103 protein-coding genes and 2 pseudogenes (1 of these 105 cut by a window edge) are annotated in these 113,863 nt (G+C 65.6%); 52 read left to right on the top strand and 53 right to left on the bottom strand.

Going from position 1 to position 113,863, the window contains the following annotated elements; all coding sequences use genetic code 11:
* A protein-coding gene (locus tag HL671_RS18100; RefSeq protein ID WP_172237224.1) for an outer membrane beta-barrel protein crosses the window boundary here: on the top strand, positions 1–1,104 show its 3' portion. The gene continues 603 nt to the left of window position 1, outside the view; only the last 1,104 of its 1,707 coding nucleotides appear in the window; its start codon lies beyond the left edge, outside the window; the stop codon is at positions 1,102–1,104.
* A gap of 141 nt (positions 1,105–1,245) precedes the next feature.
* Here HL671_RS18100 and HL671_RS18095 read toward each other — a convergent pair whose 3' ends face one another.
* The 3 genes from HL671_RS18095 to hemH all read right to left on the bottom strand — a co-directional run bounded on the left by HL671_RS18095 (position 1,246) and on the right by hemH (position 3,957).
* Positions 1,246–1,692: an NfeD family protein gene (locus HL671_RS18095; protein ID WP_012041636.1), complete on the bottom strand. Its 447-nt coding sequence runs from the start codon at positions 1,690–1,692 to the stop codon at positions 1,246–1,248.
* Positions 1,693–1,706: 14 nt separating this feature from the next.
* Entirely contained in the window at positions 1,707–2,711 is a 1,005-nt protein-coding gene (locus HL671_RS18090; protein ID WP_012041635.1) for an SPFH domain-containing protein, read from the bottom strand.
* Positions 2,712–2,901: 190 nt separating this feature from the next.
* Entirely contained in the window at positions 2,902–3,957 is a 1,056-nt protein-coding gene (gene hemH / locus HL671_RS18085) for a ferrochelatase (protein WP_172237222.1), read from the bottom strand.
* A 95-nt stretch (positions 3,958–4,052) separates the two neighbouring features.
* On the opposite strand from hemH, the gene HL671_RS18080 reads away from it, so the two are divergent.
* From HL671_RS18080 to HL671_RS18070, 3 genes are all read left to right on the top strand, one after another.
* Positions 4,053–4,460, top strand: coding sequence for an MAPEG family protein (locus HL671_RS18080; RefSeq protein WP_012041633.1), 408 nt, complete (start codon positions 4,053–4,055; stop codon positions 4,458–4,460).
* Positions 4,461–4,672: 212 nt separating this feature from the next.
* Positions 4,673–6,727, top strand: a complete 2,055-nt coding sequence (gene shc, locus HL671_RS18075) for a squalene--hopene cyclase (RefSeq protein WP_172237220.1) — start codon at positions 4,673–4,675, stop codon at positions 6,725–6,727.
* Positions 6,728–7,012: 285 nt separating this feature from the next.
* Positions 7,013–7,894, top strand: coding sequence for an AraC family transcriptional regulator (locus HL671_RS18070; protein ID WP_012041631.1), 882 nt, complete (start codon positions 7,013–7,015; stop codon positions 7,892–7,894).
* 423 nt (positions 7,895–8,317) lie between these two features.
* On the opposite strand, the gene HL671_RS18065 is transcribed toward HL671_RS18070, so the two are convergent.
* The 3 genes from HL671_RS18065 to HL671_RS18055 are packed head-to-tail and all read right to left on the bottom strand — an operon-like array spanning position 8,318 to position 12,255.
* Complete coding sequence (locus tag HL671_RS18065; protein ID WP_172237218.1) at positions 8,318–9,523, bottom strand: nickel/cobalt transporter; 1,206 nt, start codon at positions 9,521–9,523, stop codon at positions 8,318–8,320.
* Positions 9,520–10,155 carry a DUF1007 family protein gene (locus HL671_RS18060; RefSeq protein WP_012041629.1) on the bottom strand — a complete coding sequence of 212 codons (636 nt, stop codon included), beginning with the start codon at positions 10,153–10,155 and terminating at the stop codon, positions 9,520–9,522. Before HL671_RS18060 ends, HL671_RS18065 begins: the two co-directional genes overlap by 4 nt.
* 18 nt (positions 10,156–10,173) lie before the next feature.
* Entirely contained in the window at positions 10,174–12,255 is a 2,082-nt protein-coding gene (locus HL671_RS18055) for a M3 family metallopeptidase (protein WP_172237216.1), read from the bottom strand.
* 131 nt (positions 12,256–12,386) lie between these two features.
* On the opposite strand from HL671_RS18055, the gene HL671_RS18050 reads away from it, so the two are divergent.
* From HL671_RS18050 to HL671_RS18025, 6 genes are all read left to right on the top strand, one after another.
* A complete protein-coding gene (locus HL671_RS18050; RefSeq protein ID WP_172237214.1) occupies positions 12,387–12,647 on the top strand; it encodes a hypothetical protein in 261 nt (86 codons plus the stop codon).
* Positions 12,648–13,323: 676 nt separating this feature from the next.
* Positions 13,324–14,466 (top strand): type III PLP-dependent enzyme, encoded by a 1,143-nt coding sequence (locus HL671_RS18045; protein ID WP_012041626.1) that lies wholly within the window; start codon positions 13,324–13,326, stop codon positions 14,464–14,466.
* 193 nt (positions 14,467–14,659) lie between these two features.
* The gene (locus HL671_RS18040; RefSeq protein ID WP_172237212.1) at positions 14,660–15,253 is read left to right on the top strand and encodes a GNAT family N-acetyltransferase; all 594 of its coding nucleotides are present in this window, start codon (positions 14,660–14,662) and stop codon (positions 15,251–15,253) included.
* Positions 15,241–15,402 carry a hypothetical protein gene (locus tag HL671_RS18035; RefSeq protein ID WP_168167873.1) on the top strand — a complete coding sequence of 54 codons (162 nt, stop codon included), beginning with the start codon at positions 15,241–15,243 and terminating at the stop codon, positions 15,400–15,402. The genes HL671_RS18040 and HL671_RS18035 overlap by 13 nt, the downstream gene beginning before the upstream one ends.
* A 96-nt stretch (positions 15,403–15,498) precedes the next feature.
* Positions 15,499–15,888, top strand: coding sequence for a RidA family protein (locus tag HL671_RS18030; protein ID WP_012041624.1), 390 nt, complete (start codon positions 15,499–15,501; stop codon positions 15,886–15,888).
* Positions 15,889–15,945: 57 nt separating this feature from the next.
* On the top strand, positions 15,946–17,370 hold the full coding sequence (locus tag HL671_RS18025; RefSeq protein ID WP_012041623.1) for a homospermidine synthase: 1,425 nt from the start codon (positions 15,946–15,948) through the stop codon (positions 17,368–17,370).
* Positions 17,371–17,526: 156 nt separating this feature from the next.
* On the opposite strand, the gene HL671_RS18020 is transcribed toward HL671_RS18025, so the two are convergent.
* The 9 genes from HL671_RS18020 to HL671_RS17980 all read right to left on the bottom strand — a co-directional run bounded on the left by HL671_RS18020 (position 17,527) and on the right by HL671_RS17980 (position 24,060).
* Entirely contained in the window at positions 17,527–17,835 is a 309-nt protein-coding gene (locus HL671_RS18020) for a hypothetical protein (protein ID WP_172237210.1), read from the bottom strand.
* A gap of 84 nt (positions 17,836–17,919) precedes the next feature.
* On the bottom strand, positions 17,920–18,939 hold the full coding sequence (locus HL671_RS18015) for a WD40 repeat domain-containing protein (protein WP_172237208.1): 1,020 nt from the start codon (positions 18,937–18,939) through the stop codon (positions 17,920–17,922).
* A complete protein-coding gene (locus HL671_RS18010; RefSeq protein WP_012041620.1) occupies positions 18,939–19,976 on the bottom strand; it encodes a CobW family GTP-binding protein in 1,038 nt (345 codons plus the stop codon). The genes HL671_RS18015 and HL671_RS18010 overlap by 1 nt, the downstream gene beginning before the upstream one ends.
* 85 nt (positions 19,977–20,061) lie before the next feature.
* Positions 20,062–20,937 carry a metal ABC transporter substrate-binding protein gene (locus HL671_RS18005; protein WP_172237206.1) on the bottom strand — a complete coding sequence of 292 codons (876 nt, stop codon included), beginning with the start codon at positions 20,935–20,937 and terminating at the stop codon, positions 20,062–20,064.
* An 11-nt stretch (positions 20,938–20,948) separates the two neighbouring features.
* On the bottom strand, positions 20,949–21,818 hold the full coding sequence (locus tag HL671_RS18000; RefSeq protein ID WP_041750386.1) for a metal ABC transporter permease: 870 nt from the start codon (positions 21,816–21,818) through the stop codon (positions 20,949–20,951).
* The gene (locus HL671_RS17995) at positions 21,818–22,570 is read right to left on the bottom strand and encodes a metal ABC transporter ATP-binding protein (protein ID WP_012041617.1); all 753 of its coding nucleotides are present in this window, start codon (positions 22,568–22,570) and stop codon (positions 21,818–21,820) included. The genes HL671_RS18000 and HL671_RS17995 overlap by 1 nt, the downstream gene beginning before the upstream one ends.
* A 2-nt stretch (positions 22,571–22,572) precedes the next feature.
* Positions 22,573–22,812 (bottom strand): hypothetical protein, encoded by a 240-nt coding sequence (locus tag HL671_RS17990; protein ID WP_012041616.1) that lies wholly within the window; start codon positions 22,810–22,812, stop codon positions 22,573–22,575.
* A 66-nt stretch (positions 22,813–22,878) separates the two neighbouring features.
* Entirely contained in the window at positions 22,879–23,265 is a 387-nt protein-coding gene (gene crcB / locus HL671_RS17985; RefSeq protein ID WP_172237205.1) for a fluoride efflux transporter CrcB, read from the bottom strand.
* Between the two features lie 195 nt (positions 23,266–23,460).
* Entirely contained in the window at positions 23,461–24,060 is a 600-nt protein-coding gene (locus HL671_RS17980) for a superoxide dismutase (protein WP_012041614.1), read from the bottom strand.
* Between the two features lie 105 nt (positions 24,061–24,165).
* Between HL671_RS17980 and HL671_RS17975 the strand changes: the two genes are divergently transcribed.
* Both HL671_RS17975 and HL671_RS17970 read left to right on the top strand, forming a co-directional pair.
* Complete coding sequence (locus HL671_RS17975; RefSeq protein ID WP_172237203.1) at positions 24,166–24,699, top strand: GNAT family N-acetyltransferase; 534 nt, start codon at positions 24,166–24,168, stop codon at positions 24,697–24,699.
* A gap of 157 nt (positions 24,700–24,856) precedes the next feature.
* Positions 24,857–25,291 (top strand): DUF2147 domain-containing protein, encoded by a 435-nt coding sequence (locus HL671_RS17970; RefSeq protein ID WP_041750385.1) that lies wholly within the window; start codon positions 24,857–24,859, stop codon positions 25,289–25,291.
* A 106-nt stretch (positions 25,292–25,397) separates the two neighbouring features.
* On the opposite strand, the gene HL671_RS17965 is transcribed toward HL671_RS17970, so the two are convergent.
* Entirely contained in the window at positions 25,398–26,549 is a 1,152-nt protein-coding gene (locus tag HL671_RS17965; RefSeq protein ID WP_172237201.1) for a DUF3095 domain-containing protein, read from the bottom strand.
* A 148-nt stretch (positions 26,550–26,697) separates the two neighbouring features.
* Here HL671_RS17965 and HL671_RS17960 point away from each other — a divergent pair, with 148 nt between their 5' ends.
* Positions 26,698–27,501, top strand: a complete 804-nt coding sequence (locus HL671_RS17960) for an RMD1 family protein (RefSeq protein ID WP_012041610.1) — start codon at positions 26,698–26,700, stop codon at positions 27,499–27,501.
* Positions 27,502–27,677: 176 nt separating this feature from the next.
* Here the strand turns inward: HL671_RS17960 and HL671_RS17955 are convergent, their stop codons facing one another.
* On the bottom strand, positions 27,678–28,394 hold the full coding sequence (locus HL671_RS17955; protein WP_172237199.1) for an MgtC/SapB family protein: 717 nt from the start codon (positions 28,392–28,394) through the stop codon (positions 27,678–27,680).
* 149 nt (positions 28,395–28,543) lie between these two features.
* On the opposite strand from HL671_RS17955, the gene HL671_RS17950 reads away from it, so the two are divergent.
* Positions 28,544–28,933 (top strand): hypothetical protein, encoded by a 390-nt coding sequence (locus HL671_RS17950; RefSeq protein WP_172237197.1) that lies wholly within the window; start codon positions 28,544–28,546, stop codon positions 28,931–28,933.
* Between the two features lies 1 nt (position 28,934).
* Here HL671_RS17950 and HL671_RS17945 read toward each other — a convergent pair whose 3' ends face one another.
* Positions 28,935–31,229, bottom strand: coding sequence for a heavy metal translocating P-type ATPase (locus HL671_RS17945; protein WP_012041607.1), 2,295 nt, complete (start codon positions 31,227–31,229; stop codon positions 28,935–28,937).
* A gap of 235 nt (positions 31,230–31,464) precedes the next feature.
* Here HL671_RS17945 and HL671_RS17940 point away from each other — a divergent pair, with 235 nt between their 5' ends.
* Positions 31,465–32,451 carry a Bug family tripartite tricarboxylate transporter substrate binding protein gene (locus HL671_RS17940; RefSeq protein ID WP_012041606.1) on the top strand — a complete coding sequence of 329 codons (987 nt, stop codon included), beginning with the start codon at positions 31,465–31,467 and terminating at the stop codon, positions 32,449–32,451.
* Between the two features lie 29 nt (positions 32,452–32,480).
* Here the strand turns inward: HL671_RS17940 and htpG are convergent, their stop codons facing one another.
* Both htpG and HL671_RS17930 read right to left on the bottom strand, forming a co-directional pair.
* The gene (gene htpG / locus HL671_RS17935; RefSeq protein WP_012041605.1) at positions 32,481–34,355 is read right to left on the bottom strand and encodes a molecular chaperone HtpG; all 1,875 of its coding nucleotides are present in this window, start codon (positions 34,353–34,355) and stop codon (positions 32,481–32,483) included.
* A gap of 68 nt (positions 34,356–34,423) precedes the next feature.
* Positions 34,424–34,930, bottom strand: a complete 507-nt coding sequence (locus tag HL671_RS17930) for a MarR family winged helix-turn-helix transcriptional regulator (protein WP_012041604.1) — start codon at positions 34,928–34,930, stop codon at positions 34,424–34,426.
* 131 nt (positions 34,931–35,061) lie between these two features.
* Between HL671_RS17930 and HL671_RS17925 the strand changes: the two genes are divergently transcribed.
* The 5 genes from HL671_RS17925 to HL671_RS17905 all read left to right on the top strand — a co-directional run bounded on the left by HL671_RS17925 (position 35,062) and on the right by HL671_RS17905 (position 38,946).
* Entirely contained in the window at positions 35,062–35,604 is a 543-nt protein-coding gene (locus HL671_RS17925) for a VOC family protein (RefSeq protein ID WP_012041603.1), read from the top strand.
* A gap of 51 nt (positions 35,605–35,655) precedes the next feature.
* Positions 35,656–37,293, top strand: a complete 1,638-nt coding sequence (locus HL671_RS17920; RefSeq protein WP_172237195.1) for an FAD-dependent oxidoreductase — start codon at positions 35,656–35,658, stop codon at positions 37,291–37,293.
* A complete protein-coding gene (locus HL671_RS17915) occupies positions 37,290–37,484 on the top strand; it encodes a DUF2783 domain-containing protein (RefSeq protein ID WP_172237193.1) in 195 nt (64 codons plus the stop codon). The genes HL671_RS17920 and HL671_RS17915 overlap by 4 nt, the downstream gene beginning before the upstream one ends.
* Positions 37,485–37,755: 271 nt before the next feature.
* Positions 37,756–38,412 (top strand): Mpo1-like protein, encoded by a 657-nt coding sequence (locus HL671_RS17910; protein WP_012041600.1) that lies wholly within the window; start codon positions 37,756–37,758, stop codon positions 38,410–38,412.
* Between the two features lie 123 nt (positions 38,413–38,535).
* A complete protein-coding gene (locus HL671_RS17905) occupies positions 38,536–38,946 on the top strand; it encodes a hypothetical protein (RefSeq protein ID WP_012041599.1) in 411 nt (136 codons plus the stop codon).
* Positions 38,947–39,105: 159 nt separating this feature from the next.
* Here HL671_RS17905 and HL671_RS17900 read toward each other — a convergent pair whose 3' ends face one another.
* From HL671_RS17900 to HL671_RS17885, 4 genes are all read right to left on the bottom strand, one after another.
* Complete coding sequence (locus tag HL671_RS17900; protein ID WP_012041598.1) at positions 39,106–39,588, bottom strand: hypothetical protein; 483 nt, start codon at positions 39,586–39,588, stop codon at positions 39,106–39,108.
* Positions 39,589–39,724: 136 nt separating this feature from the next.
* Positions 39,725–40,213, bottom strand: coding sequence for a DUF427 domain-containing protein (locus tag HL671_RS17895; RefSeq protein WP_012041597.1), 489 nt, complete (start codon positions 40,211–40,213; stop codon positions 39,725–39,727).
* Positions 40,214–40,335: 122 nt separating this feature from the next.
* A complete protein-coding gene (locus tag HL671_RS17890; RefSeq protein ID WP_246579720.1) occupies positions 40,336–42,045 on the bottom strand; it encodes a hypothetical protein in 1,710 nt (569 codons plus the stop codon).
* 138 nt (positions 42,046–42,183) lie between these two features.
* Positions 42,184–42,987 (bottom strand): MBL fold metallo-hydrolase, encoded by an 804-nt coding sequence (locus HL671_RS17885; RefSeq protein WP_172237189.1) that lies wholly within the window; start codon positions 42,985–42,987, stop codon positions 42,184–42,186.
* A 120-nt stretch (positions 42,988–43,107) separates the two neighbouring features.
* Here HL671_RS17885 and atzD point away from each other — a divergent pair, with 120 nt between their 5' ends.
* The 3 genes from atzD (at position 43,108) to HL671_RS17870 (ending at position 47,941) form a co-directional block, all read left to right on the top strand.
* Positions 43,108–44,226, top strand: a complete 1,119-nt coding sequence (gene atzD / locus HL671_RS17880) for a cyanuric acid amidohydrolase (protein ID WP_012041594.1) — start codon at positions 43,108–43,110, stop codon at positions 44,224–44,226.
* Between the two features lie 452 nt (positions 44,227–44,678).
* Positions 44,679–47,210 (top strand): TonB-dependent receptor, encoded by a 2,532-nt coding sequence (locus HL671_RS17875; protein WP_012041593.1) that lies wholly within the window; start codon positions 44,679–44,681, stop codon positions 47,208–47,210.
* A gap of 41 nt (positions 47,211–47,251) precedes the next feature.
* Positions 47,252–47,941, top strand: a complete 690-nt coding sequence (locus tag HL671_RS17870) for a Fe2+-dependent dioxygenase (protein ID WP_041750382.1) — start codon at positions 47,252–47,254, stop codon at positions 47,939–47,941.
* A 667-nt stretch (positions 47,942–48,608) separates the two neighbouring features.
* Here HL671_RS17870 and HL671_RS38950 read toward each other — a convergent pair.
* Complete coding sequence (locus tag HL671_RS38950; RefSeq protein WP_172237187.1) at positions 48,609–48,971, bottom strand: hypothetical protein; 363 nt, start codon at positions 48,969–48,971, stop codon at positions 48,609–48,611.
* A gap of 130 nt (positions 48,972–49,101) precedes the next feature.
* Here HL671_RS38950 and exbB point away from each other — a divergent pair, with 130 nt between their 5' ends.
* Genes exbB through HL671_RS17850 form a run of 3 tightly spaced genes read left to right on the top strand, consistent with a single transcriptional unit; the run spans position 49,102 to position 51,203 of the window.
* Positions 49,102–49,926, top strand: coding sequence for a tonB-system energizer ExbB (exbB, locus tag HL671_RS38010; protein WP_172237185.1), 825 nt, complete (start codon positions 49,102–49,104; stop codon positions 49,924–49,926).
* A 3-nt stretch (positions 49,927–49,929) separates the two neighbouring features.
* The gene (exbD, locus tag HL671_RS17855) at positions 49,930–50,385 is read left to right on the top strand and encodes a TonB system transport protein ExbD (RefSeq protein ID WP_012041589.1); all 456 of its coding nucleotides are present in this window, start codon (positions 49,930–49,932) and stop codon (positions 50,383–50,385) included.
* 26 nt (positions 50,386–50,411) lie between these two features.
* Positions 50,412–51,203: a TonB family protein gene (locus tag HL671_RS17850; RefSeq protein ID WP_012041588.1), complete on the top strand. Its 792-nt coding sequence runs from the start codon at positions 50,412–50,414 to the stop codon at positions 51,201–51,203.
* 462 nt (positions 51,204–51,665) lie between these two features.
* Here the strand turns inward: HL671_RS17850 and HL671_RS17845 are convergent, their stop codons facing one another.
* The 7 genes from HL671_RS17845 to HL671_RS17815 form a co-directional block, all read right to left on the bottom strand.
* Positions 51,666–53,519, bottom strand: coding sequence for an outer membrane beta-barrel protein (locus tag HL671_RS17845; protein WP_012041587.1), 1,854 nt, complete (start codon positions 53,517–53,519; stop codon positions 51,666–51,668).
* Between the two features lie 216 nt (positions 53,520–53,735).
* Positions 53,736–54,077 (bottom strand): cupredoxin domain-containing protein, encoded by a 342-nt coding sequence (locus HL671_RS17840; RefSeq protein ID WP_012041586.1) that lies wholly within the window; start codon positions 54,075–54,077, stop codon positions 53,736–53,738.
* 540 nt (positions 54,078–54,617) lie between these two features.
* Positions 54,618–55,385, bottom strand: a complete 768-nt coding sequence (locus HL671_RS17835) for a cytochrome b/b6 domain-containing protein (RefSeq protein WP_172237183.1) — start codon at positions 55,383–55,385, stop codon at positions 54,618–54,620.
* 10 nt (positions 55,386–55,395) lie between these two features.
* Positions 55,396–55,674 (bottom strand): PepSY domain-containing protein, encoded by a 279-nt coding sequence (locus HL671_RS17830; RefSeq protein ID WP_012041584.1) that lies wholly within the window; start codon positions 55,672–55,674, stop codon positions 55,396–55,398.
* A gap of 855 nt (positions 55,675–56,529) precedes the next feature.
* Positions 56,530–57,138: a DUF4399 domain-containing protein gene (locus tag HL671_RS17825; protein ID WP_012041583.1), complete on the bottom strand. Its 609-nt coding sequence runs from the start codon at positions 57,136–57,138 to the stop codon at positions 56,530–56,532.
* A 9-nt stretch (positions 57,139–57,147) separates the two neighbouring features.
* Positions 57,148–58,638, bottom strand: coding sequence for a formylglycine-generating enzyme family protein (locus HL671_RS17820; RefSeq protein WP_172237180.1), 1,491 nt, complete (start codon positions 58,636–58,638; stop codon positions 57,148–57,150).
* A gap of 27 nt (positions 58,639–58,665) precedes the next feature.
* The gene (locus tag HL671_RS17815) at positions 58,666–63,957 is read right to left on the bottom strand and encodes a DEAD/DEAH box helicase family protein (protein ID WP_172237171.1); all 5,292 of its coding nucleotides are present in this window, start codon (positions 63,955–63,957) and stop codon (positions 58,666–58,668) included.
* An 836-nt stretch (positions 63,958–64,793) separates the two neighbouring features.
* On the opposite strand from HL671_RS17815, the gene HL671_RS17810 reads away from it, so the two are divergent.
* From HL671_RS17810 to HL671_RS17800, 3 genes are all read left to right on the top strand, one after another.
* Positions 64,794–65,738, top strand: a complete 945-nt coding sequence (locus HL671_RS17810; RefSeq protein WP_012041580.1) for an efflux RND transporter periplasmic adaptor subunit — start codon at positions 64,794–64,796, stop codon at positions 65,736–65,738.
* The gene (locus HL671_RS17805; RefSeq protein ID WP_012041579.1) at positions 65,731–68,889 is read left to right on the top strand and encodes an efflux RND transporter permease subunit; all 3,159 of its coding nucleotides are present in this window, start codon (positions 65,731–65,733) and stop codon (positions 68,887–68,889) included. Before HL671_RS17810 ends, HL671_RS17805 begins: the two co-directional genes overlap by 8 nt.
* A gap of 267 nt (positions 68,890–69,156) precedes the next feature.
* Positions 69,157–71,667, top strand: coding sequence for a spermine/spermidine synthase domain-containing protein (locus tag HL671_RS17800; RefSeq protein WP_246579723.1), 2,511 nt, complete (start codon positions 69,157–69,159; stop codon positions 71,665–71,667).
* A 58-nt stretch (positions 71,668–71,725) separates the two neighbouring features.
* Here HL671_RS17800 and HL671_RS17795 read toward each other — a convergent pair whose 3' ends face one another.
* The 3 genes from HL671_RS17795 to HL671_RS17785 form a co-directional block, all read right to left on the bottom strand.
* Positions 71,726–72,349, bottom strand: coding sequence for a 2OG-Fe(II) oxygenase family protein (locus tag HL671_RS17795; RefSeq protein ID WP_172237167.1), 624 nt, complete (start codon positions 72,347–72,349; stop codon positions 71,726–71,728).
* An 89-nt stretch (positions 72,350–72,438) separates the two neighbouring features.
* Positions 72,439–72,765, bottom strand: coding sequence for a hypothetical protein (locus tag HL671_RS17790; protein ID WP_012041576.1), 327 nt, complete (start codon positions 72,763–72,765; stop codon positions 72,439–72,441).
* Between the two features lie 116 nt (positions 72,766–72,881).
* Positions 72,882–74,933 carry a hypothetical protein gene (locus HL671_RS17785; RefSeq protein ID WP_012041575.1) on the bottom strand — a complete coding sequence of 684 codons (2,052 nt, stop codon included), beginning with the start codon at positions 74,931–74,933 and terminating at the stop codon, positions 72,882–72,884.
* A gap of 268 nt (positions 74,934–75,201) precedes the next feature.
* Between HL671_RS17785 and HL671_RS17780 the strand changes: the two genes are divergently transcribed.
* From HL671_RS17780 to HL671_RS17760, 5 genes are read left to right on the top strand one after another with little or no spacing between them, the layout of a single operon-like run.
* Complete coding sequence (locus HL671_RS17780; RefSeq protein WP_246579719.1) at positions 75,202–76,104, top strand: peptidyl-prolyl cis-trans isomerase; 903 nt, start codon at positions 75,202–75,204, stop codon at positions 76,102–76,104.
* Positions 76,101–77,081 carry a HupE/UreJ family protein gene (locus tag HL671_RS17775; RefSeq protein WP_172237165.1) on the top strand — a complete coding sequence of 327 codons (981 nt, stop codon included), beginning with the start codon at positions 76,101–76,103 and terminating at the stop codon, positions 77,079–77,081. Before HL671_RS17780 ends, HL671_RS17775 begins: the two co-directional genes overlap by 4 nt.
* Before the next feature lie 16 nt (positions 77,082–77,097).
* Entirely contained in the window at positions 77,098–77,709 is a 612-nt protein-coding gene (locus tag HL671_RS17770; protein WP_172237163.1) for a HupE/UreJ family protein, read from the top strand.
* Positions 77,706–78,326 carry a HupE/UreJ family protein gene (locus HL671_RS17765; protein WP_172237161.1) on the top strand — a complete coding sequence of 207 codons (621 nt, stop codon included), beginning with the start codon at positions 77,706–77,708 and terminating at the stop codon, positions 78,324–78,326. Before HL671_RS17770 ends, HL671_RS17765 begins: the two co-directional genes overlap by 4 nt.
* Positions 78,327–78,374: 48 nt before the next feature.
* Positions 78,375–78,866 (top strand): prepilin peptidase, encoded by a 492-nt coding sequence (locus HL671_RS17760; protein ID WP_012041570.1) that lies wholly within the window; start codon positions 78,375–78,377, stop codon positions 78,864–78,866.
* Between the two features lie 14 nt (positions 78,867–78,880).
* On the opposite strand, the gene HL671_RS17755 is transcribed toward HL671_RS17760, so the two are convergent.
* The 10 genes from HL671_RS17755 to HL671_RS17710 are packed head-to-tail and all read right to left on the bottom strand — an operon-like array spanning position 78,881 to position 87,035.
* Positions 78,881–79,519: a general secretion pathway protein GspN gene (locus HL671_RS17755; RefSeq protein ID WP_246579718.1), complete on the bottom strand. Its 639-nt coding sequence runs from the start codon at positions 79,517–79,519 to the stop codon at positions 78,881–78,883.
* The gene (gspM, locus tag HL671_RS17750) at positions 79,519–80,082 is read right to left on the bottom strand and encodes a type II secretion system protein GspM (protein ID WP_172237159.1); all 564 of its coding nucleotides are present in this window, start codon (positions 80,080–80,082) and stop codon (positions 79,519–79,521) included. Before gspM ends, HL671_RS17755 begins: the two co-directional genes overlap by 1 nt.
* Positions 80,079–81,152 (bottom strand): PilN domain-containing protein, encoded by a 1,074-nt coding sequence (locus tag HL671_RS17745; protein ID WP_172237157.1) that lies wholly within the window; start codon positions 81,150–81,152, stop codon positions 80,079–80,081. Before HL671_RS17745 ends, gspM begins: the two co-directional genes overlap by 4 nt.
* Complete coding sequence (locus tag HL671_RS17740) at positions 81,149–82,093, bottom strand: type II secretion system minor pseudopilin (protein ID WP_172237155.1); 945 nt, start codon at positions 82,091–82,093, stop codon at positions 81,149–81,151. The genes HL671_RS17745 and HL671_RS17740 overlap by 4 nt, the downstream gene beginning before the upstream one ends.
* Complete coding sequence (locus HL671_RS17735) at positions 82,093–82,830, bottom strand: PulJ/GspJ family protein (RefSeq protein ID WP_172237153.1); 738 nt, start codon at positions 82,828–82,830, stop codon at positions 82,093–82,095. Before HL671_RS17735 ends, HL671_RS17740 begins: the two co-directional genes overlap by 1 nt.
* Positions 82,830–83,219: a prepilin-type N-terminal cleavage/methylation domain-containing protein gene (locus HL671_RS17730; protein ID WP_172237152.1), complete on the bottom strand. Its 390-nt coding sequence runs from the start codon at positions 83,217–83,219 to the stop codon at positions 82,830–82,832. The genes HL671_RS17735 and HL671_RS17730 overlap by 1 nt, the downstream gene beginning before the upstream one ends.
* Complete coding sequence (locus tag HL671_RS17725) at positions 83,212–83,676, bottom strand: prepilin-type N-terminal cleavage/methylation domain-containing protein (protein ID WP_172237151.1); 465 nt, start codon at positions 83,674–83,676, stop codon at positions 83,212–83,214. The genes HL671_RS17730 and HL671_RS17725 overlap by 8 nt, the downstream gene beginning before the upstream one ends.
* Entirely contained in the window at positions 83,669–84,145 is a 477-nt protein-coding gene (gene gspG / locus HL671_RS17720; protein ID WP_012041562.1) for a type II secretion system major pseudopilin GspG, read from the bottom strand. Before gspG ends, HL671_RS17725 begins: the two co-directional genes overlap by 8 nt.
* Positions 84,146–84,165: 20 nt before the next feature.
* Complete coding sequence (locus HL671_RS17715) at positions 84,166–85,377, bottom strand: type II secretion system F family protein (protein ID WP_172237150.1); 1,212 nt, start codon at positions 85,375–85,377, stop codon at positions 84,166–84,168.
* 8 nt (positions 85,378–85,385) lie between these two features.
* Positions 85,386–87,035, bottom strand: a complete 1,650-nt coding sequence (locus tag HL671_RS17710; protein ID WP_172237149.1) for a GspE/PulE family protein — start codon at positions 87,033–87,035, stop codon at positions 85,386–85,388.
* Positions 87,036–87,288: 253 nt separating this feature from the next.
* Between HL671_RS17710 and gspD the strand changes: the two genes are divergently transcribed.
* From gspD to HL671_RS17685, 5 genes are all read left to right on the top strand, one after another.
* The gene (gene gspD / locus HL671_RS17705) at positions 87,289–89,595 is read left to right on the top strand and encodes a type II secretion system secretin GspD (RefSeq protein WP_041750375.1); all 2,307 of its coding nucleotides are present in this window, start codon (positions 87,289–87,291) and stop codon (positions 89,593–89,595) included.
* Positions 89,567–90,118 (top strand): tetratricopeptide repeat protein, encoded by a 552-nt coding sequence (locus HL671_RS17700; protein WP_012041558.1) that lies wholly within the window; start codon positions 89,567–89,569, stop codon positions 90,116–90,118. Before gspD ends, HL671_RS17700 begins: the two co-directional genes overlap by 29 nt.
* A 251-nt stretch (positions 90,119–90,369) precedes the next feature.
* The gene (locus HL671_RS17695) at positions 90,370–92,250 is read left to right on the top strand and encodes an alkaline phosphatase family protein (RefSeq protein WP_012041557.1); all 1,881 of its coding nucleotides are present in this window, start codon (positions 90,370–90,372) and stop codon (positions 92,248–92,250) included.
* Between the two features lie 243 nt (positions 92,251–92,493).
* On the top strand, positions 92,494–93,606 hold the full coding sequence (locus HL671_RS17690; RefSeq protein ID WP_172237148.1) for a hypothetical protein: 1,113 nt from the start codon (positions 92,494–92,496) through the stop codon (positions 93,604–93,606).
* A 202-nt stretch (positions 93,607–93,808) separates the two neighbouring features.
* Positions 93,809–94,426 carry a cell envelope biogenesis protein TolA gene (locus HL671_RS17685; protein ID WP_172237147.1) on the top strand — a complete coding sequence of 206 codons (618 nt, stop codon included), beginning with the start codon at positions 93,809–93,811 and terminating at the stop codon, positions 94,424–94,426.
* Positions 94,427–94,463: 37 nt separating this feature from the next.
* Here HL671_RS17685 and HL671_RS17680 read toward each other — a convergent pair whose 3' ends face one another.
* Positions 94,464–95,366: a LysR family transcriptional regulator gene (locus tag HL671_RS17680; RefSeq protein WP_172237146.1), complete on the bottom strand. Its 903-nt coding sequence runs from the start codon at positions 95,364–95,366 to the stop codon at positions 94,464–94,466.
* A gap of 155 nt (positions 95,367–95,521) precedes the next feature.
* Between HL671_RS17680 and HL671_RS17675 the strand changes: the two genes are divergently transcribed.
* Genes HL671_RS17675 through HL671_RS17655 form a run of 5 tightly spaced genes read left to right on the top strand, consistent with a single transcriptional unit; the run spans position 95,522 to position 99,540 of the window.
* Entirely contained in the window at positions 95,522–96,334 is an 813-nt protein-coding gene (locus tag HL671_RS17675) for a creatininase family protein (RefSeq protein ID WP_012041553.1), read from the top strand.
* Positions 96,335–96,353: 19 nt separating this feature from the next.
* The gene (locus tag HL671_RS17670) at positions 96,354–96,776 is read left to right on the top strand and encodes a cupin domain-containing protein (protein ID WP_012041552.1); all 423 of its coding nucleotides are present in this window, start codon (positions 96,354–96,356) and stop codon (positions 96,774–96,776) included.
* The gene (locus tag HL671_RS17665) at positions 96,776–97,600 is read left to right on the top strand and encodes a cysteine hydrolase family protein (protein WP_012041551.1); all 825 of its coding nucleotides are present in this window, start codon (positions 96,776–96,778) and stop codon (positions 97,598–97,600) included. Before HL671_RS17670 ends, HL671_RS17665 begins: the two co-directional genes overlap by 1 nt.
* A gap of 5 nt (positions 97,601–97,605) precedes the next feature.
* Complete coding sequence (locus HL671_RS17660) at positions 97,606–98,952, top strand: FAD-binding oxidoreductase (protein WP_012041550.1); 1,347 nt, start codon at positions 97,606–97,608, stop codon at positions 98,950–98,952.
* Positions 98,953–98,955: 3 nt separating this feature from the next.
* Positions 98,956–99,540 carry an NAD(P)H-dependent oxidoreductase gene (locus tag HL671_RS17655; protein WP_172237145.1) on the top strand — a complete coding sequence of 195 codons (585 nt, stop codon included), beginning with the start codon at positions 98,956–98,958 and terminating at the stop codon, positions 99,538–99,540.
* Positions 99,541–99,542: 2 nt separating this feature from the next.
* On the opposite strand, the gene HL671_RS17650 is transcribed toward HL671_RS17655, so the two are convergent.
* Positions 99,543–99,968 carry a RidA family protein gene (locus tag HL671_RS17650; RefSeq protein ID WP_244424366.1) on the bottom strand — a complete coding sequence of 142 codons (426 nt, stop codon included), beginning with the start codon at positions 99,966–99,968 and terminating at the stop codon, positions 99,543–99,545.
* A gap of 227 nt (positions 99,969–100,195) precedes the next feature.
* Here HL671_RS17650 and HL671_RS17645 point away from each other — a divergent pair, with 227 nt between their 5' ends.
* The 5 genes from HL671_RS17645 to HL671_RS17625 are packed head-to-tail and all read left to right on the top strand — an operon-like array spanning position 100,196 to position 105,257.
* A complete protein-coding gene (locus tag HL671_RS17645; RefSeq protein ID WP_063719752.1) occupies positions 100,196–101,200 on the top strand; it encodes an ABC transporter substrate-binding protein in 1,005 nt (334 codons plus the stop codon).
* Positions 101,201–101,209: 9 nt separating this feature from the next.
* A complete protein-coding gene (locus HL671_RS17640) occupies positions 101,210–102,064 on the top strand; it encodes an ABC transporter ATP-binding protein (protein WP_172237144.1) in 855 nt (284 codons plus the stop codon).
* A complete protein-coding gene (locus tag HL671_RS17635) occupies positions 102,061–102,861 on the top strand; it encodes an ABC transporter permease (RefSeq protein WP_041750372.1) in 801 nt (266 codons plus the stop codon). Before HL671_RS17640 ends, HL671_RS17635 begins: the two co-directional genes overlap by 4 nt.
* On the top strand, positions 102,858–104,219 hold the full coding sequence (locus HL671_RS17630; RefSeq protein ID WP_012041544.1) for an amidohydrolase family protein: 1,362 nt from the start codon (positions 102,858–102,860) through the stop codon (positions 104,217–104,219). Before HL671_RS17635 ends, HL671_RS17630 begins: the two co-directional genes overlap by 4 nt.
* Before the next feature lie 15 nt (positions 104,220–104,234).
* Positions 104,235–105,257, top strand: coding sequence for an aromatic ring-hydroxylating dioxygenase subunit alpha (locus HL671_RS17625; protein WP_012041543.1), 1,023 nt, complete (start codon positions 104,235–104,237; stop codon positions 105,255–105,257).
* A 200-nt stretch (positions 105,258–105,457) separates the two neighbouring features.
* Here the strand turns inward: HL671_RS17625 and HL671_RS17620 are convergent, their stop codons facing one another.
* The 4 genes from HL671_RS17620 to HL671_RS17605 all read right to left on the bottom strand — a co-directional run bounded on the left by HL671_RS17620 (position 105,458) and on the right by HL671_RS17605 (position 109,556).
* Positions 105,458–106,216, bottom strand: a complete 759-nt coding sequence (locus HL671_RS17620; RefSeq protein WP_172237143.1) for an amino acid ABC transporter ATP-binding protein — start codon at positions 106,214–106,216, stop codon at positions 105,458–105,460.
* A 336-nt stretch (positions 106,217–106,552) separates the two neighbouring features.
* The gene (locus HL671_RS17615; protein WP_172237142.1) at positions 106,553–108,280 is read right to left on the bottom strand and encodes a recombinase family protein; all 1,728 of its coding nucleotides are present in this window, start codon (positions 108,278–108,280) and stop codon (positions 106,553–106,555) included.
* A gap of 17 nt (positions 108,281–108,297) precedes the next feature.
* The gene (locus HL671_RS17610) at positions 108,298–108,540 is read right to left on the bottom strand and encodes a hypothetical protein (RefSeq protein WP_172237141.1); all 243 of its coding nucleotides are present in this window, start codon (positions 108,538–108,540) and stop codon (positions 108,298–108,300) included.
* A gap of 470 nt (positions 108,541–109,010) precedes the next feature.
* Positions 109,011–109,556, bottom strand: a complete 546-nt coding sequence (locus tag HL671_RS17605) for a hypothetical protein (RefSeq protein WP_246579717.1) — start codon at positions 109,554–109,556, stop codon at positions 109,011–109,013.
* A 542-nt stretch (positions 109,557–110,098) separates the two neighbouring features.
* On the opposite strand from HL671_RS17605, the gene HL671_RS39135 reads away from it, so the two are divergent.
* From HL671_RS39135 to HL671_RS17585, 3 genes are all read left to right on the top strand, one after another.
* Positions 110,099–110,839 carry a YunG family protein gene (locus HL671_RS39135; RefSeq protein ID WP_374050112.1) on the top strand — a complete coding sequence of 247 codons (741 nt, stop codon included), beginning with the start codon at positions 110,099–110,101 and terminating at the stop codon, positions 110,837–110,839.
* 262 nt (positions 110,840–111,101) lie between these two features.
* Complete coding sequence (locus tag HL671_RS17590; protein ID WP_172237138.1) at positions 111,102–112,079, top strand: COG3904 family protein; 978 nt, start codon at positions 111,102–111,104, stop codon at positions 112,077–112,079.
* A 71-nt stretch (positions 112,080–112,150) separates the two neighbouring features.
* The gene (locus HL671_RS17585; RefSeq protein WP_172237137.1) at positions 112,151–112,531 is read left to right on the top strand and encodes a hypothetical protein; all 381 of its coding nucleotides are present in this window, start codon (positions 112,151–112,153) and stop codon (positions 112,529–112,531) included.
* A gap of 268 nt (positions 112,532–112,799) precedes the next feature.
* Here HL671_RS17585 and HL671_RS17580 read toward each other — a convergent pair.
* A pseudogene (locus HL671_RS17580) lies at positions 112,800–112,988 on the bottom strand (helix-turn-helix transcriptional regulator); the annotation flags it as partial.
* Positions 112,989–113,106: 118 nt separating this feature from the next.
* Positions 113,107–113,863 (bottom strand): annotated as a pseudogene (locus tag HL671_RS17575) (Ti-type conjugative transfer relaxase TraA); the annotation flags it as partial.

Raw genomic sequence — 113,863 nt, 5'->3', positions numbered from 1 at the left:
GGCTATGACAGCAATCCCGCTCGGCTCGGCAATCCGCGCGGCATGCCGGCCTGGATGATCGCGCCGGAATTCCTGGCGGTGTCCAACTGGGAGCGCCACGCCCTGGTCGCCGACCTGCGCGGCTCCTTCACCGGCTATGGCAGCACGCTGCCGGCGCGGCTCGATGGCGGCGTCAATCCGGCGCCGACCACGCTCGACCGCCCCGATTTCACCGGCCATCTCGATGGCCGCCTCGACGTCAGCCGCGATACCTCGGTCGGCGCCCAGTTGCGGCTGCGCGCGGCCACCGACAATCCCGGCAGCCCCAACGTGCAGGCGGGGCTGGCGCGCTATCCGGTCGCCACCACGCTGGGCACCACGATCGGCATCGACCAGCGCTTCAACCGCCTCCAGATCTCCGCCGGCGCAACCGCCGATCGCACCAGCTATCAGCAGAGCAAGCTGACCGACGGCTCGGCCACGTCGAACGACGACCGCAACTTCAACCAGTATGGCGGCATCGGCCGGGTATCCTACGAGGTAATGCCCGGCCTGAAGCCGTTCGCCGAGATCCAGGGCGACAGCCGCGTGCATGACCAGCGATTCGATCGCGCCGGGTATCAGCGCGATTCTGCGGGCGGCACCGCCAAGGCCGGCAGCTCGTTCGAATTCACGCGGTTGCTCACCGGCGAACTCTCGATCGGCTATGCGACGCGCAGCTATGTCGACCCGCGGCTCAACCGGCTGCAGGGTTTTCTGACGTCGGCCTCCTTGGTGTGGTCGGCGACGCCGCTGACCACGGCGCGCTTCCTCTCGGACACGCAGCTCGCCGAGACCACCGTGGCCGGCGCCTCCGGCGTGCTGGTGCGCACCTACACCGTGCAAGTCGACCACGACTTCCGGCGCTGGCTGACCGGCATCGGCAAATTCAGCTTCGGCACGCTCGATTATCAAGGCTATGGCCGCAGCGACCGCACCTATTCGGCCGAAGGCAACCTCGTCTACAAGATGACGCGCAGCCTCTGGGTCAAGGGCTCGCTGCGCTATGACAAGCTCGACTCCAACATCACAGGTGCCGGCTCATCGGGCACCGTGGTGATGCTGGGCGTCAGGCTGCAGAACTAACCCCCCTGCTCTCCCCCCGTCATTGCGAGAAGCGAAGCGACGAAGCCATCCAGGGCTGCGCGTGCGCCTCTGGATTGCGTCGCTGCGCTCGCAATGACGCGGTGAGACTGCGGGCTTAAACATCCGTCGTCGCCCGCAGCACTACGCCGCCGTCACCGTCAGATGCGCGCCGTCGGCCTGCACGATGCGGACGCGGCTGCCAGCCGGCGCGTCGGGGCCGGCGACGCGCCACACCGTGTCGTCGATGCGGACGGTGCCGTTGCCGTCGATGATCGGCTTCTCCAAGGTGAACTCGCGCCCGACCAGCGCAGCGGAGCGGCGGTTCAGATAGGGATTGTCGCTGGCCGCCGCGGCACCGGTTCGCGCCAGCCGCCGCCATAGCGGCACGGCGGCGATGGCGAACAGCGCGAACATCAGGATCTGCAGCTGCCATCCCGGCGCAAAGGCGAACGACAGCAGGCCGACCAGGAGCGCGGCGAGCCCGAGCCAGAACAGGAAGACGCCCGGCGCCAGCAGCTCCAGCGCCATCAGGATGATGCCGAAGATCAGCCAGTTCCAGGTGCCGAGCGTGACGAACATGTCGCTCATGGTGACCTCCTGCGTCAGGCCTGCGGCGGGACCGGCGGCTTCGGCGGCGTGCCGGCCGACGGCACCGAGCCGCCGCTGCGGCGCGCGGCCACGGCCGAGGCCGCACTCTCGCCGAACGTCGCCTTGGCGATCTCGCCGATGCCGGCGAGCGAGGCCAGCATGCCCGTCGCCTCGAGCGGCAGCATGATCACCTTCTGGTTCGGCGAGTCGGCGAGCTGGCCGAACGCCTTGATGTATTTGTCGGCGATGAAGTAGTTCAGCGCGGCGACGTCGCCTTTCGAGATCGCTTCCGACACCATCTGCGTCGCCTTGGCCTCGGCCTGTGCCGCGCGCTCGCGCGCCTCGGCGTCGAGGAACGCCGACTGGCGGCGGCCTTCCGCCTGCAGGATCTGGCTCTGCTTGGCACCTTCCGCGCGCAGGATCTCGGACTGACGCTGGCCCTCGGCCTGCAGGATGTCGGCGCGCTTGACGCGCTCGGCCTTCATCTGCCGGCCCATCGCCTCGACGAGATCGGCCGGCGGCACGATGTCCTTGATCTCGATGCGGTTGACCTTGAGCCCCCACGGCGACACCGCGGCGTCGACGACGCGCAGCAGCCGCTCATTGATCTCGTCGCGATGCGACAGCACCTGGTCGAGATCCATCGAGCCCATCACCGAGCGGATGTTGGTCATGGTCAGCGTGATGATGGCCTGGTTGAGGTTGGCGACCTCGTAGCTCGCTTTCGCCGCGTCGAACACCTGGTAGAAGGCGACGCCGTCGACCGTCACCGTGGCATTGTCCTTGGTGATGACCTCCTGCTCCGGGATGTCGATCACCTGCTCCATCATGTTGATCTTGCGCCCGATGCGATCAAAATAGGGCACGATGATGTTGAGGCCCGGCGACAGGGTGCGGGTGTATTTGCCGAACCGCTCGACGGTCCAGTCGAACCCCTGCGGCACGGTCTTCACGCCGGAATAGAGAGTGAAGATGGCCAGCAGCACCAGCGCTATGGCGAAAATGTCGAAACCGCTCATGGATCCTCCAAGGAAGGAGACGGTCGTCTCCTCACCAGCCTCTGCAGCAATCACAATCTGGGGATTGCTACACGATTTTGTCGGGGGTCCGATGGGCGCGGTTCAGGAACTTATTTTCGTGGCGGCGGCGCGCATTCATCTTGCGCCGACCTGCAAGCTGACCTAGCAGGCCAACAAGACCATGGCTGGCTCAGAGCCAGCCCTGCAACTCGCGCAGGACGAGCTGCCGCAGCACCTCCATGCCGGGGGCGCTGTCGTTCAGGCAGGGCACGGCGGAGAATTCCTCGCCGCCATTATGCTTAAAGATCTCACAATTCTCGCCGGAGATTTCCTCCAGGGTTTCGAGACAATCGGCGGCGAAGCCCGGCATCACCACTGCGATGCGCTTGACGCCGTCCTTGGCGAACTTCTCGATGGTCTTGTCGGTGTAGGGCTGCAGCCACTCCGAGAAGCCGAAGCGCGACTGGAAGGTCAGGAGCAGCTTGGTGTCGTCCATGCCGAGCCGCTTGCGCAGCAGCTCGGTGGTGGCGACGCACTGCTCGCGATAGGGATCGCCCTTGTCGACATATTCCTTGGGCATGCCGTGGAACGAGGCCACGATCAGCTCGGGCTTGTAGGACAGGGTCTTGAGATGCTCCTCGATCGAGACGGCGAGCGCCTCGATGTAGAAATCGTCGTTGTAATAAGGCGGCGTCACCCGCAGCGTCGGCTGGGCGCGCAGCTCGGTCAGCACGCGGAACGCCTCGTCGCACACGGTCGCGGAGGTCGCAGCCGAATATTGCGGATACAGCGGCACCACCAGGATGCGGTCGCAGCCCTTGGCCATCAGACCATCGACGCCGGCCTTGATCGAGGGATTGCCGTAGCGCATCGCCCAGTCGACGATCACATGGCTGCGATCAGCGAGCGCGGCGGACAGCTTCTCGCTCTGTGCGCGGGTGATGGTCTTCAGCGGCGATTCGTTCTTCTCGGTGTTCCAGATCGACTGGTAGTCCTTGGCCTTCTTGCGCGGCCGGACGTTGAGGATGATGCCGTTGAGGATGATCTTCCACAGCAGGCCCTGGTCCTCGATCACGCGCCGATCGGACAGGAATTCCTTGAGATAGACGCGGACGCCGGCGGCATCGGCCGTGTCGGGCGTCCCGAGATTGACCAGCAGCACGCCGACGCGCGCGGTGCTCGCTGCCGGCAACGGCAGGGCATTGTCAGGAGACCTGGCATTGTCGAAGGAAATGGCGGCGGTCATGATGCCCGTGACTGGTGAAGGGCGTGGCTTGGCGGCTTGTTTCGACATTGTCAAGATCAGGGCCATTTCACCGATGTCATCGGGCTGGAGGAGCCATGACGATTGCAGAATTGTGCATTTTCGCCAGCGTAATGCTGTACCTGTTAACGATCGCGCCAGTGAAGTGGATCAGCGTCGACGGCGCCGGGCGCTACGATAATGCGCGCCCCCGTGATCCCGCGTTTTATGCCGGCGGCATCCGCGAGCGGGCGCTGGGCGCCCATCAGAACGGCATCGAGGCGTTCCCGTTCTTTGCCGCCGCCGTGCTGCTGGCCGAGTTCCGCGGCGCGCCGCAGAACCTCATCAACGAGCTCTCGGTGCTGTTCCTGATCGTGCGGACCGCCTATGTGCTCACCTATGTCGGCAACCGTCCCTCGCTGCGCTCGATCCTGTGGGCGATCGGCTTTTTGATCACGGTCGCGATCTTCTTCCTGCCCCTGCTCCGCCATGTCCTGCCGCTTTGAGCGAAGCTGCCGCCGGGCGTGCGACGCGTCACATCCGCGTGCCCGGCCGGATGCTAACCACGACCGCCAAAGACCTCTGTCTGTACGCCGTCTGTTTCCTTTTTGATCCGGCCCGCTACGGCCAGTTGATTGGATTTGGCGGCGAAATTCCCTATAGGGCGGGGTGAATTCGACGGCTGTCGCGGCGCTATGAGGCCGCCAGAGGGATTGTGATGACTGTGACCAACTCGGCCTCCGCGCGTGCGACGCGCGACCCGGGAAATTATCAGACTGCCCTGCAATCGACGGTGCGGGCGGCGGCGGATTGGCTGATCGCCAACCAGAAGCCGGACGGCCATTGGGTCGGCCGCGCCGAGTCCAATGCCTGCATGGAGGCGCAATGGTGCCTCGCGCTGTGGTTCATGGGGCTCGAGGACCATCCGCTGCGCAAGCGCCTGGGCCAGTCGCTGCTCGACAGCCAGCGCCCGGACGGCGCCTGGCAGGTCTATTTCGGCGCCCCCAATGGCGACATCAACGCGACTGTCGAGGCCTATGCCGCGCTCCGCTCGCTGGGCTTCCGCGATGACGAGCCGGCGGTGCGCCGGGCGCGGGAATGGATCGAGGCCAAGGGCGGCCTGCGCAACATCCGCGTCTTCACCCGCTACTGGCTGGCACTGATCGGCGAATGGCCGTGGGAGAAGACGCCGAACATCCCGCCGGAGGTGATCTGGTTTCCGCTCTGGTTTCCGTTCTCGATCTACAATTTCGCGCAATGGGCCCGCGCCACCTTGATGCCGATCGCCGTACTGTCGGCGCGGCGGCCGAGCCGGCCGCTGCCGCCGGAGAACCGCCTCGATGCGCTGTTTCCGCATGGACGGAAGGCGTTCGACTACGAACTGCCGGTCAAGGCCGGCGCCGGCGGCTGGGACAGGTTCTTCCGCGGCGCCGACAAGGTTCTGCACAAGCTGCAGAACCTCGGCAACCGTCTCAATCTCGGCCTGTTCCGCCCGGCGGCCACCAGCCGCGTGCTGGAATGGATGATCCGCCATCAGGATTTCGACGGCGCCTGGGGCGGCATCCAGCCGCCCTGGATCTACGGGCTGATGGCGCTCTATGCCGAAGGCTATCCGCTCAATCATCCCGTGCTCGCAAAGGGCCTCGACGCGCTGAACGATCCCGGCTGGCGCGTCGATGTCGGTGACGCCACCTACATCCAGGCCACCAACAGCCCGGTCTGGGACACGATCCTGACCTTGCTCGCCTTCGACGATGCCGGCGTGCTCGGCGACTATCCCGAGGCCGTCGACAAGGCGGTCGACTGGGTGCTGCAGCGGCAGGTGCGCGTGCCCGGCGACTGGTCGATGAAGCTGCCGCATGTCAAGCCCGGCGGCTGGGCGTTCGAATACGCCAACAACTACTATCCCGACACGGACGACACCGCGGTCGCGCTGATCGCGCTGGCGCCACTGCGCCACGATCCGAAATGGAAGGCCAAAGGGATCGACGAGGCTATCCAGCTCGGTGTCGACTGGCTGATCGGCATGCAGAGCCAGGGCGGCGGCTGGGGCGCGTTCGACAAGGACAACAACCAGAAGATCCTGACCAAGATCCCGTTCTGCGATTATGGCGAGGCGCTCGATCCGCCCTCGGTCGACGTCACCGCCCACATCATCGAGGCGTTCGGCAAGCTCGGCATCTCGCGCAACCATCCGTCGATGGTGCAGGCGCTGGACTATATTCGCCGTGAGCAGGAGCCGAGCGGTCCGTGGTTCGGCCGCTGGGGCGTCAATTACGTCTACGGCACCGGCGCGGTGCTGCCGGCGCTGGCCGCGATCGGCGAGGACATGACCCAGCCCTATATCGGCCGCGCCTGCGACTGGCTGGTTGCCCATCAGCAGGCCGATGGCGGCTGGGGCGAGAGCTGCGCCTCCTACATGGATGTCAGCGCGGTCGGCCGCGGCACCACAACGGCCTCGCAGACCGCCTGGGCGCTGATGGCGCTGCTCGCCGCCAATCGCCCCCAGGACAAGGACGCGATCGAGCGTGGCTGCATGTGGCTGGTCGAGCGCCAGTCGGCCGGCACCTGGGACGAGCCGGAATTCACCGGCACCGGTTTCCCGGGCTACGGCGTCGGCCAGACCATCAAGCTGAACGATCCCGCGCTGTCGCAGCGGCTGATGCAGGGCCCGGAATTGTCCCGCGCCTTCATGCTCCGCTACGGCATGTACCGCCACTACTTCCCGCTGATGGCGCTCGGCCGCGCCCTACGCCCGCAGAGTCATAGCTAGGCGGCGATACTCGCGATCCACCGCCACCGTCATTGCGAGCCATCCCGTCGCGCGCAGCGCGACGGGATGAGCGCAGCAATCCAGAGCCCAAGTGCGCGACTCTGGATTGCTTCGCTTCGCCCACAAAGACGATGGTGGATGCTGCTTGGCCTGTCATTGTCCTGAGCTTCGGATGCACGATCGACAAGCACCACGGTCGTCCCGCCCCCTGGGCAAGATCGCAAGATCGGTCGAGACACGCCCCGCCTGCCTGCGCTTGGGTGCTGTCGCCACGGAGACCAGACGATGACGACGGCGCTTCAGTCCTACCATGCCCGGATGCTGCGGGTGCTGGATCACATCGACCGGCATCTCGACGACGATCTGGACCTGGAGAGGCTGAGCAGCATCGCCGCCTATTCGAAATATCATTTCCACCGGCAGTTCACGGCGACGTTCGGGCTCTCGGTGCATCGCTATGTCCAGCTCGCCCGCATGAAGCGTGCGTCTTACCGGCTCGCCTATGGCGATGACCAGAGCGTCACCGACATCGCGATGGACGCCGGCTACGATGCCCCGGATGCCTTCGCCCGCGCCTTTCGGCAACGGTTCGGGCAGTCGCCGTCTTCGTTCCGGAGAGCACCCGACTGGGAGCCGTGGCTTGCGGCCTTCGGGCCTCTCGACGATGCGAGGAGCAAGCTCATGCAGAAGACCTTCACTTCCGACGACGTGACGATCCGCGAGGTGCCGACCACGCCGGTGGCGATCATGGAGCATCGCGGCGACCCGGCGACGCTCGGCGCCACGATCCAGCGCTTCATCGCCTGGCGGAAAGCCGCCGGCCTGCATCCAAAGACCAACCCGACCTTCAACGTCTGGCGATCCGAGCGGCGCCCCGCCTCACCCGCCGACTACAGCGTGGACCTTTGCGTCGGGACCGACCAGCCGATCGCGGCGGACGGCGAGCCGATCAGGTCCGGCGAGATTCCCGGCGGACGCTGCGCCGTGCTGCGCGTCGTCGGCCACACCGACAATCTCGAGCCCGCCGCGCTCTATCTGTATCGCGACTGGCTTCCGGCCAGCGGCGAGGAAGCCCGTGACTTCCCGATCTATTGCCAGCGACTGAGCTTCTTCCCCGAGGTGCCGGAGCACGAGACGGTGGCGGAGCTGTTCCTGCCGCTGAAGTAGCGCGCGCTGGCCGCAGACGCGGTGCCGTGCGCAAAGCATTCGAGAGCAACACTCTCGACCGTGGATTGCTTCGCTCGCAAATGACGATGTGGCGATGTTTCGTGTGCTGACGCTGCCAAATGTTGTGGATCGACAGCTGCCTCGCCATCCCCCGCTGTCGTCCCAGCCTTGAGCCGGGACCCATAACCACAGAAGCGGCTTGAGGCAGGCGGGCAACGACCAGTTCGCGCATCACGCCCGCCGCAGCGTATGGGTCCCGGGTCGGCGCCACGACCGCGCCAGCGCGCGCTCGTGGCTTGCCCGGGACGACACCATTGGTTTAGCGCGAACTGGACCGCCTCCACCGCTGTCATCACGTGCGCAGGCGGGGCATCCCGTACGCCGAGGCGATTGTGTGGACCAAGGCTGTGAAGCCCGCGCCGCTCAGAAGCAGGTGGCGCGTTCCGCGGCCATGTAACCCAGCAACAAGCCTGCGCCGAACAGCAGGACGAGGCCGGCGGCCCCGAATTCGAGGCCGCGCATGATCAGGGCGCCGCCGCCCTCGCGGCCGGCGCTGAGACGGCGGGCGACGTCCTTGGCGGCGACGGCGATCACGGCGATGGTCGCGACCGTCACCGCCGTGCCCATGCCCATCAGGATCGTGGCGGCGACGCCGGCCCAGAACATGCCCTGCGCCAGCGCGAACACCAGCACCAGGATCGCGCCCGAGCAGGGACGGATGCCGGCGGCGAAGATCGCCTGGAAGCCGCGCTGCCAGCCGCCAGGGCCGGCGAGCTCGCTCGGCGCGGGCCCGTGGGAATGACCGCAGCCGCAATCGTCGCCATGGACGTGATCGTGATGGACGTGATGGTGGTGGACATGAGCCTGCGCCACCGTCTGCGCATGATCGTGATGATGATGCCCGTGGTGATCGTGGCCATGATGATCATGACCATGATGATCATGCCCGTGACGATCATGAAGATGCGCGCGATGCTGGTGATCATGCGCGTGGCCATGGTCATGGGCATGCGCCACGGCAGCAGCGGGTGCGCCGGCCAGCGCGAGCGCGGGGGCCGGCGGCTGCCAGGTGCGCAGGAACGCGGCGCCCTTGACCCAGACCAGACGGGCGCCGAGCAGCGCGATCAGGCCGTAGCTGGCGATCTCCACCACCTTCTCGGCGCTGCACATGGTGGCCGCGGTGGCGTTGAGCAGGACAGCACCGATCCCGACGATCGCGACAGCGACCAGCGCCTGCATCAGGCCCGAGGCGAATGAGAGCACGATGCCGCGCCTGGCCGTCTCCTGATTGGCGACGAGATAGGACGCGATCACCGCCTTGCCGTGGCCGGGCCCGGCCGCATGAAAGATGCCGTAGGCAAACGAGATCGCCAGCAGCCACCACACCGCCGAACCGTCTTGCTTGGCGGAGCGGATCGCTCCCGACATCTGCCGATAGAACTCCGACTGCTTGGCCAGCAGCCAGCCGACGATGCCGCCGACCTGTGGCTCGCCCGCCGGCGCGCCGAAGGGGGACTTGGCGAACAGCGCATGCGAGGCGGCGTCGGCGGCCAAGAGCACTGACAAGAGCACTGACAGGAGCGCGGCGCAGGTCAGGAGCGGTCGGGCGTAGCTGGGGCGAGGTGTCATTGACATTCCACTGAGATCTTGTTGGCGAAGTTCATTCCGAAATTGGCGTTCGCCCCGCCGCTCAGGAATGTCTGTTCGTTCATCGTCTGCGCGACGGAACCGCCGTCGCTCGGCCGGACCAGGCCGAGCTTGCAGCCGCTCGGCGCGCTCACCAGTTTGACGGGATCCTTCTCCGCCATCTGGAAATCGATGAAATAGCTGGGATCGTACACCTCGACCTGGAGCTGCTTCGGCTTCACCGGCGCCTTCAGCGGCAAGGTGAAGTGCAGGGTCAGCTTGGTGTCCTTGTATTCGAGGTAGTAGTCGACGGGGTCTTCGAGCTTCTGCTTGCGGCCGTCGGCCTTGATGAACGTGAAGTAGGCATATTCCTTCAGCGACTCGGCGTTGGTCTGCGCCAGCGGCGCCAGCTCCTCGCGGGTGTAGACGCCCTTCTGCTTGGTCTCGAGGCCCTGCAGCGCATAGGTCGCGAACATGTCGTCGAACGTCCAGGCGTGCCGCACGCCGGTCACCGCACCGTCGGCGGCATAAAGCAGCTCGCTGGTCGCGGTGACCCAGACATGCGGATGCGCTTGGGCCGCGCTTGCGCCCACCACGAGCGCAACCACGGCGAGCAGTCTCCGAACAACCACCATCACCTCCTGCCGCCTCTCTCAAGCCGCCTTGGGAACGTCGAGCAGGCCGCGCCGGCGCAGCAGCGCATCCGGCTCGGGCTCCCGGCCGCGGAAGGCGACATAGGCCGCTTCCGGATCGACTGAGCCGCCCGACGAATAGACATTGTCGTGGAGCCGCTTGGCGACCGCGGGGTCGAAGATGTTGCCGGCGTCCTCGAAGGCACCGAAGGCATCCGCATCCATCACCTCCGACCACATGTAGCTGTAATAGCCCGCCGCATAATGGTCTCCCGAGAAGATGTGGCCGAATTGGGTCGGCCGGTGGCGCAACGCGATCTCCTTGGGCATGCCGATCTTCTCCAGCTCGGCCTGCTCGAAGGCGCGCACATCCTTCGAGGCCGCCGCGGGCTGGGTGTGGAACTCCAAATCGATCAGGGCCGAGGAGACGAACTCGACAGTGGCAAAGCCCTGGTTGAAGCGACGCGCCGCCAGGAAGCGGTCGAGCAGGTCCTGCGGCAGCGGCTCGCCGGTCTGGTAATGGCGCGCGAAGGTCTGCAGCACCTCGGGGCGCTCCTGCCAGTGCTCGTAGAGCTGCGACGGCAGCTCGACGAAATCCGTGAAGACCGCGGTGCCCGACAGCGAAGGATAAGTGACGTTGGAGAGGATGCCGTGCAGGCCGTGGCCGAACTCGTGGAACAGGGTGCGGGCTTCGTCCGGCGACAGCAGCGACGGCTGGCCGTCGGCGCCCTTGGCGAAGTTGCAGACGTTGATGATCAAGGGCGCAATGTCGCCGTCGAGCTTCTGCTGGTCGCGCAGCGAGGTCATCCAGGCGCCGGAGCGCTTCGACGGCCGGGCGAAGTAGTCGCCATAGAACAGCGCCTTGTGGCTGCCATCGGCCGCCTTGATCTCCCAGACCCGCACGTCCGGGTGCCAGACCGGGATGTCGCTGCGCTCGGCAAAGGTGATGCCGAACAGCCGCGTGGCGCAGTCGAAGGCGGCCGCGATCATGTTGTCGAGCGACAAATAGGGCTTGATCGCCGCGTCGTCGAAGTTCGCCTTCGCCTGGCGCAGCTTCTCGGCATAATAGCGCCAGTCCCAGGCCTCGAGCTTGAAGTTGCCGCCCTCGGCCGTGATCATCTCCTGCAGCTGGTCGCGGTCGGCCAGCGCCTTGGCGCGGGCCGGCTTCCAGACCCGCTCCAGCAGGCCGCGCACGGCCTCCGGCGTCTTCGCCATCGAGTCCTCCAGCCGATAGGCGGCGAAGTTCGGAAAGCCCATGATCTTGGCGGCTTCCTCGCGCAGCGCCAGGATCTCACCGATGACGGCGTTGTTGTCGTTGGAATTGCCGTTGTCGCCGCGGGCAGTGAACGCTTTGAACACCTTCTCGCGCAGGTCGCGGCGCGCCGAGCTCTGCAGGAAGGGCTCGACCGAGGAGCGCGACAGGGTCACGATCGCCTTGCCTGGCATGCCGCGCTCCTCCGCCGCAGCCTTGGCGGCCGCGATGAAGCTCTCGGAGAGGCCGGCGCGGTCGTCCTCACCGAGCTCCAGGAACCAGTCCTGCTCGTCGCCGAGGACGTGATGGCTGAAGGAGGTGCCGAGCTGGGCGAGCTGCTCGTTGATTTCGGCCATGCGCGCCTTGGCCTCGTCGTTCAGGCCGGCGCCGGCGCGGCGGAAGCGGGTGTAGGTGCGCTCGAGCAGCCGCTGCTCCTCGCTCGTCAGCGTCAGCGTCTTGCGGTTGTCGTAGAGCAGCGCGATGCGGCCAAACAGCACAGCGTTCATCATGATCGGGTTCCAGTGCCGCGCCATCCGCAGCGACACCTCCTTGTCGATCTCCAGGATCGCCGGGTTGGAATGCGCCGAAACGAGGTCGTAGAACACGGCCGCGACCTTCGACAGCAGCTTGCCCGAGCGCTCCAGTGCCGTGATGGTGTTGGCGAAGTCCGGCTCCGCGGGATCGTGGGTCATCGCGGTGATTTCGGCGGTATGATCGGCAAAGGCGCGCTCGAAGGCCGGCAAGAAGTGCTCGGGCCTGATCGCGTCGAAGGGTGGTGTCTGGTGCGGAGTCTCCCAGGCCATCAACAGCGGGTTGGTCTGAGCGTCGATCACAGCGGCGGTGTCTGACATCGGCTGGGGTCCATCCTCTCCCGGAAGTGCGATGCACCCTCATATCATGGAGCCGGTCCTTTTTGGGTCATTTCCCCTTGAAGGGCCGGGCCATTTCGGAGAGATTGCGGCCCCCGAGAGGACCCTGGACCATGAGCGCAGAGACCACTTCCAAAGCCGGCCGCCAGATCGCCTGGCAGAGCGTGATCACCGTCATCTCGGCGGCGATCCTGATCGGCGCCGAAGTGTTCGGTGCGGCTTTCGCTGGCGGCTGGGCGCTCGCGATTCTGTTCGGGCTCGGCGACACCGGCGCGCACATTCTGCAGGCGCTTCTGTTCGCCATCGGCGTGTTCGTGATGATCGGCTTCATCCGCGGTGCACAGCGCGTCGAGCCCTTCACGAAGCGCGCGTGAGTTGCACGAAACCCCTGTTCTGCAAGCGTGAACGCGTTACGAAAGTTTAAGCTCGCTTAACGCGCGTTCAGCAATCGGCCCTGCGTCCATGTCGCGTAAGCACACATTAGGGAAATCTATCCCGACGCTGAAAAATTCCTTGCGAACGAAATTCAAAACGCTTATTTCCGCTTCTGCCCAATTTCGCACGTGCCTGTGGTCGTGTGTCAGTCGGTAGGTATCCGGACAAGAGGCCGGACAGCCGCCAAGGGATGAGGAACCGAGGGGCCCTCGGATCGTTGCGATCAAGATCAGTTCGGTCGAGATCGTCATGCTCCAAGAGCCCAGCATCTCTCTCAAGAGATGCCGCTGAAGGTCACCTCCTCTTTTGCAACCGTGACTGGCAGCCGGAGGCGAACCGGCGCACCCCGCTCTCAACGGGGGACGCGACTTAAAGCAACGACGGATCGGGCTTTTTTGGTCTCTACCGGCAGTCCAACGCCGGCGCGGGCTACTGAAAAGGCTTGTCCTTCATTGCCAGGTGTGCGGGCGGGAAATTCCCAACCAATCCACGGCAGCACAATTCGGCTACGGGTTCGAGGTTTTGTCGCCTTTCCATCGGGCGGCAGGGCCAAGGCACCCGTGTCGGGATCATTTTGAACGGGCCACGTCGCAAACGGGCCGTTTGGAGGGTGCTATGACCGAACGTATCCGGGAATTCCTGCGCAACCGCCGCGAGGAAGGTCTGGACCACGAGCCCTGTCTCGTTGTCGATCTCGATGTCGTGCGCGACAACTACATGAACTTCGCCAAGGCGCTGCCGGACAGCCGTGTGTTCTACGCGGTCAAGGCCAACCCGGCGCCGGAAGTGCTGTCGCTGCTCGCCTCGCTCGGCTCCTCCTTCGACACGGCGACCGTTGCCGAGATCGAGATGGCGCTGGCCGCGGGCGCGACGCCGGACCGCATCTCCTATGGCAACACCATCAAGAAGGAGCGGGATATCGCGCGCGCCTATGCGCTCGGCATTCGGCTGTTCGCGGTCGACTGCGCCGCCGAGGTGGAGAAGATTTCGCGCGCCGCGCCGGGCGCGAAGGTGTTCTGCCGCATCCTGTACGATTGCGCCGGCGCCGAGTGGCCGCTGTCGCGCAAGTTCGGCTGCGATCCGGAGATGGCGGTCGAGGTGCTGGACCTGGCGAAGCGCCTGGGCCTGGAGCCGTGCGGCATCTCGTTCCATGTCGGCTCGCAGCAGCGCAAGGTGAAGGCGTGGGACCGCGCGCTGGCGATGGCCTCGACGGTATTCCGCGACTGCGCCGAACGCGGCATCAATCTCTCGATGGTCAACATGGGCGGGGGCTTCCCGACCAAGTACCTGAAGGACGTGCCGCCGGTCGTGCAGTACGGCCGTTCGATCTTCCGTGCGCTGCGCAAGCATTTCGGCAACCAGATCCCGGAGACGATCATCGAGCCGGGCCGCGGCATGGTCGGCAATGCTGGGATTATCGAGTCGGAAGTGGTGCTGATCTCGAGGAAGAGCGACGAGGACGAGCTGCGCTGGGTCTATCTCGACATCGGCAAGTTCGGCGGTCTCGCCGAGACGATGGACGAGTCGATCCGCTACGCCATCCGCACCCCGCATGACGGCGCGGACATGACCCCGTGCGTGCTCGCCGGCCCGACCTGCGATTCGGCCGACGTGATGTACGAGAAGCTGCCGTATCCGTTGCCGGTGACGCTCTCGATCGGTGACAAGGTGCTGATCGAAGGGACCGGTGCCTATACGTCGACCTACTCGTCGGTGGCCTTCAACGGCATCCCCCCGCTGAAGACCTATCACATCTGATCTGGTCACATCTGATCTGGCTGCCTTCGCCACCCGCGCGCGGGTGAGACGAAGCGAGCTTCGGGCGGGCTTCCCCCACCCCGACCCTCCCCCGCAAGCGGGGGAGGGAGCGAGAGATCATCACCTTCAACCTGACATCACGTGCTTGCGCGCGGGCTCACGCCCGGCGGCGCGGGCCGGGGACTGACGTGCCATGACCGCTTTTCGCTCTCCGACGACTGCGCCGAATCGGGCTGCCGCTGCGTTCGTGATCCGCAGCGAGCGTGCCTCCGACGTCGTGGCGCGCGAGGCGCTGCTGGATGCCTGCTTTGGCGACAATCGCCATGAGCGCACCTGCCAGCGCCTGCGCGACGGACGCGCGCCCGCAGCAGGCCTCGCTTTGTCGGCGATGCGCGGCGGCGTCCTGGTGGGAACGCTGCGGTTGTGGCACGTCAGCGCCGGCGGACGCGATGCGCTGATGCTCGGGCCGCTGGCGGTGGCGGCCGAGGCGCGCAGCCTGGGCGTCGGCGCGGCGCTGATGAACGCCGCGCTGATGATCGCGGCCTCACGCGGCCATGGCGCCGTGGTCCTGCTCGGCGATGCGCCCTACTACGCCCGCTTCGGCTTCGACGCGGCCAAGGCGGCCGAGCTCGAATTGCCCGGCGCGTTCGAGCGCGCCCGCCTGCTCGGCCTCGAACTGGTCGAGGGTGCGCTGGACGGCGCGGTCGGCATGATCGTCGCCACCGGAGCTCCTGAGCGGAAAGCCCGCCGCAGCCGCAAGGAGCGGCTGGTCCCATGCGCGGCGTGACCGCCCGCGACGGGCGGGCGCCGCGGCGGCGGACGATGTTGCCGACGATCGTCCTGATCCTGCTCGGGATCATGATCGTCCGCGACATCGTGGTGCGACGCTGGTCCAGCAGTCCCCCCGCCGGACCGGACGTCACCCGGCTGCGTTAGGCATTCCGGCAACGGCCGCCCGGCCCGCCCCGCCAGGGGTTGCGCAGGTGCAGCAAAAGCTCTTAAACCCCGACAAATTCCCCCACGAGGTCCGCCATGTCCCGTCGTCTGATCTCTACCGGATCACCGTTCGAGAAGACCGCCGGCTACAGCCGCGCGGTGGTCGATGGCGACTTCGCCTTCGTCGCCGGCACCACCGGTTATGACTACAGCACGATGACGATGCCGGCCGATGTCACGAGCCAGTCACGCAACTGCTTCAAGACCATCGCGGCCGCCTTGCAGGAGGCCGGATTCGAGATGGCCGACATCGTCCGCGCGACTTACTACCTGACCGACGTCAATGATGCCGATGCCCATTTCGCGGTCTGCGGCGAGGTCCTCGGCGACATCCGGCCGGCCGCCACGATGGTGGTCGTCGCAGCGCTGCTGAAGCCGGAGATGAAGGTCGAGATCGAAATCACCGCCAAACGGCGCAGCAGCTGACGGCGGTGCGCTGCCTGAATCCATCCATCCTACGCACCTTCCGCGGAGAAACCATTCATGAGCTCGCAGATCCACGCGAAGATCACCGGCCCCATCGTGATGATCGGCTTCGGCTCGATCGGCAAGGGCACCCTGCCCCTGATCGAACGCCATTTCGAGTACGACAAGAGCCGGTTCGTCATCATCGATCCGCATGACGACGGCGCGCTGGCGAAGCAGCACGGCGTGCGCTTCATCCAGCAGGGCGTGACGCGCGACAATTACCGCGAGCTGCTGGTGCCGCTGCTGACAGCAGGCGGCGGCCAGGGCTTCTGCGTCAACCTCTCGGTCGACACCTCCTCGGTCGACATCATGACCCTGTGCCGCGAGATCGGCGCGCTCTATATCGACACCGTCGTCGAGCCGTGGGCCGGCTTCTATTTCGACAAGCAGATGGGCGTCGAGCAGCGCTCCAACTACGCGCTGCGCGAGACGCTGCTCGCCGCGCGCCGCAAGAGCCCGGGCGGCACCACTGCCGTCTCGACCTGCGGCGCCAATCCCGGCATGGTGTCCTGGTTCGTCAAGCAGGCGCTGCTCGATATCGCCAAGGATACCAAGACCGAGATCGTCGAGCCGAAGAGCCGCGAGGGCTGGGCGCAGCTGATGCACAAGCTCGGCGTCAAGGGCATCCACATCGCCGAGCGCGACACCCAGCGCTCCAAGAACCCGAAGCCGATGGACGTGTTCGTCAACACCTGGTCGGTCGAGGGCTTCGTCTCCGAGGGCATGCAGCCGGCCGAGCTCGGCTGGGGCACGCATGAAAAGTGGATGCCGGACAACGGCCGCTGCCACACCGAGGGCTGTGGCGCAGCCATCTATCTGTTGCAGCCGGGCGCCAACACCCGCGTCCGCTCCTGGTGCCCGACGCCGGGCGCGCAATATGGCTTCCTGGTCACCCACAACGAGTCGATCTCGATCGCCGACTATTACACCGTGCGCGACGGTGACAAGGTGGTGTACCGGCCGACCTGCCATTACGCCTATCACCCGGCCAATGACGCGGTGCTGTCGCTGCACGAGATCTTCGGCGCCACCGGCAAGATGCAGCAGAAGTGGCACATCCTCGACGAGAACGAGATCGTCGACGGCATCGACGAGCTCGGCGTGCTGCTCTATGGCCATGGCAAGAACGCCTATTGGTACGGCTCGCAGCTGTCGATCGAGGAAACCCGCCGCATCGCGCCGTACCAGAACGCGACCGGCCTGCAGGTGTCGTCAGCCGTGCTCGCGGGCATGGTGTGGGCGCTGGAAAATCCGACCGCCGGCATCGTCGAAGCCGACGAGATGGACTTCCGCCGCTGCCTCGAGATCCAGACGCCCTATCTCGGGCCGGTGAAGGGCTACTACACGGACTGGACCCCGCTGAACGACCGCCCCGGCCTGTTCCCGGAAGACATCGACACTTCGGATCCGTGGCAGTTCCGGAACATCCTGGTGCGGTGACTTAGTCTAAGGCCACACCCTTTACTCATGGCCGGGCTTGACCCGGCCATCCACGAGGCCGCGCAGAAGCAAGACGTGGATGCCCTGGGTCAAGCCCGGGCATGACGACGTTGAGGTCGAGAGCGACCTGTCGAGCACTCATCTCGCAGCGGCCAACTACTTCCGCTCCATCGTCGGCGCGACCTTCTCCGCTGGCGCGGGCGGCAGCGCAGGCTTGGCGCCTTCCTTTTGCGCTTCGACATCGGGGCGCGCGGGCTCTGGCGCCGGCGTGGTCGGGCGCGTGCCGCCGGGCTTGGACTCGGCCGGTGTCGCCGAGGGTTCAGGCGTCGCCTGGGCCATCTGGTCGAGATGATAGGCCTTGATCTCAGTCAGGGAGATGATCGCCACGACCGCACCCAGGCCGAGCAGGCCGGCTGCGAGCAGCAGGTCTCTGCGCAACGTCCGTTTGCTGTTGATCGGGGCCATCTTCTGTCCTCCGCACCCTATGATGCGGGGAACAACGGCCAGAGCGGAGCGGGGTTCCGTTGGGGCCTGCGCCCCAATGCCCCATCAGAGTCGCAGCAATCCGGCTTCGCCGCTCTCGTCGGAGAACGCCAGCCAGGTTCCGGCCGCATTCCAGCCCAGCGCCGCGATCGGCGGCGTCTCGTTCCGCCGCACCAGGATCTCGGCACCGTCCTGCATTCGCACCATCAGCACGGTGCCGTCCTCATAGCCGCAGGCGAGAATGTCCTGCTTGGGATGACACGCGACCGCGGTGACCTTGGCCTTCATCGGCGCCAGCATCGCCGGCTCCTTGCCCATCGGGCCGTCCTTGCCGACGAACGGCCACAGGATGACCACGTCGGCCCCGGAGGTCGCGAGAAAGCGGCCGCCGCTGCCCCAGGACATCGACTTCACCCGCGACGGATAGCCGGTCATGCGCATATGGCGGCTGTCCGCGAGCCGCCAGCCATGCAGCGCCGGCTCGTGCATCGCCGTGACCAGGAATTTGTTGTCCGGGCTGAAGGTGACGGCGTGGTGCGAGCCGGCCCAGCCGAGAAATTCCGGCTCGCCCGCCATGTTGGGAAACCACAGCGTGGCACCGTTGTAATGCGCGATCGCGAGCCGCAGGCCCTTCGGCGCGAAGGCCAACCCGCCCGCGGTCGAGGGCACCTCGAGTGACTTCTCCTCGCCCTTCGGCGCACGCACGAACGCGGTCTTGCCGACCGACCAGGCGATCGCGCCATCGGGATGAACCGCGACATTGTCGATCCAGCGACGCTTCGGATCGGTGGCGAGCACGCTCACGGTGCCGGCCTTGTCGAGCGCGGTGACCTTGCCGTCATCGCCGCCGATCAGGATGCGCGACCCGTCCGACACCGCCGACAGGATGCCGCCGCCTGTGACGTCGACCTTGCTGATCTCGCCCTCGCTATCGACGACAGCGATAGTCTCCTCGGTGCCGACGAAGGCGGCGCGATCGCCGAGATAATGCACGGCCGTCACGGCCATGCCGAGCGAGACCGGCTTCACCTTGTCGGTGACGGACACGATGGATGCGGCCTCGCCGCCCTGATCGAACGAGCTCATCAGGATACGATGCAGCGCTCGAAGCCTTCGCGGATGGCGTCTTCCGGCAGCTCACGGCCGATGAAGACGACACGGCTCTGGCGGACCTCGTCCGGCTTCCACTTCCGCTGATGATCGCCTTCCAGCATCATGTGCACGCCCTGGAAGACGTAGCGGTCGTCATCGTCCTGGAACGCCAGTATGCCCTTGGAGCGCAGGATCTTGCCGCCCTCGATCTGCACCAGGTTCTGCAGCCAGGGCATGAATTTCGACGGATCGAGCGGCTTGTCGGAGCGCAGCGACAGCGACTGCATCTCCTCATCATGATAGTGCTTCAGGCCGTGATCATGATGGTGGTGATGATCATGGCCGTGGTCGTGATCATGGTGATGATCGTGATCGTCGCCGGCGTTGAGGAATTCCGGCTCGATCTCGAGGATGCGGTCGAGATCGAACGCGCCGCGCTCCAGCACGTCCGAGATCGCGATCTGGCAGCGCTCGGTGCGATGCAGCCTTGCATAGGGGTTGATGGCGCGGATGCGCGCCTCGACCTCTGCCAACTCCGGCTTGGTGACGAGGTCGGTCTTGTTGAGCACGATGACGTCGGCGAAGGCGATCTGGTTCTTGGCCTCGGGCGCATCCTTGAGCCGGTCCGACAGCCATTTCGCATCGGCGACCGTCACGACAGCATCAAGCCGCGCGTTCTTCTGCACGTCCTCGTCGACGAAGAAGGTCTGCGCGACCGGCGCCGGATCGGCGAGGCCCGTGGTCTCGACGATGATGGCGTCGAACTTGCCCTTGCGCCGCATCAGGCCCGAGATGATGCGCACGAGATCGCCGCGCACGGTGCAGCAGATGCAGCCATTGTTCATCTCGAACACTTCCTCGTCGGCGCCGACGATGAGGTCGTTGTCGATGCCGATCTCGCCGAATTCGTTGACGATGACGGCGTATTTCTTGCCGTGGTCTTCCGAGAGGATGCGGTTCAAAAGCGTGGTCTTGCCGGCCCCGAGATAGCCGGTCAGGACCGTCACTGGAATCTTGCTCGCGTCGGACATGCTCACTCCGAAAACTAAGATCGCCGTCGAATGGATCGCCGCCGAAAATGGCTTATGACGCGCTGCCCGGAGGGCCCCAATGGGCCTAGCGGCCCAGCGCGCTCGTCAGGGCCCTTATATTGTGCCTGACCATGGCAATGTAAGTGGGTGCAGGGCCGTTTTCCTCGCTCAGAGCATCCGAATACAGCGTGCCGCCGATCTTCGCCCCGGTCTCGGCGGCAATGCGGCCGACCAGCCGGTCATCGTTGAAATTCTCCAGGAAGACCGCTGGAATCTTGTCCTTCCTGACCTGGACGATGATCTCTGCCACGTCGCGGGCGGAGGGCTCGGTCTCGGTGGAGACGCCCAGCGGGGCGATGAACTGGATGCCGTAGGCGTCGGCGAAATAGCCGAAGGCGTCGTGCGTGGAGATCACCTTGCGCCGCTCCGGCGGGATCTTGCCGATTTCGGCGCGCACCTCCTGGTCGAGGGCGTCGAGTTCGGCCAGGTAACGCTCGGCATTGGCCTGGAACACGGCGGCATCGGCCGGATCGGCGGCAACCAGGGCGTCGAGAATATTCCGAACATAGACCCTGGCATTGCCGACCGACTGCCAGGCATGCGGATCGGCGTCCGCGCCGCGCTTGCGCGGGGTGATGCCCTGTGTGGCCACGATGATCGGCGCCTTGCTGCCGGAGGCCTGCTGCAGGCGCGGCAGCCAGCCTTCGAGACCGAGCCCGTTGACGATCAGAAGCCGCGCGGCGCCGACGTCCTTCGCATCATGAGGCGTCGGCGTATAGACATGAGCGTCGCTGTCCGGCCCGACCAGCGACGTCACGCTGATCCTGTCGCCGCCGACCCGGCGGGCGAAGTCGGCCAGGATCGAAAAGCTGGTGACGACGTTCGGCCGCGTCTGTGCTGATGCGGGGACGCTGGGCAATAGAGCGAGGAACAGGCTGAGGGCTGGCAACAGGCGCTTCATGGCGATGAACTTCAGGCTTCGAGGTGACGTCCCGGAAACAGCTGCGGAAGCACGCCGCCAACGCGTCCAAACAGCACCGAGCCGAGATAGAGGAGCGACGCGACCAGGATGATCGCAGGCCCCGAGGGAATGCGGGTCTGGAACGACAGCACCAGCCCGATATAGCCGGACACGATCGCCGAGGCGACCGCGATGCAGATCATCGGCGTGACGTCGCGTGACCAGAACCGCGCAATGCCGGCCGGCAGGATCATCAGGCCGACCGCGAGCAGGGTGCCGAGGGCCTGAAAGCCGTTGACGAGATTGACCACGATCAGGCCGAGAAAGATCAGATGCGCTGGCGCGCCGGCCCGGCTCACCGTGCGCAGAAACAAGGGATCGACGCTCTCGATCACCAGCGGGCGATAGATCACGGCGAGCACGAGCAGAGTGATCGTGGCATTGCCCGCCACCATCAACAGCGTCGGATCGTCCATCGCCAGGATATTGCCGAACAAGACGTGCAGCAGGTCGATATTGGTGCCCTTGACGGACACGATGGTGACGCCGATCGCCAGCGAGGCGAGATAGAAGGTCGCCAGCGACGCATCCTCCTTGAGCCCGGTCGAGCGCGACACCAGGCCCGACAGCAGCGCCACGGCAAAGCCGGCGATCAGGCCGCCGGTGGTCATCGCGAACAGATTGAGCCCGGACAGCAGAAAGCCGATGGCCGCGCCCGGCAGGATCGCATGCGCCATGGCGTCACCGACCAGGCTCATGCGCCGGAGCATCAGGAACACACCGATCGGGCCGGAGCCGAGCGACAGCGCAATGACGGCGGCCAGCGCGCGGCGCATGAACTCGAAATCCGAGAACGGATCGATCAGGGCCTGCCGGATCATCAGGCCGCCCGCGCGGAGCGCTGCTGCGGCTGACAGGTCGCCGCAGTATCGTCGAAGGCCTCGCACATCCGGCGCGCCTGCAGGAGATTGTCGGCGGTCAGCACCTCGGCCGTCGGCCCCCAGGCCACCGCCTCGCGCGCCAGCAGCAGGGTCTGCGGGAAATGCGCGCGCACCATGTCCATGTCATGCAGCGCCGCCAGCACCGTGCGCTGCTCGCCATGCCAATGCTCGATCAACCGCAGCAGATCCGCTGATGTCTTGGAATCCATCGCGTTGAACGGCTCATCCAGGACAATCACGCGGGCGTCCTGCAGCAGCACGCGCGCGAACAGCACCCGCTGCATCTGTCCCCCTGAGAGCGTACCGATGCCGCGGCTCTCGAAGCCAGTGAGGCCGACCGCAGCGATCGCCTGCGCGATCTTCTGGCGCGCTGCGGCGCCGATCCCGCCGAAAATGCCGGTGGTGCGCCACAGCCCGGTGCTGACGAAATCGAACACCGAAATCGGAAAGCTGCGATCGATGTCGGCGATCTGCGGCAGATAGGCGATCTCGCGCGGCTTCAGACCGGCGATGGTGCCAGCCAGCGGCTTCAACAGTCCGACAATACCGCGAAACAGGGTTGATTTGCCGGCACCGTTGGGTCCGACGACCGCGAGCAGCGCGCCCGGCGCGACGTCGCCGGACAGATGGTGCACGGCCGGGTGGCGGTCATAGCCCAAAGTGAGATCGCGAAACTGCAGCTGAGCCATCATCGTCACCGCATCGCCAGCCAGACGATCACCCACAGCACGGCGCTGGCTGCCAGCGCGGCACCAAACCGGGTGGTCACGGGCATGCGCAGGATCGACCAGACCGCAGGCTGCGCCGGGTGCGGCGCGGCCGGGCCATGGCTGTGCACATGGCTGTGTCCCGAGGCGCCGTGTCCCGAGACGCCATGCAGATGGGCGCCGGGCAGGTCGGGATGGCCGTGGCTATGGATGGCGGGCTGGGTCATGTCGTCATAATGTTACATTATAACATCATGACTGTCCATCGCGCCCGCGCTGGCCGGTGCCCTCGATCAGGTCAGGTAGCGCACCAGGGCCAACCCGGCGAACAGGCCGGCAATCGAGATGCCGACCGATCCGAGGACATACAGCGCGGCCAGCCCCAGCGCGCCCCGCTCGTAGAGCAGCGCGGTGTCGAGCGAGAAGGCCGAAAAGGTTGTGTAGCCGCCGAGGATGCCGGTCATCAGGAACAGCCGCCAGTGCTGGGTCGCGCCGCCCTTGAAGGTCAGATAGCCGGCGATCAGGCCCATCACGATCGAGCCGCTGATGTTGATGATGAACGTGCCATAGGGGAAATCGGTACCGAGTGCCCTGGCGCTCGCCATGTTGATCGCGTGCCGCAGCGAGGCGCCACAACCACCGCCGAAGAAAACGAGGACATATCCGAACAGCTGATTCACGAGACCTTACCTGCGTCGCATCGAGAGAAGAGATGCCCTGCTCTCGCCGCCATTGGAGCAAAATTTTCGCCGCACGGGCTTTTCCATGGCATCACCCGCGCAAATGCGCCAGTCACAAACAGACGCGCCCGTCACGTCAGTCACAAAAAAGGGCGGCCACCGCAGCAGCCGCCCTCGCACGCAGATCACGATCGATCAAACGGCCTTGCTGTAGAGCTCTTCGACATATTCCCAGTTGATGAGATTCTCGACGAAGGCCTTCAGGTAGTCGGGGCGGCGATTGCGGTAGTCGATGTAATAGGAATGCTCCCAGACGTCGACACCGAGGATCGGGGTCGCACCATAGACCAGCGGATTTTCGCCGTTGGCGGTCTTGGAGATTTCCAGCTTGCCGTTCTTGACCGAGAGCCAGGCCCAGCCCGAACCGAACTGGCCGACGCCGGCAGCGATGAAGTCCGCCTTGAACTTCTCGTAGCCGCCGAGATCCTCGTCGATCTTCTTTTCCAGCGCGCCCGGCAGCTTGGTTCCGCCACCATTCGGCTTCAGCCACGACCAGAAGTGAATGTGATTGAAGTGCTGGCCGGCATTGTTGAACACCGCGGGGTTCTTGCCGAACGATCCCTTGACGATCTCCTCGAGGGACTTGCCTTCGAATTCAGTCCCCTTGATCGCATTGTTGCCGTTGGTCACATAGGCTTGGTGATGCTTGTCGTGGTGGTACTCCAGCGTCTCCTTGGACATGTAGGGGCCGAGGGCTTCATAGGCATAAGGCAGGGGGGGAAGCGTAAATGTCATGGGTCGGTTCCGCAACTTGTGGGAAGACGGGATTTAACGGGACCTCCTTATAGAAGGTTCCGAAGCCGTAAAACACCGTGAATTTGGAAAAAGCGAGCCGCTTTCATGAGCATCGAAATCGACATATTGAATGGCGACGCCGCCTGGCCGCAAGTCAAACCGCTTTATGATGCGATCTGGCCGCCCGAGGTGGTCGCCGGATTACCCTGGGCCGGTATCACATTTGCGCATGCCGACCTGCGCGTTCTGGTGCAGGACGAGACCGGTGAGGTCGTCGGCCATGCCGGCCTCTATCGCCGCGTCGTGACGTGGAATGGACAGAAGATCAATGTCGGCGGCATCGGCGGCGTGTTGACGCGCGCGGACCGGCGCAATCAGGGGTTGGCCACCGTGGCGCTGAACGCCGCCATACAGACCTTCCGCCATGAGGACTCCATCAATTTCGCCATCCTGTTCTGCGCGGAAGATCGGATTCCGTTCTACGCGTCGCGAGGCTTCACGCCGTTCACGGGCGACGTGTATGTCGAGCAGCCGCAGCGCGGTCGCGTCCGCTTCGATGCGCTGTCAGCGCTCGTTCACGACATCAAGCGCAGCGCACCAACCCGCGGCACGCTCGACCTGCGGGGATTGCCGTGGTGACAGCCACGGGCACCGGCCGCCGAGACGTTTGAACAAGAGATTGAGACGGCACGCTGCCGCCCACCCGATCGTGATGAGGCGCCGTTGGACAACAAGCTCCCGGCGATTGCATCGCCTAAGTTTGCTGCTAAGGAATTCCGTCTCATCGGGGGTTCAGATGACTTACAAACTGCGTTTAACAGCTCTTGTCTTTGTTGCGCTGGGAGTCGCGCAGCCGGCCATGGCGGCGGACGATCCGACCGGCACCTGGCTGACGCAGGCAGGCGACGCCAAGATCAAGGTGACGAAATGCGGCGCCGAGCTGTGCGGGACCGTGATCTGGCTCAAGCAGCCGATGGACACCGACACCGGCAAGCCGGCCGTCGACAACAAGAATCCGAATCGCGCGCTTGCCAACCGGCCGATCATCGGCCTGCAGCTGTTCGAGGGCATTCGTCCGGACGGGCCCAACAAATGGTCGGGCAGGATCTACAACGCCGATGACGGCCAGAGCTACAACAGTCACATCTCGGTCTCCGGGCCGGAGACGTTGAAGGTCGAAGGCTGCGTGGGTGCGCTGTGTGGCGCCGAGACCTGGACCCGCGCGCGCTAGATGCATGATCCGGAAAGGTGGAAACCGGTTCCGGAGAGATGATGCTTAAACTGCGGGCTGAGAGCAAAATGCGCTTCCGCGCAATCGGCATCATGCTCTCCCCGCCTCAGGCCACCGCAGCCTTGAGCGCGGTCGCCGCCGACGCGTAACCGCCCTGTGCGCCGTCGATGAAGTGGACGTGATCGGGGCGGATCGCCGACGGCGTGAAGCAGGTCATCATCGCCGCGCCCTGCCGATGAAGACCGTAGCGGACGATGCCTTGCGCCGCCGCGTCGCTCAGGCGCCGCTCCAGCTCCTGCGCAAGCTCCTCCGTGCAGTCGAGGATCATCCGCAGCGCGTCGTCGTATTTTCGAAAATCGGAATTCTCCACCACCTGTTGGGTGTAGAGGCGCGGCACAAAGCCACCGATGCTGATTCCGAAACGGATGACGGCATAGACGAACAGCGTGCGCCCGATCACGCGCACCCAGCGCGCGAACAGCGGTCCGCCGCGCGCCGCCCGCACCTCGTAGCCCAGTCCCTGCGGCGGCCATTGCAGGACCGGCCCACCGGCGGGCACGGGCCGCCCGGCATCAGGGCTGCGTTCCGTCAGCGCAATGATATCCTCGATAACCTTACGATAAGCTTGCGTGTCCGCCCCCGCGGCCGGCAGCACCAGCACAGAGAGAATCAGCCCCCGCGACGACGGCATCAGCTCGAAGCGGCAGGACAAACCCGACAGATCAGGCTGGGTGCCGGGGGGCGCCGGCGTCACGGCGAATGCGCCGCGCTTCATGGCCGCCTCCGCCCAGCCCAGCCCGCCCCCTGCGAACATCGCGTAGGACAGATTGGCCGACGGTCCATAACGCGCCACGGACACGTCGCTCCCCTGTGCGCGAATCTCCCGCACGGGAACCAGGGCAATGCGCATCGACAGGCCGAGATCTTCCCGGACCCAGGTGGCGGTGGCGGCCAGCGCCTCGCGCGCCGCCGTGACGTCGGCCGGCCCGACCGCGAAGCTCGCACCGTCACCTCCGAACACGAACGGGAATTCACGCCCTTCGAGCGCATTGGTCACGGCTGCGATGACCGCCGCTCCCGCCATGTTGACGGCCTTGTATCGCCCCTCGGCGATCGCCTTGGTGGAGTCGACAATATCGGCTGTGCCGATCATCCAGTCGTCGGGCAGCGGCTTGTAGAGTTGCGGCTCCATCAGCCGCGAAAAACCGCGAAACACCGGGATCGAGGCGTAGTAGTCCGCCGTGCTGGTTTGCGACATCGAGGGGTCATCCATCCGGATCGCGCCTTCAATGCGGAGCTACGACCGGCGCTGTCAAGCGGGTTCAACGACGGATGCGCGGGCGAGCGGAACGTCGAAGCTGCGCCGCGTTATCGATCCGTCGGTATTGGCGTGCTAGCCTCTCGCCATGATCGCCGATCCCCATGCCATCCCCCAACTCGCCGCCCGCGCGCTGCAGATCGCGGACCGCATCAACACCGCTGGTTTCGAAGGCCAGGTCCTGTCGGCGACGCCTCTGGCGGTGCGCATCGGCGAGACCGGAGTCGCGGTGGTCTTCCGCTATGGCGTTGTCGTCTTCATCGGCCTGTCGGTCGCCGACGAACTCAACTTCCTCGACCGGCTGAGCGGCCGCCTGTTCGGACCGATCGCTCCCCCCGAGGAAGAGACCGCCAAGGTCCAGGTCGCGGGCGAATCCGAGGAGCCGATCCCGGTCGGCGGGCCGATCCTGGTCAAGGAATTGTCGCTCGAACGGCTCCTGATCGTCGCCGATGCGCTTGCCAAAAGCGTGGTGCTCGGCCGCAGCGAGCGCGAGATCGCCAACGTGTTCGATACGATCGAACCCTTTGCGCGCGAGCTCGCGGCACTGGGGCGCACGTCAAAGAGCCGGGTGGCCATGCTCAAGCTGCTCGGTGCGGCGCTGCTGGTGCAGCATCGCGTGTCCGGCCGCGTGGCCGTTGGCGAGAAGCCGGACGTGCTGTGGGACCGGCCCGACCTCGAGCGGCTCTATGCGCGGCTCGAGGACGAGTATGAGCTGAAGGAGCGCGAGGAGACGCTGAACCGCAAGCTCGCCGTGATCGCCGAGACCGCGACGGCGCTGGCCGACATCATCGATACCAAGCGCTCGCTGCGGCTCGAGATCATCGTCGTCATCCTGATCGCCTGCGAGATCGTGCTCGGCTTCTACGAGATCTTCGCCCGCTCCGGGCATTGATCAGCGTCGGCCCGTCGCGGCTCGGCGCATTCAGCTCGGGTTCACCCAGCGGATGGAACAATCCATCATGCTCAGTGACGAGCATCGGGAGCGGAGAAGATGACGAGGGCGCGCCGTCGCCATTGGCACAGGGCCGAGCAACAGGCCAGGCAGCAGGCCTGCCGCCAGCCGTCTCATCACTCCAGCGCACTGACGTTCCAGGTCGCATGACGTACGCCGGGCAGCCTCGACAACTCAGCCGTCACGCGGTCGAGTTCGGCCGTCTCGGCGGCAAGCGGGACCAGCGTGGCGGTGATCTCCACGATGTCGTCGGACCGGTATGCGACCTCGGTCTCCCGCACCGGATATTTGGCGGCTTCCAACCGCTCGTCGAGCGCCTCACGCAGCTCCGCCACATGCAGGATGTCGGTGGTGACGACAAGCTCGTACTGGGCCTCGGACGTGGCCGCGTTCAGCGGAATGCGGTCGATGGCATTCACCAGCGGCCTGAGCAGGGTGTTGCCTGCCAGCACGAACAGCGTCAGCGCCACCGACTGCGCGACCAGATCCGCGCCGGCACAGGCGCCCACCGCAGCAGATGCCCACAAGGTCGCCGCGGTGTTCAAGCCGCGGACATTCAAGCCCTCCTTCATGATGGTGCCGGCGCCGAGAAAGCCGATGCCCGACACCACATAGGCAATGATCCGGACCGCGCCGTCCGCGCCGGTCAGCCGGTTGCCGAGATCGACGAAGGCGGCCGCTCCGACCGCGACCAGCACGTTGGTGCGCAGGCCCGCGCTCCGCTGCCGAAATTGCCGCTCGGCACCGATCAGCGTGCCCAGCACGAAGGCGGTGAAGAGGCTCACGAGCGTGTCGAAGAAATCATAGAGCTGAAAGGTGTTCAGGAATCGCATGGGCAACCGGTTGTGTTTGTGTCACGCTCGAGAGGCTGCCGAAGGACGGCAACGCGGGATCGCGGCCGGACCGCCGCGGCGAGGCCGTTTTCTTAGGCCGTCCTTGATCGAAATCAAATCCCATTCCCTCCAGTGTAATTTAGGCTGATATGATCAACAGGCAGATGACGCCATTGTCCGACACGCGAAGGGATCACAGTCCCGCCGTCCGGCTGGGACATGATGCGGTGAGCGCGGTCAGGCTCTCTCAAGAGCTCACCGCAGACATCGATGCCTGGGCCGAGACGCACCAGACCACGCGCTCCGATGCCATCAGCCAACTGGTGACGATCGGGCTGCATGCATCCCGACCGACAGCCATGTCGGAGACCAAGGTGCAAGATCCGCTGGCGATCGAGCAGAATGCGATCCGGCTGATCGACCAGATGCTCGACCCCAGCCTGCCGGCCGACGAGCGCGAGCGGCGGATACGCCGGCTGATCGAGGGGCCGGCAGAGTTTGCCGGCGAGCGGATCGACCTGCCAAAACATCCCGGATGAGTCACGCGGCCGAGCGTGCCGCGACGGCTTCGTAGATGTCATCCTCCTGCGCCGTGTGCATCCGCACCAAGGTCTCGATCGCCTCGATCACGCGCTGGGCGTCGCGGATCAGATAGCGGTCGACATGCTCGGAGGGCAGATCCTCGGCAAGGCGGCCGAGCAGCCGCGCGAGGTGCAGGATCTCGCGATGGGCGCGGCTCATCGCCGACAGGCCGTGGCTGTCCTGCAGCAGCCGCGCGAGCCGGGGATAGACCGAGCCTTCATCGTCCCGCTCATGCGCGACGACCTGGTCCTGGACCACGGCGTTGGCCTGTCCGATCAGGCTGACGGCCTGTTCCGGCGTCGCCTCGTCGAGTGCGTCCACGATCGCACGCAAGCGGTCGAGCCCGCGCAGCAGCGCCTTGTGATCATGGCGCAATCCGCGACCGTCTTCGGCGCTGATGCGGCCGGCCCGGCCCCGGCCGGCCGGGAGCAAAGCGCGCAAGGCGTTGAGGATGACGGCAATGTCGATCGCCTCCTGCACCAGCGCCGCAGGCACCGGCTGCAGCAGGCCGAAGGCGGCGGCGCCCATGGCGATGAACGACAGCGCCATGCCCACGACGATGCTCTCCAGCGCAATCCGCCGGGCGCGCTGGGCGATCACGATCGCTTCGCCGACGCGGTCGAGCCGGTCCGCGAGGATGACGACGTCGGCCGCCTCCGACGACGCGCTGGCCCCGCGCGCGCCGAGCGCGATGCCGACATCGGCGGAGGCCAGTGCTGGAGCGTCGTTGATGCCATCGCCGACCATGATGGTCGGATGCAGCCGCTGCTCGCTCTTGACCGCATCGACCTTGTCCGACGGAACGCGATCCGCCAGCACCGCATCGATGTCGAGCGCCGCGCCGATCGCCTGGGCGGCAGCGGCGCGATCGCCGGTGACCATCACCATGCGCGCGATACCGGCCTCGCGCAGCCAGCGGATGGCGCGTGGCGTATCCGCACGCAACTCGTCGGCCAGCAGCAATGCCCCGATCGGCCGGCCCTCGACCGCAACGAACACGATCAGCGCCGAGCGCCAGGAGGCGCGACGCATGGCGCGGGCCGCCCAGGGCGGCGGCGTCTGAGTGCCCAGCACGAGATCACGCGAGCCGGCGCTGATGCGGCGGCCATTGATCACCCCTTCGAGTCCGGCGCCCATGGTCTCGCGGACCGCCTCCGGCACCTTCAGCTTCAGCCCGCGGTCGCGGCCGGCCTGCACGATCGCGTGGGCGACGACGTGGTGCGACGCCTGCTCCAGCGAGGCGCCGAGCAAGAGGACGTCATCGGCGTCCTCCCCCGGTGCCGCTTCCACCGACAGCAGTCGCGCGCCGCCGACCGTCAGCGTGCCGGTCTTGTCGAACAGCACCGTGTGGGCGCGCGCCAGCGCCTCCAGCTTGCCGCCGCCCTTCACCAGAATGCCGCTGCGCGCCGCCTGCGCGACACCGGCGATGAAGGCCACGGGCGCGGCCAAAATCAGCGGACACGGGGTCGCGGCCACCAGGACGGCGAGGCTTCGGATCATGTCGCCCGAGGTGAAGTAAGCGGCGGCCGCGATCGCGAGGCTCACCGGCAGGAAAATCAGCGCATAGCGGTCGGCCAGCCGCACGAACGGCGTCTTCGCGGTCTGCGCCGCTGTCACCAGCTTGACGATACCCGCATAGGTGCTCTCGCCCGCGGTCGCCGTGGCCGACAGCTCGAATGTCTCGCCGGCATTCAGCGATCCCGACAGGATGGCCATGCCGCGCGTCTTGGTGACCGGGATCGGCTCGCCCGTCAGCGCCGATTCATCGACCACCGCGCTGCTCGTTTCCACGACGCCATCGACCGGGACGATCTCGCCCGCACGAACCATCAGCCGGTCGCCGACGACGACGCTGCCGACCGGAATATTCTCGATTTCCTCGCCGCGACGGCAATGGGCCTCGCGCGGGGCACGGTCGACCAACGCCCGCAGGTCGTGCTCGGCGCGCGCGACCGCGATGTCCTCGAGCACGTTGCCGCCGGAATACATCAGCGCCACCACGGCCCCGGCCAGCGGCTCGCCGAGCACAATGGCCGCGCTCATCGACACCAGCGCGATGGCATCGACCCCGACCCGTCCGGCCATGACGTCGCGGACGATCGAGACGACGAGCCCGGCGATGACGGGGACGGTGGAGGCCGTGAACGCGATGCCGGCGAGGTCGGCCCGGCCGGCCAGATGCGCGAGCCCGCCCGCAGCGAGGCCGCCGACGGCGATTGCGACAAGGGTCCACCGCAGGATGCGCTCGAACATAGGATGCCGGTTCCGGATTGCGCCGCCACTATTGCTGCTGCGGTCGGCTTCGCGCTTGAGCGAAATCAACCGGCGGCCTCCGACGGCCTGGCCAGGCCCGCGCCGACGACAGGCCGGCCGGGACGGTTAACCTGCCGAAAGCCGATCGTGATTGATGCCCATGCGTTCCTTTACGAAGTGGAGGCAAATACCGGTTAGGCTCACTCTCCCAGAACATGCCCAGATGAAGGCCGGCATGCCCAACGACACGACGATCACACGACGTGCCCTGCTCAGTTGCGCCGCCTGGAGCGGCGTTGCGGCCATCTCACCGGCGTTCGGCGCGGCCGACGCCCCGTACCCGACAAAGCCGGTGACCTGGGTGATTCCGTTCGCCCCGGGCGGCGCGACCGGCCGGTTGTCGCTCCTGGTCTGCGAGCAGTTGTCGCTGCGGCTGGGCCAGCCCTTCGTGCTCGACCACCGCCCGGGCGGCGGCGGCAATCTGGCAACGCGCAGCGTCGCGAACGCCGCACCGGATGGCTATACGCTGCTGGCGACCTCGACCGCCAACATCATCAACGCCGCCCGCGCGGTCCCGCCGGGCCCCGACGGCACCGGCGACATCATCCCGGTCGCCGGGATGGCGCGGATGCCGCTGCTGCTCCTGGTCAACAAGGAGCTGCAGGTGAAGACGCTGGCCGACTTCTTGGCCCATGCCCGGGCCAACCCGGGCAAGCTCAGCGTCGGCTCGGCCGGTCCGGGCACGGTGCAGTTCGCGTCGGCGGAGCTGTTTCGCACCCTCGGCGGCATCACCTGGTCGATCGTCGATTATCGCGGCTCGGGCCCGGCCCTGACCGATCTCGCCTCCGGCCATATCCACGCGATGTTCGACAACACCGCCTCCGCCCTCGAGCTGCTGCGCAGCGGCAAGGTCCGGGCGCTCGCCGTCTCGACCCGCGAGCGTTCCCAGGCCTTCCCGGAACTGCCGGCCGTTGCCGAGGTGCTGCCGGCGTTCGAGACCTCCGGCTTCTACGGCGTGGCGGCGCCGCGCGGCACGCCAAAGCCCATCGTTGACCTACTCAACCGCGAAATCAACGCCGCGCTGACCGATCCCGCCATCATCCGGCAATTCGCCGAGATCGGCGCCACCCCGATCAGCGGCGATCCCGGCATCTATGCCGCGACCTACCGCGCCGAGATCATGCACTGGCGCAAGGTGGTGCAGGCGAGCGCGAAGAACTGACCTCGCGCCCGCATCCGCCCTGCCCGGCGCTACGCCGCGGCGACGCCCTGCAGCACCAGCCGGTTGAGCCGCGCCGCGAACGCGGCCGGATCCTCCGGTAATTCGCCGTCGAGGATCTGGGCCTGCTCCAGCAGCAGGAACGACAGGTCGTCGACCTTGGCCTTGTCGGCCGCCGCCTTGGCGATGGCCACGACCAGCGGGTGGCGCAGATTGATCTCCAGGATCGGCTTGCTGCGCGCGCCGCGCGCCTGCTGCGACAGGATCCGCTCCAGCTCGCGGTCCGGACCATGGCTGCCGGCGACGAGACAAGAGGCGCTGGTGGTGAGACGGGTCGAGACCTTCACGTCGGTGACGTGATCGCCGAGGCTCGCCTTGATCAGCGCGATCGTGTCGGCCTCGTCGGCCGCCGGCTTCGCCTCGTCCTCGGCCTTCTGCTCCTCGCTCAGCGGGATCGGATCGAAATTGATGTCGCCCTGGCTCAGCGACTTCAGCGGCTTGCCGTCGAATTCGAGCCGCGCCGAGGTCCAGAACGCATCGACCGGATCGGTCAGGAGCAGCACCTCGACGCCGCGCGCCTTGGCCGCCTCGAGCCGCGGATTGGACTTCAAGCGCTCGATGCTGTCACCGACCAGGAAGTAGATCTCGGTCTGGTTCTCCTTCAGCCCCTCGACATATTGCTTCAGCGAGCGCTTCTCGCCCGACGTCGTGGTGAAGCGCGCCAGAGCCAGCAGCTTGTCACGCCGCTCGAAATCCTCGTACAGGCCCTCCTTGATGACGGCGCCAAAGGAATCCCAGATCTTGTCGAAGTTGGCCGCATCCTTTTCGGCGAGCTGCTCCAGCTCGCTGATCACGCGCGTGGTCACGGCCTTGCGGATCTGCGCCAGCTGCGGATTGTTCTGCAGCATCTCGCGCGAGATGTTGAGCGGCAGGTCCTCGCTGTCGATCACGCCGCGCACGAAGCGCAGATAGGCCGGCAGCAGATCGGCGTCGTCGGTGATGAAGACACGGCGGACATAGAGCTTGACCTTGCCCTTGCGCGCCGGCTCGAACAGGTCGAACGGCTTAGTCGACGGCGCGAACAGCAGAACGGCGTAGGAGTAACGGCCCTCCGCGCGATAATGCAGCGTCATCGCCGGCTCGTCGAACGCATGGGCGATCGACTTGTAGGCCTTGGTGTAGTCTTCCGGCGTCAGCTCGGATTTGGAGCGCTGCCACAGTGCGCTGGCCGAATTGATCTGGCGCGGCTCGCCCTCCTCCGGCACCAGCATGATCGGGAACTGGATATTGTCGGAATAGGCGGTGACGATGCGCTCGATCTCGTAGGTTTCGAGATATTTCTTGGCGTCGTCCTTCAGGTGGAGCACGATCTCGGTGCCGCGCGTCACCCGCTTGGCGTCCTCCTCCGAGGCCGGGGCGACCTCGAATCCGGCGCCACCGGAGGAGGTCCAGGTCCAGACCTCGTCGCCGCCAGCGCGGCGGCTGATCACGACGATGCGGTCAGCGACCATGAAAGCGGAGTAGAAGCCGACGCCGAACTGGCCGATCAGGCCGCTGCCGTCCTTGGCCTCCGACAGTCGCTGCACGAAGGCCTTGGTGCCGGAGCGGGCGATGGTGCCGAGATGGTCGATCAGCTCCTGGCGGTCCATGCCGATGCCGCTGTCGGCAATGGTCAGCGTGCTCGCGGCCTTGCTGGGGATCACCCGGATCTGCGGTGCCTCGCCCTCGCCGATCAGCTCCGGCTTGGCGATCGCCTCGTAGCGGAGCTTGTCACACGCGTCGGAGGCGTTCGAGATCAGCTCGCGCAGGAAAATGTCGGTCTCGGAGTAGACCGAGTGCACCATGAGATGGAGCAGCTCGGAGACTTCGGCCTGGAAGGAATGGCTAACGGTGGCGGTGTCGGTCATCGTCGTGCGTTGGCCCATGCGATCAATGGTGGGGAGAGACCGTCGATATAGCGCGGCCGCGGCACCGATCAAGGCTTCCGGCCAACAGGATCGTCAACGGCCCGCTCCGCAGCCGCGAGCAGCTTGTCGATCACAGTATCGAGGGTGGCGAGCTCCGCGGCCGAGAGCACGCCCAGCAGATCGCTCTCCCGGGCCAGCGCATAGGGCACGATCCTCCTGTACAGCCCGCGCCCCGCAGCGGTGAGCGTCACGATGCGCTCCCGCCCGTCCTCGGGATCGCGGCTGCGGCTGACGATGCCGCGCGCCTCCAGGCTTTGCATGGCACGGCTGACATTCATCTTGTCGAGCGTCGTCAGCCGGCCGATCTGTTTGGTCGGCAATCGCGGCTGCTCGCCCAGCGCCGCCAGGATGCGCCATTCCTGCCGCGACAGCGCAAACCTGTCAGCATAGACCTCGGCGACCGCCAGCGACACCTGCTCGGCCAAGCGGGCAAGCCGATAAGGGAAGTATTCTTGCAATTTCAGGTTGTGGTCTTTGAATTGGTCAATGTCGGTCTGCCGCACCTCGTCCGCCATCACAGCCTCTGCCCGCGTTCCTGACCCACCCACGCTCGCCGCTCATCTTCCCTGGATTGATCCAAATCAAAGCCGGATGATCGTATCATCTGTTACTATTTTGCCAACCACGATATTGGGAGGAGCAGATCATGCAGATCGAGAAGATCCATCACGTCGCCTATCGCTGCGTCGACGCCAAGGCCACCGTCGAATTTTACAAGAAGGTCCTCAATATGGACCTGCTCGGCGCCATCGCCGAGGACCGCGTGCCCTCGACCAAGGCGCCGGATCCCTACATGCACATCTTCCTCGATGCCGGAAACGGCAACATCCTGGCCTTTTTCGAGTTGCCGAATTCGCCGCCGATGGGGCGCGATCCGAACACCCCTGAATGGACCCAGCACATCGCCTTCCAGGTGAAGGACCTGGAGGAACTGGAGGAGGCCAAGGCACGCGCCGAGGCGGCCGGCCTGGACGTCGTCGGCATCACCGATCACACCATCTTCAAGTCGATCTATTTCCATGATCCCAGCGGCCACCGTCTGGAGATCGCGGCCTGGACCGCGACGCCCGAGCAGATCGCGCGGATGAAGTCCGTCGCCCATGCCATGGTCGACGAATGGGCCACGACCAAGAGGCCGCCGCGGCACACCGCCTGGATGCACGAGAAGGAATTCGCTGGCGTCGACTGAGCGAACACCCGTCTCCACAGTCCCGACCGCAACGCGCAAGGCGAGGCAGCCATGAGCAACTATGTCTATCCGCGATTTCCCTATGCATGCTCGGCCGAGCAGCGCAGCGGCACGACCCGGCGGCACCCGGTCGTCGTGATCGGCGCCGGCCCGATCGGCCTGACCGCAGCGCTCGACCTCGCCGCGCGCGGCCAGCCGGTGGTCGTGCTCGACGACAACGACACTGTCAGCATCGGCTCCCGCGCCGTGTGCTACGCCAAGCGCCCGCTGGAGATCTGGGACCGGCTCGGCTGCGCCGCCGCGATGGTCGAGAAGGGCGTGAGCTGGAACATCGGCAAGGTGTTCTTTCGCGACCAGCTGTCCTATCAGTTCGACCTGCTGCCCGAACCCGGCCATCGCTGGCCGGCGATGATCAACCTGCAGCAATATCATCTCGAAGAGATTCTGGTCGGCGCCTGCACGAAAAGCCCGCTGGTCGATCTGCGCTGGAAGCACCGGCTGGTGAGCCTGAAGCAGTTCGATGATCACGCTGACCTTGCCGTGGAGACGCCCGACGGCATCTTCACCATGGAGGCGCAATGGGTGATCGCCTGTGACGGCGCCAATTCCGACACGCGCCGCATGGTAGGCGCCGAGTTCAAAGGGCAGTTCTTCCAGGACCGCTTCCTGATCGCGGACGTCCGGATGAAGGCGGATTTCCCGACCGAGCGCTGGTTCTGGTTCGACCCGCCGTTCCATCCGGGACAGTCGGTGCTGCTGCATCGGCAGTCCGACAACATCTGGCGGATCGACTTTCAGCTCGGCTGGGACGCCGATCCGGACGAGGAGAAGAAGCCCGAACGCGTGATCCCGCGTATTCGGGCCATGCTCGGCGAGAGCACCGATTTCGAGCTGGAATGGGTCTCGATCTATCAGTTCGCCTGCCGCCGGATCGATCAGTTCCGCAGGGGACGCGTGCTGTTCGCCGGCGACGCCGCGCATCAGGTGTCGCCGTTCGGCGCCCGTGGCGCCAATACCGGCGTGCAGGATATCGACAACCTCGCCTGGAAACTCGCGCTGGTGCTACGTGGCGAGGCGCCCGAGAGCCTCGTCGACAGCTATCACGAGGAGCGCGCGTATGCTGCCGACGACAACATCCTGAACTCGACGCGGGCCACCGACTTCATCACGCCCAAGACACGGCTGAGCCGGCACTTCCGCGACGCCGTGCTCGACCTCGCGCAGCATCACGCCTTCGCCCGGCCGCTGGTCAATAGTGGCCGGCTGTCGACGCCGACGCCCTATGTCGCCTCAGCGCTGAACACCCCCGATCGCACGAGCCTTGCCGGGCCGATGACGCCGGGCACCAATGCGGCGGATGTGCCGGTCATCCTCGCCGGCCAGCCCGGCTGGCTGCTGAACTGCCTCGGCTCGGGCTTCACCGTACTGACGTTCGACAGCTCCGTGTCCGCCGACGAAGTCCGGGTGGACGGCATCGCCGCGCGCGTGATCGTCGTCGGCCGGGATATCGCCGATGCCAAGGGCCTGCTCGCCGAGCGCTACGGCGCCTCGTCACCCCCGACCTATGTGTTCCGTCCCGATCAATATGTCACCGCCCGTTTTCCGCAATTCGACGAGACGGCGATCGCCGAGTCGATCCGGCGCGCCTGCGGCAAGGACGGCGCGGTCCAGCAGGAGCTTGCGGCATGAGCCTGACACTCACTCCGAATATCAACGATCCCGACGGCTTCTATGCCGAGCTGATCGGTAGCCAGCGCGACCTCAGCGAGGAGGACGCCTTGCGCATGAATGCACGGCTGGTGCTGCTGCTCGCCAACCATATCGGCGACCGCACAATTCTGAGCGAGGCGATCCGCCTGGCGCGCGCGCCGGGCGGCTGAGGCAGTTTGCCATCGGCCCCATCGCCCCGCTGATTTGATCCCGATCAAAGCGCAGCGGGCGCATCCTGCGGCAGACATCAAGACCAGCCGGCGGCGGACGCGCCGGCTCATGGCGCGTCGGTCCAAACTAACGACGCTGGCGGATCCGAGACAAGATCCAAGATTGGATCGAAGACCGGTCAGGTTCATTGTGACAACATCATAATGTCACGACACCTTCACTGAAGCCCTCTACGCCTCGGTCTCGTTCCACAACGGCACGGGGATTCGCATGTCGGGCTACTATAAGACGCTGCAGACGCAGCGCTTCGACGACTACCGCTACTATCATCAGAGCCGGATCAATCAGACGCTGCATCTGATCAGCGCGGTCATCTTCCTCGTCTGCTACGCGCTGCTGTTCAAAGATCCGGCAATGGCCGGGCTGGTCGGATGGCTCGCGATGCTGACGCGCCAGACCGGTCATTTCTTCTTCGAGCCGAACGGCTACGACCACGTCAACGACGTCACCAACGACTACAAGGAAGCCGTCAAGGTCGGCTACAATCAGACCCGCAAGATCGTGCTGCTCACGGTCTGGGGCCTGGTCCCGGTGGCGCTGTTCCTGTTTCCGACGCTGTTCGGCCTGTTCGCCGAGCCGGCGAGCCGCATGGATTTCGTCCGCCATGTCGGCCTGCTCTGGCTCGCCGTCGGCATTGGCGGCGGTCTGTTCCGCATGATCCAGCTGTTTGCCACGCAGGATGTCGCCACCGGACTGATCTGGGGCTTCAAGGTGCTGAGCGATCCGCTGCACAACATCGCGCTGTACTGGAAATCCCCGCTGGCGCTGCTGCGTGGCGAGTTGATCGATCCGACCATCAAGGATGCTTCGCATTGGGGCGCAGCGGCCGACGAGAGCGAGTCCGAGGAAGCCGCGCATCTCACCTGACCTCCGCGCATCGGCCCCCACCGCACGGCCCGCGGGCGGTGGGCTGCCCGGCTGTCGTAAAATGGAACAACTTCTCCGCTGCGTCGTTTCGGCCTCAGTGCTGGCGGCCTTCAGGAGCTTTCCATGTGTGACTACAGCCTCCATACTGTTGCTTCCCGTGATGCCAAAATCGACGACGTGCTGGTCTCCTGTCGCTTTCCCGGCACGGAGACCCGCGGCTTCTGCACCCAGGACGACCCACTGACCGCGATGTGCCTGCGCCCAGGCACCGAACTCGCCTTCGAGGGCGACGTCCGCATCAAGGGCTTCTTCTTCCGCCGCAAGGTCGGTGCTCATCTCGCCCGCTTCCGGCAGGTCGACCTCAACAAGCCGACCGAGCATCACGACGCGCTGGAATTCTCCAATGGCCGCATCGTCAAGGTCACGGACCTCGCCACCGGCCAACGCGCCCGCGTGCTGCAGATGCCGGCCGATCCGGCCACCAGGCCCACGGCGACCCCGGTCACGATCGAGCTGCGCGCGACGCCGCTTTGAGCGGCACACCAGGCACGGCGCCGGCCATGACGAGGCCGGCACCGTCCTTGGATCGCGTGACTGCATTCGATCACATCTCGTCGCGCTGCTGCGCCTTGATGTCGGGCGCGCCTCCGCTCTTGGACATTGGGAAGGTCGCACGGCCTGCCGCCGCGCGCTTCAATCCGGCAGGTTGGTGAACCGCGGTCGCCAGACGCCCAGGATCACGTTCACCGTGGCCACGGCGAGCATGACCCAGATCGCGCCCTGCTCGGTGCCGAAATTGGGCTGCAGCGTCGCCGGGTCGATCTGCCCGGCGACCGCGCGGGCCGCCTCCTCGGCCGCCTCCTGCATCGGGCCCTGCACTGCGGCAAACCCCCATTCGAAAACGAGAATGCCCGAGGCGAGCTTGGCCAGGGCCCAGCCGGCGCTGTGCAGCGCGCGGTTGACAGCGATCGCGAGCAGCCCCGCGATCAAGGTGAGGCCGAGCGAGGGGAAAAACACGTAGCGCACGATCGCGCCCATCGCCGCGCGCAGCTCGGCATAATGCGATAGCGAGACCGCGGGCTGCGGAATCAGGCCGAGCAGCACGATCAGGCAGGCCATCGCGCCCATCATGCCGATCGCGCCCATCGTATGCAGGAACTTCATCAGCCGTCGCATGGCATGTCCCCCGACGTCGTGACGAGCGGAACTATCTAGATCTTGTCTCTTTGCCCGAGCGTGATCTTCGCGAAAGACCGGTGTCCGTTTTCCCGATCATCCTCTCAAATACGGTCAGAACCGGACTGCGGATCATCTACCAATGCCGCGTGCCCGGCGCCCCCTTGAATGGGCCGACCACGCGTGCGGTGATCCAGCCGCCGTAGAAATCGCCCTCTTGCGCCGCAACGTGCTCGTCGCCGACGAAGCAGGCGTCGACCCGCGAGGCGTAGAAGGCAAGATGCGCGGTGATCGCGGCGAAACTCGGGGTCGGCTGCTCATAGCTCCAGGCTGCCTGCTCCGACACGCGACCGTCGACCTCGATCGTCCAATAGCTCGCGATACCCTTGAACTCGCAGAACGATCGCCCTGCAGCGGGACGCAGCAATGGCATCGCCACATGCTGCGGCGGGATGTAGTAGACCGGCGGATGGCTGGTCTCGAGCACGCGATAGCCCTCGGTCGTATCGGCAATCGTGGCACCGGCGAACAGGACGCGCAGCCGCGCCGGACACCGCTCCAGCCGCGGCGGCCTCGGATAATCCCAGACCGATTCCTGCCCGGGCCCCGGCGTGACAATCTGCATCGTGCCCTCCTGGTGACGCGCCGCAGCGATGCGGAGCCCTCATCAGCAGACAACGAACGGCCGGGCTGTGGGGATCAGTGGACGCGGGCGGGCCGCAGCCATGCGCGGCCAGGGCCGCCGGATCACGAGTTCGAGCCGGTCCGCCGCGCGCCGGGACGGACATTGCCGTCGTCCGAGGTCATCTCCGAATCTGAACTTCGCTCGATCCGGTAGAGCTGGACATAGCTGCCACGAGAAAGCGGCAACAGCCCGGCGACCGGCTGCTGCTTGAGCGGCGGACCGATCACCAGCACCGCGTCGAAGTCGGAGCGCCAGCGCTGCAGATAAGTCGGGATATCCGCCCCTGGAGAGCTATCAGGGTGCTCCAGCCATCGCCATTCGACCGGCTCGCCCAGAGCTTCTGCGAGGCGATCGAACGGAGGTCGAACAATCACCGGCTGCATCGCGGGATTCGCGAACAGCAGCGGCCAGAACGCGCGGCGTTCGATGACGAGCAGCGCGGCCAAATGGGTGTCGATCCGATGCACCCCTGGCAAGGTTCGCTCCCTCTTGTCCGCGTCCCCGATCCCGTCGAGCTCGCCATTCGCGACCAGCACTCGCTTGCCTGGTTCGACCTGCGTCAGTGCCGCGCGCAGCTCGGCGAGATCGCGCCGGTGATCGATCCAGCCGGCGCCAATATCGAGGCAGCGGAGCAAAGTGAGCGCCCCCAGAAGCAGGCCGGCATAGACACCCTGGCGCGCGCTCAGCCGCGGCCGCAGCGCGGCAAACAGCAACAAGCCCATCATCAGAGCGAGGCGCAGATCGATATAGACGCCGTTGATCGCCTTGGCAGGGGCCGCGACGAAGCCCAGCATCAGGACCGCGAGCGCCAGCGGCAGTCCTGGCGCGAGTTCGAGTTGGCGGCGGATGAGCACAAGCAGCGCCAGCACGGCGCAGGCCGTGACCAGCGTCAGCCCGGTGCTCGTGGTCATGAACGGCGTAAAGATCCACCAGAGCTTCTGCTGCCACAGCCATGGGCCCGGCCGCGCCCCCGGCTCGCTGAGCGGGCCCAGCGCATAAAACACGAGGGATGGGATCATGGCGAAGGCGAGCGCACCGGCCGCGCCGACGAGCTCGCGCATGCAGTCGGGAGACCGCCGCAACCGCCACAGCCGGTCCGTCTCGGCGGCGCCGACCAGCACCGCGAAGAAGACAAGTCCGAGAATGTGACACAGGAAGGTCGCGGTCGCGGCGAGCGCGCCGAACCCGGCGAGCACGAGGACGTTGGCGCGACGGCGCAGGACGACCCAGCCGGCCGCACCGAGCAGCGCCAGCCCGAGCGAAAGCTGGAAGTTCATGAAGCCCAGCAGGAAGATGCCATTATAAGCAATGACCGCCGCCGCCAGCGGCCAGAGCGAGAACCGGCCGAAGACGGCGCGATGGTACGCGACGACCCCGATCAGCGGCGCGAACAGCGCAAGCGCCAGCAGCAGGCGGCCGCCGACATGGACGTCGGTGACGCGCAGCAGCGCCGCGCCGATCACGTCCATGCCGAGATTGGGCAGGATGCGCCAGTTCGGGCCGTACATCTGCGACAGCACGGGGTCTTCGGGATGCGCGAGCACGAACAGGCGCGCCAGATGGTTGGGATAGTCGAGCACCGGCGGCACATCGACCAGCAGGAATGGCACGGAGAGAAGGACGACCAGGCTCAGCGCCACAAGGCTCCACAGCCGCCGCATACCGCGAGGGCCGGCCTCGGTCCTCGCCTCGCGCGCGGCGGCCACGGCATCCGGTCCCAGCAGGAGGCCGCCGGCCGCAGCCCCGCCGGTCTTCGACAACAGCAATTGCATTCGCACTGAGGTACCCCGGTCCACCAGGATACTTCGATACCATACGATCTCAGACTGCAAGCTGAACGCGCATTGTGTTGTGGTTGTGCCTAACGCCCCGTTACTCTCGGCGCGTGCAGCACCACGTACGGAACCACGTCAGGCGATTGCCGCGAGATAGCGCGCGACAGACCGCTCGAAGGCGGGCTTCGCTTCCGTTGCGATGTTCTTCTGCCACCACCCGCCGTAGATGCGATCGAATGGGAGCGGCCCGATCGTTGCGGCGATCCTGCGCACGGCTGCGGCGCCGAGCGGGATATAGTTCGGGTAGGAATACATGAAGCTGACGTGGCGGCGGTCCATCGCGACCATCGCGATGTCGCCGGTGAACAGCGCGCCCTTGCCCTCGGCGCCCTCCCGCCAATGCAGCACGGTGGCGCCGGGGAAATGACCGCCGGTGCGATAGAGCCGGACGGCGTCGGAGATCCGCAAGCTGTCGCCCGTCCATGGCACGATCGCGGGATGCGGCCGGGTGACGAAGGCGCTGTCGTCGCCATGGAGATAGATCGGGATGCCGCCGAACGCCTCGCTCCAATCGGCTACCGCGCCATAAAAATGCGGATGCGAGACCGCGATGGCCTTCAGCCCGCCGCGCGAACGCACATGCGCGACAGCGGTCTCCGTCGCCAGGGGAACGCAGTCCCACATCACGCAGCCGTCGGGCTCGGGAATCAGCAGCGCGCGCTGGCCAATCGCAAAGCTCGGATCGAGGCCAAGACCGGTCACGCCGTCATCGTCACGCCAGATGACCTGGCGCGATGCGGCGAGCTCGTCGCGATCGATGAAGCGCTGTCCGCTCCAGTTCACGAACTGGCGCTCCTCGTCGCAAATCCTGCACGCGGACGGCGGCGTGGGCGTGTCAGGAAACTGCGCGCCACATTGAAAGCAGGTCCAGAGAGGCATGAATCACCCGGCGAACTGACATCAGGCGCCGCGACATTAGCATGCCTGTCATCGCGCAACACCGTCGCGCGCGGCCTCGTGATTGCCTAGTCTGGCGGATAGCACACAGGAGTTCCCGAGATGCCGACCGCCTTGCGCCGCGCCACTGTTCACCGTCTGCCGATGCGCAGCCCGGATGATGTCGGCGCGCTGGACGCCGCGATCGCACAGGGCGCCATCGATCCGGCCGGCATCATTGCCATTCTCGGCAAGACCGAGGGCAATGGCTGCGTCAACGATTTCACCCGCGCGTTCGCGGTACGCTCGCTGCAAACGCTGCTCGGCCGGCACGTCGACGGTGATGCGATCAACCAGATCGCAATGGTGATGTCCGGTGGCACCGAAGGCGCGCTGTCGCCGCATATGATCGTGTTCGAGGCCCGTGACGCGAGCGGCGAGACGCAGCCGCGTGCATTCGACAAGTCGCTCGCGCTCGGCCGGGCGCGGACGCCGCTGCTCCCGAGCGAGCACCTCGGCCGGATGCAGCAGGTCGCGCAGGTGGCGGCAGGTGTGCGGGCTGCGATGGCCGATGCCGGCATCGCCGATGCCGCTGACGTCCACTATGTCCAGGTGAAATGCCCGCTGCTCACGATGGAGCGGATCGAGGCGGCCGAGGCGCGCGGGACCACCACCGCGGTGCGGGACACGCTGAAATCGATGAGCTTCTCCCGCGGTGCCTCGGCCCTCGGAGCAGCAGTCGCGCTCGGCGAGCTGACCCTGTCCGATCTGTCCGACGCGATGATCTGCGCCGACTACGCGCGCTACAGCGAGCGGGCGGCGACATCGGGCGGCGTCGAACTGCTCGATCACGAGATCATGGTGGCCGGCATGTCGGCGGATTGGACCGGGCCGCTCGCGATCGACCACGCCGTCATGGCCGATGCCATCGACATCGAGCCGGCGCGCGCCGCTTTGGCCCGGCTCGGCATCGACTCCGCGGGCCAGGTGCCGGCCGCCGCGCGCGGCCGTATCGCCGCCGTGCTGGCCAAGGCCGAGGCGGCGCAGAGCGGCAGGCTGCGCGGCCAAAGACACACGATGCTGGATGACAGCGACATCGCCTCGACCCGCCATGCGCGGGCCTTCGTCGGCGGTGCGCTGGCCGGGCTGTTCGGCTTCACCGACCTTTTCGTCTCCGGCGGCGCCGAGCATCAGGGCCCCGATGGCGGCGGACCGATCGCGATCATCGTCGAACGGACGTGAAGCGCGAGCTGATCGGGACCGTGATACCGGCCAGATCCCGACCTGAATTGCGCGCACCGAACCGTCGACCGACCGGGCCGCGCCGCGACGACGCGACAATGTTGCCCGACTCCGGCCGCATCCGAGGTGCAGCCGGACCAGCACGGCGCAGGCCGCCTGCGCGACCGCGGGAGCGGAGCGGTATCTCGTGCCGGTATTTTCTTATCCGGAATTGCGCCTGAACCGACGATTCAACCTCAAGGTTGCGGGTGTTGCACCAACGCGACACCTTGCGAGCAATTCGCATTATCAGACACAGATGGAAACTTTTCGCAATTGAGCCATCAGTGGAACCCACTTCTGGTCCGATTGCCTTTGAGTTTGCCACTCGTTCGCAATCGGAACACACCCGGTTGCGCGGGACGATACGAACCGAACAACAAAATATTGCGTAGCGAGTGGGGTGGTCGAATATGGGTAAGGCAGTCTTTCCAAGGAGCTTGCGCGGGGCAAGCGGACACGAATGGGATCCGTCCTCCGATATTTCCGGAGTGAAGGTCTCGGCCGTGGCCAGCCTGATCGCGGTTGCCTCGTTCTCGAGTGCCGAAGCCCAGCAGGCGCCGCTGCCCTCCGTCACCGTCGAAGCCCCGGTCGCCCGTCCGAAGCCTGCCGCCTCCCGTCCGACCGCTGAGCAGGTGCGCGCCCGCGACGCGATGCGCCGCGCCGCCCGCCAGCAACAGCAGCAGCAGGTCGCCGCGCCCAAGAGCAACCTGCCGCCCGACCGCAACCCCTATTCGAGCCCCGCGTCGGACTACAAGGGCGAGCGGCTGCAGGCCTCCGGCAAGTTTCCGGAGAAGCTGCTCAACACCCCGAAGACCGTGACCGTGCTGAGCAAGGAGATCCTCGCCGACAAGAACTCGACCAGCCTCAAATCCGCCGTGCTCTCCACCGCCGGCGTGACGCTCGGCACCGGCGAAGGCGGCAACGCGTTCGGCGACCGCTTCTTCATTCGCGGCTTCGACGCCCGCAACGACGTTTTCATCGACGGCGTGCGTGACGGCGGCGTGTCGGTGCGCGAGAACTTCTTCACCGAGCAGGTCGAGATCCTGCGCGGCCCGGCCTCGTCCTTTGCCGGCCGCGGCACCACCGGCGGCGCCATCAACATCGTGACCAAGCAGGCCACGACCGAAAGCAGCTTCTACAACATGGACACCACGCTCGGTACCGACAAGACCAAGCGCGTGGTGATCGACGTCAACCAGAAGATCACTCCGACCTTCGCCGCACGCGTCGGCGGCCTGTTCCAGGACGCGGGCGTGGCCGGGCGCGACTTCGTGACCGACAACCGCAATGGCGGCTTCATCGCGACCAAATGGACGCCGCTCGACACCGTGACGCTGGCGGCCAACTACATCCACAGCGAGGTCACCGGACGTCCCGACTTCGGCGTGCCCTATTGGCGGCCGAACAATCTCGTGGCCGGCGCGCCGTTCCCGGAGGTGGGCTCACCGCGCAACGCCTGGTACGGCTTCGTCAACCGCGACTTCTCGCGCATCGGCCAGGACATCGGCACATTGAATGCCGAGGTGAAGGTCACACCCGACCTGACGATCTCCGACAAGTTCCGGGTGTCGCGCTCGACCCTCAACTACATCGGCACGCTGCCGGAAGGTCCGACGCTCACCAATCCGCTGTCGAACTCGACGATCCGGGCCAACCCCCAGAGCCGCTTCCAGCAGACCGACGTGCTCGCCAACCAGCTCGAGGCGACCTACAAGTTCGATACTGGCGCGTTCCGGCATACCCTGCTCGCCGGGCTCGAAGTCTCGCAGGAAAAGGCGCTCATCAACAGCTACACCGGCCTGACCTCCGAGCAGCAGGGCCTTGCCTTCGCCGGCAACGGTTCGCTGTCCGGCGTGAGCGTGTTCAGTCCGAGCGCAACCTTCGCACCGTTCGGCATTCCCTCGCTCGGCCAGTTCCCGACCAATGTGAAGATCGACACGGCGAGCGTCTATGCGCTCGACAGCGTCAACTACCGCGATCTGGTGATCCTCAACGGCGGCATCCGCTACGACAAATACGACGTCCGGGTCGATGGCTTCGGCACGGTCAACGGTGTCGCCAACACGCCGGGCTCGACGGCGGCCTCGAGCGGCATGCCGAACTTCAACGTCGGACTGACCCTGAAGCCGGTGCCCTATGCCAGCTTCTACGCGGCCTATGCGACGTCGTCGAACCCCGTCGGCGCGGAATTCGACGGTCTGAGCTCGCAGTATGGCGGCCTGTCGGCCGTGACCAATGGCGGCGCCAACCAGGTGTTCGGCCCCGAGAAGAACACCTCGATCGAGATCGGCACCAAATGGGAGCTGCTCGACGGACGCCTGCTGGTCACCGGAGCCTTGTTCCAGACCGAGAAGGAGAATGCTCGCGAGTCGCGCAACATCGCGAACGCCACGCAGGCCACCGCTGATTGTCCCTATCCCGTGGGCACCACCGGCAACGTGCCGTGCCTTTCGGCCGGCGCAGCCTACCGCATCCGCGGCATCGACCTGCAGGCGGGCGGCAAGCTCACCGACAAATGGAGCATTTTCGGCGGCATCGTGCTGATGCAGTCCGAGGTGACGAAGTCGAACATCCCGCCGGCGAACACGGCGCTGTTCACCAGCAATGTCGGCCTGCAGCTCGCCAACACCGCGCACCAATCGTTCAGCCTGCTGACGAAGTACCAGATCAACGACACCTGGGAGATCGGCGGTCAGGCGGTGTACCGGTCGAAGATCTTCGGCGGCACCTGGCTCGCCGCGAACCAGGGCACCGAGCTGCCGAGCTATTGGCGCTTCGATGCTTTCGCGGAGGCCAAGCTCGACAAGAACTGGACCGCGAAGGTGTTCGTTGCCAACATCTTCAACAAGCTCTACTACGACGCCTTCTATCAGAGTGCCACGCCGTTCACCCTGGTCGGTCCGGGACGAAGCGCATCGATCGTCCTGTCCGGACGGTTCTGACCACCGGCCTGCGCCGGGGCCGCTATCGAGTTGATGAGTTCATGCTGATCTGTGTCCCCGGGATTTTGAGCAAGGATGATGTGGCGGAGTTCCGCCACATCATGGACTCCAGCGACTGGGAGGACGGCCGTTCGACGGCTGGCGCCCAGTCGGCGATGGTCAAGCGCAACGAGCAATTGCCGCCCGACAGCGAGGTGGCGCGCAAGCTCGGCCACCGCATCATTTCGGCGATGACCGCCAATCCGCGCTTTCTCGCCGCCGCAATTCCGCAGCATATATTCCCGCCGCTGTTCAACCGTTACGCGGCCGACTCAGGCCATCATTTCGGCATCCATGTCGACAATGCCGTCCGTGGCGACAAGCTCACGGGCCTGCGCATTCGCACTGACCTGTCGGTGACGCTATTTCTCTCCGAGCCGGAAGAGTATGACGGCGGCGAGCTGGTCATCGAGGATCTCTACGGCTCGCATGAGGTGAAGCTGCCCGCCGGCGACCTCGTGCTGTATCCGGCCTCCAGCCTGCACATGGTCACGCCGGTCACGCGTGGCGTCCGCATCGCCTCGTTCTTCTGGCTGCAGAGCATGATCCGCGATCCCCTGGCCCGCAGCATGATCTTCGATCTCGACACGACGATCCAGGATCTGTCGCGCCGCATGGGCCGCGATGATCCGGAGATGGTGAGGCTCACCGGCCTCTATCACAACCTGATCCGCTATTGGGCCGAGACCTGAGCGAGCGGCCCAAGCAGTCCGGTCGGAGATCATGTTCCGGGCTGGTCTCCGGTTCTTGATCAATTCAGACAAAGTGGCACAGCCGGGTTGCAGAGTGATGCAGCCCGGCTCGTCTTATCTAATCCTTTCAATTTCATTGACTGCTTGATTCGACCGCCGCCCGGCGGCCCCCGCTCGTCGGATGTGATTGCGGCCGAGCCGTCCCCGGCTCCGCGTTGCGATCGCCGTCGCCTGGGCGACTGGACCATCGCTCCCGCCATCGTGCATTTCGCGACTCTGCAGCGACTGCGAGCCTTCGACGCCCACATCGCTCTGCAACGGCGAAAGCGGCAGAGTCGACATCTCCCGCCGATCCCGCCCTGCACCGCCGCGCCAAACCGGTCCGTCACACGACTAATTAGAATCGATGGAAGACCGAACGACGGCATTTGCGTGACGAGAACGATCGGACACGGCGCGCCTTGCCGCCGCGGCATCGTAGCACACCAGAACTTTCAGGGAGTTAGCATGTGATCGCCGCGCTAGAACTGCGGTCAGTCGATCGTGCAGCGCAATCCCTCGCTCGGCATCCTGTCCACGGCATTGCGCGCGAACGTCGATGTTCCCGCTTTGAGACAACGCGCCGTCTCAAAACAGCCCCGTTAAGTCTCGAAACATTACAAGGAAATTAACTACAAAGGATGTGCAGCAACATGTTCAGGATCGTTCTTCGCGCAGGAGCGGTGATCGCAATCGTTTCGGCCGGCGCGGCGGCGCAGGCCGAGCAGGCAGCCACCTCGCCGAGACCTGGCCAGGCTACCGTTGCGCCACAGACTTCAGCAACCAATCCAGCGCCAGCAGCAGCAGCAAGACTCGCGCAGAGTTCGCCGATGGCAGGAGTGCCGTCACCTGCAGCGAACGCTGCGCCGGCAGCCTCAAATGCGTCGGCAACTCCGGCGACGGCAGCCAAGCCCATCAACAGCGCGCAGGCGATCACGACGCCGACGCCGCCGCAGCCGGCCGCACAGGCTGCTGCGGCCCAGCCCGGCACGGGCGCGCAGGCGAATAGTTCCGCTCCGGTCGCGACAGCGCCCGCTCAAGCCGCAGCCGCTTCGCAGGGATCTGCCTCGACCACCACTGCAAGCGACGCGCAACCTTCGACCGCCACATCCACAGAAGCGGTGACCGATCCAGCAGCAACCGCGGACAAGGCCAAGGATCAGGCCGAGAAGCCCGGTCAGGGCGGTGCTCAGGCGGCGTCTCACGTGCCGCACGATCTGTCGCCCTGGTCGATGTTCCTGGCCGCCGACATCCTGGTCAAAGCCGTGATGATGGGTCTTGCGCTGGCCTCGCTCGCGACCTGGACCGTGTTCATCGCGAAGACCATCGAATTCGCCATGCTCCGCCGCAAGTTGAAGCGCGCCTTGCACAAGGTCGCCGATGTGCGCTGGCTGTCGGAAGCCAAGCTCGCGCTCGGCTCGCGCGAAAGCGTACTCACCACCATGATCGACGCCGCGATGCATGAGATCCGAATGTCCTCGGAGCTGCCGTCTCACGGCGTCAACGAACGGGCCGCATCGAGCTTCGCCGAAATCGTGCGCGCGGAAGGACGGCGCTGCCGCACCGGAATGGGCCTGCTCGCCACGATCGGCTCGATCTCGCCGTTCGTCGGACTGTTCGGCACCGTCTGGGGCATCATGAACAGCTTCATCGGCATTTCCAAATCGCAGACGACGAACCTTGCCGTCGTCGCCCCCGGCATCGCCGAAGCGCTGCTCGCAACAGCGATCGGACTCGTGGCCGCCATTCCCGCCGTCATCATCTACAATCACTTCACCCGCGTGACCAAAGGCTACATGGAGCTGGTCAGCCGCTCCTCCGGCGCGACCGCGCGCATGCTGTCGCGTGATCTTGATCGCGGCCAGGGCCATCACAGCACTCACGGTCAGCGCTTCGAGCCGATCCACGTCCACGCCGCGCCTCCAATGGCGCTCGCTGCGGAGTAAGCCATGGCTGTTTCTCTCTCGGAAGCCGATGGTGACGATGATCTCGGCGAATCCAGCGACATCAACGTCACCCCGTTCATCGACGTCATCCTGGTGCTGCTCATCATCTTCATGGTGGCGGCCCCGCTCTCGACGGTCGACGTGCCGGTCGACCTTCCAACCTCGACGGCCACGCCGCAGAAGAAGCCGGACAAGCCGATCTATGTCAGCATCAAGCCGGATCTGACATTGTTCGTCGGCGAGGAGCAGGTGAAACGAGCAAGCCTGGTCGGTTCGCTCGAGCACATCCCGGAGGCGACCAAGGACAAGTTCGTCTTCCTGCGCGCGGACCGCGGGGTACCCTATGGCGAGCTGATGGATGTGATGGAGTTGCTGCGCACCGGCGGCTATTCGAAGATCAAGCTCGTCACCGTCGAAGGCGTTTCGCAGGCGGCCGCGACCGCTCAGCCTGTGCATTGATCCCTCATCAACGATGGAAGTGTAGAATGGTCGAACACAAGTATCAGGGAGCGTCGCGCCGCTTGTGGATCTCGGCGGCGATCGGAGCGCTGATGTTGCACGGCGGCGGCGCCGCGCTCGCTGTCGTCCATCTCAACGGCCAGGAGACGGATGGTGGGCTCGGCGCCAATGGCGCGGAGTTCGCACTCGAGATGGCCTCGCCCCAGGTCGAGGACAATGATCTTCCGGCCGGACCGGACAGCGACGCGGCGGAAGCCGCGCCGGAGCAGATGCAGCAGACGGCTGAGGTCAAGGAGTCCGACGCGGTCAAGGACAAGCCAACCGAGACCGAGGAGGAGGCTGATCGCGTCGTCACGATGAACGACCCGAAGAAGCCGGAAAAAGAGGAGCAGCAGCAGGCGGTCCAGCAGGCCGAGGCCTCGGTCGCGTCGGCTGCCCAGGAAGAATCGGCGCGCAAGGCGCTCGACGAGGCGGCGCCACCGGCCGAGACTGCCAAGGCGCCCAATCCGGGAATGGGCAAGGACAAGCAGAAGCTGACCAATGATTGGGGACGCAAGATCAGCGCCTATTTCGAACTTCACAAGCGCTATCCGGAGGGCAAGAAGCGCAACGGCACGGTCAAGGTCGCGCTGGTGCTGAGCCGGGCCGGCAAGGTGATGTCGGCCTCGGTCATGCAGTCCTCCGGGGATTCGGTATTCGATCAGGCGGCGCTGTCGATGATCCACCGCTCCGATCCGGTGCCGGCGCCGCCCTCGGGACTGACCGACGACCAGTTCAGCTTCAGCATCGATGTGAACTTCAATCAGAAGAATAAATAGCACGCGCTGCAGCGCGTGCATCTGCAGACTTGGCAGCGTTCGCGACCGCGCGGGCGCTGCCTTTTCGTTTCGCCCGGCTCGATGTCAGCCACGCGAGCCGATCGCAACCGATCATCTGAGCTCGCAAGATCGTGGATGCCGGCGCGGCGCCGAGACATCACGGATCGCTCAGCGACCGCCCTCCTCGTTGCGAGCCGCCGCTCTCGCCATCATCAGGGCTTCACCGTCACGGCGGCGCCTCAGCCACAAGAATCGTCGCGGAGCAAGGCTGTTGTAATGAATGTCGGGTGGAATGAGCTCGACAGTCGACGGATGACCGACGTGCACGAGACAGACGCTCCCCCGACGAATTCATCTGGATCAGCAAACAGCAAGATGGACCGGATCATTGGCATCGTTGGGAAAGTGAGCGCGCCACCCCGTCGTGAGAGGCGGGCTTCGTCGCGCCGCCAGCGCCATGCGCTAATACTGCACCCTGGCGCCGACCTGAACGACGGTGGCAGAGAGATCGTTCTCCCGGAAGTTGGACCGGGTCTCCTCGCGCCGGACGCTGGCCCTCAACTGCAGCAGGCGGGAGAATTTGTAGAGCATGCCGAGCTCGACCAGGTAACGATTGTCCACCCGCGTGGTCCCGGTGAACGCGTCCTGGCCATAGCCGGCAAGGAACGTGCCCACGAGCCAAGGCTCGAACTGGTGCTCGATGCCGACGGTGACGTCGCGCTTGAGCACGCCGGAGATCCCTGGCTCGGTGATCTCCACCACCTGGGACTTGGCGCCGAACATGATCGCCGTCTCCTTGGCGTATTGCCAGGTCAGGTTCGCATCGGCAATGAAGCCACTGACCGGCTTCAGCATCGGATCCTGGTAGCGCCGCGTGAGATAGCCGACAGCGACGTCGCCGGTCAGCTTGTCGGCATAGGCGAACGTCACGCCGGCTTCGACGGCCGTCCCGGTCGAATCTCTGCGGAAGCCTTCCGCATCGACAGCGATGTCATGAACGCGCCGGTCGACCGCGACATCGACGAACGGCCGAATCTCCGGCGTCAGGTTGTAGGTCACGCGGCTTTGCGAGCCGTACTGAACGAAGTTGCGATCGGCATTGCTGACGATCTGGCCGTCGATAAGCGGCGCGTTCTGGAACGCGACGCGATCGATTGCCGCCTTGGTCGAGATTTCGATCTCCTCGAACCTCTTGGTCACGCCGGCCGAGCCGCCGACGGTCGAGGCCAACGGGATCTTGGCGAACCGCCCGGCGAAGCGCGGCGTACCGGGATCATCGGCATCGACGGCAACGTGGCCCTCGCCGTTGATCGCAAACGTATCGGTGATGTCGTAGCGCCCATTCACCTTGGCGTCGACGGTAGGCCTGCTGAGCTGCCGGAGCTTTGCATAGTCGATATAGCCGACGCGCACATCGGCATTGAGCAGATGGCGCTCGAACTGCGAACGCACGAGCAGGACCGGTGCAACGCTGACGAAGCCGGAGCCCGCTCCTTTGGGCACGCGGCCCGGATTGCTGTCGAAGCCTGACGACATTTCGAACGCAGGCTTCAGGATGAAGTTTCCCACCGTAATGCCCTTGGGCTCGTAGGGATCCTCATCCATCATCGGTGGCGGCTGAGGCTGCGGCTCCTGCGGCTTGCCCTTGTTCACCGGCGGCAGCTTCATGCGAGGCTTGTCCGCCAAAACCGGCGGAATCGGTTGCGCGTCCTGCCGCGGAATCGGCGGCAGGTTTCGTGGCAGCACGCCGCGGGTGGCCGGGGGCGGGCTCACAGCGAAGGCCAATGCGTCCAGGCAGCGATTGGGCACGTTGGTCGGCACCAGACGGCCTGGCGTCGCCAGGCAGCCTCCAACCAGAAGGCCGGCGGAGGGCGCGCCGAAGAAGCCGTTGCGAACCGGGGCGAGGCGCGGCGCCGGCTCGCGGCGCGTGGCCTGCGGAAGCGCACCGGCCGCAGGATCGATCGGCGATTTCGGTCGCGGCGGCGTGCGCTCGTCCGGCTGGGCAGCTGCGGACTTCGGCTCCTGCTCCGGCTCGTTGCCGCCAGGAGCGATGATCATCTGCGGGATGACGACAGGACCGTTGCCATTGGCGGGCCGCGCCGGCGGCCGCTTGCGATTGGGCACGACGACCACAGGGCCACCGTCGATCGTGCCGGGATCAGCATAGGCGCGCGCCTGGCTCTGGGCATACGACGGAGCAGACTCGACCAGCAGCACGAACAACACAGTGATCGCCACCGCCTCGTCCGGACGCGGCAGCACGCCGCGGCGATCGCGACAACTGGGACTGATGCTCTCTCGTCCTGCCCGTTGCAAAAAGACGTGTCTCCCGTGAAGCGCGGCACCACCCGACGGGCCGCGACTCGCAGACGTCGATGGGCTGGCGGCCGGCACAGGCTGGCCGCCTTCGAAGGATTGTGAGGCCCCGAATCCACCGGCTGATCGAGACGGCGCATGCCAGCCGCGAGATGGCCCCACGTGGCGCTTGATCGTCGCCTGCCCGGGCACACCGAGGGCCCCAGCCGGATGCGCCTATTCCACCACCAAGGTGCCCTTGTTGCCCTGATGGAAGTCATCGAAGAATTCGTAGCGTCCAGGCTTCTGCGCCTTGACCTTCACCACGCCTTCCATGTTCGGCTTGATCACGGTCTCGAACTGGAGAGGCTCGCTCTCGAACTCCACCGGTGCGCCGTCGAGATTCTTGACCTTGAACACGATCGGTGTGTCGGCCGGCGCCTTCAGCTCCGCGGGCTGAAACTTGTTGTCCTTGACTGAAATCTCGATGGTGGTCTCCGCGGCGCTCGCCGGCGACGCAATCGCCGCGATCAGCAGCGCGGCGCCCCCCAGGAGTCCTGCTTTTCCAAATCGCATCATGGCTTATATCCCTGTCCCCGAACCAGTCTGTCTCGAATTCGCCATTTGCGCACCCGCCCTGGAGATCGCGCGGCGTTCGTAGAACTAATATAAGTTACAGAATGCGGCGATTTGCCGTGTCGAAACTTGACGAAATCATTGTGTGCGACAATTCGCGAAGTTTATTAGTCGCGGCTTCGTCAGCCCCCTCCGCAAGAGCCTCTCACGCATCATCTCGTGCCATTTCAGCACAGCGAAAGAGCTGCCTTCATCGCAGCGCATCGATGAAAAGCGCTCACAACTCACCTCATCGCGTGCGGATGGTGAACGACTTGAGTTGGGTTGGCCTGCGCATCCACTACGTCAGCCATGCCGACCCGAAAACGCCATCAGACATCGCATGCCTGCACGACGCCAGGACGCCATCCGCCTGATCGCCCGCGTCGCCGATCACTGCACATGAGTGATCAGCGTATCGGATGCGTCGAACGATTTGCATGACGGCGGACAGGCTCATGCGTAACGCGATGTTGCACGTATGGGACAGCATCGCTCGTGATCTCAGCCGAGGCCGAGCTTCCTGTCATAGGTGCTGAGGGCCCGCGGCATACGGGGCGAGGGCTTGACGCCCGCGACCTGTGGATTGACCCGATGAGGCGGCAGCTCGGGCACCATCGAAACCTGCTCCGCCGGTGCAACGTCCGCGCCCTCTTCCACAGGGCCAGCCGGTTGTCTCGCCGCTGGCGTAGATCCCGGCATCCGCTTACGTCCGGTGAACATCGCCCGTGCCAGATTCTCCTTCTGCAGCACGCTCATCCACAACGTTCCGAGCAGGTGGACTCCGATCAGCGCCATGATCGCGTTGGAGGACAGCGAATGCGCCTCCTGGATCCACCAGACACCGAAAAAGCGGAGCGAGACCTGCATGACCCCGCTGATGGTCGAAATGAACAGCAGCCCGACCATCGCCACCAGCATCGCCGCGCCTGCCGGGTTCAGCCCGAGATAGCGCCCAGTCTCGCCGCGAAAGATGTTGATCATGTAGCGGGGGGCTGCGCGCAGCTTGAGACTGATCCGCGCGAGCAGCGAATGACGGGTGCCGATGACACCCCAGATCAGCCTGAATGCGAGCAGGCCAATCACGGCATAGCCTGCCGTCCGGTGCAGAGCATCGTGAGTATTGGGCGTGACGCAGGCGATGAGCACGAAGGCCGCGAGAGCCCAGTGCCAGACGCGCAGCGGGACATCCCAGACCGCAACGGTTTTCGATCCCGGGCGCGCCGACGTTCTGGAAGCGACGCGCTCTCGCGCCTGTCCTGCGTCACGCATGATCGTCAGATCACTTCGCCTTCGTATGCTTCAGCGCGAGATCCTCGGGGCTATAGAACAGCTCATAGAGCTTGCCGCTCTTGACGCCATAGACTTCGTAGCAGGTGCCCTCGATCTTGGTCTGGCGAACCTCATAGCCCGCCGACTTCGCCTTGGCTTCCGCGTCCGCCACGGTCTTCCACGACGCCTTGTCGAGCTTGGTGCAATCCTTGTAGCCGTCGGCCAGGGCAACGGAGCCCGATGCCGCGGCTGCGGCGAGCGCAACGACCATGATCCTGATGACCTTCATTATCAAATCTCCTCCAAACCTGCGCCATTGCGCGCATGCACCGCGCTGAGCGCGAGACCACAAAGAGGAGTGGGATTTCAACGAAACTTGGACGGCGCCCGCCGCCACAGCCGTGCACAATCGCGCACGCTCGACCCGAGTCGCCCCGCATGTCGCCGCATTGTCGCTGGGCTCCGGACCCAACTACGTTGCAGCTGAGATGAAACGATGTCGATCCGTCCTTGCCGCCTGCTCATGTCGGTGATCGGATGCGATACAAACGCGAATGCAACTGACATTGATTCGCAAGCAACTATTGTCACTGCAGCGGCACGCTTGCGTGCGGCGCGCGTGGCCGGTGCCAGCGGACACGTGCAGACCACCACACTGCTGCCGGATTGCAGCTGTGACGATGTTGGGGCGGGATGCGAGCGCACGATCGCAGGATGCGACAATCGGTCTCGAAAATATTTTTCTTGAACCCACGGCTTCAGCTGTCGGAACAGCGCCCCGAGCCACTCTGATATCCGATGGCTGCCGCGTTACGCCCATCCGGGCGCACAACGACCGTTGACGTTGATCTCGCTTGCGATCGCGGCCCTCACCGGTGCGCTCCGCCGACCAGGCGGACGGATCGCTGCATGGGCAAGGAGTCGTCTCACGTCTCCGCAACCACGTCCCGGAGAGGTCAGGAACGGCCATCGCCGTGGGGCCAGATGCGTGGCCATGTCCGGCGGTCTGCCTGCGCGAGGTCACCGCGTAACGCTGCGTGGGGAGGGCCGGTCCGCCGTGACGCGCGTTTCGACATCAGTCAACCCGCATCGTCAGCGAGGCAGATGCACCTGGAGCCAGCCGAGCCGAGCCGTACTGGGCCGACTACTTCGTTCCTGAGAAGACGCGGCTGATGAAGTCGGAACTTTCGGGAGACTTCGTCATCTCTGGCGTCACCAGCTGTTGCGGCTGCTGCGGCTCAGCCTGCAAAGCGCGCTCCTGGATCTTCCGCCGCTCGCTCATCGCCCTGCTCGCACGCGCCTGATCGTCCGACGCGTTCGGCTTGCCGACGGTGATCATGATCTTCTCGGAGACCACGGGCGGATCGAAATTTAGATGCTTGGCATCCCCGACCACCAGCTGCAGCGTATGCTTGCCGGGCGACAGTTCGATTCTCGCCTCGGTCTCGCCGGCCGCGTAGTGAATGTGCTTCTTGTCACGCGGAATCTGCTGTCCGGCTTCCATCGTCTCATCGACGTCGATCAGCAGATGGTGATGGCCACTGCCGGCGAAGTCGTCGCCGGCATGCGTCACACCCATGTTGCGCAGGCCGAAGCGGCACCAGAACGCTCCGCTCACGGTCTCGCCGTCGGACGGCGAGATGAAATACACTTTGGCATCCTTCGGAGACTTCGTGCCCTTGGCCGAGGCGATGGCCGGAACGAGGGAGATCATCAGGATGAGACAAAGTCGCACAGACAGCGTCGGCCGCATGCTGGTCCTTTATGGTGTAAGCGCGACCCGGAAACCGAGCGTGGGATGACGGATGCGGCCATCGTAGCGGTCGCGGCTGCCCGCGCGCGCATCGGCTGCGCCATTGCTCCAGGAGCCGGAGCGGATCACACGGGCGTAGCTGCCGTCATCGAGCCATGCCGCCCCGTCCGCCGGGGCTCCCTTGTAGGATTTGTGCCAATTGTCCGCGACCCACTGGGCCACTTCGCCGCCCATGTCGAACAGGCCGAACGGGTTGGCGGCGAAGCTTCCGACCTTCAGGGGTTGCGCAGCGTCGGACGCCTCGCTGGCAGTGTTGCAGCCCTTGCAGTTCGCCATGCCCGGGCGCATGCGATCCCCCCACCAATATTTGCTGCGCCGCCCGGCGCGAGCGGCGTATTCCCATTCGGCCTCGGTCGGCAGCCGGAATGCCTTGCCGGTCACCTTGGCGAGCCAGCCGAGATAGGCTTGCGCGTCGTCGTAGCTCGCATTGGTGACCGGTTGATCGTCGCTTCCAGCGGCGATGTCGGCACAGCTTCCCGCCGCGACACACGCCTTCCACTCTCCGACCGTCACCGGATATTTGCCCATCGCAAATGGCCGGATGCTGACCTGGTGAACGGGCTGCTCGGAATCGTCCTCGCCGCCCATAGCAAACGTTCCCCCGGGGATCGCGACCGTCTCGGGCACGCGCAGCTTCGGCTGCGCGCTGGCGGCATCCGCCAACACGACCGGCTTCGGGTTTCCGGCCGACGGCCCCTCGGGCAGCGGCAACGGGTCCGCGGCCTGCGGCTGGCGCATGGCAACCGGCGGTGCTGACGGCGTTCGCTGGCTCGACGGCGCCTGGGTTGACGGCGCCTGGGTTGACGGCGCGGCCGCATCCATCGTGGTTCGGCGCACCGCGACCGAGGTTGGCAACGGCTCCCTCTGCAGCGAGACGGCGGAGAGTCCAGGCGGAGCCTGGATCAGAATCTGCAGATTGCGCAGCGGCAGGAGCACACCGCCCACCGCCACCACGACCAGTGCAACGACCCCGACGGTGACCCGGATGAACGCCTTGCGGTGTTCGACAAACCGCGCAAGCAGGACGTGCAGCCGGCCGGTCCGCTCCGCTTCTTCCTGATCATCCGCGCTGTCGTCCCAGCTCGGCGGGGACAGCTTCATCGGCTGCGGAGCGATCCGCTGCGCGACGAGCGGCGCCGGCTCGTATTGTACCGCCGCCTCATGATGTTCGATGTCCGAGACGGGATCGAGCGATTGCTCCAACGCCCCGCACATCATCAGCAGCAATCCGCCGCTGCCGTTGCCGGTCCAGCGTTCCTGGATCTCGGGACATGCCACTTGATCGTCGACGTGCAGGAAACCCGGTGGGCGCATCGCACTCAGCGACACCTGCACCGAACGGCCGCAGCGCCGGCACTCCACCTTCAGCGACTCAGGCGGCAGCGTGTCCTCGGCGAGCCTGGGCGCCCGCAGCCATTGCAACGTCGAACTCTCGCTCATGCTGTCCTCGCCACGCTGCCGGTCCGTCTACTGGCCCCAATTGGCGAATGCGTCGTTGAACACGCGGTCGCCGTCGGGTCCCTTCTCGATCGACAACAGCGCCCGGTTGCCGCCCTCGTACACGATCGGGATGTCGAACCATTGCTTGCCCTTCAGAAGCAGCACGTTGCGCTTGGCATCGACCTCATTGGCCGACAACGCGACCATGAACATCCGTGGCGTGACCCTCGCGGTCTGGGTGGCCAGCGCCGTTCCGCGCTCCGCCTCCGCGCCCTTCAAACCGATGCCCCTCATGCTGCTCAGTCCCGTGGTCTGGTCCGGCCAGGCGAAGCTCAGATCCAGGACATGGCTCGCCGGCAGTTCCTGATCGTCATTCCGCCGCAGCGACAGCGTCGCCTTCATGCCGTTCTCGATCTCGATCTCGCCTTTGAGCACGGGCGCGGCGTTCACCCGTGGTCCCTTGCCCTGCTCGAGCGACCAGGTCACTTTGCCGGCGAAGCGCTTGCCTTTCGGATCCTGTGGATCCTCGTGATAGAGAAACGCCTGAGCGGTGGCCGGCGCCGCCACCGCGACACTCTGTCCGACCGTCACACGCTCTTCATTGGCCGTCGCAGGCTTTGCGTCCGGCGCAGCCTGCACAACCTCCGCCGTGCGAGGCGGCGCCTCCGCAGGCGGCGCCGGGTCGACCGCCGCTACGGTCGAGGGCGCGTTGAGATAGTCGACGGCCCGCTCCCAGGACAGCGCCGCGCCAATGACGGCCAGCAGGCCGACCGCGGCAAGGGCCATCACGCGTCGCCGCGGCAAGCGACGGCGCGGTGCTGTCGCGCTCTCGGTCGCCTGGAACGCCATCTCGACCAGAGAGCGGTGAATCCTGGACTCGGACGAGGCTGCATGCTGCTGCGGCTGCTCCGCGGCTTCCGTGCTGGCGGGCGTGTCGACGGTCGATTCCAGCGCGGCCTGCGCGACTGGAGCCGGCGGTGCCGCATTCGGCTGCGTGTCGGCCCCGGACGGCTCAGGATCCGCAGCGGCGGCGACCGGCGGGGGTTCGTCGCGCGGGGGCGGCGGCACCGGCAGCTGTTCAGGCACGGGCGGCACCGGCGGATCAGTCGCAACGACAACGGACGGTTCTAAAGCAGCGGAGCTCGACGGCTCCACTGGCACCGCTGCGGCCGAACGGCGACGGAAGATGCGGACATCCGGCGACGGCTTGCGAGCAGCGTTGGCAGACTCCTTGGCAACAGGCTCCTTTGCGAATGTCGCGTCGAATGATCTGTCATCGGCGCCCCGCTCGGCGCGGATGTGCGGGACCGGAGCCCCGATGCGGGTCCTGGCTACGGCCGGAAGCTCTGCACCGGACCGGCGGGCCAGCGAGAGATATTTGGCGACCGTGGCGATCTCCTCCTCGAGCGTATGCGGGGCAGTGGCCGGCTGGGCCGCTCGTCGTTTCGCCGAGATGTCGAGCGTCGCGACCGGCTTGGCTGGCGAGCTCGGCCGCGCGACCGGCGCCGCCATTTTGGCCGGAGGCTGCGGAGCGACCGGGCTGGCCTCGATCCCGCGCGACGGAGCGCGCAGGTTGATCACGCGATCCGGGAACAGGATCTCGGCCAGATCGCGCAGCGAGGCGTCGGGCAGCAGCAGGCGACGAAGCGCGACGGGCATGCCGCCTCGCGCCGTCTTCGGATCCTCGACGCCTATCCTTGACTCCAGGTCGCCATCGACCCGGCGGTCGCGCCGCTCGTCGCTCACCACCACCTTGCGAGCGCGCAGCATGGCCGTCAGCTCGCGCAGGTCCGAGCGCGAAGCATGATCGATGACCACGAGATCGAACGTCCCGATCCGCGCTGGAAGCAGCTCGGCGACGCGCCAGGCGGGCATGACATGGCACGGGATTTCCTCGAACCAGCCTTCCAGCGATCTGCGCGCGGCCAAGCGCAGACGGCGCGCGGCAGGACCAGAACAGGCAGAGACCATGGTGCGCATCGTCTCCCTGAAACGCTTGAGCGACTGCCTGACGGCAGCGCTGGCGTTCTGCGCGATGCCGAGGGTGGCTCGGGCGCTGATCACCGCCTCGAACAAGGCAAGCGATCGGCTTTCGAGCCGCAGGCGCTGAGCGACGAGGTCTTGCAACAGCCGACGCTCGTCGGCTCGGTCGATCCGCGCCAGCGCGGCCATGTTCCAGGCCGTCACCCAATCGGGCAGCAGCACCGGGTCCGCGGCGGTGGTTGCCGGCTCTTTCCTGATCCGATCGGCAAAATGCGGCGCACCGGCTTCGAGCACCAGCCGGCTGGCCGTCCTGACGATGCGATAATCGTCGCCGGCCCGCGCGATGGCCTCGATCGTTGCGATCAAGCCGCGCCAGCGTGTCTCAATGTCGTGCGCCTCCACCTCGGCATCGCCGATCAGCGAGAGAACGTCGGCCTGAACGGTCGTTGCCAGCTCTCCTGCACCGGCAAACAGCTCGCCCACGCGCGCCAGTTCGACGAGCGGACCGGAGACCCGCGCCATGACGCTGCGGATCGCGGCGCCAAGCGCTGTCGGCCTCCCGACATCCGCCAGCATCGCGGTGGCCTCGCTGTCCGGCACCGACATTTTGCGGCAGGCATCGACGACATTGCGGATGGCCAACGTCGCCGTCACGATCGCGGCATCGATATTCCTGACGATCCGCTCGAGATCGTCGAACGCCCGCGCAGCTTCCAGCTCGATGGCGGGAGCGCCGAGCTTGACCGCAATCGCCGTCCATCGCGTCCGCAGCGTCTGCAGATCGCGCCGCCAGAGCAGGAAGCGCCCGACATATTGCCAGTCTGCCGGCGTCGATGGCGGCAGCCCGTCCACGGTGATGGCATCGATCGCAACCCTCAACGCCCTGCGCACGCGCACAAGCGGAGTGAGGGCTTTGTCGCCGGCGGCCAGGCGCTCGACGACACGAATTGCGTCCTTCCGCGCGAACGCCTCGACCGGGACCTGCACCTGCCGCCTGGAGAATTCGGCGCCCCGGGACAGCTGAAAGGAGGCATCCCGCGCCCAGGCAACGACCTCATCGACGCTGCCGGCCATATCGCTGGCCTTGGGACCGAGCGGCGACAGCCGGGCAAGCCAGGGCTCGTCGGCAATCACGCGATGAGCCGCGACCAGCGCATCGAGGTCGACCGCCAGCCGGTTGGTCGCGTCCAGCCCGAACGCCGCAATCGCATCGAGCGCAAGATCCTCGTCGCGCCCCTCATTGGACGACAGCGCGGCCTGCTGCCGCAAATCATCGTGCAGCCGCAGGATCGACGCGACGTCGGGCAGCGCGGCAATCTCGGGCAGTTCGTCGTCGATATGCTTGAGCCGCTCGGCAAGCCGCAGCCGCGCCGCGCGCGCCTGTTCGACGGCGGCGACCACCGGGTCCGTGGCGAAGAGCAGGCAAGATGGACGGTCGGCCAACCAAGACGCGGGCGCCTGGTCCGTCGTCAGCCCTCTGATCAGATCCAACGGCAGCTCGGACGGGCCAGCGAGACGAAGATGGCGCCCGATGATGTCCGCGATCTCGCCATCAAGCGACGCGGTCTGCGTGCGCTTGGAGATGATGTCGCGTTCCAGCCGGCTGATCTGGCCGGCGAGTTCAGTCAGGTTCGTGGTATCGACGATCGACTGCAGCCGGTCGGCCAGGACTTCCGCATTTCTAAGCACGTCCTTGTCGGAGCCGGTCGAGCTGACGGAAAGCTCGCGAATGCCTGGCGGCAGCTTCTGATGCAGGAGCGTCAGCGCGGTCTCGTCGCGAGACACGACAAGAACGCGCGAGCCGAGCGCCAGATGATGGCTGACGATGTTGACGAGCGCCTGGATGCGCTCCTCGCGCCCGCTCGCCTGGATGACCACGCCGTCCGAACGCGACAGCTCGCGAACCACCTCGACGTCCTCGGACGAGGCCGGTCGCGGGAAGAACAGATCACCAAGATCGATCAGGACCGGCTTGGTCGTCGGCCCGATATTGATCGGAGCGCCGACGATGCTGGACAGATGGCGGCGCGCGCTGGCCCGGCCCAGATTGGTCGCCTGCGGCAGCAGCGCGCTCACCGCTGCGGTCAGGCAGCATTCGCTTTGCGGCGCGTGCTCGATCGCGTTCTTCAGACATTCGATGTCGCGCAGTGCGCGGCTTTCCGGCCGCCTCCGCACCGACATCGCCCAGCGCCCCGGCAAGATCGCGGCGTCGACGCCCTCACTCGAATCCGTGTCATCCAAGCCGGTGAGGCTTCGGGCCGACAACTGACCGCGCTGCGCGCCCGCTGCACTCAGGACTTGCTCGATGCCGATCGGAGTGAATGGCGACAGCTCGTCATGCTGCTCGAGCATCTCGACCAGGGTCTCAGGCTTGTCGCGCAAGACGAGTGCGGCGTCTGGCGCCAAGGCGTCAAGGGCTTTGAGGGTCACGGACGTGCCGACGAAACGCGGCCGGATCCTCACCTCGGGATCTGGCCGTGCGATGATCTCGATCTCGACCGGCCGCTCGAACAGCGGCATCTCGAAGTCCCGCCCGGCGTGGCGCCACGACGCCTGAGCCATCCCCCACACGGCCTCCTTGGTCGGATCGGCCTCCGTCGCGGCGGCGAGCTCGCGCAGCCGCTGGTGAATGGCCATGGTGCGGCGCCGTGCGCGCTCCGTATCGGCCCAGGATGTCCATGGCCCCGCGACATAGCGCTCGATCCGCTGCAGAAGATCCGGCCGCTGGTCCAGACGCAGTCGTCCAGTCCAGGCCGCGGCAGACGCGTCCTGGGATGGTGACGGCGAAAAGTCCTCAGGCCGCGCATGGCGGGCGAAGGTGAGGCGGTTCTTCTCGATCTCGCCCACCGTGACGACAACGCTCTCACGCAGCTGTGGCCGCCGATCCGGATCGGACGACGGTTCGAGCCAGGCCTCCAGATCGGAGTCGATCGGCGGCGGATCGGTCGCAACAAGAGCTTCGACGGCCAGCCACACCGGGCCATCGACATCGAAGGTGTTGAGCACGACGCCCGGCAGGCTTTCCAGCTCCCGCTGGTCCAGGGTGATACCGGGCTCCCCTGTCCATTGCTGGTCCTGGCGCTCGATCGGCGCGTCGGCAGACCGGATGATGTCGGTCAGACACCCAAGCACGTCCCGCAACGGCTCACCGACCGGCACGGTGCTGGACGCGTCCGGCCCGTCGGATCCCACTGACAAGGACTCGGACTCCGCGATCGACGTGCCACTCGCGGTGATCGCGCCGAGCAACCGCCGACCGAGTTCGGCGCTGCCGACCGGCGCGGCCCGATCGTTCGGATGATTTTCGTTAGGCCGCACATGGACCGGATGGCTCATCGCGCTAACCCCTCCCTGGACTGGGCCATGTGACTGGCCTGAGGTCGGCAAGAGGCTGACCAGCACGGACGACCCGGGCCGTGATGACGGCGCTCGGAGCGATCAAACAGCGGATACAGTCTGGGCAAGCTTTCCTCGCAGCAACGTCGATGGAACTCCCGACTCGTTGCGGAGGCGTATGGCGAAGTGAGGTCACATCTTTGACGCGACAGGTAGAGGAATGTGACGATTCTTGCCCCCGGCCGGGAGTCGGGCAAAAATCCCGGGTCTTTCCATGATGGAAATCTCCTGTAACGGCCGCGCTAGACTTGGCTTTTTCTCAAATGGACCGCGGCGCTGCGGTGATGCGAGTCACTCGCACGCGTATTTGCTAGAAGGCGTCTAAGAATACTTCTAATGGCACAGCAGAAGCGTTCTGACGCAGCGGCGCGCGCATCATTGCCGCAGAAGCGCGCGTCTCGCGCCGGGTTTTGGCCACGCCGAGAGCTGTTCTGCGGCACGTGTGGCGATGAATGTGACAGGACGCGAATGTCAGGGCGACGGCACGAGGATTTTTTCGCCGAGCACAGCGCGTGCAACGCCCTGCGCGCGACGAAGCTTTGTCTTTTGACCGAGGTGGCTGCGCCTCCGCTCGCGGCGCAGCATTCGCCGAGCAAACGCGTCGCGGGCGACCGGTTGCAATGGCCCAGCTTGAAACCCATGCTTAGCTGAAGTAGCTGTTGAGGCCGACACAGTAACGTCACGCGACGTTCCCCGATCGGTGGGACTGCAACTACATGTCTTGGCAACGGGTGAAGACGGCCGCCGCGTGTGGTGCAACGCTTCTGACACTGATAATGGCCTATTCCACTGGGCCGGTGCTGGCCCAGCCGGAAGGGCGCGAGCCGGCGACGGTCAAGCTTTCCGCAGCGCAGCAGAAGCAGGTCGGTCTGCAGACCGCGGTGCTCACGGCGGAATCCCATCCCGAGCAATTTCGGGCCTATGGCGCGGTGCTGGATGTCGCCCGCCTGACCGACCTCACCAACAGCTACGCGAATGCCCAGGCGCAGCTGCAGACGGCGCAGGCGAAGCTCGAGGTCGCAAGGCTCGCCTTCGACCGCGCCCGCGACCTGGTGCAGTCGGCAGCGATGCCGAAGAAGGACGCGGAAGCGGCTGAAGGAACGTTTCGCACCGATCAGGCCGCCCTCGCCGCCGCGGAATCGCAGGTGAAGACGTTGATGGCCACCGCGCGGCAGGAATGGGGTCCGGTGATCGGAAAGGGCATCGTCGAGCGCTCGCCGCAGGTCGTCCAGTTGATCGAACGCGAGCAGTTGCTGATCCAGGTCACGCTGCCGCCTGGCGTGTCGCTGGCCGTGCCGCCGCGCACCGCGCTCGCCCAGACGCCAGGGCGCACCGCCAATACCGATCTTCTTTACCTGTCGCCGGCGCCGCGAACCGATGCCCGCATCCAGGGTGTGAGCTATTTCTTCGTGGCCGCGGGCGACAGCGGATTGCTGCCGGGGATGAACACCACGGCCTACGTGCCGTCCGGCAAGTCATTCGACGGCGTCTTTGTCGAGGATACCGCGATCGTGCAATGGCAGGGGCGCGCCTGGGTCTATCTCCGGGCCGGCCCCGAGACGTTCAAGCGGCATCCGATCCGAACCGACCAGCCCGTTTCCGACGACGACTATGTCGTGCAGGACATTCCGCCGGGCTCCGAGATCGTTCTGCGCGGCGCGCAGGTGCTGTTGTCGGAAGAGGCCAAAAGCGAGCTTCGCGGCGGCGGCGACGATGATTGATGGCATGCGTGCGGTCGCGGGCCCGCAGGCCGCGTTGATCGCGTTCGCGATCCGCTTTCGTGGCATCGTGCTGGCGTTGGCCTGCACGATCCTGGGCTACGGACTGTTCTCACTCGGCGAGGCCAAATATGGCGTCTTCCCGGAATTCGCCCCGCCGCAGGTCTCGATCCAGACAGAAGCCCCGGGCCTCAGCCCGGAACAGGTCGAGGTGCTCGTCACCCAGCCGATCGAAACCTCGATCAACGGCTTGGCCGGCGTCGAGAGCATGCGCTCCTCGTCGATCCAGGGGCTCTCGGTTCTTTCGGTCATCTTCCAGCCCGGCACTGACGTGTTCAGGGCCCGGCAATTGGTGGCGGAGCGCCTGACCGCCATCGTCAACGGCCTGCCGCAGGGCGTGCGGGCCCCCTCGATGACCCCGCTCGTTCCGGCCGCCGGCACCGTCCTCGTCATCGGACTGACGTCGGAGCAGCGATCGTTGATGGATCTGCGCACGATCGCCGACTGGACCGTGAGTCGTCGCCTGCTCGCCGTCGCCGGCGTGGCCCAGGTCACGACCTATGGCCGGGACATCCGATCGCTGCAGGTACAGGTGCGCGCGGACGACCTGGTCCGCTTCGGCATCGGAATGAACGATGTGGTGGCCGCCGCGCGCAAGGCAACCGGTGTCCGCGGTGCCGGCTTCGTCGACACGGCCAACCAGCGTGTGATCCTGCAGACCCAGGGACAATCGCTGACACCGGAGCAACTCGCGCGAACGGTGCTGCTGCACCAAAGCGGCGCCAGCGTTGTGCTGGGCGACGTCGCAACGGTGGTGAGCGCTCCTGAGCCGCCGATCGGCGGGGCGCTCATCAACGGCAAGCCCGGCATCATGATGATGATCAGCCAGCAATATGGCGCCAACACCCGCAACGTCGCCGCGCGGGTCGAGGCTGCGCTGCAGGAGCTGCGCCCGGCGCTCGACGGCGAGAAGGTCCAGCTGCACGCCGATCTGTTTCGTCCGGCGACCTTCATCGATTCGGCGATTCAGAACGTGTTGTTCGCGTTGCTGATCGGCGGTGCGCTGGTGATCGTCGTCCTGTTCCTGTTTCTCTCCGACTGGCGCACCTCGGTGATCAGTTGCACCGCCATTCCGCTGTCGCTGTTCTCGGCGGTCCTGGCGCTGCAATGGATGGGGCAGAGCCTCGATACGATGACCCTGGGCGGCCTGGCGATCGCGATCGGCGAGGTGGTCGACGATGCGGTGATCGGCGTCGAGAACGTGGTGCGACGGCTGCGCGAGAACCGCGCGCTGCCGTCGCCGCGCGCTGCGGCGCGCGTCGTCTACGACGCCATGCTCGAGGTTCGCAGCGCCGTTGCGTATGCGACCTTCGCCGTGCTGCTGGTGTTCGTCCCCATCCTCGCACTGCCCGGTCTTGCCGGCCGGTTGTTCGGGCCGCTCGGCATCGCCTATATCCTCGCCGTGCTGGCCTCGCTCATCGTGGCCCTGACGGTGACGCCGGCTCTGGCCATGATGCTGCTGGCCGGCCACAAGCCACGCGGCGCGCCACGCGAGCCGCCGCTGGCGCGCTGGTCGCGCCATTACTATGAGCGCCTGTTGCGGCGGCTCGGCCGCTTTCCCAAGCTGGTCATGGCGACCGCCTTGCTGATCACGCTGGGAGGCGCCGGCCTCGTGCCCTGGTTCGGCGGCACCTTCCTGCCCGACCTGAAGGAAGGCCATCTGATCCTGCACGTGTCGATGCTGCCCGGCACGTCGCTCGACGAATCACTGCGCCTTGGGACGATGATCGCAGAGGCCCTGCGCGCAGTGCCCGAGGTACGCAGCGTGGCCCAGCATGCCGGCCGCGCCGAGGCCGGCATCGATACGGCCGGCACCCATTCCAGCGAGATCGAGGTCGACTTTCAGCCGGGCCTGTCCGGCAACGCGCAGGAGCTCGCCGAACGGCGTATCCGCGCCGCCCTCGCCAACTTTGCCGGCATCAACCTGTCGATCAAGACTTATCTCACGGAGCGCATCGAGGAGACCCTGTCCGGCTTCAACGCTGCCGTGGTCATCAACGTGTTCGGCCCTGATCTCGACGACCTGGAGACTGCGGCGCGCGACATTGCGCGCGAGCTCGGCGAGGTCTGGGGCGCCATCGACATCCAGCAGCAATCGCCGCCGGGCATGCCTCAGGTCAACGTCACGCTGCGCCCGACCGACCTGCAATCCTGGGGCCTCGACGCCGTCGAAGTCCTGGAGCTGATCCGCACCGCCTATCAAGGCGACGTGGTCGGCCAGGCCTATGAAGGCAACGTCGTCTTCAACGTGATCGTCAAGCTCGATCCGGAGGCGAGCGCGCGCCCGATACAGATCGGGGACATGCCGATCCGTACGCCGAGCGGCGCCTATGTGCTCCTGAAGCAAATCGCCGACGTCTACGGGACGTCGGGGCGCTATGTCGTGCTCCATCGCAATGGTCAGCGCGTTCAGACGGTGACCGCGAACGTGGCCGAGCGGGATCTCGAATCCTTCGTGGCCGCCGCCAAGAGGAAGATTGCCAAGGAGGTCAAGCTGCCGCCTGGCGCCCATGTCGAGTTCACCGGAGCCGCCGAGGCCCAGGCGAAATCGCGCCGTGATCTCGTCGTCAACGCCTCGCTGGCGACGCTCGGCATCGTGCTGCTGCTCGCGCTGGTCACCAAGCATTGGCGCAATCTCGCCTTGGTGCTGATCAATCTTCCGTTCGCGTTCGTCGGCGGCGTGGTCGCGGTCGCGCTGACCGGCGGCGTGCTGTCGCTCGGATCGATGGTGGGATTCGTGACGCTGTTTGGCATCGCGCTGCGCAACTCGATCCTGATGATTTCGCACTACGAGCACCTGGTCGCGGTCGAAGGCCGCAGCTGGAGCCTCGATCTGGCCATCCAGGGCGCGGCCGACCGGCTCGTCCCGATCCTCATGACCTCGCTGGTGACCGGCCTCGGCCTCCTGCCGCTGGCGCTCGGTGCCGGCGAGCCGGGCCGTGAAATCGAGGGACCGATGGCGATCGTCATCCTCGGCGGGCTGCTGACCTCGATGGCGCTGAACCTGCTGGTGCTGCCGACGCTGGCCGTCCGCTTCGGCCGGTTCGTGGCCGATCCTGCCAGCCCGGCCCCCGGCCTCGCCACGCCGGGGTGACGGCACCGCCGCAAGTCGCGGCCGGCAGGGCGAACGGCGTCGCGTCCGCGCGGCTGTCAATCCACTGTCATGAAAGCACAACAAAGAGGTGACGAGCTCGCAACGGCGAGCCGCCGTCGAACATGCCTCCCGCGATCCCTGGTTCTGCCCTTGCCCGACACACACCCTGCCGCCGCCACCGGGACCGATGTCGTCGGGGCTCCCCACGACACCCGCTTTACCGCGCTGACATCGGACACGGCCAACCAGCCGGCATCGCGCCGGGCGATGCCCGTCCTGATCGCGGCCTCCGGACTTGCGGGGCTCGGCTACGAGATCGTCTGGACGCGCCAACTCAGTCTCGCTTTGGGAACCGAGATGATGGCGGTGCTCGGCGCGATCGCCGGCTTCTTCGCCGGCCTGGCACTCGGGGCGTTCGTGCTGGACAGCCATATTCGTCGCGCCACCAAGCCGCACCAGGTCTATGCGGCTCTTGAAATCATCATCGGCCTATGGGGCGTCTGCGCGATCTGGCTGCTCCCGGCCAGCGCGCGGGCCTTGGCGCCGCTGCTGGGCACCGCTCCCTCGCCGGTCCTGCTATGGAGCGCCAGCTTCCTGCTGCCGACCCTGGTGCTGCTGCCGGCCACGGTCGCGATGGGCGGCACGCTGACGGCACTGGAGCGCATGATGTCCGCGGCGCAGGACGCCGGTGCCGTCAGTGCCGGCGTCTACGGCGCCAACACCGCCGGCGCAGTCGCCGGCACGCTGCTGTCCACCTTCGTGCTGATCCCGACGCTCGGCTTCGCAACGACGCTGCTGTGCCTTGCCGCGGTGAACGCGGTCTGTGCGCTGGCCGCGCTCTATCTGGGCCGGCGGCTGGCGATCGAGCCACGCGCAGGCGCCGTGCGCGGACATGCTGGGATCGGCCCGAGGCTCACGATCACCTTGTTCGCCACCGGTCTGCTTGGCATCGGCATCGAAGTGCTGGTCGTGCGCCTCGCGGCGCAGACGATGCAGGACACCGTCTACAGCTTCGCCTGCCTGTTGTCCGCCTATCTGCTGGGGACCGCCGCCGGCGGCCTCATCTGGCAGCGCCTCGGGCCGAGGATGAGGTCCGGCAAGACCGCGCTGCTCGCCGGCACCGCCTTCGCCGGGCTGGGCACGGCGCTGCTGGCTCTCTCTCTCATCGACCTTGCGGATCGCGTGGCGGACCAAGGCATTCCCGGTGAACTTGGCATCGCCCTGCTACTGTTTCTGCTGCCGGCGATGGCGATGGGCGCGCTGTTCGGCCAGCTCATGCAGGAGGTCCGCGACATCAGCGGCTCAGTCGGCTGGGCGGTCGGCATCAACAGCCTCGGCGCCGCGATCGCCCCGCTGCTCGCGGCCCAGTTGCTGATTCCAACACTCGGCACCTGGAGGGCGCTTGTGCTGGCGGCGACGGGATATCTGCTGCTGCTGCAGCCGAGCCGCGCGGCGTTGCGCTGGGCGGCCGGGCCAGCCCTGCTCGGCGCGCTGTTGCTGGCGTGGCCCGCTCCCAGCCCGGTGAAGGTGCCCCATGGCGGCAAGCTGCTGGCGCTGCGCGAAGGGCCGATGGCCACCGCGAGCGTCGTCGATGATGCCTCCGGCGCGCGCTATCTGGAGGTGAACGGGCACTTCCGCATGGGTGGCACCAGCTCCGTTCGCTCCGATTATCGCCAAGCCATGCTGCCGCTGCTGCTGCATCCGGCGCCGCGCACCGCGCTGTTCCTGGGGGTCGGCACCGGAGCGACCGTGCTCGGCGGCGCGCAGCTGCCGGGCCTCGACGTGCGCGCGGTCGAATTGTCCTCCGAGGTCGTCGCGTTGCTGCCATGGTTCGACGACGGCGCGACCAAGCAGCCAATGCCGCCGATTACGGTCGCCGATGCGCGCCGCTTCATCGTCGCGGATGGCGGACGCTACGACGTGATCGTCGCCGACCTGTTTCATCCGGCGCTGGACGGCAGCGGGGCGCTGTATACGACGGAGCATTTCGATGCGGTCAAGCAGCGGCTGGCCGCCGATGGCGTGTTCTGCCAATGGCTGCCGCTCTACCAGCTCGATGCGCCCTCGCTGCGGGCCATCATCAGGAGCTTCCTCGCCATCTTCCCGGACGGCTCAGCCTGGCTGAACCATTACAGCGTCCGCACGCCGATGCTCGCGCTGATCGGATCACGCGTCCCGCAAACGCTCGATCCCGGCCGGCTTGACGCGAAGTTCTCAGACCCGCAGCTCCGCCCTCTCCTTCAGCCGCTCGGTTTCGACCGGCCCATCGACCTGCTCGGGCAATATATCGCCGACGCCGGCGCCCTGGCGCGCTTTGCAGGTCCGGGTCCGCGCAACACCGACGATTTTCCGTTCGTCACCTTCGACGCCCGGAGCAACGTCCGCGCGCTCTCGGCGCCGCCCTGGCAGTTGCTGTTGACGGTCATCGGCCAGACGACGACCGATCCGGCCGGACTGATGCCGCAGGCGGATCGCCCCGCCTGGGACCAGCGCCTGAACGCCTATGGGCAGGCGCGCAATCGCTTCCTGCAGGCCGGCGCAGCGCTCACCGGCGACCCGCGCGGCGCGGCCTTGATCGCAGCGGCGGCGCCAGGCCTTCTCGACTCGGTCCGCCTCAGCGCCGAGTTCGAGCCGGCCTATGCGCCGCTGATGAGCATGGCCAGAGCGCTGCTCGCGTCGGACCGGCGGGGCGCGGAGCGCCTGCTCCGTGCCATCGACGCGGCGGCGCCGTCACGCGGCGAGGCGCGCGATCTGCTGACCCAGGAATTCGGCGGATGAAACAGCACAACTCGTAGAGGCGACAACCGGCGTTGCCCGAAAAGATCACGCTCTCGCGTCAGGAGTCGAAGCTGACGCGGTAGCCCCAACAGTCCAGATGATCTGGGATCGCATTGAAGGCGATCGTGATGCGCTGATCGCCCTGATTGCGCGGCACCTCATGATAGAGGTAGCTCGGAAACAGCACGAGATCGCCCGGCTCTGCCTCGGGCAGCACATATTTTCCGGCATTGAACGGTCCGACCGCCGCGCTGCGCGTATGATGGCGGAAGGAGAAGTCGCTGCCGCCGGGCGGCCGCACGAACACGGTGCGGCTGCCGGGATGCGAGGGCGTCAGATAGAAGATCCCGGAGATGAAGCTATTGGCATGGGCGTGCAAGGTCTGATTGCCGCCGGTCTCCAGCATATTCGTCCACATCTCCTTGACGGTCCAGCGCAGCTTCTCGCCGAACAGCAGCTCACCGAAATCGACCAGCTTCGGCACCGCCAGTTCGGCGATGGTCTGGAACAGATTATTGGCGCGGGGATCGGCCACTTCGGTATGAAACAATTGGCCGGAGCGCAGATTGCTCTCGATCTTCGCATTTCGGATCGCCGCCACGGCTGCATCTTTCAACTCGGTACTGAGCAGTCCCGGCGAACGCAACAGCGGAATCGGAAAAAGCGCTTCGATCTGGTCCATGCCTCAATTTCCTGCACGCGTCGTCACAATCCGACAATGTGCTGACTTGCATGACAGAGCGATGACGGTGCGCTCCGCGGACCTTTCGATCAGCGCGGCGGCACCTCATGCGCACCAAGAATGTCGAGCCGCTCACCCGACTTCAGGCTGTGAGGCCGCTCGCGTGCTTCCAACAGCGCCCGCTCGGCCTTCTCGACACAATCATCGAACTCGCCATTGCCGGCTTCGACCAGCGCCTGCTGGATGTCCCGCTCGGCGAAATAGCGCGACACGTCATCGGCCGGGAGCGCGGCGGCTTCCGCGCGCGCCTCGGCCACCGCAGCGTCGCAGGTCTCCTGCGTCGGCTCTTCCTCATTCGCCGATACAGCATTCGTGAGCGCGAGGACGGCGGCAATCGAGATCAACAGGCGAGACATCGGCGGACGAACCCAGGCAGATCCTATCAAAGACAAGAAGCGCCGGTTCGTGAACCGGCGCCGATCGCGGCGACGACCGGACGACCCTTCTCGGCCGCCCGGTCGATCAGGAGCGCTTAGTCGCGATCGAAATCGCGGTTGAACGCCCAGTAATCCCACTGACCCCACTGGCCCCACTGATCCCAATCGTGCCTGTGGTGGTGCTCATGCGCCAGCTTGCGCGCCAGCTCATGGTTCTTTTCAACCAGCAACTTCGGCGTGCCATGCGGACGGACGAAGATCGGGTTCGCATAGAACCAGACATTCGACCAGGCCTGCACGTCGTTGGTCACCCTCTTCACGCCATTGACCGTTCCGAGATGCGACGGGCACGCCGCGTCGGTGCAGCTGACATTGACGTTGTTGAGGTCGAGCAGCGGGTTGCCGGCGCTGTCGGAGACGTTCGGCGTCGCCGGCGGGATGTTGGTGCCGCGGGCGCGGATGTAGAACGGCTTCTCGCTCGCGACGAAGGAGGTCGTGAAGCTGAGGCGAACCGAACCATCCTTCAGCTTGTAGCTCTTCATCTTGGTGGCCTGGATCTGCTTGGCGATCTTGGCCGACGCATTGTAGACGATGGCCGCGCCGGCAACGCCGGCCGCATTGGCCACCGCATAGCCCGCAGCCCCCGGCGCGATCGGGCCGGTGACGTCACCGGTGATCAGATCGACATGGTCGAGATAGGGCTTGTTCAAAGGCTGCTTGATGCCGACCGGCAGCAGCAACGGGTTGTTGAAGCTGTAGGGGCTGTTGTTGGCGACCGGGACGGTCATTTCCATCTCGAGGACGATCTTCTCGCCGGGCCACACGCGCAGCGTCTCGCCCATCGTCTTCCACTCGTCATCCCACTCCCCCCTGGCGCGGAACACCATGTCGGAGCCGATGATTTGGGCATTGACCGAGTACGAGTTACCCGAGCGCATGCCGTCGATGATCGACTGCTGCGTGAAGTGCTTCTCGTTCGGAACGTAAAGACGGGTGTATTCGCCGGGGATGAAGTCCGCCGTGGTGCTGGCGTCGCGGGCGCCGTAGACGCCGCGGCTGTGCCAGTCCGAGCTCTGGAACACGAACACGTTGCGGCCTTCGCCGAGCAGACCATCCCACAGGCCGCCGACCTTGGCGGTGTAGACGCCATGCATGCCGTAGGTGCCGCCGCCGACGGCATTCGCCGTATAGGAGCCCGAACCGCCATTGATGCCGCCCTCGGCCATGTGGCCCGGCGCCTCGATGCCGAACGCCACCGTCGGGCCGGCATTGTTGAAGTCGCGGAAGTGCTCGATGTTGTAGCCCGCGGTGCCGCTCGGGTTGAACGGGCCCTGACGCTCGGTGTGGGTCGGGATGGCGTAGGACTGCAGCGGGTGGTTGGCCTGCAGCCAGGTGATACCGGCGACGGCCTTCTGGTGGCCGGCCGTGCCGGAATTGTTGACGTTGTCCTTGCCCGACCACAGCGGATTGTTGCTGGCGTCGACCGGACCGATCGCGTCGGTGTCGGCGCGGTCGAAGCGGTATTCGAACTCGGCCATCTTGTCGGCATTGCCGTAGCCGCGTGGGTTCTGGCCGGCGATCACGGCGACGTCGCCATGCTCGTGACCGGGCAGGATCCACTCCAGGCCTTCGACCAGCACCTTATTATACGTCGCGGTTCGGCTGACGATCGTCGGGTACTCGATTTCCTGGATCGACTGCCAGCGCCACATCTTGGCGTTGGTGTCGGTGCCGTTCGGCGTGCCCTTCAGCTTGGTGATGGTGATGCCGTCGATCGTCTTGCCGAGCGTCTGGCTCCAATAGGTGGTGGTGTTGTCACCCGGGATATTGGCGCTGGCATCGCTGAAGCGGCAGTCGCGGTTGCCCGAGCCGCCGTGGTTGCCGAGCGTGAACCAGTCGAGGTCGAAGTTCTTGCCACCAGCCGCCGCGGTGCCCTTGCCGACAGAACGATCGATGGAATAGCCGGCGGCCACCGAACCGTCGGTGCAGGTGTTGTGATTGTGCATGTCGCCGGCGACATACGGATTCATCTTCGCTTTCGGCTCACCCCAATATTCGCCCCAGCGTTCGCCGGCATCGGCGCTCTGCGAGAGCGCCAGCGACACCGAGGCCGCTGTCAACAAGATCTTTTTGGCAGATGGAACCATTTCGTCGCCCCTGGACGTTCAATGAGATTTCAAACACGAATCCCCAACGCATGCACGATGCGCCTCGTCATTCGTGGCGCGACCAAACCAAAACTCGGAGACAGTTTGTTGAAGGTTTTATTTTTCGTGCGCCTTGCCCCCACCAACGAGACCCGTCACGGCTCTTGCGAATTTTTTGTGACACGGCTGATTGCACGGTGACAACCGCGAGTATGCCGTTGCATATACGCGCCGCGCCTCGAGCGCGGTCGTCATTTCAAAAGAGCGTATGTCAGCACCTGCCATGTCCAATGCGGCGCAGACCTTCGAAGGCGCCTCTGCCCACGCCAATCCGCGAGACGGCCATAGCGCGTTGCCCGCGCCGGCACGAAGCTGGGGCACGGCCCTGCGCGCGCTGGCCAGAGAACCCCTGCTGCATTTCCTCGCGCTCGGCGGCCTGATCTTTGCGGCCGATGCCATTCTGCATCCGCCGGCCAAGGACGAGAAGGTCATCACCGTCACCAAGGCGCTGCGCCAGTCCTTCATCGACACGTTCGACGAGGATAAGCAGCGCACCCCGAGCGAGGCCGAACTGCAGAAGATGGTCGAGGCCTGGGTGGCCAGCGAGATCCTCTACCGCGAAGGCAAGGCGCTCGGCGTCGACCGCGGCGACGAGATGATCCGCGACCGCGTCGCGTTCAAGCTGCAATATCTGATCTTCGACCAGGTCCGCGTGCCGAAGCCGAGCGAGGAGCAGTTGCGGGCCTGGTTCACCGAAAATCACGCCCGCTTCGACGAGCCCGAGCGCGTCAGCTTTCTGATCACCCCGCCGAGCGACGAAGCAACGGCCAAGCGACACCTCGACGACATTCGCGAGCAGCGCGAGTCCGAAGAGTTGCGCGACCAGACGCGGGCGATCCTCGACCGCCCCGTACCCAGCCTGTCCGCCGCCTTCGGCGACCAGTTCGGCGAAGGCCTGCTCAAGCTGCCGACGCAGCAATGGACCGTGTTGCAGTCCAAGGATGGCTGGCACGTCGTGCGCCTCGACGCGCGCACCCCTGGCGCGCCGGCGAAATTCGAGGACCTCCGCGACGACGCCGCCAAGATCTGGCACACCGAGGAAACGCGCAAGCAGGCGTGGGAGGCAGTGAGCCGGCTCAAGGCCAACTACACGATCAGGTACGAGCCGTGACCGGCTGGCGCGTCCTGCAGGTCGTTCTGCTCGCACTCGCCGCGCTGCTGCATTCGCGTCCCGCGACGGCGCACCAGGCAACGCTCGGCGTGCTCGAATTCCGGGAGATGCGCCCCGGCGTCTTCATCGGACGCTGGACCACCCTGCCGAAAGACGGCGCCAACCGCATCGAGCTCAAGATGCCGGCACATTGCTTGCTGCGCCTGCCGGAGCTCAATTGCGGCGACAAGGGGCTGGTGGGGCAGATGACCATCGCCAATCTTGGCGAGGACATGTCGGCCGCCATCATCCGCGTGACCTCGCTGAACGGCGAGACGCGCAGCTACACGATCTCGGCGGCCAATCCGGTGGTGACGGTGCTCGGCACTGACGCGCCCACGCTGGACACCTGGCTGGAGCTCGGCAAGACCTATATCAATCTCGGCATCGATCACATTCTGCTCGGCGCCGACCACCTGCTGTTCGTGCTCGGCCTGATCTGGATCGTGCAAGGCGGCTGGCGGCTGCTCAAGACGATCACCGCCTTCACGATCGGGCACAGCGCGTCACTCGCCGCAACGGCATTCGGCTGGATCGGCGTCCCCGAGGGACCGCTCAACGCCTGCATTGCGCTCAGCATCGTGTTCGTCGGCGTCGAGATCGTCAAGCAACAGCGCGGCGAGATCGGCCTCACCGCGCGTTATCCCTGGGCCGTGGCCTTCAGCTTTGGTCTCGTGCACGGCATCGGCTTCGCGAGCGCCCTCGCCGGCCTCGGGCTGGAGCGACGCATCCTGCCGGCAGCCCTGCTCTTCTTCAACGTCGGCGTGGAAATCGGCCAGATCCTGTTCGTCCTGCTGGTGCTGGCGCTGATCTGGGCGCATCGCCGGCTTGGCGCGGTGCTGCCGAGCTGGGGCGCGGAGCTTCCCGCCTATGCGATCGGCTCCGTATCGATGTTCTGGTTCCTGGGCCGTCTGGTGCGGGTGCTGGCGCTGGCATGACGCGGATGGAGCAAAGATGATGCGGCGTAACCTCCTGCACTCCGCTTGCGGCGTGGTGTTGCTGTCCGTGCTGACGGCGAGCCCGGGTTTTGCCCACGAGCAGACCGGCGTCGGTGGCGGGCTGGCCGCCGGACTGCTGCATCCGCTGACCGGGCTGGACCATCTCGTTGCGATGGTCGCCGTCGGCATCTGGGGTGCGCAGCTCGACGGCGCCGCGATCTGGGTGCTGCCGATCGTCTTTCCGCTGGTGATGGCGCTCGGCGCCGTGGTGGGCATCCTCAAGATCGGGCTGCCCGTTCCCGAGCTGGTGATCGCACTCTCGGCGCTGGTGCTCGGACTGGCGGTCGCTCTGCGCGTCCGGGCCCCGTTCGTGCTGGCCGCGGCGGTCGTTGCGGTGTTCGCCATCTTCCACGGCCATGCGCATGGCGCCGAGCTCCCCTCCGCGGCAAATCCCCTGGCCTATGGTTGTGGCTTCGTCGTCGCCACCGGCCTGCTTCATGCCTTCGGCATCACGATCGGCGCGCTCGCCCGCTGGCCGGGTGGCGAACGCGTCATCCAGGGCGTCGGAGCAGCCATTGCTGCGCTCGGCGGCTACTTCCTGGTCACGAGCCTGGGAGTCGCGGCATGAGCTTGCGCCTGAGAACGTCGCTGCTGACGGCGCTGCTGCTGTTGACCCAGATGCAGATCGCCGACGCGCACATCGTCTCGGCACGGCTCGGCGACTTCTATGCCGGAGCATTGCATCCCCTGCTCACCTTGCAGGACGTCGTGGCCTGGGCGGCGCTCGGACTGCTGGCCGGATCGCTCGGGGCCGCGAGCGGACGATGGCTGGTTGCGGTGTTTCCGCTCGGTCTGTGTCTTGGGCTCGCGCTCGCGGTGGCAGCCGGCCTGGCTCCCACGCCGCCGATCGTCGATGCCGTGACCGTCCTGGTCATCGGACTTCTGCTCGCGGCCGCCCTGCGCATTCCGGTGGCGCTGCTGTGCATGCTGGCCTTTGTCCTTGGCGTGATGCGCGGCGTCGCCAATGCCGGCGAGCTCGTGCCGCAGACCGATCGTGTGCTCTACGCAGCCGGGCTCGCCAGCGCCGGCTATGTCGCCATCACGCTCATCATGGCTCTCGTGCTCACCTTCCGACGGCCTGAGACCGAGCCGGCCTTCAGCTGGCGGGGGATCGCCGTCCGCGCGATCGGCGGCTGGCTGGCCGCGATCGGTCTGATGATGGCGGGACTATCGCTCGCCACCTGAGCACGTCTATGCTGCCGCCTTCGCAGCCGTGAATTCCGCCGGGACCTCTTGACCAGCGCCATCGATATTCTTTGCATCGCCGCGCTGCTGCCGACCTGCGCCGGCCTGATCTGGACCGATCTGCGCAGCGGCCTGCTGCCCGACTGGATGAATGCGATCATCGCCATCAGCGGGCTGGTTCGAATGGCGGCGGGCGATGATCCATCATCGGCGCTGTGGGGCGCCGCCGCGGCTCTCGCCGTGGGCATTGTCCTGCTGCTGCTGCGGCGGCTGTATGCGATGGTCCGCGGTCGGCAGGGATTGGGTCTCGGTGATGTCAAATTTCTGATGGCCGCAACGCTTTGGACCGGCCTCTCCGGCCTGCCGATCCTGCTCCTGGTCGCGACGATGACGGCGCTTGCGGGCGTGCTCGTTCTCTTCGTCATGGGGCGGCGCTTGACCGGCCAGACCGCGCTGCCGTTCGGCCCCTTTCTCGTCATCGGGCTTCTCGCCGTGCTCGTGCTGCAGGCCATCGGCAGCGACCTGGTGCTTCCGGCGTAGAGGCCGAAGACAGCTCAGCGCGACCGCCGCGCCATGCGCGCGCGCGCCGATGGCGGCGCAGGGACCGGATCGCTGTCGTCGTCTGCGCTCTGTCCCAGTTGCGGCATCGGCAGGATCACCGTTTCACCATCCTTCCGCAGGACGGCCTCGCGCGGCTTCAGCGCCTCGAGCCGCCACCCTTCATGCGCAGCCCCGATCCGCAGGCGCAGCGGTAGTTGCGAGGATGGATCGACGAAGATGCCAAAGCTTTCCTCGTCGCCGATCACCGTGCCAACGAGCTGCAGGTTCGGCCGTTCCGGCTCCGGCGGCGGAGGCGGCGGCGCCGCGCGCATGACCAACACCGGCGCGGCGACCTGTGGAGGCGGCCGGCGCGAAGCCGAGAAGATCGGCCGCTCACGCGTCGCCGACAGCGCACCGATCGGAACCTCCCACAGCGGATTGGCGCTCGTCGCCGCCGAGATCGCTTGCGGTGCCACGGCGGCGCGCTCCGGATCGGCGGCCGCCTGTCCGACATGGCCGTCGATGGGGGCAGCGTTCAATGCTGCAGTCGGTTCGAGACCTTCCGCTTCATCGCCCCACGCATCGCCAAGACAGCCGACGGCCAGGCACGCAACGGCCAAGGCAACGGCGAGAGAGCTGACCGGCGCGCGCATCACGATTTTCCTTGCCATTGGCCGGACACGGTCACGAGCACCCGCAGCCGTCCGCTCTCGCTGGCCGCGGCCGCGAGCGGCTGCTGCACATGCAGCTGATCAACGAACAGGAACGGCAATCCGGCTTCGATGTCATAGAGCAGTTGTTGCAGCGCCGGCTGTTCGAGCTCGCAACTGGCGACCACGCTGATGGCGCTCGTGCTCGCGCGCGCCGCCGGCAGGTCGACCTGCGTCGACAGTACGCTGCCGCCGACCTTGGTAACCGCCTCGGTGAGGCGCTGGACCAGCGCCGCGCCGGCAATGGTGACCGTCCGCCCCTCGACGAACACGGATCCGCCGGGCGACACGCCGGTGCCAGCACCCGCGGTGCTGCCCGGCCGCTTGCGTCCCGCAAACTGCGCCAGCTGGGCGTAATTGTCATTGAGCTGCTCACGCTTGGCGAGCAGATCGACGACGGCGGCAGCGCCGACCCAGAGCAGCGCGACCAGGCTGACGGCATAGAGGATCGCGGCCGTGGCCGGCGAGGCCAGGAAGATCCGGCGCAGCGGTGCCGACCAGTTCATGCCCGATCTCCGAAATAAGGGTTGATGCGTGCCTCGATGTGGAAGCGCTCGCCGGCTTCTCCCGCCGTCCGGGTCGTCGGCGCGTAGAAGGTGGCTCGGCTGAATTGCGGCGACTGCTCGATCAGCCGGATCAAGGCCGGCGCATCCTGGGTCATGCCTGAAATCTGCAGGCGATCGTTCTCGACATGCATTTCGAGAACGTAGGTGTCGTCCGGCAGGATCTTGGACAGCGTCTCGAGCACAATCACGCTGGCCGGGCTGGTCTGCTTGCGCTTGGCGAGCAGTCCGTCGGCGGCGGCGCTTCCGATCGCAGGCCGCAGAGCGGCGCGCAGCCGTGCCATTTGGGCCTGGGCATCATCGAGCTCACCATCGAGATATCCCCCCGCGAAGGTGGTGGCGATCAGCAGCACGGCTGTGGCCGCGGCGACCGAGAGCCAGCCGATCTTGAGCACGCGTCCAAGATCACGGCCGCCTCCGAGCGCAGAGCGCAGCGACGCCTTGTAGATCTGGATCGGCGCACCATCGCCTGCATCATCCTCCGCGACCACCGCGATCTTGGCCGCGCCGATCTCCGCCGCGAAAGCCAGCAGCGGCTGGATCAATGCGCGCGGCGCGGCAATCAGCGTCACCGCGATCCGATCATTCGCGGCCGCCGGCGCCGTGCCGAAGCCGAAGACGACCTGATCGATCGTCCACGGCGTCAACCTTGCGATCTGCGTCCGGATCATCCCGTCCAGAAATGGCTCCGCCTGCCTGGGAAAGTCGAGCGGACGAACCAGCAGGTTGCCAGCGGCGACATGGACCTCGAGCGCGCAGCCGCGGAGCGCCCGCAACCACTCCGGCGAGAGCGCAGGGCGCGGTGCCGCCGCTGCGAGATTGATCGTAGCTGGCGGCAAGGCTGGCTTTCCACGCGACGGCGCCTGCAGCGTCAGAACCACATGGTCCAGCCGATGATACTCGACGACGACCCGTCCCCTGCTGAGCTGCCGGTCGGCGACCGCCTCGACCGCGAGGGCCACGCTCGCCGTCCACGCCGTCAATCCTTGCTCGATCGTCTCTGTCAGCTTCATGGCGTCAGCCGCGCCTGTCGCGCGCCTCTCGGTTGCGGTCCTGCGTCCTGCCGTGCGAGCAGCCGATAGGGCTCCTCACCTTCGCCCGGAATGATGACAGCGGTCGCGGCATGCCGCAGCCCGCCGGCCGGTTCGACCAGGATGCTGAGCCGATAGGCCTTGCTCTTGCCCTTGGCGGCGTCCTTGGCCGCCGGCCCGAGCGTCTTGGTGAGGGCATCGGCATCCTGCATCAGCGATGCCCGCGCATTAAGGAAGTCCTTCAGGATCAGCGGTGTCATTCCGGGCAACGCGGCCACCACCTCCGGCGGGGCGATCGTCGGATCGATCCCTGGAGAGCCATTGAAGACGGTGATGAATGGCAGCGTGCGCTCGACCAGCGCGGCGGGAATGCCAAGAACCAAAGCGAGCTCGCTGACATGGGCAAAGGGCGCCAGCCGCGGCATGCGGGCAAGCCCGGCCGCCGCATAGCGCGCCTCCTCGGCCTGCGCCTTGGCCGCATCGGACGGCTTCGAGCGCCACGCGACGACGCGCTCGGCAAAATCCTTCGCGGCGTCCCGCTCGGTGCCGACCGTCACAAACAGGGCTTCGAGCATCTCGACCGGCGCCGTGTTCAGGTCGATCCGCGCAGCTTCGCTCACGAACGACACCGCGATGTCGTTGCCCGCGAGCGCGAGCCGGAAGCTGCCCTGCCTCGGCCGCTCCTCTTCCTTGGAGAGCATCAGGCGATAGGCTGACAATTCGATCGCCGCCGACGCCAACGCATCGGCCTGGACGGCCCCGTCCTCGAGTCGCAACAGGCGCGCCGAGCTTTCCAATTGCTGCGAGACGATCACGACGAGCGCCGCGAGGGCGGCAAGCATCCACAGCACGGCGATGAGGATGAAACCGTCCTGTGCGCCGCGCCCGCAGGCGAGCCGATCGCTGGAAATCCGCCTGCGCATCAGTCGATCAGCCCGTCGTTGTTGGTGTTGTCGGGCTGCTGCGGCGGCTGGGCCGCAGCCGGGGGCTGGTTGTTGGAGCTGCCGCCGGCTCCTGACCCCGCAAAGCCGCCGCCCGGCGTGTCGACCTGAATATGGACAGCGCTGACCAGCACCGGTCCCCCGCCGCGGCTCTCGTCATAGACCGTCATACGCACCGCGAACGGCAATTTGCTCGCATCATGCCATTCCGGCGTCCAGGCCATCGTCCGGTCGGCATAGGCGAACGACATCCGGAACGGAGCGGACAACAGCGTCACCGGATCGCGGAAGCGGAAATACGCCGCGACGGCTTGCCCGAGCGGAATGGGCTCGAACGCGGCGCGTGCGCGCAGCAAAGCCCGGCCGTTCCTGTCCCCCTCCTCGCCGATGCGCACGACATCAAGACCGTGCCCGGCGTTGGGACCCATCTCGGACCGAACAAACGTGGCGGAGAATTCCTGCCCGATGAACAACGGCCCCTTCTGTTCGCGATTGGGCGCCACAAATTGAGCCGCGGCGAAATCATCGCCAACCCGGCGCAGCGCGGCAGCAACCATCTCGGCGCGTTGCACGCGGTCCAGCCCGCGCTTCCAGGCCGGTAGCCATTGCGACGTGACAGCCAGCAGCGCCGACAGCACGATGCCGGCAATCGCCAGCGCGCCGAGGGCCTCGATCAACGCGAACCCCGCCTGATGTCGCTGGTTGGCTCTGACGCTCATCAGCGGGCCATCCGCACGAGCCGGACCGTCTGCACCTCGGCAACGGCGCCGGAGCCGGTCTTCACACGCATCGTCACGGCTTCGGGAACCCAGCCCTGCTGTCCGGCGGGCTGCTCCCAATCGCCGCCGAGCGGATTGATCCTCAGCACCACCGAGCCTGTCCCGGAACGCTGATCGAGGACGCCGGGCTGCAGCCGGCCGCGATCCGCCAATGCCGTCGTCAGCGCCAGCCGCGTATCGCTGACCAGCGTGACATGCTGCTCGAATTTGCGGACGGCGTAGGCATTGCGTGCAACGACCGCGCCGATGGCGACGATCGACACGCTGACGACGGCGAGCGCGACGAGCACCTCGATCAGCGTAAAGCCGGCCTGGTCGTGATCAGCCATTGGCGAGCGCGCGCGAGACAATGTCGATCCTCCCCGTCAGCCAGTTCACCCGGATCTCGAGGCTCAGATCGGCGCGGGACAAGGTGATCGCCCCGCCGCAGGACAGGCCGTCGGGAAAGAAGCTGATGGTCGCCATCACCGGCCGCTGCTGGCAACTGCGCGGCAAGGTCGCCTGGAAACCGACGTCGTCCGGCAGCTTCAGCGCCGCACCGCCGCTGCCGGAGCTGATCAGCCGGCGCGACGTGTCCAGCCGCGTATCGACCCGCAGGCCGTTGCGCATCGAAGCGGCGCGATCGGATTTCAGCAGCGTCACCGCCTGCAGCGCGTAGGCCTGCAACCGCGGCCGCGACGTCTGCCGCGGCAGATAGGGCCATGCGACGGACGCCAGCAGCGCGACGATCGCGAGCACGCAGACCATCTCGAGCATGGTAAATCCGCGTTGGCTGTCGTCACTCACTTCGCGCGCTCGTCTGCGTTCCCAGCACGATGTCGGCGGCGGTGCCGCTGCCGCCCTCCTGGCCGTCCGCACCGTAGGACAGAATGTCGAACGGCCCATGATCGCCCGGCGCGCGATAGACATAGGCCGTATTCCACGGATCCTTCGGCACCGCTCCGCCCTTGAGATAGGGACCGTTCCAGGTGCCCAGCCCCGGCGGCCGCTGCGCCAATGCCGCAAGACCCTCCGAGGTCGAGGGATAGCGGCCGACATCCAGATAGAACAGATCGAGCGCCGCCGAGAAGCTCTGCAGTTGAATCCGCGCCGCCTTGGTCTTGGATTCGCTGAGATAGTTCAGAACACGCGGACCGATCAGCCCCATGATCAGCCCGATGATGGTGATCACCACCAGCATCTCGACCAGCGTGAAGCCGCGCTCATTCTCGCGTCCGGACCTTCTGACCCGCTGGGCCTGCACGTTCGAGCTCATGTCATTCTCCTTGATACAAGTCAGCCGACGAGTTGCGTGACGGAGAGCAGCGCCGTCATGATCGAGACGATCAAGCCGCCGACGACGACGCTGATCAGCAGGATCGCGGCGGGACCGACGATACCGACGACACGGTCAAGCCCACGCTGCAGCTTGGATTCATAGAACTCGGCGATGCGGGTCGAGAGCGTCGGCAACTGGCCGGTCTCCTCACCGAGGCGCAGCATGCGCAGCGCCATCGGCGGCAGCATGTTGTCGGCGGACAGCGCCTGGGACAGCTTGCCGCCATGGCGCACGCGGTCCGCGGCGGCCGACCACGGCGCTCGTGACGACGTCACCGCCATCACGTCGACCAGAATACGCAATGCCGCGCTGAGCGTGACGCCGCAGCCGAGCAGCAGGCCGAGATTGCGGCAGAACAGGCTGGTCCGATAGAACATCAGGATGTCGCCGATGCCGGGGATCACCGCCAGCGCGCTGGTCAGTGCAGCGCGGACCGCAGGCCGGCGCAGCAGCCACCAGACGGCAGCGATCAGCATCGCGCAGCCGAGCGTGATGGCCGCCGCATTGGCCCGCACGATGTCGGACAGCGACATGAAGAAGCCGAGCGCCGTATCGGCGCGACCGCCGAAATCGCGCAGCACCGCCGAGAAATTCGGCAGCACGGCCACGAGGAAGAACAGCATCACGCCGATCGCCGCGAGAAAGACGAAAGCGGGGTACTGCATCGCGTCGGTGAGCTTGCGCCGCGTCGCCTCGGAGCGCTCGCGTTCGCCGGCGAGCGCCGTCAGCACATGATCGAGCGTGCCCGAGGCTTCGCCCACGCGCATCAGCGCGACATACATCGGTGAGAACAGGCGCGGCTGCGCGGCCGCGGCGTCGGCGAAGCTCTCACCGGCCATGATGGCCGTTCGCAGACGAGCCACCACCGGGCGTAGGCGCCCGACCTCCGAGTCGCCCGACAGCAGCTCCAGCGCATCGTCGAGCCGCGCGCCCGCCTTGAGAAGCAGCGCCAGATCGCGCGTGAAGGTGGTGACTTCGGCGGCTGACGGCGCGCCGAAGGCGAACCCGGACGCGGCTCCCGAGCCCGACGTCTTCTCCTCGATCGTCTCGATCGGCAGCAGCTGAAGATATGAGATGCGCCGCTCGACCTCGCTGCGCGACGGCGCCACGAGGGATCCCACGACGATCTCGCCGGACTGTGTCAATGCGCGATAGCGGTAGCTTGGCACGGTCCACCTCAGCGCGCGACGAGGACACGAAACAGCTCGGAGGTCGAAGTAACGCCGGCGCGGCACTTGGCGACGCCGTCGTCGAGCATCGTCGTCATGCCCTCCCGCATCGCCAGCCGATCGATCGCCAGGCCATCGGCGCTGTCCGCGATCAGCTCGCGCAGGCTGCTCGTCAGTTCGAGCATCTCGAACACACCGACGCGTCCGCGGTAACCGCTCTGGCCGCATCGCTCGCAGCCGACCGGATGCCATGTCACGTCCCCGGCCGCGAGGCCCAAATGGCCGAAGCGCGGATCGTTCCGACAGGTCTCCTCGTCGAGCGGCTTGGCGATCTTGCAATGATCGCAAAGCTGGCGCACCAGCCGCTGCGCGATGACGGCGCGCAATGTCGATCGCAGCAGATAGCCCTCGACGCCGAGATCGAGCAGCCGCGGCACCGCCGCCGCCGCGGTCTCGGTATGTAATGTCGTCAGCACGAGATGGCCGGTCAGCGCGGCGTGAACCGCGACATGCGCGGTCTCGTTGTCTCGGATCTCGCCGACCATGATGACGTCGGGGTCTTGCCGGACGAAGGAGCGCAGAGCGGTGGCGAATGTCAGCCCGATCGCCGGCTTGATCTGCGACTGGTTGATGCCGGGGATCTCATATTCCACCGGATCCTCGATCGTGAGGATCTTGCGTTCCGGAGTGTTGAGCATCGACAGGATGGTCGCCAGCGTCGTTGTCTTGCCGCTGCCGGTCGGTCCGGTGATCACGATCATGCCGTGCGGTAGCGCGATCAGGCGGCGGAGCGCGGCGTCATCGCGCTGGGACAGGCCGAGACGGCTCGCGACGAGCTGCGAGCGATCCTTGGGCAGGATGCGGAGCACGGCGGTCTCACCATGCTGCGTCGGCATGATCGCGACGCGGACGTCGATCTCCGCGCGGCCGGCGCGAATGCGCGCGGCGCCGTCCTGCGGCAGTCGCCGCTCCGCAATGTTCAGGCCCGCGACGATCTTGATGCGGGAGATCACGGCCTGCGGCAGCACGCCCGCCGGCGCTGCGATCGGACGCAACAGCCCGTCGACGCGGAGCCGGACGACGAGCCCGGTCGAGAACGGCTCGATGTGGATGTCGCTGGCGCGCATTTCCACGGCCTTCTCGATGAGATCGTTGACCGCCCGCACCACCGGCGCGCCGCTCGCCAGATCCCGCAGGCTTTCGATGTCGTCGTCGCGCAGGTCCTGGACCGGCGAGATGTCGGCTTCCTCTCCAGCGGCCAGCCGCTGGTCGAGCACGACCGCAATGTCCTCGTGCGACGCGACCTTAAATATAATGTCAGGGCCGAGCACCAGTTCGGCGGCCCGCCGCACCGCCTGATCGGTCGGATCGGCCATGGCAAAATTGGCGCTGCCCTCGGAGCTCCGGTAGGGATAGCCGAGCACTTCGCGCAGGAAGCGGTCCGAGAATTCGCTGACCGCGGGCGGCGCCGCCATCAGCTCGCGCAGGGATGCGCGATCCAGCCCGGTGAACTGCACGGCCTCCTCGGCAAAGGCCTCGGCCGACAGGCCGAACCGATCCCAGAGCGCAAGCTGCGTGTCGCCGGCAGGCTCGCCCGAGCGCTGCGGATGCCGCTGACGAAGATAGGCCTGAAACTGGGTCGACAGCGTACCGCTCATGGCGAGATCCGGGGAGCGCCCGTGCCGGCATGTTGTCTCGGCACACTACAAATGGCTGCCGCTGTTATTGATCGCGAACATGACGGTTGTACGAATGCGGAGCGTGCCGACATTTCCGACACACAAGTTGCGCAAAACTCCACAGCTCCCGCCAAATATACATAAGTGTCACATTGGACCGCTATGCAGGCCGCACAGTCTCCCGCAGCAGCATCATGTTGCGGCCAGTCCACATGAGTAGGTCGGCAAGTCCATGTTTTGCATCGGCAATCGAAGCCAGTCCGCTGCGGTTGTCCGGCATGGTTTGCTGCTCGCAGGCACCGTCCTGCTCGCCTCCTGCAACATGGCGACGCTGAATTCTCAGGCCAGCGCGCCGGCGGATGTCGACGTGATCGACAAGGTCCGCTCGCTCGATATCTTGCCACGCGATGAGCGGCCGGTCGGGTCGCTCCAGAGCCGCCCCGAGGTCGAACGCGCGAGCGCGCGGACCTATCAGGGGACGGTGGTTCAGGAGGTCGCCGAGGTCAGGCCGCAGCCGGCGGCCGATGGCAAGGGCTACGATCTCAATTTCGAGAACACGCCGATCGCGCTGGTCGCGAAGGTCGTGATCGGCGACATTCTCGGCGCCGGCTATTCGATCGATCCGCGCGTCCAGGGCAGCGTGAGCCTGGTCTCCGCGCGGCCGGTGCCGAAATCCGACATTCTGTTCGTGCTGGAAAGTGCGCTGCGCCTGTCAGGCGTCGTGCTGGTCCGCGAGGGCGGCGGCTACAAGCTGACGCCGCTCGGCGATGCCATCGGGGCCGGCCGCGTCGACGGCGAAGCCGGTCGCGCCGAGCCCGGCTACGGCGTGTCGGTGGTGCCGCTGCAATATGTCGGCGCGCAGACGATCCTCAAGCTGATGGACAGCTTCGCAACCCGCGCCGGCAGCGTGCGCGCCGACTCCACGCGGAACCTGCTGCTCATCCAGGGCACCGGCGCCGAGCGGCGCTCGGCGATCGAGACCGCGCTGAGCTTCGACGTCGATTGGATGCGCGGCCAGTCGGTCGGCGTCTTTCCGGTCAGCAATTCGGCGCCCGAGCCGCTCGTCGCCGAGCTCGAAAAGATCATGGACACCGGCGAGAACGGGCTGAGCCAGAATCTGGTGAAGCTGCAGGTCGTCAGCCGGCTCAACGCCATCATGGTGGTGACGCGCAAGCCGGCGCTGCTGCAGACGGCGGCGACCTGGATCCGCCGGCTCGACCAGGCCGATTCCGGGCGCACCAGCGTCCACGTCTATCGCATCCGCTACGGCGATGCGCGCCAGCTCGCGAAGGTGCTCACCGACATGTTCGGCGGCGCCAGCTCCTCGTCCACCGACAGCACCGACAACCAGGCGGCGCCCGGCTCGGATGGGACGACGACATCGGTTGCCGATCGGCTGTCCTTCAACACCAACGCAGCCGGATCAGCCAACGGCGGTGCGACGACATCGAGCCGGCTGCAAGGCGCCGGCGGCCTGTCCGGGATGCAGTCCTCAAGCGCGTCATCGGCGTCCAGCAGCACGCCGTCGGCGAGCGGGCTGGAACCGCGCTCCGGCGGCAGCGGCGGCCAGGCGCTGATGCCGAACGTCCGCATCACGCCGGATACCGTCAACAATTCGCTGCTGATCTATGCTGATCGCGAGAGCTATCGCACCATCTCCAGCACGCTGCAGCAGCTCGACCAGCCGGTGCTGCAGGTCGGCATCGACGCGACCATCGCCGAGGTGACGCTGACCAACGAATTGTCCTACGGCGTGCAGGCTTATCTGTCGAGCAAGGTGCTCGGTCTCGGCACCGACAAGGGCTCGATCACCAATACCCAGACGACCTCGGTGGCGACGGCGACGACCGCGGCCGCGACCTCGGCGCTGATCAACCGCGCGCTGCCCGGCTTCAACTTCCTGATCGGGCACGAGGCGTCACCCAACATGATCCTCGATGCGCTGCATACGGTGACCAGCGTGAAGGTGCTCTCGAACCCGTCGCTGGTCGTGATCAACAATCAGACGGCCACCCTGCAGGTCGGCGATGTCGTGCCGGTCTCGACCGGCAGCGCGACGGTGCTGTCGTCCAGCAACACAGTCGTGAACACCATCGACTATCGCAACACCGGCATCATCCTGCGTGTCGTGCCGCGGATCGCCGCCAATGGCAATGTCCGGCTGGAGGTCGAGCAGGAGATCAGCAACGTCGCCGCGCAGAGCGCCGCGAGCCTGACGCCGACGGTGTCACAGCGCAAGGTCAAGAGCGCGATCTCGGTCGCCAACGGCCAGACCGTGCTGCTGGCGGGCCTGATCAGCGAGCAGCAGAACGGCAACCGCAACGGCATTCCCGGCTTCGACGAGATCCCGATCCTGGGCGACACGTTCTCGCATCAGGACAAGAAGGGCACCCGGACCGAGCTGATCATCTTCATCCGGCCGCAGATCATCCGCGACGGCAGCGATGCTCATCAGGTGGCCGAAGAACTCCGTTCCAAGCTCCGCGGATCGGTCGGAGCCAGCATCACGGATGATTTGCGTGTCCGCACCACCCGCTGACCATCTCGGCCACCAGCCTCGGCCGTCGATCCGACGTCGCATCAAGGCCGCGACCGCGGCGGCCCTGCTGCTCGCAACGATGTCCGCCTCCGCTCACGCCGACACGATCAGCGCCGCACGCAGCGCCTATGCGCGCGGCGATTTCGTGCGCGCCGTCCGCGTGCTGAGTCCGCTGGCGCTGCACGGCGATCCGCGCGCCCAGGCGATGCTCGGGTTCATGTACGAGAACGGCTTCGGCACGCCGCAGGCCTATGAGGTCGCCAGCGATCTCTATTGCCAGGCCGCGGCCGCGGGCAATCCGTTCGGCCAGGCCATGCTCGGCCTGATGTATGACAAGGGTCACGGCGTTCCGCAGGACGTGGTGCTCGCCTACAAATGGCTCAACCTCGCGGCCGGCAATGCCGGGCGGGCGCAGCGGAGCTATTACCTCCGCCTGCGCAACGCCGTCGCCTCGAAGATGTCGACCAGCCAGATCGCGCAAGGTCAGGCGCTCGCGCTGGGCTGGGTGCCCGGCCAGTTCTGAGCTGCTACTCACAACTGATTACGCAAGCGCCGCAACCGACGTCCGGTTCACGCTGACGTTCGATCCGGCTCGCACGAAGCTCGTCGCGCGGATCGACAAGCTCGCATCGCGGCGATGCCCAGCATTTCTGGACATTTCACAAAACCGCATCACGACCGACACCTCGTTGCAATTTGTTGCCGCGATAAATCGTCGCAGGCCGCTCACCACATGGCGCGCGTGCCAGCACCCCACTCCGCCCGGAGATTTTCATGACCAGAACAGTCACGCGGTCGAAGGCGCTTGCGCTTGCGACCACCGCCGTCTTCACCGCAACCAGCATCGCGCCCGCCTTCGCCGGACCGGCGACCACCACGCCGATCGAGCACGTCATCATCATCGTCGGCGAGAACCATACCTTTGACAATCTGTTCGGCACCTACAAGCCGAAGTCCGGACAGAGCATCGATAATCTGCTCAGCAAAGGCATCGTGAACGAGGACGGCTCCCCGGGCCGGCACTTCAAGAAGGCCGAACAGCGCATCGGCCGCGACGAGGTGCGTTACACCGCCGAGACGGCCTCCACCGGCGCCTACGCGACATTGCCGCAGCCCTACACGACCTATGGAATCGGCCTGCCGCAGAACGTGCTCGATACGCGCTTCCCGGCCAATCTCCCCAACGGACCGTACCAGATCTCGAAATACGTCCCCTACGCCGCCTACACCGGAGATCCGGTGCACCGCTTTTTCCAGATGTGGCAGGACGTCGATGGTGGCAAGCACGACAAGTTCGTGTGGGTCGAGCAGACCATCGGCACCGGTTCGAACGGCAAGCCCTATCCGGCGGGCGGCTTCAACCCGATGGAAGGCGCGATTTCCATGGGCTTCTACAACATGAACCCGTTCACCGACGCCTCGGGCAAGGCCCAGCCCGGTGACGCGCCGTTCTTCAAGCAGCTCGCCGACGAATATGCGATCAGCGACAATTATCACCAGGCCATCATGGGCGGCACCGGCGCCAACTTCCAGGCGCTGGTGACCGGACACGCGGCGTTCTTCACCAATCCCGAGACGCTGAACGGCGCGCCTGCGGTGCCCTATGCCAACCAGATCGAGAATCCGGATCCGGTTTCGGGGACCAACAACTACTACAAGCAGGACGGCTACAGCGGTGGCTCCTACGTCAACTGCTCCGACCCGAGCGCGCCGGGCGTTGCCGCCATCAATGAGCAGCTGTTCAAGAACGGCGTCTATCACAACAATTGCGCGCCGAACCATTATTACCTGGTCAACAATTACAGCATGTACTGGAATCAGACGAGCGCCAAGCCGAACGCACTCGGCTCGGACAAGTTCGTGCTGCCGCCGCAGAGCGCGCCGACCATTGCCGACGTGATGACTGCGAAGGGCGTGTCCTGGAAGTACTACAGTGCCGACCGTGGTGACGACGCCACCACCTTCGCCAAGAGCGTCGATGGCGTGCCGCTGCTGTTCCACTCCTATTGCGGCATTTGCGATCCCCTCACCGGCTTCAACAAGATCATGAAGACGCCGTCCGAGGAAGCCAAGCTGCAGAACTACGGCGCCTTCGTGAAGGACATCCAGAACAACACCCTGCCGGCGGTGTCGTTCGTGCGTCCGTTCGAGGCGCTCGCAGGTCATCCCGCGGATTCGACCACGGACCTCTATGAGAAGTTCCTGGAAGCCCTGATCAACCGCGTCAAGGCCAACCCGCAGCTCTGGGCCAAGACCGCGATCTTCATCACCACCGACGAAGGCGGCGGATATTACGATTCGGGCTATATTCAGCCGGTGGACTTCCTCGGCGACGGCACCCGCATTCCCTTCATCCTGGTCTCGCCGCTCGCCAAGAAAGGGCATGTCGACCATACCTACTACGATCACGTTTCGCTGCTGAAGTTCATCGAGCGGAATTGGCGGCTGCCCACCATTTCGGCCGTCAGCCGTGACCGGCTGCCGAACCCGATCCATGACCGCGACGATCATCGCTATGTTCCGGTGAACCGTCCGGCCATCGGCGACCTGATGAATCTGTTCGTCTTCGCCGACGAAGATGGTGATCATCACCACCACGGCCATTGGCACCACCACGATCGCGATGACCGCGACGATCGCGACGACGACCGCTGATTGTTCGGCCCCATCAGCGTCCAATTCTATTCCGACAAGCAGGAGCCCGCCGCAGATGATGCGGCGGGTTTTGCGTCGTGCGCACGATCGAGAATCCCCGACGCCATGCGCCGGCGCCATCATGGATCCGTCAGTTGATTGTCAGCCGATTGTCACGTCCCCGTTAACGACGCTCCGCATCGTTGCGGGGCTGCTTGCACACAAGCGGCACGATGTAACCGAGGTCTTGGGGGATCTTGCCGAATGTCATTTCGATCATCATTCAACTCCGCTTTTCAAGAACTGCTCACGCTGTCTGCGGCGGTCTCGCTGCTCGCGTTCGCCGCAGCGCCGAGCTTCGCGCATGACCACGAGCGCGACGACGACGACAGCTATACGATCGGGCTTTGGGGCGACCTGCCCTATTCCACGCTGCAGGCCACGGTGGGCGTACCGAACCTGATCGCCGACATGAACGCGCACCGGCTGAAATTCACCGTTCACGACGGCGATCTCAAGCAGGGCTCGAATTCAGCCTGTGACGCCGGCCTCTACGCTCAAGCGCTCGCTTTCTTGAACAGCCTGGAAGCGCCGGCGATGTTTACGCCGGGCGACAACGACTGGGTCGATTGCGATCGACCGTCCAATGGCGGCTTCAACTCGCGCGAGCGGCTCGACTATGAGCGCAAGGTGTTCTTCTCGACCCCGTTCTCGCTCGGTCAGCGCAGGCTGCGCCAGGAGGTGCAGACCGATGCGCTGTGCCTCGGTGCCAACGGCACCAAGGTCGGCTGTGTCGAGAATCGCCGCTGGACGGTCGGACGCGTGACCTATGCGACGCTCAACGTGCAGGGCTCCTGCAACAATCTCTGCGACACGAATCCCGATCCGGACGAGTACAACGCACGCAATGCGGCCGTCATTCTCTGGATGCAGCAGACCTTCGCGGAAGCCAAGAAGCGCCATTCGGCTGCCGTGATGCTCATTTCCCAGGCCGATCCCGGCTGGGATCTGTCCGACTCCACGCGCGCGCCGTTGCGCGATCCGAAGACCCTCGCCGAGACCGACGGCCAGCCCGACGGCTTCGCGAGCTTCCTGACCGCGTTGCGCACCGAGGTCGAAGCGTTCCGCAAGCCGGTGGCCTATGTCCATGGCGACTCGCATTACTTCCGCATCGACCAGCCGTTCCTCAACAGCGCGGGTCAGCGGCTCGAGAACTTCGTTCGCGTCGAGACCTTCGGCGACAATCAGGGCAACGGCAACAACGACGTCCGTTGGCTCAAGGTCACCGTCGATCCGCGCAGCCGCGACGTGTTCTCCTACCAGCCCGTCACCGTTCCGGCCAACCGGACCGCGGTGCCGGCGCCGACCCGCTACTGACCCACGACACTTCAAGTCGCCCAGCCTGGCTGGGCGACTTGATGCGGCGCAGAGAGACGGCCGTTAGTCCCGCTGGCCGAGGCGTTCGCTACGCGGCGGCCATGGTCAACGGCCCGGATCCTGATCGGGGAACCATCCCGGCACGCGTGGTACGCTCCGGCCGCCAAGTAGCAAATGGCGCCATGACCGACTAGCATGGGACATGCCGCGCAAGCTGAAGACATACCAGACCTCGCAAGGGTTCTTCGACCTGGCCGTCGCCGCCCCCTCGATGAAGGCCGCGCTGGAAGCCTGGGGCGCGCGCAGCAATCTCTTCCACCAGGGCTTTGCGAAGGAAATCGGGGATCCCCAGGTGATCGCCGCGACGATGGCAAAACCGGGCGTCGTGCTGCAGCGACCGGTCGGGACGACGGAGCCTTTCCAGGAGCACGCGCGCCTGCCTTCGCCCGACATGCTGGACCTGCCGCGCAGGACAGAAGCGCCGGCCAAGCGCAAGCCACAGAAAACCTCCACTGCGCAGCCGGTCGACGACAAGTCCGCCCGCAAGGCCGCGCGGACTGACCAGAAGGAGCAGCGCCGGCGCGAGAAAGAGCGGCAGAAGCAACAAGCCGCCGCAGCCAAGCAGCGCGAGCACCAGCAAAAGGCCGTCGCAGCCGCCGAGGCCGCACTCGAACGCGCCCAGAAGGAGCACGAGTCCATCGCATCCGAGATCGCGGCGGACCGGGCGCGGATCGAACAGCGCGCACAGGCTGAGGAACGGCGCTGGCAAGATGTCAAGGACCGTCTTCAAGCCGCCTTGCGCCGGGCCAGCCGTAGCTAGAAGATAATCCATGAGCCCTCGCGGGCGCGCGCCTTGGCTAGCTCACAGCCTCCTGCATCATGGCCTTGAGTATCTCGGCGAGCACGCTTGCGATCGCGCTGGTGCCGCGCTTGTGTCCGATCAACATCAGGGCTTGAGCGTCGTCGGCCAGTTCGCGAATGGCGACATAGACCAGCCGGCCCGCGCGCCGCTCGAAGTCGATGTCGAACGGCGTCAGGAACGTGATGCCATTGTTCAGGATCGCCGCCTGGCGCATGATCTCGATCGAGTTGGTTTCGATGATGGGGTGCAGGTCGAGCGCGGCGCGGGAGAATGCCGCGTCGAGATAAGGCCGGATCGCGCTGCTCTGATCGGCGATGACAATCGGGTAATCGATGCAATCGCTCAGCCGGATGCTGGCGCGCTTGGCCAGTGGATGATCGGGAGCCATGACGCCGCCGAGTTTCGCGACCGCCCGTCCGAGCAGCTTGAGATTGGCATCCTTGGCGAAGTCGAAACCGATGCCGAGATCGGCTTCGCCGTTCGCGACCGCCGACTGGATCTCTGCGCCAGTGTTGTAGAGCGTGAGGCTCAGCTTCACGCGTGGATTGGCCATGCGGAATTCCCTGACCGTGCCCGGCACCAGATTCGACGCGAGACCGCTCATCATCGCGACGGTGATCTCGCCGCGACGCAGGCCCTTGAGCTCCTCGATCTTGGCTTGCGCCCGGGTCAATTCCTTCAAGGTCTGGCGGACATGTCCGATCAGGATCTCGCCGGCTGCGGTCAGGATCAGCTTCTTCGGCAACCGTTGAAAAATGGGCGTCCCGAGTTGCATCTCCAGCGCGAGGATCTGGCGACTGATCGCGGAAGCAGCGACGTTCAGGCGGTTTGCCGCCTTGCGGATCGACCCGGTACGGGCGACTTCGTCGATATAGTTCAGCAAACGGCTGTGAAGCATGGCCGGGGTCCGCGAGACGCTGGCCCGGAGGTTGGCGTCACGTTGCTCAAAAGGCAACAGGGTTGCCGAATCTTGGTGCTTTGAAGCGCCGGTCGCACATGCAAGATCAAGACACCTGCGGGCATTGGGGCCCGGACGGCAGACGCGACGGGACGATGGCTGCGACGTCACGCTTTTGGTGGGACCTTTCGACCACGGAGTTCGGCGCGCTCGATACCGAGCGGACCGTGGCCATCCTGCCGGTCGGCGCGATCGAGCAGCATGGGCCGCATCTCCCGGTGAAGGTCGACGCCGCCATCAATGCGGGCATCCTGTCGCGCGCCCTGGAGCTGATGCCGCCGCACAGCGCCGCACTGGTGCTGCCGCCGCTGCCTTACGGCAAGTCCGACGAGCATCTCGCCTTTCCCGGGACGCTGACGCTGTCCCATGAGACGCTGGGGCGGGTCTGGTACGAGATCGCCGAATCCGTTCACCGGGCCGGGGTCCGCAAGATCCTATTCTTCAACTCCCATGGCGGCCAGCCGCAGCTGCTCGACATCATCTGCCGCGATCTGCGGGTGAAGCTCGGCATGCTCGCGGTCAACACGACATGGTGGCAGCTGATCGACATCAGCGACCTGTTCGCAGCAGACGAGATCAGGCTCGGCATTCATGGCGGGCAGATCGAGACCAGCGCCATGCTCCATCTGGCGCCCGATGACGTGCGAATGGACCGCGCCGAGACCTTCATCTCGGCTGCCGCGGCCATCGAGCAGGAGTTCGCGCTGCTTGGTCCGGAGGCCGCCGCACGCTTCGGCTGGCAGGCCCAGGACCTGCATCCGGCCGGGGTCTGCGGCGATGCGCGTGCGGCCAGCGCCGAGCTTGGCCGCGCCGTGGTCGAGCGCGCGGCTCCACGGCTGGTCGCGCTGGTCGACGATATCAGCCGCTATCCGCTGTCGCGGATCGTGGCCGGCCACCGCTCACAATGATCAGCGCAAGAGGTGATGCATGGCGTTCAGCGCAGTTCAGCTGTCACAAGCCAAGGCGTTTCGCATTTCTCCGAAGGACACCAACTACTTCGTCATGCTGTTCGACGGCGCGAGCGACCGCATCGCCAATATCTTCGTGATCGAGATCTTCCGGCCGGGAGGCGCCACGCCGCCGAACGTCCATGCCACGGCGCATGAGTTCTTCCACGTGTTGCACGGCGAGGGCATTGCCCGCTGCGATGACAAGACGCTGCCGATCAAGAAGGGTGATTCGCTGCTGCTGCATCCCGGATCCGAGCACGTGATCGAGAACACCGGGGCGGGCAAGCTGTATACGCTCACGGTCATGACGCCGAACGAGGGGTTCGCCGAGCTCATCCGGAATGGCGAACCGGTCGAGATCGAGACGGACGATCTCCGCGTGCTGCAGGGCGCCGGCTGATGGCGGTCCGGACAGACGCAGGCGAGGAAGCCGGCCTGCATCCGCTCGGAACGAGCGCATCCAATCGCTGGATGGTGTCGCAGGCGCATGCCGATCTGGTTCGTCCGCGGCTGCCGGCGCTGCCCATCGCGGTCGAAACGCGGAGCAAGAGCGTGCGCTTCGATCTCGCGCGGAGCGCGATCATCGTGATCGACATGCAGAACGACTTCTGCCATCCCGAGGGCTGGCTGGCATCGATCGGCGTCGATGTGACATCCGCGCGGGCCCCCATCGCCCCGCTCCAACGGCTGCTGCCGGTCCTGCGCAACCAGCGCGTGCCGGTGATCTGGCTCAACTGGGGCAACCGGCCGGATCGCCTCAACCTCAGTCCGGCACTGCTGCATGTCTACAAGCCGAGCGGCGTCGGCACCGGCCTCGGCGACCCGCTCCCGGGGTCAGGCGCGCATGTCCTGGAGCACGGCAGCTGGTCGGCCGGAATCGTCGATGAGCTGGCGCCGGCCGCCTCCGATATCCACGTCGCGAAGTACCGGATGTCGGGCTTCCAGGATACCGAGCTCGACAGCATCCTGCGCAATCTCGGCGTCACGACGCTGCTGTTCGCCGGCGTCAATGCCGACCAATGCGTGCTGTGCACGCTCCAAGACGCCAATTTCCGCGGCTACGACTGTCTCCTGATTGCCGACTGCACCGCCACAACATCGCCATCCTATTGCATGGCCGCCACGCTCTACAACGTGCAGCAGTGCTTCGGCTTCGTCGTCGACTCTCCAGCGATCGGCGTCGCGCTCGCTGGCCTCGCGCCGGATCGGCGGGAGGCCACGTGAACACGATGTCACCGGACACCCTGGGCCGCCTGCTGGCCGATCTCGACGACATCCCGACGATCACGGATGCACGGATCGTGCGCCGCCGTTCACGCGATTTCTTCTGGTACAGCCCGATTCTCAACGAGCTGCTGAGCGACAAATCGGCGGACATTCTGGTGTCGCCGCGCAACGAGGCCGAGATCATCCGCATCGCGGCGGCCTGCGCCCGCCATCGCGTGCCGCTGACGGTGCGCGCCGGCGGGACTGGAAATTATGGCCAGGCCGTGCCGCTTCGCGGCGGCGTGCTGCTCGACATCACGGCGCTCGATCGCATCGAATGGGTCCGGCCGGGCGCGATCCGGGTCGCGGCGGGTGCCAAGCTGAACGTCATCGACGCCGAGCTCGCACCGCACGGCTTCGAGCTTCGCATGCATCCCTCCACCAAGCGAACGGCCACGATCGGGGGCTTCGTTGCCGGCGGCTCCGGCGGCATCGGCTCGGTCACCTATGGCGGCCTGCGCGAGCCCGGCAACATCCTGGCCGCGCGTGTCGTCACGATCGAAGAAGAGCCGCGGGTGATCGAATTGCGCGGCGATGCGGCGCAGAAGATCAATCGTGCCTATGGCACGACCGGCATCATCACCGCACTGGAAATGCCGCTCGCACCGGCATGGACCTGGATCGACATCGTCGTAGCCTTTGACGACTTCGCGGAGGCTGCGGCGTTCGGCCAGGAGGCGGCGCTGGCCGATGGCGTCGTCAAGAAGCTGATCTCCGCCGTGGCTGCACCATTGCCGACCTATTTCGGCGCGCTGCGGCCGCATTGCCCGGACGGCAAGAGCATCGTGATGGCGATGGTGGCCGAACCCAGCCTCGAAAGCTTCAAGGCGCTGCTGAATGGCCGCGGCAGCATCACGCTGGAGACGCCGACCGATGACGGCCCGGGCCAGGTGCCGCTCTACGAATACAGCTGGAACCACACGACCTTGCAGGTCCTGAAGGCCGATCGCAGCGTGACCTATCTGCAGTCGCTTTATCCGCCTGATCGTCTGCTGGAGAAGGTTGCCGAAATCCGTCAGCTGTTTCCCGACGAGGTGCTGCCGCATCTCGAGTTCATCCGCTTCGGCGGCCGCGTGACCTGCAGCGGCCTGCCGGTGGTGCGCTATCGCGATCCGGAGCGGTTGAACGAGATCATCCGAATGCACGAGGCGCGCGGCGTCTCGATTGCCAATCCTCATGTGTTCACGATCGAGGACGGCAGCCGCTACAAGCGCGCCGATGCCGATCAGTTCGGCTTCAAGCGCGAGGTCGATCCGCTTGGGCTGCTCAATCCCGGCAAGATGCGCAGCTTCGTCCCCGACGGGGCCTGACCGATGCGCGTGCTCTATGTCTATTGCCATCCCCTCGCCGACAGCTTCCATGCCGCGATCCGGACGGAGGCGCTGGCGGCGCTGGCCGACACCGGGCACGATGTCGATCTGCTCGACCTCTATGCCGAAGGCTTCGATCCGGTCCTGACCGCGGAACGGCGGCGCGTCTACCACGATCCGGCGCGCAACCGCCGCAACAACGCGACCTATGCGGACCGCCTGGCTGCCGCGGAAGGCCTGATCGTTCAGTTTCCGACCTGGTCATTCGGGCCACCGGCCATGTTGAAGGGCTGGTTCGACCGCATGTTCGGCCCCGGCATCGCGCTCGATCTGTCGGATCCGGCCCATGCGAAACCGATGCTGCACAACATCCGCTGCGTCTCGGGCATCAGCACCTATGGCCGGCCGCGCTGGCAGGCCATCGCGATGGCCGATCCGCCGCGCAAGATCGTCACGCGTTATCTGCCCTGGTTCACGGCCAGGCGAACCCGCGTGCGCTACCACGCGCTCTACCACATGAACATGGCCACCGCCGATCAGCGCGCGCGCTTTCTGGCGACCGTCGGACAAGCGATGCGCGCGTTCTGAACTTATGGCGCGGGCGCCGCCGCGATCGCCTCGATCTCCACCACGAATTCCGGCCGCGTAAAGCCCGACACGATCACCAAGGTCGAGGCCGGTGGCGTATCGCCGACATGGCGGTCGCGCGCACGCATGTAGCCCTGCATGTGCTCCCGTCCGGTGACGTAGGCGTTGAGACGCACAATATCAGCAAGCGAGAGGCCGTCCTCGGCGAGGATCGCCGCGATGGCGGCAAAGCAGAGGTCCGCCTGCGCCTCGGCGTCCGGCGGGATCACGCCGTCGGCCGTGATGCCGAGCTGCCCCGAGGTGACCACCAGGCGGTGACCAGCCGGAACAGCAATCCCGTGGCTGTAGCGCGCGAATGGCGGATGGATGCTTGGCGGAGACAGCGCGCGACGGGTCATGATGACAGGCTTGGGCAGCAGACGATGCATGATGTTAGTTCACGCGCAGGACCGCCGTCACGCCGCATTATTGGCCTCATTACAGCGCGACTGCTGCTTGCGCTCGCACTCTTTGCTCAAGAAGTCGGCGTTGCCGCGAAGGCAACGGATTGCTCGAATCAAAATGCTTTGAGGTGACAGTGGGCCTGTGCATTCTGGATTGCAGGGCGCGACGGCCACGGACTTGGCCTGCAGCCGAAGCGGCTGGAATGAGGTCGATGGCGAAGGTCATGAAAGCGATGGTCAGGAAAGCTCTTTCTCAACTGCTGGGGGCTGCGTTGATCGGGAGCTACGTGCTCTCCCCAGCATCGGCCGCCGACAAGGTCACCTTTCTCACCTCGTGGTTTGCCCAGGCCGAGCATGGCGGCTTCTATCAGGCCAAGGCCACGGGCCTCTATGAGAAGGCCGGGCTGGACGTCACCATCAAGACGGGCGGGCCGCAGGTGAACGGCACGCAACTGCTGCTTGCGGGCGATGCCGACTTCATCATGGGATATGACATCCAGGTGCTGAAGGGACGGGAGCAGAAGCTGCCGCTGGTCACCGTGGCGTCGTCCTTCCAGTTCGACCTTCAGGGCATCATGGCGCATGACGACGTCGCCGATCTCGCCGCCCTCAAGGGACGACCGGTCCTGATCGCCGGTTCGTCGCGCGTGACGTTCTGGCCCTGGCTGCGCGCCAAATATGGCTATACCGACGATCAGATCCGGCCCTACACGTTCAACCTGCAGCCGTTCTTCGCCGACAAGACGATCGCCCAGCAGGGCTATCTCTCCTCGGAGCCCTACCAGGCGCTGCAGCAGAACGAGAAAGTGAAGTTTTTCCTGTTCGCGGACGGCGGCTATCCGCCCTACGGATCCACCATCGTCACGACGGAAAAGATGATCGCCGAGAAGCCGGATGTGGTCGCGCGCTTCGTCAAGGCCTCGCTCGAGGGCTGGCGCGACTACATGGAGACCCCCGCACCCGGCAACGGTCTTATCAAGGCCGACAATCCCAAGATGACCGACGGCCAGATCGCCTTCGCGCTGGAGAAGCTCAAGGAGACCAAGGCCGTCGACGGCGGCGATGCGGCCAAGCTCGGCATCGGCATCATCACCGCCGACCGCTACAAGCAGATCTACGACTTCCTGGTCGCCGGCGAGCTGCTCGACGCCAAGACCGAGTGGCAGAAGGCGTTCGACGATCGCTTCGTCAAGGATCTCAAGATCGGCGTGAAGTGAACGGAGCCCATGAACGCGCTGCCCCCAGGCGATCGTTTCGAGGACAAGGCCGATCACGCGCGCGAGCCCGCGGGCCGCGCTCCTGTCGTCGAGGTGCTGTCGGCGGAGAAGGTGTTCCAGAACGGCGCGCGCGGGCTGGCGCCGATCGACCTGACCATCGCCGACGGCGAGTTCCTCACGCTGATCGGCCCGTCCGGTTGCGGCAAGAGCACGCTTCTCAAGCTGATCGCCAATCTGATCGAGCCGTCGGACGGCCGGCTGCTCTGGTGGCGCGGTGGACAGGACCGGGTGGGGCAGGACGGCCGGCGGCTCGCCTTCGTATTCCAGGAGCCCACTTTGATGCCCTGGGCGCGGGCTGACGCCAATGTGCGTCTCCCGCTCGAACTCGCCGGCGTCGGCAAGCGCGACGCCGCGCCGCGCGTCGCCGATGCGCTGGCGCGGGTCGGCCTGTCAGCGTTCAGCCGGCACTATCCCAGGCAGCTCTCCGGCGGCATGAAGATGCGGGTGTCGATCGCACGGGCGCTGGTGACGGAGCCGAACCTGCTGCTGATGGACGAACCCTTCGGCGCGCTCGACGAGTTCACCCGCAACCGGCTCGACGACGATCTGGTCCGGCTGTGGTGGGAGCGCCGGCTGACCACGGTGTTCGTGACGCATTCGATCTATGAAGCCGTGTTTCTCTCGACCCGGATCATCGTCATGGCCGCCAATCCAGGCCGGATCTTCCGCACCATGACGATCGACGCGGCCCAGCCGCGCGATGTGGGCTTTCGCGACAGCCCGCAATTCGCCGCCTATTGCCGCGAGCTGTCGGCCTGGCTCGCCGAGGCCTCGCTGCCGCAGCGAACGGGAGGCGCCGCGTGAGGCCGCTGTTGCAGTCCGAAGCCTTTATCCGCATCGCCGCGCCGCTCGGCGTCGGCATCGTCATGGTCGGGCTCTGGGAGATCGGCTTTCGCCTTGCAGCCGTGCCGGTGTACCTGTTCCCGAAACCGAGCGACATCGTCGCGAGCTTTATGCAGCATGGCCCGGCCCTGCTCCGCGCGCTGCTGGTGACCCTGCGCATCACGCTGCAGGCCTTTGCAGCCGCCGTGCTGCTCGGTACGCTGATCGCCTTCATGTTCGTGCAGAGCCGGGCCATCGAGATCAGCCTGTTTCCCTATGCAGTGCTGCTGCAGGTGACGCCGGTGGTGGCGATTGCGCCGCTGATCATCATCCTGGTCAAGAACACCCAGCTCTCGCTCACGATCTGCGCGACGCTGGTCGCGCTGTTTCCGATCATCTCCAACACCACGCTCGGCCTGCGCAGCGTCGATCCGGGCCTCGCCAACTACTTCCGCATGAACCGGGCGAGCCGGCTGAAGACGCTCATCAAGCTGCGCATCCCCGGCGCGCTGCCCTACTTCTTCGGCGGCCTGCGCATCTCCAGCGGCCTCGCGCTGATCGGCGCGGTCGTGGCCGAGTTCGTCGCCGGCACCGGCGGACGCTCGTCGGGACTGGCCTATGAGATCCTCGACGCCGGCTTCACATTGGACATTCCCCGTATGTTCGCGGCGCTCTTCCTGATCACGCTGACCGGCGTCGCGTTGTTCGCGATCATGGTGGCGGTGTCGCGGCTGGCGCTGTCGAGCTGGCACGAGAGCGAGATCGGCGCCGAGACATGACCACGATGTTGATCGAGAACGCGGCCGGCATTTTTACCGGACGCCCCGGCGATGCCATGCGGACGACGGGCGCGATCCGCATCCGCGACGGCGTCATTGCGGAGATGGGGGCCTTGCACGCCGAGCCCGACGAGCCGCGGCTCGATGCCACCGGCTGCGTCATCTATCCCGGCCTGGTGTCGACCCATCACCACATGTTCCAGAGCGTGCTGAAGGGCGTGCGTGCCGGCATCAACCTGCCGCTGGCCGGCTGGCTGCGCTCGGTGCCGTACCGGCACTGGTCGGGCATCGACGAAGAGGCGCTGGCGGTCGCAGCGCGCATTGCGCTGGCCGAGCTGCTGCTGTCGGGCACGACGACGGTCGCCGATCACCATTATCTGTTCAGCGACAGCTACCGGTTCGACCCCGCACAGGTGATTTTCGATATCGCCCGCAGCCTTGGGATCCGCCTGGTGTTCTGCCGCGGCGGCGCCACCATCGGCCGCAACTTCGATACCGACGAGTTTCCGCCGATGCCGGTGCAGTCGCTGGACCGCATGCTGCAGTCGGTGGAAGCCTGCGCCCAGCGCTTCCACGACGCCTCGCCCGGGAGCCTGACGCGGGTGGCGGTGGCGCCGACCACGCCGACCTGGTCGCTCGATCCGGGTGAGCTGCGCGAGGTGATCGCCGCCGCACGGCGGATGAAGCTGCGGCTGCACAGCCATCTGTCCGAGACCGCGGACTATGTCGAGTTCTGCCTGTCGGTGCACGGCAAGCGCCCGGTGCACTGGCTCGCCGAGCATGACTGGCTCGGCGACGACGTCTGGTTTGCGCATCTCGTGCATCTCGACGCGGAAGAGGTCGGCATTCTCGCCAGCACCGGGACCGGCATGGCGCATTGTCCGCAGTCCAATTGCCGGCTTGGCTCCGGGATCGCCCCGGCCGATGCCATGGCGCGGCTCGGCGGCGCGGTGTCGCTCGGCGTCGACGGCGCGGCCTCGAACGAATCAGCGGACATGCTGAGCGAGATGCATAGCTGCTGGCACACCCATCGCGCGCTCAAGGGAGCGCATGCGTTGACCGCCGAGGACGTCGTGCACTGGGCGACCGCCGGCGGCGCGCGCGTGCTCGGCATGCCCTCGATCGGGACGCTCGCGCCCGGCCAGCAGGCCGATATCGCGATCTTCAAGCTCGACCAGCCGCGGCACTTCGGCATGCACGATCCGATGATCGCGCCGGTGACCTGCGCCGGATCGGCCGACATCCGCTATCTCCTGATCGGCGGCCGCACCGTCGTCGAGAACGGAGCGATTCCCGGCCTCGACATGCAGAAGCTCAAAGCCGATGCCGCGCGCGTCGTGACGCGTCTGGCGGCCTAACCCGGAGGGATCATCATGCTCAGCACCAAGCAGCCCGTGCTTCGCCGGTTCTGGTATGCGATCATGCCGATGGACCATCTCAAGGACGGTCCCAAGCCCTTCACCCTTCTGGGACAGCCGATCGTGCTGTTCCTCGACGACAAGGGCGAGCCCGCCGCGCTCGAGGACCGCTGCTGCCATCGCACCGCCAGGCTGTCGAAGGGCTGGTGCAACAATGGCCACGTGGTCTGCGGCTATCACGGCTGGGAATATGACCGCGACGGCAAGCTGGTGATGGTGCCGCAATTTCCGTTCGAGCAGCCGATCCCCGAGGCGCGGGCGCGCGCGTTCCGGGCGCGCCAGCGCTACGGCTATGTCTGGGTCGCGCTGGACGAGCCGCTCAGCGACATCCCCGACATCCCGGAGGACGGCAAGCCCGGCTACCGCCGCATCCACCAATTCTACGACACTTGGAACACCGCCGCGCTACGGCTGATGGAGAATTCGTTCGACAACGCCCACTTTGCCTTCGTGCACAAGAGCACGTTCGGCGACATCAGCCAGCCGAAGCCGGAGAAATACGAGATCGTCGAGACCGAGGAGGGTTTCGATGCCGAGACGATCATCACCGTCCGCAACCCGCCCAACGCGGCGCGGATCACCGGGACGACCGAGCCGGTCACGAAGCGCCATCAGCGCAACAAATGGTTCATGCCGTTCTGCCGGCGGCTCGACATGGAGTATCCGTCCGGCATTCGCCACATCATCTTCAATTGCGCGACACCGATCGCGGACGGCCGCATCCAGGTGGTGCAGCTGCTGTTCCGCAACGACACCGAGGCGGACTGCTCGACGCAGGAGCTGATCGACTGGGATGCGGCGATCATCGCCGAGGATCGCGAGATGCTGGAATCGACCGATCCCGACGCGATCGTCGACATGAGCCGGAAGATCGAGATGCACATGCCCTCGGACCGTCCCGGCATGATCATGCGCAAGCGGCTGCTGGACCTGCTGCGCGCCCACGATGAAGACGAGATTCCCGCCGGCGCGGCGTGACCATCAGACCGCCTGCTCGGCGGGCCCGCTCGGCGGCGAAGCGCAGCCAAGAACCGCTGTGCTTGCTTGGGTCGTCGATGACTGCGATCACGCGCGACGGAGCGACCGCAAGCCGGACGACCATCCGGCGCCGATCACCGCAACCCGCAACGCAGCGCCAGGCCGGGGGTCATCATTCGATCCTGTCGCCGGTCGTCAGGTCATGGGCTCACGGCTGCCGTCGCCCGGCCGCTGCTGTGGAAGTGGCTGAGGAAGGTTAGCGTCGCCGGCTGACGCGGCGCATCGATGACCTGCGCGGCCGGCCCCTCCTCCACGACGACGCCGTCGCGCATGAACACGACAGTATCGGCGACCTCGCGCGCGAACGCCATCTCGTGGGTCACGAGCACCATGGTCATGCCTTCAGCGGCGAGCTGGCGGACCACCGCCAGGACCTCGCCGGCCAGCTCCGGATCGAGCGCGGAGGTCGCCTCGTCGAACAGCATCACCTCCGGCTTCATCGCCAAAGCGCGCGCGATCGCCACGCGCTGCTTCTGGCCACCGGACAGCTTGTCCGGCGCGACATCGGCCTTGTCCTTCAACCCGACCTTCTCCAGCAGCTTGAGCGCGGCCTCGCGCGCCGCCCCGCGCTCGACCTTCTGCACCGTGACCGGCCCCTCCATCACGTTCTGGACGGCGGACATATGCGGGAACAGGTTGAAGTTCTGGAACACCATGCCGGTGCGGGCGCGGAAGGCCGCGAGCTCCTTGTCGGCCGGCAGCTTGTGGCCGTTGGTGAAATCCATCATGCGCTGATCCACCCGGATGACGCCGCTGTCCGGGATCGTCAGCAGATTGAGGCATCTCAGCAAGGTTGACTTGCCGGACCCGCTCGGACCGATCAGCGCGACCACGCCGCCACGCGGCACGCTGAGCGAAATGTCCTTGAGCACGCTGACCGCGCCGAACGACTTCTTCACCCTTTCTCCTTGTGCCTTTTGTTGATGAGCCGCCGAGCGGCTCGGCGTTTCCGCTGTCTCGACGATGGGGCAGGGCGTCATTCGCGACGACCACGGACGCGCGATCGGCATCACTGGCGATGACGGTCGATTTGCATGCCGGTCGTGCCGGCGCGCCGACCTCGTCTTCGATGTCGGCTGCTAATGAGTAGCGACGATGAGCTGGCAGTGACCAGTTCCAAATGGAGAGACACGGATCGTGCTGATCGCTGAGGTCGAGGACATCATCCGCGGGCGTTCAACTGGACGCAGCCGTGCGGGAGGCATTCACGCTGAGCGAGCCGGTGTCCGCAGAGGTTATGACTCCGCCGCAGAAGATGGCAGTTCTCGCGCTGGGCACAAACGAAAACTCCCGCAGCCGAGTCGGCTACGGGAGTGTCGTTGGTTGCGGGGACGTGCAGCCACTGCCGGCATAACAAGGCTCGTTCTTTGATTTTCCAGCGCATTCGAGAATTCAAGGATACCCATCAGCTCGCCACGCAGCTCAGCATGGACCTCGCCACGCTTCTTGCCGGGTTTGAGTACGATCTCGCCGATGAGCGAGCGCAGCGCCTCGGCTGCCTCGCGCCCGCCATCCGGATCGGTGAGCGCCTCGGTGAACCGGGCCACGTTCTTGCGATAGACATTGGCGATGTTGGGATGCATGTCGGGAACGTCGGCGGCAGCCTGTGACAGGCGCGCTGTGATCTCCGCCTTCTGCCGTTCAAGTTCATCCATCCGCGCCTTCATCGACGGCTGGTAGAGACCATCCTCGATTGCCGCCATGATGCTGGCAAGCGCCCGCTCGATCTTCTGAAGCGCACGGTGGTCTGTTTCCGCCTGTGCCCGCCGGTCGTGGTTGAGGCGGTTCATCTCTTCGGCATAGGCACGCACCGCTTCTGCGACCGCCTCGGAGGAGACGAGACGATCCTTCAGTCCCGCCAACACCCGCGCCTCGATCTTCTCGCGCATGATGGTGCGGTTGTTGGCGCAAGTCCCGCGACGATGATGGTTGAGGCAGCCATAACGATTAGGCGTCAGGATGCCGATCCTGCCGCCGCAGCATCCGCAGGTGAGAAGGCCGGAAAGGAGGGAGGCGGGCCGGTTGGCGAGGTGCAGCCGCTTGGCCCTGCCCTCCCGCGTATTGGCCGGGTTGGGGCCAAAGAGGGCCGAGATTTGCTGCTGCCGCGACCGCGCGGCCTGCCACAGCTCATCGTCCACGATCCTGAGATGCGGCACCTCGGTCCTGATCCACTGGCTTTCCGGGTTCGGCCGTGACACGCGCTTGCCGGTCGCCGGATCCTTGACGAAACGCTGCCTGTTCCAGACCAGGACTCCGGCATAGAGTTCGTTGTTGAGGATGCCGGTGCCGCGCGAGACATGGCCTCGGATGCTGGTGTCGCCCCAGGCCCGGCCGAGCGGGCCGGGAATGCCGTCCTTGTTCAGTTCGACCGCGATGGCCTTCGGGCTTTTGCCGGCGGCAAAGGCGCGGAAGATGCGTCGGACAATCCTCGCTTCCTCCAGGATGATCTCGCGATCGCCCCGGATCGGCTCACCGTTGGCGTCGAGCCCCTTCATGACGTTGTAGCCGTAGCAGAGGCCACCGCCGGCCTTGCCCTTCTCCACTCGGCCGCGCAAACCACGATGAGTCTTCAGGGCGAGGTCCTTGAGGAACAGGGCATTCATAGTGCCCTTGAGGCCAACGTGAAGCTCGCTGATCTCGCCTTCGGCCAGGGTGACGATGGAGACGCCCGCGAAGCGCAGATGCTTGAACAGCGTGGCGACGTCCGCCTGGTCACGAGAAATCCGGTCTAGCGCCTCGCCCAAAACGACATCGAACAGACCGCGTTGCGCATCCTGCAACAACAACTGGATGCCGGGCCGCAGGATCATGCTCGCGCCCGAAATGGCGGCGTCGTGATAGGTGCTCGTGACCTTCCATCGCTCGCGCTTGGCGTGCTCTCGGCAGAGGCGGAACTGATCCTCGATCGAGCTTTCGCTCTGATTGTCGGACGAGTAGCGGGCGTAAAGCGCAACGCGAGGCATGACGGTCTCCGTTCTGTCTAATCCTTGCCGGCCTCGTCCTCCGCATCGTTCGCGGCTTGAGGCCTGTTGTCATTGGCGGCGCTAAGCGCCGCGAACTGTTTCCGCGCAATCCGGCGTCCGATCAGCCGGGCAATGGTCAACGTCACCTGCTCCAACTGTCGCCGCGTCTTGTTATCCGCCTTGCTCGTTCCATCCTCCGGACCTTGATTGTCGTTGGCCAGTCTGATGTCGTCCAGCTCCAGTTCTGTGTCATCTGCCATGCCGTCGCTCGCCCGATTGGTGAAGTCAAACGAGCATCAAGCGGCGACGAATTCAGGAAGAGAAGAGCAAAGATCCTGCCATCGTACGGGAGCGCGCAGATACTTGCGAACGGCCGTTTTGGCGTAGATTGCGAACGCATCACAGCCTGCAAAGCCTTCTGCACTGCCTTCGGGGCGCGCTCGATCGCGAGAAGATCAACGCGTGTCCGTCCTCCCGGCTGTCGCGGCCTTGCTCCGAATAGCAAGCGTATTGAGCGCTGAATCCGAAGCGAGCTGCGAACTCTTCCTGCGTCACGTCTAAGCGCACCCGGATCGCCTTCACGTCGATTCTTCGGCCTTTTGTGGAGCTGAGATGTGGCACGATGGTCGTGGGTCGGAGATATCCTTTCGCACCGCTTTCGTCTGGCGGCGCCCGAGCGATTCGACCAGCCTTCGTTTCCACATCCCGCTCGTAGGAAGGCGCGCAATCGTTATCGAGGATCAACACCACGATTCGGAGTAGCGAGACCAACGGCGGCGCAAATCGCGTGTTCAGTTGAGAGCAGCAGCAACCGGTAGCCATCCTCCTCGTAAAGAGGGTACTGGCGAGCTTCGTAACACTCGCGCACATACTTTAACGCCGCGGCCGCTCCTTTGAGGCTTCCAGGTACGGTGCCGGCGAGTTGACGCGAGGCCTTCATCTCAGCCCGACCGAGTGCGCCTTCTGCCTCGCAGAGGTTACTTAACTTGGCCTCCAGCTCGGCCCGCCTACTGCAAGGCGCACGGCGCAGCTCGCGCTCGGCAGCATCCTGCTCGGCGAGCAGGCGCCCCAGTTCCTCAAAGGCTCGGCGGTGGCCCTCGATGGCATCGAGGACCGGGTCGGGCACGGTCGAAACACCAACGCAGTCAGCCCGCGAGGGGGCGACGACCCCGGCCAGGATGGCGGCACCGCCGGTGACGAACTGCCGGCGCCGAACGGCCGGGCCGGCAGGAAAGAATAAACGACTCGTGGTATAAGCAGAATCAGCCTGAGACATGGTGCTCTCCATGTTGAGGGTTAGGCTCGTGCAGGTGTTCCTAGCACCTGTGCGGGCCGCTTGCCTGGCCTGTAGCGGCCAATGCCGCGAATCGAATCACGGCCGATTCGTTACGTCAATGGATATCCGGTTTTCACTCACGGCCAGGCCGTATACCCATAAACCCTGCTGCGTAATGCGACTAAAGCAATGTCTGCTTTGTCCCTATAGCGACTGACTTCGTGCAGAAGCGCAATATGTCGCGATGGGTCGATCGCGACGGCTTTGCCCGATCTCTGGCAGGTCCGGTCTACTCCCTCAGACTCCATGCAGGCCATAGGCGGATTTCGTCCCGATCGGCCATAAGCTGACAACTAGCCTGTCTCCTGTTACAAGTCGTTCGACGATCATCATAAGGGCTATCGCTTGTGGATACTCTCATCGTAGTCGACATGCAGGTTGGGCTATTGCGAGGCCCCGCCAAGCATAATCTGCAAGGTGTGATCGAACACATCAATTTGCTGGCGAAGAAGGTGCGGGACGATGGAGGCCAGATAATCTGAATTAGGCATTGCGGTAATGCAGGCGACGTCTTTGAACCGGGCGCGCCCGGCTGGGAGTTCCTTCCAGACCTAATCCGAAGTGATGCCGATCTCGTCGTCGATAAGACGTTGAACGACCCATACGTCGGGACGTCTCTCGCCAGCCTCTTGGCTCACATCTGTCCAAACCGCGTGGTGGTCATAGGATGGGCGACGGACCTTTGCGTCGATGCGACTGTCCGTTCAACGGTCTCTCATGGTTACGACGTGATCGCAGTCAGTGACGGTCACACGCTCAGTGACCGACCTCACTTGCCTGCGACGGTCGTCATTGCGCATCACAACTGGCTTTGGGGAGAGCTGATTACCAATCGATCCATCCGCGTCATACCAACCAGCGAACTAATGACTTCGGTTTTTGATTCTAACGCTATTCAAGGAAAATTGTGCAAGTCGTGGTCGTTGGCGACCTCCAGCAAATGGACCATGCAAAATCCGGCAGCCGGACAGTGCAATGTCACTTCGCTACTCGTCCATGAACTATTTGGCGGTGAATTACTGAGAACTCCCCTTGTGCAAGGAGATCACTTTTACAATCGAATTGGAGGGGTACGATACGATTTTACTGAAGGCCAGTTCGACCAACCAATCCCGTACTCAGACATCCCGGCTGATCGAGCCGAGGCGGAGAGAGGCGCAACGAGCACGCAGCTTGCAGCGCTCAGGGCGGCCTTCACGCGCCAGACCATCGCGTCGAATTAAGCTCCGGAGCTATGCCGCCCGAAACCACTTGCCACTTCCGCTCTGGGCGAATTGCGGACGTGACAGGGCCGCTCTACCGGGCCGTAAATGGCCTGGAGGCTGCCGACTTGCGGCGCTGCATCAAGTCGGCAACCATCCGAGTACACCGGCCGTGACGCTAGCTCATTCGGGAAGGCAGCTCGTGACCCAATCCGGACCCCATGCAGTTACGAGGAGGCGTGTTGAGTGCTATTGTCACCTGGCACTCCGCGTCGGTCAGGGTATGCCGGCAGCCACCCTCGGCCGCTGGAGCGGCGCGCACGGCAATCTATTTATTTTGGAAGCGGCAATGCGCAGCTTGATTTTTTGTCTGTTCGCAGCAGCTTGGCTCACTGCTGTCGTCGCACCGGCAAGCGGTGCGGAAATCAGAGACGCAACACCGGAGGAACTTCTTCGAGTCGGTACCAGCATAATCTTGGAAGGCAAGATTGAAGCGGGAGACTATGACAAGCTTCTAAAGTTGATTGATGTGAATTGCGGCTATGAATTTAAGGGTATGCCGGCCTGCGCAGATGGGATTTACCTTGCGTCGCCGGGTGGTGATGTGATTGAGGCGATGAAAATCGGTCGCCTTGTGCGAAAGCTGCGCTTGGAAACGCGTGTCCCAAGTGACCTACCCCCTCGATATCGTCAGAAAGCGGAAGCTATCCTAAAGGATCCCAAATCCAACTTCATGTGTGCGAGCGCGTGCTTTTTCGTATTTGTCGCAGGCATCAACAGGGAGGGAGGGGAAGGAGGAATCTATCCTCCTATACTTGGCATTCACAGGCCATACTTTTCGGACGTTGAGCTAAAGAGGCTAAGCGGCAATCAAGTCATCGCATCGTCGGGACAGATGCGAACACTCGTTCGGGACTATCTCAAAGAAATGGGCGTTCTGGCGAAATACGCGGATTTGATGTTTTCCACCCCGAAAGAGCAGGTTCGCTTTCTCAATGATGAGGACTTTGAATCGGATTTCGAGGGTTACATTCCTGAACTTCGGGACTGGCTTGAAGCGAAATGCAATAGCCTTACGGACATTGAAAAGAGCGTCGAGAAAGTCATCGAAGGGAAAAAGAGACATAGGGAAGTGCTAACGGAGAGCGAAGAGCGGATGAACCGCATGCTTTCGGAAAAGCACATTCAACAGGGCGAATGTCATGCAAAAGTCCTATCAAAGCTGCGCGAAGATGCATGGAGGCAGTTTCACGGTCACTGAGTCGCCTATTGGCCCTTCGCGACATATGGCGCCGCCGCAAGACTGATCGCTGAGTACTAGGATTGGCGCAAATGGAAAAGCCGTCTATGGACCGCGATAGTCTGATCTTTTCACAAGCCCGCCGTTTGGAGCGAGGAATCGAATTTGTGGCGGAGTTTCAAGCTGACAAGGTGTCAAATCCGAAAGAGGGTCGCAGATACTACTGCGTGACTTTAACAATCGACCCAACAATCCGATGCCCGCGTAACGATGGCAGATGGGAACTAACGAAAGATCGTATCTATAGCGGTCCCAAAGACAAGCTTCGAGTGTTAGAGTACCAGCTTTGTGACGAGTTCACTAAAACGATTGCTTGGGATGTACTTTCTGAGCGAACGTCCGATCCTAATTTCATCGTCGATGAATTGGGGAACATCGTCGATCCCCCGCCACCGATCCATCGCCGCTTTTAGTATTGTAGCGCGTTGCCCCCTCTTGGCCCATGGCTGCCGCCCCAGGATGTCCGCGCTGACGCGACCGGAGGTAACCCGGACATAGTGATCCAGCCCGGTTCGATCGCGAATATCAGCAGCCTACGTCCGTAATGAGCTGGAAGGGGACGCTGCTGACTTGATCGAAGATTCAGCTTCGGGTCAGATTTCGCTTTTCGGTCCTGCCGTGCACTACTTCCGGTTGGCCCCCGGAGCGGACATCGCCCGTGCAGGCGACGGACAGACATGTCGGACGCCACGCCGCGGGATCGGCGATCCAGCGGTTGATGTCGGATTCCCGCCAGCCTGCGCCGTTGACGCTGATCCTGAGTTGGGCCGGGAATGAGCCTTCGCCGATCTTGCGGTAGATGGTGGATCGGGACAGGCCGGTACGGGCAAGAACGGTTTTCAGACGGACGATCCGGTCTGGTTCGCGCATGGCTGCGCTGCCTCCTGCTGACTGCTCCTGAGCTACACAGAGCAAGCAGTTGCGCGCGCGCAAGAGCGTTTTTCACCCTGTCGTGCTGTAGCGTAGAGACGGCGGCAAACAGGCCGGATCAACGTTCAAGGCCTCTGTCTCTTCCAAAGCCGATGCCGTGAGCGAGGGCCAATTGCTGGCCGAGCCGGCCACCTGATTCGAAGGCGATGCCGAGGTCTTTCCTGCGGCTGGCGAGGATGGACTCCAGTTGCGGATCGCGTTCGAGGCCTTTGGCCATGTCGCCCATCGCCGCGCGCGTCGTCCTGTAGCCGGACATGTCGCCGGCCTGATATTGTCGCTGGCTGGTGTGCTCGAGCTTCTGCCAGCGCTCCACGAAGCGCGCGGCGCGGCGGTTCGGATCGATGCGCAGTTCGGTCTCGAGCTGGAGCGCGCGGATGGCCCGGTTGAGGCGTCCGCCAGCGGCCTCTCGGGCCAGCTCCGGGTTCTTCCTGTACGCGGCTTCGGCATCGTGCGAGCCATAGGGGCGCACCTTTTCGAAGGCCTGGCGGGCGGTCTGTAGCTCTTTGACCTGTTCGGGGCTCGCTCTGCCGCCCGTCTCATGCGCCGCGAAGATCGCATCCACGGCACGAGCATGGCGCACCAGCGCCCGGGTCCGCACGCGACGGGCTTCCGCTTCGGGATCTTGCGCCACGGTCCTTGCCGGCACTTCGGCTTCGCGCCGGTCGGCTGCCGTGCCGCTGTTTTCTCTTTCGGGGGATCCCCGCTCGGGCCGTCGTCCGCCATCACGCTCGAGCACCCCTCCAGGAACGCTAAGGCCGTCGAACATGCCGCGCGGCTTCTCCGGCACGGCCTTGCGCACGATCTCGGCCACGCGC

Origin of the sequence: Bradyrhizobium denitrificans (genome assembly GCF_013179005.1) — a bacterium.
Classification (GTDB): domain Bacteria; phylum Pseudomonadota; class Alphaproteobacteria; order Rhizobiales; family Xanthobacteraceae; genus Bradyrhizobium; species Bradyrhizobium denitrificans.
Note: the sequence above shows the minus strand (reverse complement) of the source record. Positions and strands in the feature narration are given on the sequence as shown.

What these genes read in the sequence shown, in the direction of transcription:
- HL671_RS18095 (WP_012041636.1), bottom strand. Translation starts at nt 1,692, where the DNA reads ATGAGCGACATGTTCGTCACGCTCGGCACCTGGAACTGGCTGATCTTC.
- HL671_RS18090 (WP_012041635.1), bottom strand. Translation starts at nt 2,711, where the DNA reads ATGAGCGGTTTCGACATTTTCGCCATAGCGCTGGTGCTGCTGGCCATC.
- hemH (WP_172237222.1), bottom strand. Translation starts at nt 3,957, where the DNA reads ATGACCGCCGCCATTTCCTTCGACAATGCCAGGTCTCCTGACAATGCC.
- HL671_RS18080 (WP_012041633.1), top strand. Translation starts at nt 4,053, where the DNA reads ATGACGATTGCAGAATTGTGCATTTTCGCCAGCGTAATGCTGTACCTG.
- shc (WP_172237220.1), top strand. Translation starts at nt 4,673, where the DNA reads ATGACTGTGACCAACTCGGCCTCCGCGCGTGCGACGCGCGACCCGGGA.
- HL671_RS18070 (WP_012041631.1), top strand. Translation starts at nt 7,013, where the DNA reads ATGACGACGGCGCTTCAGTCCTACCATGCCCGGATGCTGCGGGTGCTG.
- HL671_RS18065 (WP_172237218.1), bottom strand. Translation starts at nt 9,523, where the DNA reads ATGACACCTCGCCCCAGCTACGCCCGACCGCTCCTGACCTGCGCCGCG.
- HL671_RS18060 (WP_012041629.1), bottom strand. Translation starts at nt 10,155, where the DNA reads ATGGTGGTTGTTCGGAGACTGCTCGCCGTGGTTGCGCTCGTGGTGGGC.
- HL671_RS18055 (WP_172237216.1), bottom strand. Translation starts at nt 12,255, where the DNA reads ATGTCAGACACCGCCGCTGTGATCGACGCTCAGACCAACCCGCTGTTG.
- HL671_RS18050 (WP_172237214.1), top strand. Translation starts at nt 12,387, where the DNA reads ATGAGCGCAGAGACCACTTCCAAAGCCGGCCGCCAGATCGCCTGGCAG.
- HL671_RS18045 (WP_012041626.1), top strand. Translation starts at nt 13,324, where the DNA reads ATGACCGAACGTATCCGGGAATTCCTGCGCAACCGCCGCGAGGAAGGT.
- HL671_RS18040 (WP_172237212.1), top strand. Translation starts at nt 14,660, where the DNA reads ATGACCGCTTTTCGCTCTCCGACGACTGCGCCGAATCGGGCTGCCGCT.
- HL671_RS18035 (WP_168167873.1), top strand. Translation starts at nt 15,241, where the DNA reads ATGCGCGGCGTGACCGCCCGCGACGGGCGGGCGCCGCGGCGGCGGACG.
- HL671_RS18030 (WP_012041624.1), top strand. Translation starts at nt 15,499, where the DNA reads ATGTCCCGTCGTCTGATCTCTACCGGATCACCGTTCGAGAAGACCGCC.
- HL671_RS18025 (WP_012041623.1), top strand. Translation starts at nt 15,946, where the DNA reads ATGAGCTCGCAGATCCACGCGAAGATCACCGGCCCCATCGTGATGATC.
- HL671_RS18020 (WP_172237210.1), bottom strand. Translation starts at nt 17,835, where the DNA reads ATGGCCCCGATCAACAGCAAACGGACGTTGCGCAGAGACCTGCTGCTC.
- HL671_RS18015 (WP_172237208.1), bottom strand. Translation starts at nt 18,939, where the DNA reads ATGAGCTCGTTCGATCAGGGCGGCGAGGCCGCATCCATCGTGTCCGTC.
- HL671_RS18010 (WP_012041620.1), bottom strand. Translation starts at nt 19,976, where the DNA reads ATGTCCGACGCGAGCAAGATTCCAGTGACGGTCCTGACCGGCTATCTC.
- HL671_RS18005 (WP_172237206.1), bottom strand. Translation starts at nt 20,937, where the DNA reads ATGAAGCGCCTGTTGCCAGCCCTCAGCCTGTTCCTCGCTCTATTGCCC.
- HL671_RS18000 (WP_041750386.1), bottom strand. Translation starts at nt 21,818, where the DNA reads ATGATCCGGCAGGCCCTGATCGATCCGTTCTCGGATTTCGAGTTCATG.
- HL671_RS17995 (WP_012041617.1), bottom strand. Translation starts at nt 22,570, where the DNA reads ATGATGGCTCAGCTGCAGTTTCGCGATCTCACTTTGGGCTATGACCGC.
- HL671_RS17990 (WP_012041616.1), bottom strand. Translation starts at nt 22,812, where the DNA reads ATGACCCAGCCCGCCATCCATAGCCACGGCCATCCCGACCTGCCCGGC.
- HL671_RS17980 (WP_012041614.1), bottom strand. Translation starts at nt 24,060, where the DNA reads ATGACATTTACGCTTCCCCCCCTGCCTTATGCCTATGAAGCCCTCGGC.
- HL671_RS17975 (WP_172237203.1), top strand. Translation starts at nt 24,166, where the DNA reads ATGAGCATCGAAATCGACATATTGAATGGCGACGCCGCCTGGCCGCAA.
- HL671_RS17970 (WP_041750385.1), top strand. Translation starts at nt 24,857, where the DNA reads ATGACTTACAAACTGCGTTTAACAGCTCTTGTCTTTGTTGCGCTGGGA.
- HL671_RS17965 (WP_172237201.1), bottom strand. Translation starts at nt 26,549, where the DNA reads ATGTCGCAAACCAGCACGGCGGACTACTACGCCTCGATCCCGGTGTTT.
- HL671_RS17960 (WP_012041610.1), top strand. Translation starts at nt 26,698, where the DNA reads ATGATCGCCGATCCCCATGCCATCCCCCAACTCGCCGCCCGCGCGCTG.
- HL671_RS17955 (WP_172237199.1), bottom strand. Translation starts at nt 28,394, where the DNA reads ATGCGATTCCTGAACACCTTTCAGCTCTATGATTTCTTCGACACGCTC.
- HL671_RS17950 (WP_172237197.1), top strand. Translation starts at nt 28,544, where the DNA reads ATGATCAACAGGCAGATGACGCCATTGTCCGACACGCGAAGGGATCAC.
- HL671_RS17945 (WP_012041607.1), bottom strand. Translation starts at nt 31,229, where the DNA reads ATGTTCGAGCGCATCCTGCGGTGGACCCTTGTCGCAATCGCCGTCGGC.
- HL671_RS17940 (WP_012041606.1), top strand. Translation starts at nt 31,465, where the DNA reads ATGCCCAACGACACGACGATCACACGACGTGCCCTGCTCAGTTGCGCC.
- htpG (WP_012041605.1), bottom strand. Translation starts at nt 34,355, where the DNA reads ATGACCGACACCGCCACCGTTAGCCATTCCTTCCAGGCCGAAGTCTCC.
- HL671_RS17930 (WP_012041604.1), bottom strand. Translation starts at nt 34,930, where the DNA reads ATGGCGGACGAGGTGCGGCAGACCGACATTGACCAATTCAAAGACCAC.
- HL671_RS17925 (WP_012041603.1), top strand. Translation starts at nt 35,062, where the DNA reads ATGCAGATCGAGAAGATCCATCACGTCGCCTATCGCTGCGTCGACGCC.
- HL671_RS17920 (WP_172237195.1), top strand. Translation starts at nt 35,656, where the DNA reads ATGAGCAACTATGTCTATCCGCGATTTCCCTATGCATGCTCGGCCGAG.
- HL671_RS17915 (WP_172237193.1), top strand. Translation starts at nt 37,290, where the DNA reads ATGAGCCTGACACTCACTCCGAATATCAACGATCCCGACGGCTTCTAT.
- HL671_RS17910 (WP_012041600.1), top strand. Translation starts at nt 37,756, where the DNA reads ATGTCGGGCTACTATAAGACGCTGCAGACGCAGCGCTTCGACGACTAC.
- HL671_RS17905 (WP_012041599.1), top strand. Translation starts at nt 38,536, where the DNA reads ATGTGTGACTACAGCCTCCATACTGTTGCTTCCCGTGATGCCAAAATC.
- HL671_RS17900 (WP_012041598.1), bottom strand. Translation starts at nt 39,588, where the DNA reads ATGCGACGGCTGATGAAGTTCCTGCATACGATGGGCGCGATCGGCATG.
- HL671_RS17895 (WP_012041597.1), bottom strand. Translation starts at nt 40,213, where the DNA reads ATGCAGATTGTCACGCCGGGGCCCGGGCAGGAATCGGTCTGGGATTAT.
- HL671_RS17890 (WP_246579720.1), bottom strand. Translation starts at nt 42,045, where the DNA reads ATGCAATTGCTGTTGTCGAAGACCGGCGGGGCTGCGGCCGGCGGCCTC.
- HL671_RS17885 (WP_172237189.1), bottom strand. Translation starts at nt 42,987, where the DNA reads ATGCCTCTCTGGACCTGCTTTCAATGTGGCGCGCAGTTTCCTGACACG.
- atzD (WP_012041594.1), top strand. Translation starts at nt 43,108, where the DNA reads ATGCCGACCGCCTTGCGCCGCGCCACTGTTCACCGTCTGCCGATGCGC.
- HL671_RS17875 (WP_012041593.1), top strand. Translation starts at nt 44,679, where the DNA reads ATGGGTAAGGCAGTCTTTCCAAGGAGCTTGCGCGGGGCAAGCGGACAC.
- HL671_RS17870 (WP_041750382.1), top strand. Translation starts at nt 47,252, where the DNA reads ATGCTGATCTGTGTCCCCGGGATTTTGAGCAAGGATGATGTGGCGGAG.
- exbD (WP_012041589.1), top strand. Translation starts at nt 49,930, where the DNA reads ATGGCTGTTTCTCTCTCGGAAGCCGATGGTGACGATGATCTCGGCGAA.
- HL671_RS17850 (WP_012041588.1), top strand. Translation starts at nt 50,412, where the DNA reads ATGGTCGAACACAAGTATCAGGGAGCGTCGCGCCGCTTGTGGATCTCG.
- HL671_RS17840 (WP_012041586.1), bottom strand. Translation starts at nt 54,077, where the DNA reads ATGATGCGATTTGGAAAAGCAGGACTCCTGGGGGGCGCCGCGCTGCTG.
- HL671_RS17835 (WP_172237183.1), bottom strand. Translation starts at nt 55,385, where the DNA reads ATGCGTGACGCAGGACAGGCGCGAGAGCGCGTCGCTTCCAGAACGTCG.
- HL671_RS17830 (WP_012041584.1), bottom strand. Translation starts at nt 55,674, where the DNA reads ATGAAGGTCATCAGGATCATGGTCGTTGCGCTCGCCGCAGCCGCGGCA.
- HL671_RS17825 (WP_012041583.1), bottom strand. Translation starts at nt 57,138, where the DNA reads ATGCGGCCGACGCTGTCTGTGCGACTTTGTCTCATCCTGATGATCTCC.
- HL671_RS17820 (WP_172237180.1), bottom strand. Translation starts at nt 58,638, where the DNA reads ATGAGCGAGAGTTCGACGTTGCAATGGCTGCGGGCGCCCAGGCTCGCC.
- HL671_RS17815 (WP_172237171.1), bottom strand. Translation starts at nt 63,957, where the DNA reads ATGAGCCATCCGGTCCATGTGCGGCCTAACGAAAATCATCCGAACGAT.
- HL671_RS17810 (WP_012041580.1), top strand. Translation starts at nt 64,794, where the DNA reads ATGGCCTATTCCACTGGGCCGGTGCTGGCCCAGCCGGAAGGGCGCGAG.
- HL671_RS17805 (WP_012041579.1), top strand. Translation starts at nt 65,731, where the DNA reads ATGATTGATGGCATGCGTGCGGTCGCGGGCCCGCAGGCCGCGTTGATC.
- HL671_RS17800 (WP_246579723.1), top strand. Translation starts at nt 69,157, where the DNA reads ATGCCCGTCCTGATCGCGGCCTCCGGACTTGCGGGGCTCGGCTACGAG.
- HL671_RS17795 (WP_172237167.1), bottom strand. Translation starts at nt 72,349, where the DNA reads ATGGACCAGATCGAAGCGCTTTTTCCGATTCCGCTGTTGCGTTCGCCG.
- HL671_RS17790 (WP_012041576.1), bottom strand. Translation starts at nt 72,765, where the DNA reads ATGTCTCGCCTGTTGATCTCGATTGCCGCCGTCCTCGCGCTCACGAAT.
- HL671_RS17785 (WP_012041575.1), bottom strand. Translation starts at nt 74,933, where the DNA reads ATGGTTCCATCTGCCAAAAAGATCTTGTTGACAGCGGCCTCGGTGTCG.
- HL671_RS17780 (WP_246579719.1), top strand. Translation starts at nt 75,202, where the DNA reads ATGTCAGCACCTGCCATGTCCAATGCGGCGCAGACCTTCGAAGGCGCC.
- HL671_RS17770 (WP_172237163.1), top strand. Translation starts at nt 77,098, where the DNA reads ATGATGCGGCGTAACCTCCTGCACTCCGCTTGCGGCGTGGTGTTGCTG.
- HL671_RS17765 (WP_172237161.1), top strand. Translation starts at nt 77,706, where the DNA reads ATGAGCTTGCGCCTGAGAACGTCGCTGCTGACGGCGCTGCTGCTGTTG.
- HL671_RS17755 (WP_246579718.1), bottom strand. Translation starts at nt 79,519, where the DNA reads ATGCGCGCGCCGGTCAGCTCTCTCGCCGTTGCCTTGGCCGTTGCGTGC.
- gspM (WP_172237159.1), bottom strand. Translation starts at nt 80,082, where the DNA reads ATGAACTGGTCGGCACCGCTGCGCCGGATCTTCCTGGCCTCGCCGGCC.
- HL671_RS17745 (WP_172237157.1), bottom strand. Translation starts at nt 81,152, where the DNA reads ATGAAGCTGACAGAGACGATCGAGCAAGGATTGACGGCGTGGACGGCG.
- HL671_RS17740 (WP_172237155.1), bottom strand. Translation starts at nt 82,093, where the DNA reads ATGCGCAGGCGGATTTCCAGCGATCGGCTCGCCTGCGGGCGCGGCGCA.
- HL671_RS17735 (WP_172237153.1), bottom strand. Translation starts at nt 82,830, where the DNA reads ATGAGCGTCAGAGCCAACCAGCGACATCAGGCGGGGTTCGCGTTGATC.
- HL671_RS17730 (WP_172237152.1), bottom strand. Translation starts at nt 83,219, where the DNA reads ATGGCTGATCACGACCAGGCCGGCTTTACGCTGATCGAGGTGCTCGTC.
- gspG (WP_012041562.1), bottom strand. Translation starts at nt 84,145, where the DNA reads ATGAGCTCGAACGTGCAGGCCCAGCGGGTCAGAAGGTCCGGACGCGAG.
- HL671_RS17710 (WP_172237149.1), bottom strand. Translation starts at nt 87,035, where the DNA reads ATGAGCGGTACGCTGTCGACCCAGTTTCAGGCCTATCTTCGTCAGCGG.
- gspD (WP_041750375.1), top strand. Translation starts at nt 87,289, where the DNA reads ATGTTTTGCATCGGCAATCGAAGCCAGTCCGCTGCGGTTGTCCGGCAT.
- HL671_RS17700 (WP_012041558.1), top strand. Translation starts at nt 89,567, where the DNA reads ATGATTTGCGTGTCCGCACCACCCGCTGACCATCTCGGCCACCAGCCT.
- HL671_RS17695 (WP_012041557.1), top strand. Translation starts at nt 90,370, where the DNA reads ATGACCAGAACAGTCACGCGGTCGAAGGCGCTTGCGCTTGCGACCACC.
- HL671_RS17690 (WP_172237148.1), top strand. Translation starts at nt 92,494, where the DNA reads ATGTCATTTCGATCATCATTCAACTCCGCTTTTCAAGAACTGCTCACG.
- HL671_RS17685 (WP_172237147.1), top strand. Translation starts at nt 93,809, where the DNA reads ATGCCGCGCAAGCTGAAGACATACCAGACCTCGCAAGGGTTCTTCGAC.
- HL671_RS17680 (WP_172237146.1), bottom strand. Translation starts at nt 95,366, where the DNA reads ATGCTTCACAGCCGTTTGCTGAACTATATCGACGAAGTCGCCCGTACC.
- HL671_RS17675 (WP_012041553.1), top strand. Translation starts at nt 95,522, where the DNA reads ATGGCTGCGACGTCACGCTTTTGGTGGGACCTTTCGACCACGGAGTTC.
- HL671_RS17670 (WP_012041552.1), top strand. Translation starts at nt 96,354, where the DNA reads ATGGCGTTCAGCGCAGTTCAGCTGTCACAAGCCAAGGCGTTTCGCATT.
- HL671_RS17665 (WP_012041551.1), top strand. Translation starts at nt 96,776, where the DNA reads ATGGCGGTCCGGACAGACGCAGGCGAGGAAGCCGGCCTGCATCCGCTC.
- HL671_RS17660 (WP_012041550.1), top strand. Translation starts at nt 97,606, where the DNA reads ATGTCACCGGACACCCTGGGCCGCCTGCTGGCCGATCTCGACGACATC.
- HL671_RS17655 (WP_172237145.1), top strand. Translation starts at nt 98,956, where the DNA reads ATGCGCGTGCTCTATGTCTATTGCCATCCCCTCGCCGACAGCTTCCAT.
- HL671_RS17650 (WP_244424366.1), bottom strand. Translation starts at nt 99,968, where the DNA reads ATGCATCGTCTGCTGCCCAAGCCTGTCATCATGACCCGTCGCGCGCTG.
- HL671_RS17645 (WP_063719752.1), top strand. Translation starts at nt 100,196, where the DNA reads ATGGCGAAGGTCATGAAAGCGATGGTCAGGAAAGCTCTTTCTCAACTG.
- HL671_RS17640 (WP_172237144.1), top strand. Translation starts at nt 101,210, where the DNA reads ATGAACGCGCTGCCCCCAGGCGATCGTTTCGAGGACAAGGCCGATCAC.
- HL671_RS17630 (WP_012041544.1), top strand. Translation starts at nt 102,858, where the DNA reads ATGACCACGATGTTGATCGAGAACGCGGCCGGCATTTTTACCGGACGC.
- HL671_RS17625 (WP_012041543.1), top strand. Translation starts at nt 104,235, where the DNA reads ATGCTCAGCACCAAGCAGCCCGTGCTTCGCCGGTTCTGGTATGCGATC.
- HL671_RS17615 (WP_172237142.1), bottom strand. Translation starts at nt 108,280, where the DNA reads ATGCCTCGCGTTGCGCTTTACGCCCGCTACTCGTCCGACAATCAGAGC.
- HL671_RS17610 (WP_172237141.1), bottom strand. Translation starts at nt 108,540, where the DNA reads ATGGCAGATGACACAGAACTGGAGCTGGACGACATCAGACTGGCCAAC.
- HL671_RS17605 (WP_246579717.1), bottom strand. Translation starts at nt 109,556, where the DNA reads ATGTCTCAGGCTGATTCTGCTTATACCACGAGTCGTTTATTCTTTCCT.
- HL671_RS17590 (WP_172237138.1), top strand. Translation starts at nt 111,102, where the DNA reads ATGCCGGCAGCCACCCTCGGCCGCTGGAGCGGCGCGCACGGCAATCTA.
- HL671_RS17585 (WP_172237137.1), top strand. Translation starts at nt 112,151, where the DNA reads ATGGAAAAGCCGTCTATGGACCGCGATAGTCTGATCTTTTCACAAGCC.